This is a genomic window from Cryobacterium sp. MP_M3, assembly GCF_015752155.1.
Classification (GTDB): Bacteria; Actinomycetota; Actinomycetes; order Actinomycetales; family Microbacteriaceae; genus Cryobacterium.
On the sequence record NZ_JADOVI010000009.1, the window covers coordinates 57495 to 171599 of the forward strand.

General features: G+C 70.3%; 99 protein-coding genes, 2 pseudogenes and 1 riboswitch (2 of these 102 running past the window's edge). Of the genes and pseudogenes, 67 read left to right on the forward strand and 34 right to left on the reverse strand.

Annotation, left to right across the window (positions count from 1 at the left end; all coding sequences use genetic code 11):
• Nucleotides 1–442: the 5' portion of a PDR/VanB family oxidoreductase gene (locus tag IWX89_RS11535; protein WP_196903707.1), read on the reverse strand. The gene continues 542 nt to the left of window position 1, outside the view; 442 of the gene's 984 nt are visible here — the first part of the coding sequence; its start codon is at nucleotides 440–442; its stop codon lies off the left edge, out of view.
• Nucleotides 443–457: 15 nt separating this feature from the next.
• Nucleotides 458–1546, reverse strand: a complete 1089-nt coding sequence (locus tag IWX89_RS11540) for an aromatic ring-hydroxylating dioxygenase subunit alpha (RefSeq protein WP_196903708.1) — start codon at nucleotides 1544–1546, stop codon at nucleotides 458–460.
• A gap of 118 nt (nucleotides 1547–1664) precedes the next feature.
• On the opposite strand from IWX89_RS11540, the gene IWX89_RS11545 reads away from it, so the two are divergent.
• On the forward strand, nucleotides 1665–2327 hold the full coding sequence (locus IWX89_RS11545; RefSeq protein WP_196903709.1) for a PadR family transcriptional regulator: 663 nt from the start codon (nucleotides 1665–1667) through the stop codon (nucleotides 2325–2327).
• Nucleotides 2324–3004: a nicotinamide riboside transporter PnuC gene (gene pnuC, locus IWX89_RS11550; protein ID WP_196903710.1), complete on the forward strand. Its 681-nt coding sequence runs from the start codon at nucleotides 2324–2326 to the stop codon at nucleotides 3002–3004. The genes IWX89_RS11545 and pnuC overlap by 4 nt, the downstream gene beginning before the upstream one ends.
• Before the next feature lie 59 nt (nucleotides 3005–3063).
• Here pnuC and IWX89_RS11555 read toward each other — a convergent pair whose 3' ends face one another.
• Entirely contained in the window at nucleotides 3064–3597 is a 534-nt protein-coding gene (locus IWX89_RS11555) for a hypothetical protein (protein ID WP_196903711.1), read from the reverse strand.
• A gap of 72 nt (nucleotides 3598–3669) precedes the next feature.
• On the reverse strand, nucleotides 3670–4383 hold the full coding sequence (locus IWX89_RS11560; protein WP_196903712.1) for a hypothetical protein: 714 nt from the start codon (nucleotides 4381–4383) through the stop codon (nucleotides 3670–3672).
• Nucleotides 4384–4453: 70 nt separating this feature from the next.
• Here IWX89_RS11560 and IWX89_RS11565 point away from each other — a divergent pair, with 70 nt between their 5' ends.
• The 4 genes from IWX89_RS11565 (at nucleotide 4454) to IWX89_RS11580 (ending at nucleotide 9354) form a co-directional block, all read left to right on the forward strand.
• On the forward strand, nucleotides 4454–6421 hold the full coding sequence (locus IWX89_RS11565) for a thioredoxin domain-containing protein (RefSeq protein WP_196903713.1): 1968 nt from the start codon (nucleotides 4454–4456) through the stop codon (nucleotides 6419–6421).
• Nucleotides 6418–6828 (forward strand): DUF488 domain-containing protein, encoded by a 411-nt coding sequence (locus tag IWX89_RS11570; RefSeq protein ID WP_196903714.1) that lies wholly within the window; start codon nucleotides 6418–6420, stop codon nucleotides 6826–6828. Before IWX89_RS11565 ends, IWX89_RS11570 begins: the two co-directional genes overlap by 4 nt.
• A gap of 60 nt (nucleotides 6829–6888) precedes the next feature.
• Complete coding sequence (locus tag IWX89_RS11575; protein ID WP_196903715.1) at nucleotides 6889–7317, forward strand: DUF1761 domain-containing protein; 429 nt, start codon at nucleotides 6889–6891, stop codon at nucleotides 7315–7317.
• Nucleotides 7318–7536: 219 nt separating this feature from the next.
• Entirely contained in the window at nucleotides 7537–9354 is a 1818-nt protein-coding gene (locus tag IWX89_RS11580) for a stealth family protein (protein WP_196903716.1), read from the forward strand.
• On the opposite strand, the gene IWX89_RS11585 is transcribed toward IWX89_RS11580, so the two are convergent.
• The 3 genes and pseudogenes from IWX89_RS11585 to IWX89_RS11595 form a co-directional block, all read right to left on the reverse strand.
• A complete protein-coding gene (locus IWX89_RS11585; protein WP_196903717.1) occupies nucleotides 9284–10222 on the reverse strand; it encodes a phosphodiesterase in 939 nt (312 codons plus the stop codon). The genes IWX89_RS11580 and IWX89_RS11585 overlap by 71 nt on opposite strands.
• A 157-nt stretch (nucleotides 10223–10379) precedes the next feature.
• Nucleotides 10380–10691 (reverse strand): annotated as a pseudogene (locus IWX89_RS11590) (Hsp20/alpha crystallin family protein); the annotation flags it as partial.
• Between the two features lie 119 nt (nucleotides 10692–10810).
• Nucleotides 10811–11026 (reverse strand): hypothetical protein, encoded by a 216-nt coding sequence (locus tag IWX89_RS11595; protein ID WP_196903719.1) that lies wholly within the window; start codon nucleotides 11024–11026, stop codon nucleotides 10811–10813.
• A 104-nt stretch (nucleotides 11027–11130) separates the two neighbouring features.
• Between IWX89_RS11595 and IWX89_RS11600 the strand changes: the two genes are divergently transcribed.
• From IWX89_RS11600 to IWX89_RS11615, 4 genes are all read left to right on the forward strand, one after another.
• Entirely contained in the window at nucleotides 11131–11985 is an 855-nt protein-coding gene (locus IWX89_RS11600; RefSeq protein ID WP_196903720.1) for a phosphatase PAP2 family protein, read from the forward strand.
• An 86-nt stretch (nucleotides 11986–12071) separates the two neighbouring features.
• Nucleotides 12072–13319: a type III polyketide synthase gene (locus tag IWX89_RS11605; RefSeq protein ID WP_196903721.1), complete on the forward strand. Its 1248-nt coding sequence runs from the start codon at nucleotides 12072–12074 to the stop codon at nucleotides 13317–13319.
• A 6-nt stretch (nucleotides 13320–13325) separates the two neighbouring features.
• Nucleotides 13326–14192, forward strand: coding sequence for a class I SAM-dependent methyltransferase (locus IWX89_RS11610; protein WP_196903722.1), 867 nt, complete (start codon nucleotides 13326–13328; stop codon nucleotides 14190–14192).
• Nucleotides 14185–15318, forward strand: coding sequence for an NAD(P)/FAD-dependent oxidoreductase (locus IWX89_RS11615; RefSeq protein WP_196903723.1), 1134 nt, complete (start codon nucleotides 14185–14187; stop codon nucleotides 15316–15318). The genes IWX89_RS11610 and IWX89_RS11615 overlap by 8 nt, the downstream gene beginning before the upstream one ends.
• A gap of 165 nt (nucleotides 15319–15483) precedes the next feature.
• Here IWX89_RS11615 and IWX89_RS11620 read toward each other — a convergent pair whose 3' ends face one another.
• Complete coding sequence (locus IWX89_RS11620; protein ID WP_307836528.1) at nucleotides 15484–17568, reverse strand: glycogen debranching N-terminal domain-containing protein; 2085 nt, start codon at nucleotides 17566–17568, stop codon at nucleotides 15484–15486.
• Nucleotides 17569–17734: 166 nt separating this feature from the next.
• On the opposite strand from IWX89_RS11620, the gene IWX89_RS11625 reads away from it, so the two are divergent.
• From IWX89_RS11625 to IWX89_RS11660, 8 genes are all read left to right on the forward strand, one after another.
• Nucleotides 17735–18859 (forward strand): LacI family DNA-binding transcriptional regulator, encoded by a 1125-nt coding sequence (locus IWX89_RS11625; RefSeq protein ID WP_196903724.1) that lies wholly within the window; start codon nucleotides 17735–17737, stop codon nucleotides 18857–18859.
• On the forward strand, nucleotides 18856–20100 hold the full coding sequence (locus IWX89_RS11630) for an extracellular solute-binding protein (protein WP_196903725.1): 1245 nt from the start codon (nucleotides 18856–18858) through the stop codon (nucleotides 20098–20100). Before IWX89_RS11625 ends, IWX89_RS11630 begins: the two co-directional genes overlap by 4 nt.
• Nucleotides 20101–20110: 10 nt before the next feature.
• The gene (locus tag IWX89_RS11635) at nucleotides 20111–21385 is read left to right on the forward strand and encodes a carbohydrate ABC transporter permease (protein ID WP_196903726.1); all 1275 of its coding nucleotides are present in this window, start codon (nucleotides 20111–20113) and stop codon (nucleotides 21383–21385) included.
• Nucleotides 21382–22296: a carbohydrate ABC transporter permease gene (locus tag IWX89_RS11640; RefSeq protein ID WP_374220512.1), complete on the forward strand. Its 915-nt coding sequence runs from the start codon at nucleotides 21382–21384 to the stop codon at nucleotides 22294–22296. Before IWX89_RS11635 ends, IWX89_RS11640 begins: the two co-directional genes overlap by 4 nt.
• A gap of 334 nt (nucleotides 22297–22630) precedes the next feature.
• Nucleotides 22631–23527, forward strand: coding sequence for an SDR family NAD(P)-dependent oxidoreductase (locus IWX89_RS11645; protein WP_196903727.1), 897 nt, complete (start codon nucleotides 22631–22633; stop codon nucleotides 23525–23527).
• Nucleotides 23528–23758: 231 nt separating this feature from the next.
• On the forward strand, nucleotides 23759–25399 hold the full coding sequence (locus IWX89_RS11650; RefSeq protein WP_307836529.1) for a methyltransferase: 1641 nt from the start codon (nucleotides 23759–23761) through the stop codon (nucleotides 25397–25399).
• 272 nt (nucleotides 25400–25671) lie between these two features.
• A complete protein-coding gene (locus tag IWX89_RS11655) occupies nucleotides 25672–27093 on the forward strand; it encodes a flavin monoamine oxidase family protein (protein WP_304505286.1) in 1422 nt (473 codons plus the stop codon).
• A 319-nt stretch (nucleotides 27094–27412) separates the two neighbouring features.
• Complete coding sequence (locus IWX89_RS11660; RefSeq protein WP_196903729.1) at nucleotides 27413–27676, forward strand: hypothetical protein; 264 nt, start codon at nucleotides 27413–27415, stop codon at nucleotides 27674–27676.
• A 3-nt stretch (nucleotides 27677–27679) separates the two neighbouring features.
• Here IWX89_RS11660 and IWX89_RS11665 read toward each other — a convergent pair whose 3' ends face one another.
• From IWX89_RS11665 to IWX89_RS11675, 3 genes are all read right to left on the reverse strand, one after another.
• Nucleotides 27680–28501: a Pr6Pr family membrane protein gene (locus IWX89_RS11665; RefSeq protein ID WP_196903730.1), complete on the reverse strand. Its 822-nt coding sequence runs from the start codon at nucleotides 28499–28501 to the stop codon at nucleotides 27680–27682.
• Nucleotides 28502–28641: 140 nt separating this feature from the next.
• Nucleotides 28642–28917: an acylphosphatase gene (locus tag IWX89_RS11670; RefSeq protein WP_231383202.1), complete on the reverse strand. Its 276-nt coding sequence runs from the start codon at nucleotides 28915–28917 to the stop codon at nucleotides 28642–28644.
• 67 nt (nucleotides 28918–28984) lie between these two features.
• The gene (locus tag IWX89_RS11675) at nucleotides 28985–30007 is read right to left on the reverse strand and encodes a LacI family DNA-binding transcriptional regulator (RefSeq protein ID WP_196903731.1); all 1023 of its coding nucleotides are present in this window, start codon (nucleotides 30005–30007) and stop codon (nucleotides 28985–28987) included.
• Nucleotides 30008–30172: 165 nt separating this feature from the next.
• Here IWX89_RS11675 and IWX89_RS11680 point away from each other — a divergent pair, with 165 nt between their 5' ends.
• From IWX89_RS11680 to IWX89_RS11705, 6 genes are all read left to right on the forward strand, one after another.
• Nucleotides 30173–32209 (forward strand): beta-galactosidase, encoded by a 2037-nt coding sequence (locus tag IWX89_RS11680; RefSeq protein WP_196903732.1) that lies wholly within the window; start codon nucleotides 30173–30175, stop codon nucleotides 32207–32209.
• A complete protein-coding gene (locus IWX89_RS11685; protein ID WP_196903733.1) occupies nucleotides 32206–33162 on the forward strand; it encodes a carbohydrate ABC transporter permease in 957 nt (318 codons plus the stop codon). Before IWX89_RS11680 ends, IWX89_RS11685 begins: the two co-directional genes overlap by 4 nt.
• Before the next feature lie 5 nt (nucleotides 33163–33167).
• Nucleotides 33168–34082 (forward strand): carbohydrate ABC transporter permease, encoded by a 915-nt coding sequence (locus tag IWX89_RS11690; RefSeq protein WP_134506129.1) that lies wholly within the window; start codon nucleotides 33168–33170, stop codon nucleotides 34080–34082.
• A gap of 94 nt (nucleotides 34083–34176) precedes the next feature.
• On the forward strand, nucleotides 34177–35502 hold the full coding sequence (locus IWX89_RS11695; RefSeq protein ID WP_196903734.1) for an ABC transporter substrate-binding protein: 1326 nt from the start codon (nucleotides 34177–34179) through the stop codon (nucleotides 35500–35502).
• Nucleotides 35503–35657: 155 nt separating this feature from the next.
• On the forward strand, nucleotides 35658–37832 hold the full coding sequence (locus IWX89_RS11700) for an alpha-galactosidase (protein WP_307836530.1): 2175 nt from the start codon (nucleotides 35658–35660) through the stop codon (nucleotides 37830–37832).
• A gap of 126 nt (nucleotides 37833–37958) precedes the next feature.
• Nucleotides 37959–38123 carry a hypothetical protein gene (locus IWX89_RS11705; protein ID WP_196903735.1) on the forward strand — a complete coding sequence of 55 codons (165 nt, stop codon included), beginning with the start codon at nucleotides 37959–37961 and terminating at the stop codon, nucleotides 38121–38123.
• Here IWX89_RS11705 and adhP read toward each other — a convergent pair.
• A complete protein-coding gene (gene adhP, locus IWX89_RS11710) occupies nucleotides 38120–39130 on the reverse strand; it encodes an alcohol dehydrogenase AdhP (protein ID WP_196903802.1) in 1011 nt (336 codons plus the stop codon). The two genes, IWX89_RS11705 and adhP, sit on opposite strands and share 4 nt — an antisense overlap.
• Before the next feature lie 286 nt (nucleotides 39131–39416).
• On the opposite strand from adhP, the gene IWX89_RS11715 reads away from it, so the two are divergent.
• On the forward strand, nucleotides 39417–40607 hold the full coding sequence (locus IWX89_RS11715; protein WP_196903736.1) for a CoA transferase: 1191 nt from the start codon (nucleotides 39417–39419) through the stop codon (nucleotides 40605–40607).
• A gap of 3 nt (nucleotides 40608–40610) precedes the next feature.
• On the opposite strand, the gene IWX89_RS11720 is transcribed toward IWX89_RS11715, so the two are convergent.
• Nucleotides 40611–42155 (reverse strand): PucR family transcriptional regulator, encoded by a 1545-nt coding sequence (locus IWX89_RS11720; RefSeq protein ID WP_196903737.1) that lies wholly within the window; start codon nucleotides 42153–42155, stop codon nucleotides 40611–40613.
• A 126-nt stretch (nucleotides 42156–42281) separates the two neighbouring features.
• Between IWX89_RS11720 and IWX89_RS11725 the strand changes: the two genes are divergently transcribed.
• The 4 genes from IWX89_RS11725 to IWX89_RS11740 all read left to right on the forward strand — a co-directional run bounded on the left by IWX89_RS11725 (nucleotide 42282) and on the right by IWX89_RS11740 (nucleotide 47967).
• Nucleotides 42282–43652, forward strand: coding sequence for an aminotransferase class III-fold pyridoxal phosphate-dependent enzyme (locus IWX89_RS11725; protein WP_196903738.1), 1371 nt, complete (start codon nucleotides 42282–42284; stop codon nucleotides 43650–43652).
• Complete coding sequence (locus tag IWX89_RS11730) at nucleotides 43649–45214, forward strand: aldehyde dehydrogenase family protein (protein ID WP_196903739.1); 1566 nt, start codon at nucleotides 43649–43651, stop codon at nucleotides 45212–45214. The genes IWX89_RS11725 and IWX89_RS11730 overlap by 4 nt, the downstream gene beginning before the upstream one ends.
• A gap of 79 nt (nucleotides 45215–45293) precedes the next feature.
• Nucleotides 45294–46523 (forward strand): acyl-CoA dehydrogenase family protein, encoded by a 1230-nt coding sequence (locus tag IWX89_RS11735; protein ID WP_196903740.1) that lies wholly within the window; start codon nucleotides 45294–45296, stop codon nucleotides 46521–46523.
• A gap of 58 nt (nucleotides 46524–46581) precedes the next feature.
• A complete protein-coding gene (locus IWX89_RS11740; protein ID WP_196903741.1) occupies nucleotides 46582–47967 on the forward strand; it encodes an MFS transporter in 1386 nt (461 codons plus the stop codon).
• 125 nt (nucleotides 47968–48092) lie between these two features.
• On the opposite strand, the gene IWX89_RS11745 is transcribed toward IWX89_RS11740, so the two are convergent.
• Complete coding sequence (locus IWX89_RS11745; protein WP_196903742.1) at nucleotides 48093–48797, reverse strand: response regulator; 705 nt, start codon at nucleotides 48795–48797, stop codon at nucleotides 48093–48095.
• Nucleotides 48790–50529: an ATP-binding protein gene (locus IWX89_RS11750; RefSeq protein WP_231383203.1), complete on the reverse strand. Its 1740-nt coding sequence runs from the start codon at nucleotides 50527–50529 to the stop codon at nucleotides 48790–48792. Before IWX89_RS11750 ends, IWX89_RS11745 begins: the two co-directional genes overlap by 8 nt.
• 207 nt (nucleotides 50530–50736) lie before the next feature.
• On the opposite strand from IWX89_RS11750, the gene IWX89_RS11755 reads away from it, so the two are divergent.
• Genes IWX89_RS11755 through IWX89_RS11775 form a run of 5 tightly spaced genes read left to right on the forward strand, consistent with a single transcriptional unit; the run spans nucleotide 50737 to nucleotide 55287 of the window.
• Nucleotides 50737–51747 carry a tripartite tricarboxylate transporter substrate binding protein gene (locus IWX89_RS11755; protein ID WP_231383204.1) on the forward strand — a complete coding sequence of 337 codons (1011 nt, stop codon included), beginning with the start codon at nucleotides 50737–50739 and terminating at the stop codon, nucleotides 51745–51747.
• The gene (locus IWX89_RS11760; protein WP_196903743.1) at nucleotides 51744–52247 is read left to right on the forward strand and encodes a tripartite tricarboxylate transporter TctB family protein; all 504 of its coding nucleotides are present in this window, start codon (nucleotides 51744–51746) and stop codon (nucleotides 52245–52247) included. Before IWX89_RS11755 ends, IWX89_RS11760 begins: the two co-directional genes overlap by 4 nt.
• Nucleotides 52247–53806 (forward strand): tripartite tricarboxylate transporter permease, encoded by a 1560-nt coding sequence (locus tag IWX89_RS11765; protein ID WP_196903744.1) that lies wholly within the window; start codon nucleotides 52247–52249, stop codon nucleotides 53804–53806. Before IWX89_RS11760 ends, IWX89_RS11765 begins: the two co-directional genes overlap by 1 nt.
• 46 nt (nucleotides 53807–53852) lie before the next feature.
• Nucleotides 53853–54413: a MarR family winged helix-turn-helix transcriptional regulator gene (locus IWX89_RS11770; RefSeq protein ID WP_196903745.1), complete on the forward strand. Its 561-nt coding sequence runs from the start codon at nucleotides 53853–53855 to the stop codon at nucleotides 54411–54413.
• Nucleotides 54414–54420: 7 nt separating this feature from the next.
• Complete coding sequence (locus tag IWX89_RS11775; RefSeq protein ID WP_196903746.1) at nucleotides 54421–55287, forward strand: SDR family oxidoreductase; 867 nt, start codon at nucleotides 54421–54423, stop codon at nucleotides 55285–55287.
• Nucleotides 55288–55308: 21 nt separating this feature from the next.
• Here the strand turns inward: IWX89_RS11775 and IWX89_RS11780 are convergent, their stop codons facing one another.
• The 3 genes from IWX89_RS11780 to IWX89_RS11790 all read right to left on the reverse strand — a co-directional run bounded on the left by IWX89_RS11780 (nucleotide 55309) and on the right by IWX89_RS11790 (nucleotide 57387).
• On the reverse strand, nucleotides 55309–55875 hold the full coding sequence (locus IWX89_RS11780; protein ID WP_196903747.1) for a hypothetical protein: 567 nt from the start codon (nucleotides 55873–55875) through the stop codon (nucleotides 55309–55311).
• 106 nt (nucleotides 55876–55981) lie between these two features.
• Complete coding sequence (locus IWX89_RS11785; protein WP_196903748.1) at nucleotides 55982–56860, reverse strand: SDR family NAD(P)-dependent oxidoreductase; 879 nt, start codon at nucleotides 56858–56860, stop codon at nucleotides 55982–55984.
• The gene (locus IWX89_RS11790; RefSeq protein ID WP_196903749.1) at nucleotides 56857–57387 is read right to left on the reverse strand and encodes a hypothetical protein; all 531 of its coding nucleotides are present in this window, start codon (nucleotides 57385–57387) and stop codon (nucleotides 56857–56859) included. The genes IWX89_RS11785 and IWX89_RS11790 overlap by 4 nt, the downstream gene beginning before the upstream one ends.
• Nucleotides 57388–57545: 158 nt before the next feature.
• On the opposite strand from IWX89_RS11790, the gene IWX89_RS11795 reads away from it, so the two are divergent.
• Nucleotides 57546–58346 (forward strand): nuclease-related domain-containing protein, encoded by an 801-nt coding sequence (locus IWX89_RS11795; RefSeq protein WP_196903750.1) that lies wholly within the window; start codon nucleotides 57546–57548, stop codon nucleotides 58344–58346.
• A 161-nt stretch (nucleotides 58347–58507) separates the two neighbouring features.
• The gene (locus tag IWX89_RS11800) at nucleotides 58508–58918 is read left to right on the forward strand and encodes a TIGR03618 family F420-dependent PPOX class oxidoreductase (RefSeq protein ID WP_307836532.1); all 411 of its coding nucleotides are present in this window, start codon (nucleotides 58508–58510) and stop codon (nucleotides 58916–58918) included.
• 4 nt (nucleotides 58919–58922) lie between these two features.
• Here the strand turns inward: IWX89_RS11800 and IWX89_RS11805 are convergent, their stop codons facing one another.
• A complete protein-coding gene (locus IWX89_RS11805) occupies nucleotides 58923–59099 on the reverse strand; it encodes a hypothetical protein (protein ID WP_196903752.1) in 177 nt (58 codons plus the stop codon).
• A gap of 108 nt (nucleotides 59100–59207) precedes the next feature.
• Between IWX89_RS11805 and IWX89_RS11810 the strand changes: the two genes are divergently transcribed.
• The 4 genes from IWX89_RS11810 to IWX89_RS11825 all read left to right on the forward strand — a co-directional run bounded on the left by IWX89_RS11810 (nucleotide 59208) and on the right by IWX89_RS11825 (nucleotide 63812).
• Nucleotides 59208–60359 (forward strand): alkaline phosphatase family protein, encoded by a 1152-nt coding sequence (locus IWX89_RS11810; RefSeq protein ID WP_196903753.1) that lies wholly within the window; start codon nucleotides 59208–59210, stop codon nucleotides 60357–60359.
• Nucleotides 60360–60433: 74 nt separating this feature from the next.
• Nucleotides 60434–61243 (forward strand): nuclease-related domain-containing protein, encoded by an 810-nt coding sequence (locus IWX89_RS11815; protein WP_196903754.1) that lies wholly within the window; start codon nucleotides 60434–60436, stop codon nucleotides 61241–61243.
• Nucleotides 61244–61470: 227 nt separating this feature from the next.
• Nucleotides 61471–63276 carry a hypothetical protein gene (locus tag IWX89_RS11820; RefSeq protein WP_196903755.1) on the forward strand — a complete coding sequence of 602 codons (1806 nt, stop codon included), beginning with the start codon at nucleotides 61471–61473 and terminating at the stop codon, nucleotides 63274–63276.
• A 17-nt stretch (nucleotides 63277–63293) separates the two neighbouring features.
• Entirely contained in the window at nucleotides 63294–63812 is a 519-nt protein-coding gene (locus tag IWX89_RS11825; protein ID WP_196903756.1) for a GNAT family N-acetyltransferase, read from the forward strand.
• A 7-nt stretch (nucleotides 63813–63819) separates the two neighbouring features.
• On the opposite strand, the gene IWX89_RS11830 is transcribed toward IWX89_RS11825, so the two are convergent.
• Nucleotides 63820–64257, reverse strand: coding sequence for a phosphohydrolase (locus IWX89_RS11830; RefSeq protein ID WP_196903757.1), 438 nt, complete (start codon nucleotides 64255–64257; stop codon nucleotides 63820–63822).
• A 258-nt stretch (nucleotides 64258–64515) separates the two neighbouring features.
• A riboswitch (cyclic di-GMP riboswitch) is annotated at nucleotides 64516–64589 on the forward strand.
• Between the two features lie 440 nt (nucleotides 64590–65029).
• On the opposite strand from IWX89_RS11830, the gene IWX89_RS11835 reads away from it, so the two are divergent.
• From IWX89_RS11835 to IWX89_RS11865, 7 genes are read left to right on the forward strand one after another with little or no spacing between them, the layout of a single operon-like run.
• Nucleotides 65030–66817, forward strand: coding sequence for a methyl-accepting chemotaxis protein (locus tag IWX89_RS11835; protein WP_196903758.1), 1788 nt, complete (start codon nucleotides 65030–65032; stop codon nucleotides 66815–66817).
• Entirely contained in the window at nucleotides 66814–67305 is a 492-nt protein-coding gene (locus tag IWX89_RS11840) for a chemotaxis protein CheW (protein ID WP_196903759.1), read from the forward strand. Before IWX89_RS11835 ends, IWX89_RS11840 begins: the two co-directional genes overlap by 4 nt.
• Complete coding sequence (locus IWX89_RS11845; protein WP_196903760.1) at nucleotides 67302–69407, forward strand: response regulator; 2106 nt, start codon at nucleotides 67302–67304, stop codon at nucleotides 69405–69407. Before IWX89_RS11840 ends, IWX89_RS11845 begins: the two co-directional genes overlap by 4 nt.
• Nucleotides 69404–70465 carry a chemotaxis protein CheB gene (locus IWX89_RS11850; RefSeq protein WP_134508006.1) on the forward strand — a complete coding sequence of 354 codons (1062 nt, stop codon included), beginning with the start codon at nucleotides 69404–69406 and terminating at the stop codon, nucleotides 70463–70465. The genes IWX89_RS11845 and IWX89_RS11850 overlap by 4 nt, the downstream gene beginning before the upstream one ends.
• On the forward strand, nucleotides 70462–71697 hold the full coding sequence (locus IWX89_RS11855) for a protein-glutamate O-methyltransferase CheR (protein ID WP_196903761.1): 1236 nt from the start codon (nucleotides 70462–70464) through the stop codon (nucleotides 71695–71697). The genes IWX89_RS11850 and IWX89_RS11855 overlap by 4 nt, the downstream gene beginning before the upstream one ends.
• Nucleotides 71694–72074 carry a chemotaxis protein CheW gene (locus IWX89_RS11860; RefSeq protein ID WP_166790799.1) on the forward strand — a complete coding sequence of 127 codons (381 nt, stop codon included), beginning with the start codon at nucleotides 71694–71696 and terminating at the stop codon, nucleotides 72072–72074. The genes IWX89_RS11855 and IWX89_RS11860 overlap by 4 nt, the downstream gene beginning before the upstream one ends.
• Before the next feature lie 11 nt (nucleotides 72075–72085).
• The gene (locus tag IWX89_RS11865) at nucleotides 72086–73039 is read left to right on the forward strand and encodes a diguanylate cyclase (protein WP_196903762.1); all 954 of its coding nucleotides are present in this window, start codon (nucleotides 72086–72088) and stop codon (nucleotides 73037–73039) included.
• An 88-nt stretch (nucleotides 73040–73127) separates the two neighbouring features.
• Here the strand turns inward: IWX89_RS11865 and IWX89_RS11870 are convergent, their stop codons facing one another.
• Nucleotides 73128–73901, reverse strand: coding sequence for an ice-binding family protein (locus IWX89_RS11870; RefSeq protein ID WP_196903763.1), 774 nt, complete (start codon nucleotides 73899–73901; stop codon nucleotides 73128–73130).
• A 339-nt stretch (nucleotides 73902–74240) separates the two neighbouring features.
• Between IWX89_RS11870 and IWX89_RS11875 the strand changes: the two genes are divergently transcribed.
• The 4 genes from IWX89_RS11875 (at nucleotide 74241) to ppsA (ending at nucleotide 84710) form a co-directional block, all read left to right on the forward strand.
• Nucleotides 74241–75119 (forward strand): hypothetical protein, encoded by an 879-nt coding sequence (locus tag IWX89_RS11875; RefSeq protein WP_196903764.1) that lies wholly within the window; start codon nucleotides 74241–74243, stop codon nucleotides 75117–75119.
• Nucleotides 75120–75263: 144 nt separating this feature from the next.
• A complete protein-coding gene (locus IWX89_RS11880) occupies nucleotides 75264–78158 on the forward strand; it encodes a hypothetical protein (RefSeq protein WP_196903765.1) in 2895 nt (964 codons plus the stop codon).
• 21 nt (nucleotides 78159–78179) lie between these two features.
• Nucleotides 78180–82190 carry an endonuclease/exonuclease/phosphatase family protein gene (locus tag IWX89_RS11885; RefSeq protein ID WP_196903766.1) on the forward strand — a complete coding sequence of 1337 codons (4011 nt, stop codon included), beginning with the start codon at nucleotides 78180–78182 and terminating at the stop codon, nucleotides 82188–82190.
• Nucleotides 82191–82319: 129 nt separating this feature from the next.
• Nucleotides 82320–84710 (forward strand): phosphoenolpyruvate synthase, encoded by a 2391-nt coding sequence (gene ppsA, locus IWX89_RS11890; RefSeq protein ID WP_196903767.1) that lies wholly within the window; start codon nucleotides 82320–82322, stop codon nucleotides 84708–84710.
• A gap of 536 nt (nucleotides 84711–85246) precedes the next feature.
• Here the strand turns inward: ppsA and IWX89_RS11895 are convergent.
• The 4 genes from IWX89_RS11895 to IWX89_RS11910 form a co-directional block, all read right to left on the reverse strand.
• Complete coding sequence (locus tag IWX89_RS11895) at nucleotides 85247–85636, reverse strand: hypothetical protein (RefSeq protein ID WP_196903768.1); 390 nt, start codon at nucleotides 85634–85636, stop codon at nucleotides 85247–85249.
• A gap of 416 nt (nucleotides 85637–86052) precedes the next feature.
• Nucleotides 86053–87108: a maleylacetate reductase gene (locus IWX89_RS11900; RefSeq protein WP_307836533.1), complete on the reverse strand. Its 1056-nt coding sequence runs from the start codon at nucleotides 87106–87108 to the stop codon at nucleotides 86053–86055.
• Nucleotides 87109–87479: 371 nt separating this feature from the next.
• Nucleotides 87480–88169 carry an alpha/beta hydrolase gene (locus IWX89_RS11905; protein WP_196903770.1) on the reverse strand — a complete coding sequence of 230 codons (690 nt, stop codon included), beginning with the start codon at nucleotides 88167–88169 and terminating at the stop codon, nucleotides 87480–87482.
• A gap of 2 nt (nucleotides 88170–88171) precedes the next feature.
• Nucleotides 88172–89158 carry a ring-cleaving dioxygenase gene (locus IWX89_RS11910; protein WP_196903771.1) on the reverse strand — a complete coding sequence of 329 codons (987 nt, stop codon included), beginning with the start codon at nucleotides 89156–89158 and terminating at the stop codon, nucleotides 88172–88174.
• A gap of 229 nt (nucleotides 89159–89387) precedes the next feature.
• On the opposite strand from IWX89_RS11910, the gene IWX89_RS11915 reads away from it, so the two are divergent.
• Nucleotides 89388–90182 carry a hypothetical protein gene (locus IWX89_RS11915; RefSeq protein ID WP_196903772.1) on the forward strand — a complete coding sequence of 265 codons (795 nt, stop codon included), beginning with the start codon at nucleotides 89388–89390 and terminating at the stop codon, nucleotides 90180–90182.
• 57 nt (nucleotides 90183–90239) lie between these two features.
• Here IWX89_RS11915 and IWX89_RS11920 read toward each other — a convergent pair whose 3' ends face one another.
• Both IWX89_RS11920 and IWX89_RS11925 read right to left on the reverse strand, forming a co-directional pair.
• Complete coding sequence (locus IWX89_RS11920; RefSeq protein ID WP_196903773.1) at nucleotides 90240–90536, reverse strand: glutaredoxin family protein; 297 nt, start codon at nucleotides 90534–90536, stop codon at nucleotides 90240–90242.
• 183 nt (nucleotides 90537–90719) lie between these two features.
• Nucleotides 90720–91046, reverse strand: a complete 327-nt coding sequence (locus IWX89_RS11925) for a cupin domain-containing protein (protein WP_196903774.1) — start codon at nucleotides 91044–91046, stop codon at nucleotides 90720–90722.
• A gap of 248 nt (nucleotides 91047–91294) precedes the next feature.
• Here IWX89_RS11925 and IWX89_RS11930 point away from each other — a divergent pair, with 248 nt between their 5' ends.
• Nucleotides 91295–92959 (forward strand): diguanylate cyclase, encoded by a 1665-nt coding sequence (locus IWX89_RS11930; protein WP_196903775.1) that lies wholly within the window; start codon nucleotides 91295–91297, stop codon nucleotides 92957–92959.
• A 150-nt stretch (nucleotides 92960–93109) separates the two neighbouring features.
• The gene (locus IWX89_RS11935) at nucleotides 93110–93901 is read left to right on the forward strand and encodes a nuclease-related domain-containing protein (RefSeq protein ID WP_196903776.1); all 792 of its coding nucleotides are present in this window, start codon (nucleotides 93110–93112) and stop codon (nucleotides 93899–93901) included.
• 149 nt (nucleotides 93902–94050) lie between these two features.
• Here IWX89_RS11935 and IWX89_RS11940 read toward each other — a convergent pair whose 3' ends face one another.
• From IWX89_RS11940 to IWX89_RS11950, 3 genes and pseudogenes are all read right to left on the reverse strand, one after another.
• On the reverse strand, nucleotides 94051–94329 hold the full coding sequence (locus IWX89_RS11940) for an HPr family phosphocarrier protein (RefSeq protein ID WP_196903777.1): 279 nt from the start codon (nucleotides 94327–94329) through the stop codon (nucleotides 94051–94053).
• A 105-nt stretch (nucleotides 94330–94434) separates the two neighbouring features.
• Nucleotides 94435–94911, reverse strand: coding sequence for a PTS glucose transporter subunit IIA (locus IWX89_RS11945; RefSeq protein ID WP_307836534.1), 477 nt, complete (start codon nucleotides 94909–94911; stop codon nucleotides 94435–94437).
• Nucleotides 94908–95147, reverse strand: a pseudogene (locus tag IWX89_RS11950) (glucose PTS transporter subunit EIIB); the annotation flags it as partial. The pseudogene IWX89_RS11950 and the gene IWX89_RS11945, both read right to left, overlap by 4 nt.
• A gap of 182 nt (nucleotides 95148–95329) precedes the next feature.
• On the opposite strand from IWX89_RS11950, the gene IWX89_RS11955 reads away from it, so the two are divergent.
• From IWX89_RS11955 to IWX89_RS11975, 5 genes are all read left to right on the forward strand, one after another.
• Entirely contained in the window at nucleotides 95330–96079 is a 750-nt protein-coding gene (locus IWX89_RS11955; RefSeq protein WP_196903778.1) for a GntR family transcriptional regulator, read from the forward strand.
• 38 nt (nucleotides 96080–96117) lie between these two features.
• Nucleotides 96118–97359: a PTS transporter subunit EIIC gene (locus IWX89_RS11960; RefSeq protein ID WP_196903779.1), complete on the forward strand. Its 1242-nt coding sequence runs from the start codon at nucleotides 96118–96120 to the stop codon at nucleotides 97357–97359.
• A 170-nt stretch (nucleotides 97360–97529) separates the two neighbouring features.
• Nucleotides 97530–98312: a glucosamine-6-phosphate deaminase gene (locus IWX89_RS11965; protein WP_196903780.1), complete on the forward strand. Its 783-nt coding sequence runs from the start codon at nucleotides 97530–97532 to the stop codon at nucleotides 98310–98312.
• A 91-nt stretch (nucleotides 98313–98403) separates the two neighbouring features.
• Nucleotides 98404–99663: an N-acetylglucosamine-6-phosphate deacetylase gene (gene nagA / locus IWX89_RS11970; protein WP_231383205.1), complete on the forward strand. Its 1260-nt coding sequence runs from the start codon at nucleotides 98404–98406 to the stop codon at nucleotides 99661–99663.
• 560 nt (nucleotides 99664–100223) lie between these two features.
• Nucleotides 100224–100700: an OsmC family protein gene (locus IWX89_RS11975; RefSeq protein ID WP_196903781.1), complete on the forward strand. Its 477-nt coding sequence runs from the start codon at nucleotides 100224–100226 to the stop codon at nucleotides 100698–100700.
• Nucleotides 100701–100773: 73 nt separating this feature from the next.
• On the opposite strand, the gene IWX89_RS11980 is transcribed toward IWX89_RS11975, so the two are convergent.
• Together IWX89_RS11980 and IWX89_RS11985 are read right to left on the reverse strand one after the other, a co-directional pair.
• Complete coding sequence (locus IWX89_RS11980; protein WP_196903782.1) at nucleotides 100774–101832, reverse strand: NYN domain-containing protein; 1059 nt, start codon at nucleotides 101830–101832, stop codon at nucleotides 100774–100776.
• 184 nt (nucleotides 101833–102016) lie between these two features.
• A complete protein-coding gene (locus IWX89_RS11985) occupies nucleotides 102017–102646 on the reverse strand; it encodes a LysE/ArgO family amino acid transporter (RefSeq protein WP_196903783.1) in 630 nt (209 codons plus the stop codon).
• Nucleotides 102647–102715: 69 nt separating this feature from the next.
• Here IWX89_RS11985 and IWX89_RS11990 point away from each other — a divergent pair, with 69 nt between their 5' ends.
• Nucleotides 102716–103687: a LysR family transcriptional regulator ArgP gene (locus IWX89_RS11990; RefSeq protein ID WP_196903784.1), complete on the forward strand. Its 972-nt coding sequence runs from the start codon at nucleotides 102716–102718 to the stop codon at nucleotides 103685–103687.
• 188 nt (nucleotides 103688–103875) lie between these two features.
• Here IWX89_RS11990 and IWX89_RS11995 read toward each other — a convergent pair whose 3' ends face one another.
• Together IWX89_RS11995 and IWX89_RS18545 are read right to left on the reverse strand one after the other, a co-directional pair.
• A complete protein-coding gene (locus IWX89_RS11995) occupies nucleotides 103876–104496 on the reverse strand; it encodes an NUDIX hydrolase (RefSeq protein ID WP_196903785.1) in 621 nt (206 codons plus the stop codon).
• Between the two features lie 153 nt (nucleotides 104497–104649).
• Nucleotides 104650–105375 carry an HNH endonuclease family protein gene (locus IWX89_RS18545; protein ID WP_307836535.1) on the reverse strand — a complete coding sequence of 242 codons (726 nt, stop codon included), beginning with the start codon at nucleotides 105373–105375 and terminating at the stop codon, nucleotides 104650–104652.
• Between the two features lie 104 nt (nucleotides 105376–105479).
• On the opposite strand from IWX89_RS18545, the gene IWX89_RS18550 reads away from it, so the two are divergent.
• The 7 genes from IWX89_RS18550 to IWX89_RS12030 form a co-directional block, all read left to right on the forward strand.
• Nucleotides 105480–105683: a hypothetical protein gene (locus IWX89_RS18550; protein WP_231383206.1), complete on the forward strand. Its 204-nt coding sequence runs from the start codon at nucleotides 105480–105482 to the stop codon at nucleotides 105681–105683.
• Between the two features lie 1055 nt (nucleotides 105684–106738).
• Complete coding sequence (locus tag IWX89_RS18555; protein WP_231383207.1) at nucleotides 106739–108778, forward strand: ADP-ribosylglycohydrolase family protein; 2040 nt, start codon at nucleotides 106739–106741, stop codon at nucleotides 108776–108778.
• Nucleotides 108779–109120: 342 nt separating this feature from the next.
• Nucleotides 109121–109420: a hypothetical protein gene (locus tag IWX89_RS12010; protein WP_196903786.1), complete on the forward strand. Its 300-nt coding sequence runs from the start codon at nucleotides 109121–109123 to the stop codon at nucleotides 109418–109420.
• Between the two features lie 25 nt (nucleotides 109421–109445).
• A complete protein-coding gene (locus IWX89_RS18875; RefSeq protein ID WP_304505287.1) occupies nucleotides 109446–111125 on the forward strand; it encodes a zinc metalloprotease in 1680 nt (559 codons plus the stop codon).
• Nucleotides 111126–111194: 69 nt separating this feature from the next.
• Complete coding sequence (locus IWX89_RS19030; RefSeq protein ID WP_196903787.1) at nucleotides 111195–112151, forward strand: MvdC/MvdD family ATP grasp protein; 957 nt, start codon at nucleotides 111195–111197, stop codon at nucleotides 112149–112151.
• 168 nt (nucleotides 112152–112319) lie between these two features.
• Nucleotides 112320–113747, forward strand: a complete 1428-nt coding sequence (locus IWX89_RS12025) for an FAD-binding oxidoreductase (RefSeq protein WP_196903788.1) — start codon at nucleotides 112320–112322, stop codon at nucleotides 113745–113747.
• Nucleotides 113748–113980: 233 nt separating this feature from the next.
• Nucleotides 113981–114105: the start of an ARPP-1 family domain-containing protein gene (locus IWX89_RS12030; protein ID WP_196903789.1), read on the forward strand. Its footprint extends 868 nt past the window's final position; the window shows 125 of its 993 coding nt (coding positions 1–125); the start codon lies at nucleotides 113981–113983; its stop codon lies off the right edge, out of view.

The following is a 114105-nucleotide window of genomic DNA, read 5'->3' on the forward strand; positions in this document are numbered from 1 at the left end:
TGCGCCCGGCGTAGACGAGCGTGTAGTCGGCGCCGACCGACCGGAGCACGCTCGCCATGCCCATGACCGCCGTGATGCCGATGCCGCCGGCCAGCAGCACGTAGTGCGCGGCTCCGACGCGGAGGGGGAAGTCGACGATCGGCTGGGTGATCTCGATGGTGTCGCCGGGCCGGAGGGCGTGCATCGCCCGCGCGCCTCCGCGGGACCGCGGCGAGTCGAGCACGCTGATCGCGAGGGTCCGGCCCTCGGGGCCGGCGTCGACGACGGAGTACGACCGGCGGTCCAGAACCCCGCCGATCGGCACGCGCACGTCGATGTGCGCGCCGGCGTCGGCCCTGGCCGGGTGGTCGGGCGCGAGCACGATCCGGCGGATGTCGCCGGTGAGGGCGGTCGAGTCGACGACCGTGGCGCGCTGCCAGACCACCGCGTGGGAAGTTGCCATCGTCGTCGCCGCCGCTCAGCCGGCGCTGACGGGGGCGGGCAGCCGGCCCTCGGCCGCGAGCTGGCGTTCGATCAGCCGGCGCACCCACATCCCGCCCGCGTCGATGTTCAGGCTGTAGAACTCGTAGTCGGGGTTCGCGTCGATCGCGGCCTGCTGGGCGACGAGCATGTCCTCGTCCTCCTTGAAGACGCCGGACACGCCGTCCCGCAGCTGGGTCGTGATCACCTGGCTCTCAAGCCGGTAGTTGCGCATGAATGCCCAGAAATAGCGGCAGGACCGGTCGGTCACCGGGGAGATCGTGTTCATCACGTAACCGTTGACGCCCTGGCTCCGATCGCCCTGCGGCGCCCCGGTGCCGGCCCGCGCGACACCGACGTCGATGTTGATCGTGGACGGCGATTCGAAGTGGATGATCTGCCAGCGGTCGACTTTCCCCTCGAAGCCGGGAAACTTGTCGCGCATGTTCTTCAGCCAGAACGGGGGAGCGTCGATGCCGAGCATCCAGCGTTCCACCGTCACCGTTCGCTCGTCATGGTGCACCGTGAACTCGGATTCGCTCAGTGCCTCCTGGCCGATCGAGGAACTGTGCACGAACTCCTCGTGGGTGAGGTCCATCAGGTTGTCGAGCACCAGCTGGTAGTTGCAGTCCACCGAGATCGTGAGGCCGTCTCCGGCCCACGCCGGGTCATCCATCTGGTGCATGTCGGGCACGAGCTCCGGGTCGGCCAGGGCCGCGTCGCCCAGCCAGACCCAGACGTAACGGTGGCGTTCGACGACGGGGAAGGACGCGACCGTGGCGCTCGGGTTGATGGTCTCCTGCGCCGGCATGGAGACGCAGCGGCCCGCCGAGTTGTAGAGGATGCCGTGGTACGGGCAGCGGATGCCGTCCCGGCCTTCCAGTTTCCCCATCGAGAGCGGCGCCAGCCGGTGCCAGCACGCGTCGGCGAGTGCGACGGCGTCACCGTCCTCGGTGCGGTACAGCGCGAGGGGGCGATTCGCGACCGTTCGCGCGAGCGGCTTGCGATTGACCTCGTGGTCCCAGGCCGCGACGTACCAGGCGTTCCGCGGGTGGCCGAGGACCTTGTCGACGGTCGTTTCCTTCATCGGGACTCCTTCGTCCGGACATGATGCACCTTCGCCACATCGGCGGTGTGAACAGAATGCCACAATACCTATCTCGATAGTGAAACCACAAGGCCCTTCCAGGGACCAGAATCAAACCATGAGCCTGCGCTTCGCCCTCCTCGCGCTTCTGACGGCGCAGCCCATGACGGGCTACGATCTCGCCAAGTCCTTCCACAGCTCGGTCGGGCACGTCTGGAACGCCCCGGACTCCCAGATCTACCCGGAATTGCGCCGGATGGAGACCGGAGGGCTGATCGAGGCAACGGCCGTGGCCCGGAACACCCAGGCGACGCACGCGACGAAGCGGATCTACCACATCACGGCCACGGGTGAGCAGGCGTTCCGCGCGTGGATGGCCACTCCGATCGAGTACACCCGCGAGCGAGACCCGGCGCACCTGCGGGCGGCGTACTTCGAGTGGGCAGATCAGGAAGCGGTGCGGAAGCAGCTGCTGGCGCACGTCGGGCACTGGAACGAGCTGCGGGAGCAGTGGCAGGGCCAGTTCGGTGCGATCCGGGACCGAACGCATCCGATCTTCGCGCAGAGGCTGCTGATCAGCCCGGAGTCCGAGTGGGCGCGCATCACGGCCTACAAGCTTTTCGCCTACGAGGGGCTCATCGCGCGGGCCGAGCAGGAGATCGACTGGGCCGAACGCGGCCTGCGCCTGGTCGACGAGCTCGAGCCGCAGCCACGCGAAGACGGCGGCGGTAGGTTGGGAGAAGACCGGGGAACGATCCCCGGCGAGGAAGTTGACCGATGAATCCGATTGAGTGGCTCTTCGACGCCCAACTGCAGATCGGCACCCAGACCATCCTCTGGCGCGAGGTGATCGGCAACGCGTTCGGCATCCTCAGTGCGGTCGGCGGGATGCGCCGCAAGGTCTGGGCCTGGCCGGTGGGCATCGCCGGCAACGCCCTGCTGTTCACCGTGTTCCTCGGCGCCGTCTTCGGCACCCCCAACCCGGTCAACCTGCTCGGCCAGGCCGGGCGGCAGATCATGTTCATCGTGGTCTCGATCTTCGGCTGGATCCAGTGGTCCCGCGCCCGCAAGTCGCGCGCGCACGTCGCCGTGGCCCCGCACTGGGCGGGCAACCGCACCCGGGTGCTGCTCGGCCTCGGCCTGGTCGCCGGCACGCTCATCCTCACGCCGATCTTCCGGGCGCTCGGTTCGTTCGAGCCGGTCTGGGCGGATGCCTGGATCTTCACCGGGTCCCTGCTCGCCACCTACGGCATGGCGAAGGGCTGGACCGAGTTCTGGTTGATCTGGGTGGCCGTCGACATCGTCGGCGTGCCCCTGCTGGTCAGCGCGGGCTACTACGCCTCGGCGATCCTCTACCTCTTCTACGGCGCCTTCACGATCACCGGCTTCTTCATCTGGATGCGGGTGCAGCGCCGCCGCCAGGCCCTCGTCAGCCAGGAACTGACCGGCCAGGGCTGAGCCGGCCGGGGCTGAGCCGGCCGGGGCGACCGGCCGCAGCCGGTTTCAGCGCGCCTCGTCTAGGGTGCGCGGAGTGCCAGGGTCACGGCGACGCCGATGAGCAGACCCGCGGCGCCGCCGGCGGTGACGAGCAGGATCCCGCGCGCCGGGCGCCGGTCCGGCCGGGCGTCGCCGAGTGAAGCCGGGGTGGCGCCGGGCTCCGGGTCGTCGTCCTCCGGACCGAAATCCGGCCAGCCGCGAAAGCTGACCAGGACCAGGTCGAGGGCCGCGGCATCCTGGGCCAGCAGCCGGGTGAGCTCCCGGAGCCGGTGCTCGCCGAGGGTGGCGCTCACCGGCTCGCCGGTGTCTGGATCGGCGACCTCGCTCCGCGGCCCGTCGATCCGGGACCGTGAGCACACGGCCGCCTGCTCCTCGCCGAGCCCGACCAGGGGGTCGGGGCGCCCGCCGGGGGTGCGGCTGAGCGGATGGGCCCGCCACCAGAGCGCATCCTGCACATCGTGCCGGCCGCGGTAGGCGGCGCGCAACGCGATCACCAAGCCCGGATCGGTCTCGGCCGCGGTTTCCAGACGACCGGCCACTGTCTTCAACGTCATCTGCAGCCCCCCACTGTCACTGCCAGCCTAACCACCCCCGAACGGGAGGTCCAGCGGCAGGATCCGACCGGCTCAGCCCGTCGTGGTGCTTCCGCACCGCGCCCGGCGCACGGTCTCGCACGGGGACGAGTGCGGGGTGGGAGTGGAACCGTGGGGCACGGCGCGGGCGCCGATCGAACCGGTCGGGAACCAGTCGATGTCCAGGTCGAACGTGGTGGGTGTCGAGCCGGCCACCATGGCGCCTGTCACGGTGGCGCCGAGATGCAGCCCCCGGCGCGCGATCTCGTCCGCGGTCGCGCAGGCCGCGCTGCTGCCGCTCCCGTCTTGGTCCTGTTCGACCAGGCAATACCGGCCGTCCGTGCGCTGTGCGGCGTAGACGCCGAAGTTCCCGGCGAGCGGGGGCGTGGTGAGGGCGGCCCGGATGGATTCGGGCCGGTATTCCGGGCCGAGGTCCAGGATGCTGCCCGCCAAGCCGGTCGAAGTCGCGTGTTCCGGGGTCACCTCGAAGATCCGCAGGGCGGCCGCCGCCGGCGCGGTGGACGGGCGGGACGGCACGAATTCGCGCGGCACCGCCGGGCTCGCGACCGGGCTCCCGCCGGGATCCGGGGCGAGCGCTCGTTCGAGTGCCGGTCCTGGCTGCCAGGCGCCGAGTCCGAGACCGATGCCGATGCAGGCCCCTGCGAGGGCCGCCGGACGGCTCCGGCGTCCCCGCATCTTCGGCTTTCCCGCATCCGTCTGCGCAGCGGCCGGCAGTCGTCGCGCGAGGTGCTCCCGTTCTACCCGCATCTTGATTCCCCGAGCCGAGAATAGTCCGGCCCGCGCATCCGGGGAAGGTGTCCCGGCGCAGAATGGAGGCATGCCCAACCGACTTGCCGACGCGATCAGCCCGTACCTGCGCTCCCACGCCGGCAACCCGGTCGACTGGCACGGCTGGGGTGCGGAGGCCTTCGCCGAGGCCCGCGCGCGCGACGTGCCCGTGCTCGTGTCGATCGGTTACTCGACCTGCCACTGGTGCCATGTCATGGCCAGGGAGAGCTTCAGCGACCCCGTTCTCGCCGACTATCTCAATGCGCACTTCGTGAGCGTCAAGGTCGACCGGGAGGAACACCCCGACGTCGATGCCGCCTATCTGGCAGCCGCGAGTGCGTTCGTCGGCGGCCTGGGCTGGCCGCTGAACGTGTTCGTCACCCCGGAGGGCCGGGCGTTCTACGCGGGAACCTACTTCCCGCCGCAGCCGATGACGGGGCATCCGTCGTTCCGGCAGGTGCTCGCGGCGGTGACGGATGCCTGGACCACCCGCCGCGCCGACGTCGCAGAGAGCGCCGACCTGGTGGTCGAGGCGCTCGCCGCGGCCGCAGCGCAGGGAACGACCGCCGGAGCACGCCCGGATGCGGCAGCCCTCGACGAGGCCGTCGCGGCCCTGGTCGCCCAGGAGGACCTGGTCTTCGGCGGTTTCGGCGGCGCCCCCAAGTTCCCGGTCGCGCCGGCCCTCGGCTTCCTGCTCGAGCGCGCCGGCGGCCGGGACCTTGCCCTGCGCACGCTCAAACGGCTCGGCGCCTCCCCGCTGCGGGACCCGATCGAGGGTGGCTTCTTCCGCTACGCGGTCAACCGCGACTGGAGCGAGCCGCACTACGAACGGATGCTCTACGACAACGCCCAACTCCTCGACCTCTACACGCAGGCGTGGAGGCTCACCGGCGAGCCGTGGGCCCGAGCCGTGGCCGAAGGGATCGCACGCTTCCTGACCTCGGTGCTCATGCTGCCGGGCGGCGGCTTCGCCAGCGCGCAGGACTCCGAAAGCACTGTCGACGGGCGGCGCGTCGAAGGCGGCTACTACACCCTCGATGAGGAGGCCCGGAAGCTGCAGTCCCGGCCCGCCCTCGACGAGAAGGTGCTCACCGGCTGGAACGGCCTCGCCGTCGCCGCCCTCGCCCGGGCCGGATTCGCCTTCGACGACCGGGGACTCCAGGCGGCGGCCGTCAGCGCGGCGGACAGGCTGCTCGACCAGCACCTGGCCGACCGGGGGGCAGGCGGATTAGATCTCGTGCGCGCGTCGATCTCGGGGCGGGTCTCCGGTGCCCGGTCGACCCTCGAGGATTACGGGATGTTCGCACGCGGCCTCCTCGAGCTCGCCCTGGCGACGGGGGAGGTGCGCTATGCCCTCGCGGCACGCCGGCTCATTGACGCGACGCTGCAGCCGGTCCGGGCGCCGTCGGACCAGGCGGCGCTTCCCTTCCGGGTGCCGAACGGCGCCGATCCGGTGCTGGCCGCGCAGGGCATGGACCTCCCCGTCGACCCGTCGGAGGGTGCCTACCCGTCCGGCCTGACCTCGATCGCCGGAGCCGCGTGGCTGCTCCACCTGCTCACCGCGGACCCGCGCTACCTGGCCGCGGCCGAGTCCGCGATGGACGTGCTCGGAGGGCAGCTCACGGCCCGTCCGCTCGCGTTCGGCGCGTCCCTGCGGCTGAGCGCCGCGTTGCTCGGCCCGGCCCGGCAACTGGTGGTCGTCTCCCCGGACGACAGCCCGGGCGCGAGCCCCGATGGCCTGCTCGCCGTCGCGCGCCGGCGGGCGAGCGGTCTCGTCGCCGCGGTGACCGAGGCGCAGGCGAAGGCCTTCGCCGACGCCGGCTTCGACCTGTTCCGGGAGCGGACGACCCGCTCCGGCCTGGCCGCCGCGTACCTCTGCCGGGACTTCGTCTGCAGCCTGCCGGTGACCGACCCGGCCGATCTGCCGGCCGATCTGCCGGCCGATCTGCCGGCCGATCGTCCGGCCGGGAAGCCGGGCTCGACCGGGCGGTCGACCGGGACGACAATGGGCGCATGACCATCCGGATCAAGCGTGTCTACGACGACCCGGCCCCCGACGATGGCAGCCGGGTGCTGGTGGACCGGCTCTGGCCGCGGGGCGTCTCCCGGGAACGTGCGGAGCTCGACGACTGGATCAAGGACGTCGCCCCGAGCCCCGCCCTCCGCACCTGGTGGAACCACGACCCCGACCGGATCGATGAATTCGCCGTGCGTTACCGGACCGAACTCGGTGCGACGCCCGCGACCGCCGAAGCCGTGGCCCGGCTGCGGAGCCTGGTCGCCGCGAATGCACGGACCGGCACAACCACGACCCTCGTCTACGGTGCCAGGGACCCGGTCGTGAACCATGCCCGCATCCTGGGCGAATATCTCGGGGCGGCGCACCCCGAGAGCCTCCCGGTCAGCGCGCCGACGACCCCCTAACATCGAGCCAACACCAGGCGTCAACAGCTCCGACCGAGGAGCCGGCCGAAAGGATTCACAATGGTTCCCGAAATCAACATCTGGGCGGTGCTGCTCGCCACCGTCTCGAGCATGGTCGTCGGCAGCGTCTGGTACTCCCGCCGGGTCTTCGGCACCTATTGGATGAAGGCGGTCGGCCACGACGAGGAGAGTGTGCGCACCGGGTCGGCGGCCCCGCTCATCCTCACCGTCATCGTCAGCTTCATCACCGCGTGGGTGCTGGCCGGGGCGGCCGCGATCGCCCAGAACTTCTACGGCGGCAGCTTCCTCGTCAATACCCTGCTGACCTCCGTCATCCTCTGGGCCGGCTTCACCGCGGCACGGATGGCCACCCACGACGCCTTCGACCGGCGCCCCTGGGGCCTCACCGTGCTCAACATCGTGCACGAGCTGGTCACCCTGATGCTGATGGCCCTCATCATCGGGCTGTTCGGCATCAGCGCCCTGTAGAACAGCCCGCAGAGGCGAACGGTCACGGGCCCGTTTCGGGGCCGTGACCGTTCGCGTTTCCGGCCCGTCCCGGGACGTACACTGAGAGAAGCGCCACCGCGTTCCGCCGGCTGCTTCGCACTCGGTTTCAGGACGGGTGTGCGGTCGTGCGACAAACCGGACGCACTCTTCCCGCTGGTGAACCTGGCGAACGAGTGTTCCCAATTCCAGAGGAGGACCATGGCTGATTACAATCGCCCCACTGCCGACCGGCACGCCCCGACCGGACACGGCACCGAATCTGACGCCACCGGCACCTCCTCGGCCGAGACGCCGACCGGCCACGCCGACGGCGCCGCCGTCAGGAGCAGGGGCCTGTCCGACACCGCCTCGATCCCGGTCCTCTCGCTCAGCAACGAACCCGAACTCGTGCTCCGCGCCGTCGACGCCCGCACCCGCCGCTTCGATCGCGAAGACCTCGTCGTGCGTAAAGGCGAGATCGCGCTGGTCAACGGCCACTTCACCCCGCGTGAATCCATGATCAAGGACCTCCTCGCCGTCGCGAGCGCCCTCGACCTGGCCGGAATCGACTTCCTGCTCGTGCGCGGGGACCACGACCGCCCGACCATCGCCGTCGACCGCAAGCGCCGCAAGCAGCTCACCCGCATCCTCGCCGCCGCATTCGCGAACGAGCCCTTCTACGCGAAGCCGCTCGACGGCGATCTGACCCAGCCCCTCCTGCTCGCCGACGGCGCCCTGGCCACGCTGCGCAAGTCATCCGTCTTCCGGGTCTACCGGCCCCGGATCGAACCGATCGGGCGGCTCCGCTACGGCTCGGAGACCGCGTTCCAGTTCGAGCTGTGGTACTTCGGCGAGGATGAGATCGTCGCGCCGGTCGAGAACTCCCTGATGCGCACCCGGATGCCCCGCGGCGAGGCCCGCGAGACCACGATCGACCTGTTCGGACGCAGTTGGCGCACCCTGCAGCACATGTTCGACGACCTGGCCAGCGACATCAGCTTTGACATCGACCTGGTCTTCTCCTGGGTCGACGGCTCGTCCAGCGACTTCCAGCGGGAACGGGCCAAGCGCATGCAGGCCTACGTCGTCGGCGAGGGCGACGACTCCGACGCCCGGTTCCGCCAGATCGACGAACTCAAGTACGCGCTCCGCAGCGTGTACATGTTCGCGCCCTGGGTGCGTCGCATCTTCATCGCCACGGATTCGCCCGCGCCCGAGTGGCTGGCCGAGCACCCGCGCGTCACGATCATGCGCAGCGAGGACTTCTTCCCCGACACCAGCGCCCTGCCCACGCACAACTCGCACGCGGTCGAAAGCCAGCTGCACCACATTCCCGGGCTGGCCGAGCACTTCCTCTATTCCAATGACGACATGTTCTTCGGCCGCCCGGTGGGCCCGGAGCTGTTCTTCTCACCCGGCGGCATCACCAAGTTCGTGGAGGCATCCACCCGGATCGGCCTCGGCGACAACGACCCGTCCCGGAGCGGCTTCGAGAACGCGGCCAGGGTGAACCGGGCGCTGCTGCGCGAACGGTTCGGCAAGGTCACCACCCGGCACCTCGAGCACACGGCCGCGCCGCTGCGCAAGAGCGTGCTGCGCGAACTCGAGGCCGAGTTCCCCGAGGACTTCGCCCGCACCGCGGCCAGCCGGTTCCGTTCGGCGACCGACATCTCGGTCACGAACTCGCTCTACCACTACTACGCGCTGATGACCGGCCGCGCGGTGGAGCAGACCCAGGCGCGCTCCCTCTACATCGAGACCACGCTCAAGCTGGCCCTGCGCCAGATGAACAAGCTGCGCAAACGCCGCGACCAGGACATGTTCTGCCTCAACGACGGCAGCTTCCCCGAGATCTCCGACGAGGTGCGCCGCGCCGCGGTGACAGACTTCCTCGAGCGTTACTTCCCGATCGTGGCTCCGTGGGAGCGGGAGAGCCAGGAGAATGACCGGCTCGGCACGTCGTCGGTCAGTTCAGAACCCGGATCGGCATGGTCATCGGCGGCTCACGGAACGCTGGCAGAGTACCCGCGGGCATGATCTCGATGCCCGACTCGGCCAGCCGCCTGCTGCTCTCCGCGGCGTCGATGTACTCCAGCGCCGGGTAGCTGCCGAGCGGCACCACCGAGTGCAGCACCGTGTCCGCGTAGACGTGCACGAGGTTGAAGGTGCGCGCGCCGTCCTGGCCGCGGGTGCCGCCGACCGGCACGTTGAGGTCCTGGGTGTAGCAGGTGGCCGAGGCGACCGACACGGGGATGCCGGCGAACATCGCCGTCGACGAGTAGTGCAGGTGGCCGGCGAGGATGCTGCGCACGTCGGTGCCGCGGAGCACCCGGGCGAGCGCGGCCTGGCCGCGCAACTCGACCGAGACGGCGAGATCGAGAACGCTCGGCACGGGCGGGTGGTGCATCGCCAGGATGGTGCCGTCGGGCGCGGGCACGCTGAGCTCCCGGCCCAGCCAGGCCAGCTGGGCCTCGCTCACGGCGCCGTAGTGGTGACCGGGAACCGACGTGTCCAGGGTGATCACGCGCAGGCCGCCGATGAACTCGACGTGGTCGATCGGGGCCGTTGACGCCGGCTCGCCGAGCAGCGTGGTTCGGAAGGCCGACCGGTCGTCGTGGTTGCCCATCACCCAGATGACCCGGGAGCCGAGCCTGGCCGCGGCCGGCTCGACGATGGAGCGCAGGGTGCGATAGGCATCCGGCTCACCCTTGTCGGCCAGGTCGCCGGTGATGATGATCGCCTCCGGCCGCCCGGTCGAGGCCTCGACCTCGGCGAAGAGAGAGGCGAGATGCGCGGCACTGTCGACCCGGTCGTACAGGCGTTCGCCCTGCGCGAGCAAGTGAGTGTCACTGAGGTGAAGCAGGAAATGGTCCGGCCTGGGGTATTCGGCCGTGCGAATGTTCACGGAGCTTCCATTCGTTGGTACTAGGAGCACTCTTCGGTGAGTGCGCTGACTCTACTCCGTCTATTCGATCAGTAGTTCTTGAACATCCGGTGTACGCCACGCGAACACCGCGGAAGGGGCCCGGAGGAAAACCCCCGGGCCCAACCGTTTTCCGCGTCTAGGACACAGCCTTCTTGTCGGCTTCCTTGATCTGCATGACCTGCTCTCCCGAGCCCTTCACCTCGATCTTGCGGGGCTTGGCGGCCTCGCTCACGGGGATCGTCACGCTCAGCACCCCGTTGTTGTAGGTGGCGCTGATGTTCTCGATGTCGATGCCCTGGCCCAGGTTGAGCTGGCGCAGGAACGACCCGGCCATGCGCTCACGAGTGAGCCACTTGACGTTCTCGTGGTTCGCCATGGTGCGCTCGCCCCTGATGGTCAGGAGCTGACCGTCCACGTCGATGTCAACGGAGCCGGGGTCGATCCCGGGTTTCACGGCCTCGCAATCGGCCGAAGGTCCCGCGGCGTTCGCGCTGAGCGAAGCTCAGTCCCGGGTATGTCCCGGGTGTGTCCCGGGGGTGTCCCGGGCGTGTCGCGCGCGCCGCACGCTCAGGGATGGGTCAGGCCGGAGGAGGAGCCGGGCAGTGTCGGCTTGTCGATCTCGTCCTGCTCGTACGGCTCGATCGGCTCGTTGGCAGCGTCGGCGGCGCGGCGCCGTTCGGCCTCGAAGTCGCCCTCGAGCCCGGTGAAGCCGCCCAGGCCGAAGCCGTGCCTGCCCCCGGATTTCCTGCCGGTCCCTGCCCGGCCCCAGTGCCAGTTGAACATTCTCCCAAGCTACGCCCCCGGCGGGCCCAGTCAAGGTCTGGCGCACGCTGTGCGCGAACGCCGGGCAGGATGCCGGGGCCCGGTGGTGGGTTGTGCAGCCGGGCATGGGAAACTGGACCGTGCGCACCACCTCGACGACCAGTCCCCTCCGCTATGTCGTGGGTGCTTTCTGCTCGATCGCGGTATTCGTCGTGATCTACCTGTTCTCGGTACGCACCCTCGCCGGCCAGACCATGGACCAGCTCGCCTTCGACGGAGCGGAATTCGGCCGGCGCAGCGTGACCCCGTTCACCCAACAGGTGCTCGACGCCCTGCCCGTCGTGTCCGTGATCGCAGGAGCGGTGATCACCGGCATCCTCACCGCCGTCCGCCGCAACGTGCGCACCCTGGTCGTCGCGATCGGTGCTGCCCTGGGCGCCGTGCTGACCACGCAGCTGCTCAAGGGCTGGCTGCTGACCCGGCCGGACCTCGGCGTCGACGGCTATGCGGGCAACTCGTTCCCCTCCGGGCATACGACGGTGGCCGCGGCATCCGCCCTCGCCGTCTTCCTCGTCTCCAGCCCGCGAACGCGGTGGCTGAGCGCCCTGGCGGGCACCGCCTTCGCGGTCGTCGCGGGAGTGTCGACCCTCGCGAACGGCTGGCACCGGCCGAGCGACGTGATCGCCGCCCTGCTCGTCGTCGCGGTCTGGGGGTGCGCCGGTGGAGTGGCGCTGACCGTGTGGCGCGGCGATGACGCGACCACCATGAAGGCTCCGCCGGCTGCAGGGGCCCGGATCCAGCTGAAGATCCTGGTGCCGTTCCTCGTCGTGGCCGTCTCCGCGTTCCTGGTCACCTACTTCCGCGCGTTCGGAACCACGCCCGGGCCGCTGATCGCGTACATCGGCGGGGTGTCGGCGATCATCGCGGCCGGTTTCACCGTGGCGCTCACGGCGACCCGGCTGTTCTCCCGCCTGCCCTGACCCACGGCTCTGCCGGGAGGCATCCCAGACGCGCCACGATGTGTGGGGGGTGTGCCGGTGCGGGGCCGCGTGTAACACTGGGGGCTATGTCCGTCACTCTCAGAGCGCTGCAGACCGTGGTTCCGCCGACAATCCTGGTGCAGGAGCAGGTGCGCGACGTGTTCGCGGCCCAGCCGGGACTGAGCCGGCTGGCGCAACGGCTGGTGACGGCATCCTTCAACCTGTCGGGAATCGACCGCCGGCACACCGTGATCGACGAGCTCACCCTCGACTCGGACACCGACGACCCGCAGTTCTTCGACGCGGCCACGCAGCGCCTGCTGATGCCGGGCACCCGGGTGCGCAACGAGCTGTACATCGTCGAGGCGACCAAGCTGTTCGTCGAGGCCGGGCGCCGGGCGCTGGCCGCCTGCCCCGACATCGACGCAGCGGACATCACCCACGTCGTCACCGTGTCGTGCACCGGCTTCTACGCGCCGGGCCCCGACTACATGCTCGTGCGCGAACTGGGGCTGAGCCCGGCCACCCAGCGCTACCACCTGGGTTTCATGGGCTGCTACGCGTCGATGCCGGCGTTGCGCACGGCGAAGCAGTTCGTCGAGGCAGACCCGAACGCGGTCGTGCTGGTCGTGAGCGCCGAGCTGTGCTCGCTGCACCTGCGCACCTCGGACGACCCCGACACGATCGTCGCCTCCTCGCTGTTCTCCGACGGGGCTGCGGCCGGGATCGTCAGTTCCCGGGCGCCGCTGCCGGGGGAGCGGGCCCTGGAGCTCGACCTGTTCGAGACCGTGATCACCCCGGTCGGCGAGGGCGACATGGCCTGGAAGATCGGCGACGAGGGCTTCGAGATGGTGCTGAGCACGTATGTGCCGCACATCATCGACGAACACATCGAAGCGGCCCTCGCGCCGCTCTTCGCCCGGGATCTGTCCTTGGTCGCGGCGCTGACGCCGCCCGCCGCGGAGCCGGAGCGTGAACTGGTGGGCGCATCCGTCGGCGGGTCTGGGGCCGCACCCGCCGGGTCGCCGGCCGGAACACCCTCCGGCGTCGCCGCGCAGACACTGAGCGCTGCGATCGCGCACTGGGCGATCCACCCGGGCGGGCGCAGCATCCTGGACAAGACCGAAGCGAAGCTCGGGCTCAGCGAGGCGCAGCTCGTGCCGTCGCGGGAGACGCTGCGCCAATACGGGAACATGAGCAGCGCCACGATCCTGTTCGTGCTGAAGGCCATCCTCGACGCCCCGGCCACCGCCGACGGGGAACGGGTCTGTGCGATGGCGTTCGGGCCGGGACTCACCGTCGAGTCCGGGCTGATGACCGTCACCGCCGGCTAGGCGACCGTGGGCATCCCGTCGCTGCGGCTGCGCGCGAGCGACGCCGTCGAGCTGATGGACGACCCCGACTGCGACCCGGAACGGCTCGACCGCACCTACGCGAACTTCCGGTTCGTGAACGCGGTCGTGTCGGGCTGGCGTGGGATCTACCGGCGGGAGATCCGCCCGGAGTTGTCGCGCACGACGGAGAGCACCCTGCTCGACATCGGGTCGGGCGGCGGCGACATGGCCAGGGCGCTGGCCCGCTGGGCGGCCGGGGACGGGCTGCGCCTCACCGTGACCGCGATCGACCCGGATCCCCGGGCGCACGCTTACGCCACCGGGCTGCCGCCGCTGCCGGGGCTGACCTTCCGGCGGGCGCTGAGCTCGGAGCTGGTCGCCGAGGGAGCGCGCTTCGATTTCGTCGTCTCCAACCATGTGCTGCACCACCTCTCCGCCGAGCAGCTCGGCGGCCTGCTCGTCGACTCCGAGCGGCTCGCCGCCGGCCGGGTGCTGCACGGCGACATCGAACGCAGCCGGTTCGCCTACCTCGGTTTCGGCCTGGGCACCTGGCCGTTCTTCCGCCGCTCGTTCATCCGCGACGACGGGCTCACCTCGATCCGGCGCAGCTTCACCGCGGCCGAGTTGCGCGCCGTCGTGCCGCCCGGCTGGCGGGTGACCCGGGAGCGGCCGTCCCGTCTCGTGCTGCGCTGGGCGCCCCGATCCGCGCCGAGATCTGCCGTTCCGGTCGAGACCGCCCCGCGCACCGGGCGGGCTCGACCGAAACGGCAGATCTCGGCGGAGGAACGGGCGGCCGCGGCTTCGGTCGGCGGGGCTTCGGTCGGCGGGGCTTCGGTCGGCGGGGCGACGGATGCCGGGGCGACGGATGCGTGACGTCATCGTCGTCGGCGGGGGACCGGTCGGCATCCTGCTGGCCGGGCTGCTCGCCGTGCGCGGCCTCGACGTGGAGGTGCTCGAGCAGCGGAGCGAGCCGTCGCTGCGATCGCGGGCCATCGGCATCCACCCGCCGTCGCTCCGGGCGCTGCGGCAGCTCGGAGTCGCGGACACGATCATCGAGAGCGCGGTCCGCATCAGCGGCGGGGAGGTGCGCTCCGACGGACGCCGCCTCGGCCGGCTCCGGTTCGCCGAGACCGCCGACCGCTACCAGCGCGTCATCTCCCTGCCCCAGTACGAGACCGAGGCGGTGCTGCGGGCCCGGTTCGAGCAGCTCCGGCCCGGCTGTTTCCGCGGCGGCGTGACCGTGACCGGGGTGCGCGACCGGGGCGACCGGGTCGAGCTCGTCGCTGGGCCCGGCGCGGGGGAGCCGCTCGAGGCCCGCTACGTCGTGGCCGCCGACGGTGCCCGCAGCGCCGTGCGCGACCTGCTCGGCATCCGCTGCGCCGCCCGCACCGGCGGTGAAACCTACCTGATGAGCGACTACGCCGACACGGGCGAGCACGGCGCTGAGGCGGTGCTGTTCTTCGAGCGGGGCGGGGTGGTCGAGTCCTTCCCGTTGCCGGGCGGCCGGCGCCGGTGGGTGGCGATGACCCCGTCCCTGATGACGGGCGCGACCAGCGCCGACCTGGCGGCCCTGGTGCGCGCCCGAACCGGAATCGAGTTGCCCCCGACGGAGGCGGTGGCGAGCTCCTTCGCTGTGGCGCAGCGGCTGGCCCGGCGGCTCGTGTCCGGCCGGGTCGTGCTCGTCGGCGACGCCGCCCACCAGATCAGCCCGATCGGCGGGCAGGGCATGAACCTCGGCTGGCTCGACGCGCTGCAGCTCGCCCCCGCGCTGGAACGGGCGATCCGCGAGCCGGCGACCGCGGCATCCGTTCTCGCTGACTACGACCGTCGCCGCCGGCGCAGCGCCCGGATGGCCGCGCGGCAGGCCGGCTTCAACATGGCGATGGGCCGCCCGGCGCGGGGCCTGCGCCTGCGGGCGCGGAACGGCCTCGTGCGCGCGCTCGCGGTGCCGCCGGCGAGCATGGTGCTCGCCCGCGCGTTCACCATGCGCTGGCTCTGACCCCGCTGATCCTGCCCGCCCGCCGGTTCAGGGCGACGTCACGTGCATAACTCCTGCAATCCGGCCGACGGGCGCCGAACTCGCCCGGGATTCCGGGGCAGTGTCCGGCCGGAGGCAGAAATTGCAGGAGTTACGCAGGTCAGGCTCGGGGGACTCCGCCGAGCGCTACTGGCCGACGGCGACGGATGCCGCCCCGAGCAGCGTGTTGCGGCTCACCGCCCCGGAGGCATCCGTGGCGAGCTCGAAGCTGCGTCCGCCGAAGACGAGGCCGCGCACATCGAGCGCCCCGGCGATCGGCAGGGGTGAGACCCGGAGTTCCTCGGCCTGCGCGTCGGGTTCGAGGCCGAGGATCGTGCCGAGGACGGCGACGGCGGACGCGGCCGACCAGGCCTGCGGGCGGCAGGCGGCCGGGTAGGGGATCGGCGCGGCGGACTCCTCGGTCGAGTGGCCGGAGTGGAGTTCGGGCATCCGGTAGTCGAAGCCCTCCGCGGTGCGGAGCAGCCCCTCGATCAGGACGGCCGCCTCCGCGCCGAAACCGGCCCGGCCGAGGCCGGCGATCGCGATCGCGGTGTCGTGGGTCCAGACCGAGCCGCCGTGGTAGCTCAGCGGCCAGTAGCCGGTGGAGTCGGTCGACATGGTGCGGAGGCCGTAGCCGGAGCTCAGCTCGGGGGAGACCAGGCGCCGGGCGACCAGGCGCGAGCCCTCCTCGTCGAGGATGCCGGTGCCGAGCAGGTGGCCGATGTTGCTGGTGACGGTGTCGACCTTCTGCTTGTGCGCGTCGAGGGCGACGGCCGGGTAGGCCCCGTCGGGGGATTCGATCCAGAACGCAGCGTTGAAGCGGGTCTTCAGCGCGGCAGCCCAGTCGCGCCAGTCCGCGCCGCCGGTGCGGCCGAAGTGGTCGAGCAGAGCGGCGCCGCCGATGGCGGCCTCGTAGGCGTAGGCCTGCACCTCGCAGAGCGCGATCGGGCCCTCGGAGAGGCTCCCGTCGCGCCACTGGATGGAATCGCCGGAGTCCTTCCAGCCCTGGTTGGCCAGGCCGTGCCCGGTCGAGTCGACGTATTCGAGGAAGCCGTCGCCGTCGCTGTCCCCGTAGGAGCGCATCCAGACCAGGGCGGTCTCGAGGTGGGGCAGCAGCGCCTCGACCTCGGCGTCGGGCATGCCCCACTTCCAGGCGTCGTGCAGCAGGTTGATCCACAGTGCGGTCGCGTCGACCGTGCCGTAGTAGAGCGGCGGCAGGGAGGTGTCCTCGCCGGGCATGTTGAGGGTGCCCGGGCGCAGTTCGTGCATGATCTTGCCGGGCTGTTCGGCCGTCGCAGCGACCGTCTCGGTGCCCTGCAGCGCGGCGAGCACCCGCAGGGTCGAGCCGGCGAGGCCGGTGCCGAGCGGCAGCAGCATCCGGGCGGCCCAGATCGAGTCCCGGCCGAAGAGGGTGAAGAACCACGGCGCCCCGGCGGCGAGGAACACGTCGTCCGGCTGGTCGCGGGTGACCATCCGCAGCCCGGCGAGGTCTTTGAGGGCGGTGTCCACCCAGGCGCCGAGGCGGGAGTCGTCGGCCCGGGCCGTGACGCCGGCCCAGTCGGATGCCCCGCTCGCGCCGCGGACGACGGCCGACGGGTCGACGATGGCCAGTTCCCAACTTACGCTGACGCTGCCGTGGGCGGGGATCGTGACGCTCCAGCTCGCGGTGGTCAGCCCGTCGGCGTCGACGACGAGGTCGGCGTCGGCGGAGGAGAACGAGGCCGTGATCGTGCCGGAGGAGTAGTGCACCCCGGCGTCATCGAGCACGGAGGCGATCTCGACGTCGGGCGTCAGGACCCCACCCTTGACGTCGTGGATGATGTCGAACGACGGCGTGAGCTCGAGTGTCACGGTCGTCTCGATCGGGTCGGTGATCGCGCTGGTGAGCTCGATCGTCTCGGTCACCCGGCCGTCCCGCGCCTGGCGCACCCGGGTGAGGAGTACCCGGGGGTCGGCGCCGCGGCCGTCGAGGTGGCGCAGCAGGGAGACGAAGCGGAGCGTGGCGGCATCCGTCACGCTGTGCGAGATGTTCTCGGGGACCTGGCCGCCGACGAGCAGGGTGAGGGCGCCCACGATGCGGGTGTCGGAGTGGTAGATGCCGTGCAGGGGGCGACTGCCCATCGATCCGTCGGGGGAGGACCAGACCTGGGTGGGCGCCGACAGGGCGACGAGCTCGTCGTGGAGCAGGGGCTGGTGGGGGTGCTTCGGTGTCCCGGACATGCGTGAATTCACGACTCCTCGGTGATTCGGTGGATTCGGTGAGCCCTGCAGTAGTGCATTCGAGGCCCGCTGTGCGATTGATTGTTGACAGATTCGCGTATTCAGGTAACGTAGCACTCAGGATTTGAACGATCAAACTTTTGAACGATCAAATCACCACTTACCGCAAGGAGGCACCGTGGACCGGTTACCGACGATCGAAGACGTCGCACGTGCCGCCCAGGTGTCCAGGCAGACCGTGTCCAACGTGCTGAACACCCCGGCGATCGTCAAGCCGGAGACCCGAAAGCGCGTCGAGGTCGCCATCCGCAAGCTGGCTTACCGGCCGCACGCCTCGGCCCGCCGGCTGCGGATGCGCAAGTCCTCCACGATCGCCATCCGGCTCGACCCGATGACCAACGGCATCTCGGGTGCGCTGCTCGACCGATTCCTGCACGCCCTGACCGAGCAGGCGGATGCCCGCGGCATCCGGATCCTGCTCTTCACCGCCGCCGACCCGGCCGCCGAGATCGAGCAGATCCGCAAGCTGCGCGCCGGCGCCGACGTGGACGCGTTCGTGCTCACCGCCACCTTCCACGGCGACCCGCGCACCGAATGGCTGGTGGAGAACGACGTTCCCTTCGTCACCTTCGGCCGGCCGTGGGGCGCCAACGACATGAACAACCCGAAGCACCTCTGGGTGGACGTGGACGGATTCGCCGGGATGCGCGAGGCGGCCATCCACCTGATCGACCAGGGCTCCTCCCGGGTCGGGTTCGTCGGCTGGCCGAGCCTCTCCGGCACCGGCGACGATCGCCGCCGCGGCTGGCAGGCCGCCGTCGAGGAACGACTCTCCACCAGCGACGACGACCTCGCCGCCCTGAACCTGAGCGTGGAGGACCGCCTCGAGGACGCCCGGGATGCCGTGGTCGCGCTGCTCGAGAGCGACGAGAGGATCGACGGCCTGGTCTGCGCGAGCGACACGCTCGCCCTCGGCGCGATGATCGCCGCGGCATCCGTCGGCCGGAGCGACCTGCCGATCATCGGCTTCGACAACTCGCCCGTCGGCCAGGCCATCGGCCTCTCCAGCGTCGACCAGACCCTCGACGAGGTCGCCCGTGGCGCCCTCGAACTGCTGCTCGGCGAGACCGGGGGAGACCTCGTGCACCGCGACGCCGCAGCCGGGGACACCCGTCACCGGCTCATCACACCTCACCTCGTCATCCGGCAGCCGCTGCGGCTGCTGGCCCCTGACGCGGCATCGACCCCCACCGCAACCAAGAGTGCGGTCGGCAATCACAAGAATGGAAAGGAAACACAATGAAACTACGACGAGGAGCACGCTGGGGTGCTGTTCTGGTGGCCGGCGGACTGTTGGCCAGCCTGGCCGCCTGTTCGTCCGGTGGCAGTGACAGCGCCGGCGGCGACGTTGCCGGGCAGAAGCTCACTGTGCTGATCGGCTCGAGCGGCGACGCCGAGACGAAGGCCGTGGGCGACGCGGCCAAGGCCTGGGGCACCACCAACAAGGCGACCGTCAAGGTCGTCGCGGCCAACGACCTCACCCAGCAGCTGGGGCAGGGATTCGCCGGCGGCAACCCGCCCGACCTGTTCTACATGGGCTGGGACCAGTTCCAGACCTACGCGAGCAAGCAGTACCTGGAGCCCTACGCCGACAAGGCCGCGAACAAGGATGCCTACTACCCGGCACTGAAGAGCGCGTTCAGCTACAAGGACAAGTTCTACTGCGAGCCCAAGGACTTCTCCACCCTCGGCCTGATCATCAACACCGAGAAGTGGGACGCGGCCGGCCTGACCGACGCTGACATCCCCACCGACTGGGCCGGCCTCGAGGCCGTCGCCAAGAAGCTCACCACGGCCGACACGGCCGGGCTGTCCTTCGGAGCGGAATACGCCCGGATCGGCACCTTCATGAACCAGGCCGGCGGATCGATGCTGTCCAAGGACGGCAAGAAGGTCACGGCCGACTCGGCCGAGAACCTCGCCGGACTCACCGAGGTGAAGAAGCTCCTCACCGACGGCGTGCTCAAGTTCCCGGCAGACCTCGACTCCGGCTGGAGCGGAGAAGCGCTCGGCAAGGGCAAGGCCGCCATGGTCATCGAGGGTCCCTGGATCAGCGGGCTCAAGACCGACTACCCCGACCTGAAGTACAAGGCCGTCGAACTTCCCGCCGGCCCCGGTGGGCAGTCCACCTTCACCTTCAGCAACTGCTGGGGCATCCCGGCCCAGTCCAAGACGACAGCCGCCGCCGAAAGCCTGGTGAAGTTCCTCACCACCGACGAGCAGCAGCTGAAGTTCTCCGACGCCTTCGGGGTCATCCCGTCGACCGAGTCGGCCGCCAAGGTCTACTCGACGACGTACCCCCAGAACGAATCGTTCGTCAAGAGCAACGACTACGCCGTCAGCCCGGTCGCCTTCGCCGGCGCATCCACCGTGATCAGTGACTTCAACTCCCAGTTGCAGGGTCTGGGCACGGGCGACCCCAAGGCGATCCTGAGCGCGCTGCAGACGAACCTGCAGGACGCCCTCGACGCCGCGAACAAGTAAGCAGGACATCATGAGCGCGATTCGGGGCAGCAACAATCCAACAACGGATGCCGGCACGGCATCCGGTGGGGCAGGGGCGGCCCCGAATCGTCGCCGTGGCACATCCCGGCCGAGCAGGAACCGGCCCAGCCTGCACCGGGGCGAGGCGAAATACGGCTGGCTGTTCATCACCCCGCCGATCATCATCATCGGCATCTTCCTGGTCGTGCCGGTGCTCCTCGCCGTCTGGGTGAGCGTCAGCGACTGGAGCGGGCTCGGCTCGCCGCTGAACCCGCAGGTCAGCTTCGTCGGGTCGAAGAACTTCGAGGCGGTGCTCTCCGATCCGGGGCTCGCCCAGAAGGACTTCGGCACCTCGATCCGCAACAACCTCTACTACGTGGTGCTCGTCGTCCCGCTGCAGACCGCGCTGGCCCTGTTCCTCGCGGTTCAGGTGAACCGGCGCATCCTCAAAGGGCGCGGCTTCTTCCGCACCGCGTTCTACTTCCCCTCGGTGACGAGTTCGATCGCGATCACCGCGATCTGGCTGTTCCTGTTCGGCGCTACCGGCGCCGTCAACAAGATCCTCGGCTTCTTCGGGGCCAGCGGCCCGGTCTGGTTCGCCGACCCGCGCGGCGTGCTGCACATCATCCTCGGCGCCTTCGGGGTCTCCGCCGCCCCCGACGCGCTCGCGGGCGGCGGGATGCTCGGGGTCAGCTGGTGGGAATGGCTGAGCGGGCCGAGCGTGGCCATGTGCGCCATCATCCTGCTGGCCGTCTTCACGACGTCGGGCACCTTCATGCTGCTGTTCATCGCGGCCATACAGGCGATCGGCGCGGAGGTCGACGAGGCCGCATTGATGGACGGCGCGGGCCCGTTCCGCAAGTTCTTCTCGGTGACCCTGCCGATGCTCAAGCCAACCCTGTTCACCGTGCTCACCCTCGGGCTGATCGGCACCTGGCAGGTCTTCGACCAGATCTACCTCACCGGCGGCGGCAAGCCGGGCAAGACCCTGCTCACCCCGGCGTACCTGGCCTACCAGACCTCGTTCAAGGACCTGAACTGGGGACAGGGCGCGGCGATCTCGTTCATCCTGTTCGTGATCATCATCCTGCTCACCGCCCTGCAGCGGTACGTGCTGCGGGACCGGAAGGACAAGGGCAAGGTGAGCCGGGCGCTGGCGGGGGCGATCGCCGCCGATCGCGTCGTCGTCGCGGCGAGCACCGTGGCATCCGCTGCGGACCGGGGGTCCTCGACGTCGTCGTCCTCCGGAAGCGCCACCTCGAACCAGGCCGGAGACGACAAATGAACGCCGTGACCACCCCCCAGGCCCCGCCCGCCGTCGCCCGCGAGGCGACGCCGGCCCCCACGATGCGCAAGCGGTCGATCGGCTGGCGGCTCCGCACCGGGTCTGGCCTGAGCTACCTCATGCTCGGTGTGCTCGCCCTCGTCTACATCTACCCGTTCCTGATCACGCTGTCCTCCGCGTTCAAGACCGACGACGAGGCCACCAACGACCCGCTCCGGCTGATCCCGCAGATCTGGTCGTTCGCGTCGTTCGAGCGGCTGTTCACGGATGTCCCGCTGCCGCTCTGGACGATGAACACGATCTTCGTGACCATCACGATCACCCTCGGCCGGGTGTTCTTCGACTCCCTCGCCGGCTACGCGCTGAGCCGGCTGCGGTTCCGCGGCCGCAGCCTCATCTTCGCGTCCCTCGTCGCGGTGATGGCCGTGCCCGGGGTCGTGCTACTGATCCCGCGGTTCCTGATCCTCAAGCAGTTCGGCATGTACGACAGCTACGCGGGCATGATCGTGCCGCTGCTCGTCGACGCGGCCGGGATCTTCATCATGAAGCAGTTCTTCGAGTCGATCCCCAACGGGGTGGAGGAGGCGGCCCGCCTCGACGGCGCCGGCGTCTTCCGCACCTTCTGGACGATCGTGCTGCCGATGGCCAGGCCCGCCCTGGTGACCCTGTTCATCCTGAGCTTCCAGGGCTCGTGGAACGAGTTCGGGCACTTCATCGTGTCCCGGCAGAGCCCGGAGACGAACACCCTCACCACGGGCATCGCCTCGCTGTTCTCCGGCCAGCTCGGCTCGGGAAACGAGTTCCCGCTCAAGATGGCGGCCGCAGTGCTGATGACCATCCCGATCGCGATCATGTTCTTCGTCTTCCAGAAGCGGCTCATCAACACCACCGAAGGCTCCGAGAAGGGCTGACACCGGTTCCCGGCCCGTGTTGCTCGTGCTGATGGCGCGAGCGACACGGGCCGTTCGTCTGCCCTGCCCGGGCCTGCGTTTCAGTGTGGCTGACTCCCGGGACGTGCTGAGTGCTGAACTGTGGCTGACTCCTGCACCGTGTTGAGCGCTGACCTGTTGCTAACTCCTGCAATCCGCGGCCGGCTTCTCGGGCCGCCGCGGAATTCCGGGGGTGGCTTTCCGGCCCGGCACCGAATTGCAGGAGTTAGCCACGCGCCGACGGCGGGAGCAGCTGCCGCAGGTGAGGCCGGAGGGGTGGCGACGCCTCCGACGGATACTCCGCTAGGGTGACGCCATGACTCGCCCCGATGCCGCCGGCCCTGACGCTGCGGGCCCTGGTGCCGCCCGCCCCGATGCCGCCGGCCCTGATCCCGTCGGCCCTGACACCCGCAGCCGCCGTGCCGCGCCAACCCTGCGCCCCGCCTGGGACCTGACCGGGCGCACGGCGCTCGTGACCGGGGCCGGCAGCGCCACCGGCATCGGATTCGCCGCGGCCGGGATGCTCGGCGAACTCGGTGCCCGGGTGGTGCTCACCGGGACGACCGAGCGGGTGCACGAGCGCGCGTCGGAGCTCGCGGCTCGGGGGATCGAGGCATCCGGCATCGTCTGCACCCTCGACGCCGAGGCCGGCGCGCGGGTGCTGGCCGAGGCGCTCGCCGGCGCGGGCCTTGCCCCGACGATCCTTGTCAACAACGCCGGCATGGTCGCCGTCGGCGACGCAGAGATGCTGCACGGTGACGTCATGACGAGCCCCGCGGAGTGGGACCGCGGCCTCGCCATCAACCTGTCGACCGCCTTCCACGCCACCCGCACCGTGGTCGGCTTCATGCGGGACGCAGGCTGGGGCCGCATTGTGACGGTGTCGAGCGTGAGCGGCCCGGTGATGGCCTCCCGCAATGATGTGGCCTACGCCGCGGCCAAGGCCGGGCTCGTCGGGCTGACCCGGGCGCTCGCCGTGGACGAGGCCGCCCGCGGCATCACCGCCAACGCGGTCGCCCCCGGCTGGATCGAGACGGGCTCCCAGCTCGAGAGCGAGGCGGTCGAAGGCGGGCTCGTGCCGGCCGGGCGGAGCGGAACGGCCGCGGAGGTGGCATCCGTCATCGCCTGGCTCGCCTCCCCGGGCGCCTCCTACGTGACCGGCCAGACGATCGTGGTCGACGGCGGCAACAGCATCGCCGAGGAGCGCCGCTGACCTCAGGCCGGCCCGGCCCCGTTCCGGCCCCGACGGCCGCCCCGGCCGGCCCGGCACAGCGGGTCTTCGTCCCCACCCGTGCATAACTCCTGCAATCCGCCGGCCGCCCCGGAATCCGGCCCGGGATTCCGGTGCGGCCGGGTGCCGGCCCCGGAATATGCAGGAGTTGTGCACAGGGCCGCGGTTGGAGGGGCCGCGGCCCGGAGGTTCCGGGTGCAGTTGAATGGGTCAGTGACTTCTGCACTTGTTGACCAGCTCCGAGCCGACCTCGGCGCCGCCCACTACTCCGTTTCGGCGCTGACCGGCCTGTGGGGCATCGAAGCGGATGCCGCGCTCCGCCGCAACCAGCGGGTTCCGGCCCTGCGGGCGCTCACGGCCCTCCGGGCGAAGCTCGGGCGGACCGAACCTTCCGCGACCCTCGCCCGGCTCTTCGTGCTCGGCCTGCCGGTGACCCGCGCCGACCTCGCGGCCGCCCTTCCCTCGCTCGGCGTCTCCGGCGCCGAGGCGCTCGGGCTGGTGGCCGGGACGCCCGATGGGGCCGGGACGCCCGACCTTGCCGGCACGGCCGACCGTGCCGGGACGCCCGATGGGGCCGGCACTCCCGACGCCGACGAGCGACTCCGCCCGCTGCTCGAACTGCGACCGTACAGCTTCGTCGACGAGCACGGTGCCGGCAGCTGGTGGATCGCCTCCGATCTCGGCGAACTCGCACTCGGCCGCCCGCTCGGCGAAACGCACGTGCTCGGCGTCGGCGGGGCATCCCTCACCCTGAGCGGACTGCTGATCCCGACCCAGGTCCGCACCGCGCTGGACCTCGGCACCGGCTGCGGCATCCAGGCCCTGCACGCCGCCCGTCACGCCGACCGAGTCGTCGCGACCGACATCTCGGTGCGCGCCCTCGAGCTGGCGGCGCTCAACGCGCGGCTGAACGGCATCCGCAATATCGAATTCCGGCTCGGCAGCCTGTTCGAACCGGTCGCGGGGGAGCGCTTCGACCACATCATCTCCAACCCGCCGTTCGTGATCACCCCGCGCACCGCGGGCGTGCCCAGCTACGAGTACCGCGACGGCGGCATGGTCGGCGACGCCCTCGTCGAAGCGGTCGTGCGCGGCGCGGCCGAGCACCTCACACCCGGCGGCGTCGCCCAGCTGCTCGGCAACTGGGAATACCGCACCGACCAGGATGCCTTCGACCGCCTCGGCCGCTGGCTCGATGCCCCGCAGCCGGGCGGGCCGCCGCGCCCCGCGCCCGGCCTCGACGCGTGGATCATCGAACGCGAGGTGCAGTCGCCCGCGCTCTACGCCGAGACCTGGATCCGCGACGGCGGCACCCGCCCGGGCACCGCCGACTTCGACCGGCTCTACGGCGCCTGGCTGGACGACTTCGAGGCGCGCGGCGTCAGCCAGGTCGGCTTCGGCTACATGCTCCTCCGCCGCCCGACGGCCACCGGGGCCGGCCTCCGCCGGCTCGAGCGGCTCCCCGGCGCGCTTGGTCACAACCCGGCCGGCATCGGCAGCCACCTGGCCGCCTGCCTGGCCGCGCACGACCGGCAGGCGGCGACGGATGCCGGCCTCCTCTCCCGGATGCGGCTCACCGTCGCATCCGACGTCACCGAGGAGCGCCACTACTGGCCGGGCCAGGAGGATCCTACGCTGATGACCCTGCACCAGGGTGGCGGCTTCGGCCGGTCCGTGCCGCTGGCCACCGCCCTCGCCGCCCTCGTCGGGGCGTGCGACGGCGACCTCGACGTGGGGTCGATCGTGTCCGCGCTCGCGCAGCTGCTCGAGGTTGACGAGGCCGAGCTCGCCGCCGACCTCCTGCCCGGCGTGCGCGGCCTCATCGACGACGGCTTCCTGCTCCTGCCCGCCTGAGGGCGGGTCCGCGCGCCGCTGGCCGCGGCATCCGTTCACGCGGAGTTCCGGCGACGCGCCGGGTTGTTCCGGCGCGAACCTCGGCGTGTCGCGAGTTTCTCCACCCTGGCGGAGGCCGGGCGGAGGCCTGGCGGAGACCGCGCGCACGCCGCGCGCCCGTGCCGGCAGCGTCCGGTCGGCGGATCGGCAGGCGGCTGCGGTAGTTTGGGAGCAACCACACCGGCAGGCTCGGAGAGGAGAGCGTCCGTGTCAGCACTGGCATGGTCACCGTAATGAAACGTCGAACCTTCCTGATCGGCTCGGTCTCCGGGCTGTCCGTTCTCGCGCTCACCGCCTGCGTGCCGCCGAGCCCCACGCCGTCGATGACGCTCACCCCCACGCCGTCGCCGACCGCCTCGCTCGTGCCGAAGCCGGCGATGATGCGCCGCACCTCCTGGTCGGCCGACCCGTTCGCCCGCGGCTCCTTCAGCTTCCCTGCAGTCGGGGCAACCCCCGAGCAGCGGGACGCGCTGAGCCAGCCGGTGCAGGACCGCCTCTTCTTCGCCGGTGAGGCCACCTCACCCGACTTCCCCGGCACCGTCCAGGGTGCCCGCGAGTCCGGCCTGCGCGCCGCCCGCGAGGTGGGCGCCGCGGCCGCCGCCGGCGAGCGGATCGCCGTGATCGGCGCCGGCATCGCCGGCCTGTCCGCGGCGCGCGCGCTGCGGGAGGCCGGCTTCGACGTGGTCGTGGTCGAGGCCCGCGACCGGATCGGCGGCCGGATCAACACGGTCAGCGACAAGAAATGGCCGTTCCCGATCGAACTCGGCCCCTCCTTCGTACGGCACAGCGGGCAGACCTCCCTGGGCGAGGAACTCATCCGGCTCGGCGTCGCGACGGCGCCGTTCGGCCGCACGGTCGAGACCCGCACCCCCGCCGGACTGGTCGTGCCCGTGCCCGACACCGGGCCCAAGGCCGTCGCGGCCGCGCTCGCCTGGGCGGTGGACCAGCCCGCTGACGTGTCCATCGCGCAGGCCCTCGCCGATTCGGGGGCGTCGAAGCTGTCGACGACGGATGCCGACACCGGCATCTCCGACACCGACTGGCTCGACCACGAGATCGCCGCCGTCCTCGACCTGAACGCCGGCGCATCCGTCGACCTGCAGTCCGCCTGGTACACCTCGACCGACCTGGGCGCCGACGACGACCGGATCGTGCTCGGCGGCTTCTCGAACCTGGTCAAGGATGCCGCCGACGGCATCGACCTGCTCGACTCCAGCGTGGTCACCCGCCTGGCCTACTCGGACGAGGGCGTCAGCCTGCGCCTCGGCAACGGCGAATCGCTCGGCGCCGACCGGGTCATCGTCACGATCCCGCTCGGCGTGCTGAAGACCAAGGTGATGGAGTTCGCCCCGCCGCTTCCGTTCGCTCACCGCGGCGCGATCGCGGCGCTCGGCGTCGGCACGCTGGACAAGATCTGGCTGCAATTCGACCAGCCGTTCTGGGACACCGAGGCACCGCTCTGGACCACGGTCGGCGGCGACGGCGACTTCAAGGTCTGGATCAACATGGTGCCGCTGACCGGCGAGCCCGTGCTGATGGGACTCGTGGCAGCGGAGAGCGCCCTTCGCCTCGCCGAGGTCGACGACGACGAGTTCCTCACCGCCGCACTGGCCAGCCTGGAACCCTTCCTCGCACCAGTGCCGACCCCGAAATAGCGAAACCGCGCCTGACCGGGCCGTGAAAAAACACCCCGCGCGATTCCAAGCGAGGTGGTGTACAGTGCTCGCAACGTCCAGTCGTTGAGAAAAACTCCTCTTTCGAGGAGCGCTTTCATGCAGGTGCAGTCCATCGCGGTGCTAGCCCAGAGGGCCAGCCGTTGCCCGATCGGAACTGCCGTTGGAATCTGCCGGGTCTCCACCCGGTGCGTCCTGGCCGGGTCTTCCTTCGGCCACCCGGCGCAGTCGCCGCTCGGGTGCACCGTCCCCACCCGCGGCCGCAGTTCCCCCGGTTTGACCGCTTGATTGAACGTGCCTCATGGATACCCTGCTGGATCTCGACTCCGTCCTCCTTCTCGATTTCGACACCGACCTGCCCTGCGAAGGCACGCACCACGTGCGCGGTCTGAGCGGGCATTCGCCCACAGCCCCCGGCGCCTACATGGTGATCTCGCCCTGCTGCGGACCCAAGGTCGTGCAATGCTCGCCGCGGGTGCACGCGATGCGCCACTCGGGCGTGCTCTACTGCGGCGCCTGCCGCAATGAGCACCTCACCAGTGACTACACGTTCATTCCGCTGTAGCCGTCATTCTGCTGTGACGGCATCGGCCGCGTCCGGGCTGCGCCGCCAGGGCCGCGGCGGCAGCCGCGACGTGGCCGTGAGCACGGCCGCGATCCCGGTGAACAGCGCCACCGCGACCAGGCTGTAGAGCAGGGTCTCGAGCGGCCCGCTGACCTGGGCCGGGTCGAGGAAGAAGTAGGGATACCAGCCGACCAGCGCGCCGCGCACGAGGGTGAACGCACCCCAGAGGCCGGGCACGAGCATCACCCAGGCGGTGGTCTTCCAGGGCAGGCGGGCCTTTCCGGCATCCGTCAGCCAGTCGAGCAGGGCGATGCCGGGGATCCAGAAGTGCAGCAGCTGGCTGGACCAGGGCACCTCGATCGTGTAGTCCCGCGACGAGGACTGGATCACGATGGTCAGGAAGACGATCCCGGACACGATGATGTAGGTCGTGATCAACAGCCGGAACCAGTCCAGCCAGGTTGGGTCGACCGCCCGTCTGAAGGCGACGACGGCGCCGGCGACGAACGCGACGACCGCGCCCATGCCGCTGAGCACGGTGAAGTAGCTGAAGTAGTTGTAGACGGCGAACGTGGCGAATCCGAGCACGTAGTCGAAGTAGCCGAGCAGGGCGACGATGCCGGCCACCGCCAGCACAATCCGGCCGACGCCGTAGGCCCCGCGCACGCTGAACCGTGCCCCGGTGCGAGCCCGGGCGATGGCCGGGCCGGCCGCGGACGGTTCCCGCCGTGTCCGGCCTACGGGCGCGACGAACGGCCGCGACGCTGCCTGGATTCCGCGCGCCGTGGTCTTCGTCCGAGCGGGTTCGGATGCTCGCGCGCACATGCCTCCACGCTACGCCAGCATCCCGGACGCCTCCTGACCCCGGCCGGGGGTGGAAACGGGCGAACGGCCGCGCGTCCGCGCACCTGGGAGTGCCGGCCGCGGCGGCTCAGAGGTCGATCCGGCCAAAAAATCGGGGTAGCTCAGAAGTCGATCCGGAACCCGGTCTCGCCCAGCGGCTCCAGTTCGGCGGTCTCGACCGACTCGACCACGGCCGACGGCGGACCGTGGGCGAGCCAGGCGAGCATGGCCGATACGGCCGCAGGGCCGCCTTCCGCCTCCACCTCGACGGCGCCGTCGCGTCGGTTGCGCACGAAGCCGGCCACACCGAGCCGGTCGGCTTCCGCCTGCGCGTAGTACCGGAACCCCACGGCCTGCACGACGCCGCGGACGACGGCGCGGGTGCGCATCCGTTTCATCGCTCAGATCCGTTCATGGTCCCAGTGTGCCCCGGATCCGCCGCCAAAGGGCAGCGGAACCGGGCGGTCAGGCGGAGTCGCGCCAGACGATGGGGGTCTCCAACAGGATGCCGTCTGCCGGCTGCTCCTCGCCGCGCAACTGGCCGAGCACGCACTCCGCCGCGGCCGCCCCGAGCCCGAAGGCCGGCTGGTGCACGGTGGACAGGTGCGGCTGGGTGCGGAGGGCCCAGGTGCTGTCGTCGAAGCCGACCATGCCCACGTCGCCCGGCACGCTGCGCCCCGCGTCGCGGAGCGCCTCGAGGGCTCCGGCCGCCACGGCGTCGGATGCCGCGAACACGCCGTCGATGCCGGGCTCGCGGGCGAGCAGCGCGCGCATGCCCGCCGCCCCGTCGGAGTAGGTGTAGAGCGGAACGCGCTCGACGAGGTTCGGGTCGAAGCGGGAGCCGAGGGCGTCGGTGAAGCCGGCCAGGCGGTCGGCGCCGGAGTCCCGGTCGAGCGCCGCCGCGATCATGCCGATCCGGCTCCGCCCCGTGCCCATCAGGCGCTCGGTGATCGCGTGCGCCGACCGGCGGTTGTCGATGCCCACGAAGGGGAGCCGGCGCAGGTCGGGCGGATGCCCGACGAAGGCGGCCGGCAGGGCGAGCTTCTCGACGACCCGGATCATCGGATCCTCGTGGCGGGCGGAGACGATGATGACCCCGTCGACGAAACCGCCGCTGAGGTAGCGGGCCACCCGGTCGGTGTCGCGCTGGGAGTCGATCACGAGGCTGACCATCTGGTAGTCGGCGCGGGAGAGCACGGTGTTCGCGCCGAGCAGGATGCCGCCGATGTTCGGGTCGTCCAGGAACAATGAGTGCGGCTCGTGCACGATGAACCCGACCGCCTGCGAACGCTGCATGACCAGGTTGCGGGCGGCGTTGTTCGGCACGTAGCCGACCTTCTCGATCGCGGCCTCGATCGCCGTGCGGGCCGCGGCCGAGACATAGGGTTCGTCATTGACGACCCGGCTCACGGTGCCGCGGGACACCCCCGCCTCCACGGCGACGTCGTGGATGGTCGCACGCTTTCGTCGAGCCGGAATGGTCACCATTCGATAACTGTAGCCCCCGATTTTCCGGAATCGGCTTGACACGGGCGCGCGCCGCTACTTAGTCTGTGTACGTTCACAGAACCTCAACGGAGAGTCTTCGCTCCCCGAACTGTGCACGTTCACAGAGTCGTCGCCGCACGCAATGGAAGCACGGTCAGGGAGCACATGAACTCGCGAGCAGCAACCGCCGAGAGCCAGGTCCAGGCCACCCCCTTCAGCCACGACGGCATCGCCTTCGGCTGCGACTACAACCCGGAGCAGTGGAGCCCCGAGGTCTGGGTTCAGGATGTCGCGCTCATGCAGGAGGCCGGCGTCGACCTGGTCGCCATCAACATCTTCGGCTGGTCCCAGCTCGAGCCGAGGCCGGGGGAGTACGACTTCACCGCCCTCGACGCGGTCATCGACCTGCTGCACGCCGGCGGCATCCGGGTGAACCTGGGCACCGGCACCTCGTCGCCGCCGCCCTGGCTGACCACGCTGCACCCCGAGATCCTCCCGATGACGGAGGACGGCACCACCCGTTACCCCGGCGGCCGCCAGGCCTGGTGCCCGAGTTCCGCGGTGTTCCGCGAACGCGCCCTCGCCCTGGTCGAGAAGGTCGCCGAACGCTACGGCAGCCATCCGGCGATCGCGCTCTGGCATGTGTCCAACGAGCTCGGCTGCCACAACGCGCTCTGCTACTGCGATGATACCGCGGCCGCCTTCCGCGTCTGGCTGCAGGCCCGTTACGGAAACATCGACGCGTTGAACGCGGCCTGGGGCACCTCGTTCTGGAGCCAGCGCTACGGCCAGTGGAACGAGATCCTCACCCCGCGGCTCACCCTCTCCAGCCGCAACCCCGGCCAGGCCCTCGACTTCCACCGGTTCAGCTCCGACGAACTGCTCGACTACTACCGCCGGGAGGCGGCCGTGCTCCGCCGGCACAGCACCGTGCCGGTGACCACCAACTTCATGGTCGCCGCGCATATCAAGAACCTCGACTACTGGTCCTGGGCGCCCGACGTCGACGTGGTCGCCAACGACCACTATCTCGACAACCGGCTGGCCGAACCCACCACCGAACTCGCCTTCGCCGCCGACCTCACCCGCGGCCTCGCCGGCGGCGCACCCTGGCTGCTGATGGAGCACTCCACCGGGGCGGTCAATTGGCAGCCGGTCAACCTGGCCAAGACGCCGGGGGAGATGGCCCGCAACTCGCTCACCCACGTTGCCCGCGGCGCCGACGCGGTCTGCTACTTCCAGTGGCGCGCCTCGCTGCAGGGCTCGGAGAAGTTCCACTCCGCCCTGGTGCCCCACGCCGGCACCGACACCGAGCTCTGGCGCGACGTGGTCGACCTGGGCGCCGCCATCGGCCGGCTGGGCGAACTCGCCGGCACCACGGTCGTGGCGGATGCCGCGATCATCTTCAGCTGGCAGGCGCAGTGGGCCGGCGACGGGGAATCCCGCCCGTCGCACGAGGTGCGCTACCTCGACCAGGTGCTCGCGGCCTACACCGCCCTGCACGAGCTTGGCATCACGGTCGACGTCGTCTCCCCGAATGCGGACCTCTCCGGTTACCGCCTCGTCGTCGCCCCCGCCCTCTACCTCGTCAGCGACGAGCAGGCCGCCAATCTCACCGGCTACGTCGCCGCCGGCGGCCACGCCGTCGTCACCTTCTTCAGCGGCATCGTCGACGAGGACGACCGGGTGCGCACAGGCGGTTACCCCGGCGCGTTCCGGGACCTGCTCGGCATCACCGTCGAGGAGTTCTTCCCGCTCGCGCCCGGCGGACAGCTCGCCCTCGACACCGGCGCCGCCGCGAGCCTGTGGACCGAGCGCCTCCGCCCGACCGGCGCCGAGGTGATCGCCCGTTACCTCAACGGCCCGCTGGCGGGCATCCCGGCCGTCACCCGCAACCCGCACGGCGCCGGCACCGCCTGGTACCTGGCGACCGCGCTCGAGGCCGGGGCGCTGCGCGACCTGATGCGCACGGTGGCGCAACAGGCCAGGGTGACCGCGCTCGGCCCGGAGAGCGACGGCTCGGTCGAGGTCGTCCGCCGGACCAGCGCCACCGCGAGTTACCTGTTCATCATCAATCACGGCGGCGTCGAACTCACCCTTCCGGCCGCCGGCCACGAACTCATCACCGGCGAACCGGTCGGCCGCGTCGTGCGCGTTCCGGCCGGCGCCGTTCGCGTCGTCAGAGAGGACACCGCATCATGAGCGCACCCGCCGCTTCACTCACGGATGCCCCGGGCAGAGCCGCCCGGCCATCCAAATCCAGGGACAGGAAGCCACGCGCGCCGAAGGTGCGGGTGCAGCACACCGGGGCGATCCTCGCCTTCGTGCTCCCGTTCGGCATCCTGTTCGGACTGTTCTACCTGGTGCCCATCGGCTACGCGATCTACGAATCGCTCCTGGTGATCAAGCGCGAGGGCACCTTCGGCGCCGCCACGGAGGTGTTCGGCGGATTCAGCCAGTACATCCTGGTCTTCCAGAACGGGCCGTTCTGGCAGTCGATCGGCCGGGTGCTCATGTTCGGCGTCGTGCAGGTTCCGATCATGCTCGGCCTGGCGCTTCTGTTCGCCCTGCTGCTCGACTCGCCGCTGCTGCGCGGCAAGCGCTTCTTCCGGCTCGCCTTCTTCGTGCCCTACGCGGTGCCGGGCGTCATCGCGGCGATCATGTGGGGCTACCTCTACTCGCCCAACCTGTCGCCGTTCAGTGCGGTCACCGAGAACGTCAACTTCCTCTCGGCCGACCTCGTGCTGTGGTCGATCGCGAACGTCGTCACCTGGGTCTACGTGGGCTACAACATGCTCATCATCTACTCCGCGCTGCTCGCCATCCCCACCGAGCTCTACGAGGCCGCCCGCCTCGACGGGGCCGGCCAGATGCGGATCGCCTGGTCGGTGAAGATCCCCCTGATCATGCCGGCGATCGTGCTCACCGCGATCTTCTCGATCATCGGCACCCTGCAGCTGCTCGCCGAACCGCAGGTGTTCCGCAGCTTCAGCTCGGCGGTGACCAGCACGTTCACCCCGAACCTCACCGTCTACACGACCTCGTCCATTCCGAACGTGAACCTCGCGGCGGCGTTCTCGGTCGTGTTGGCCGTGGCCACGTTCATCCTGTCCTTCACATTCCTGAAGTTCACCCAGCGGAAGGAAGCCAAGTGAGCACCATGATCCCCGCGCCCGCGCAGCCCGCGCGCGGCATCCGCCCGGCGCAGTCGAAGACACCGAAGGCTCCGCTCGCGCAGCGGGAGAGCCCGTTCGCCCGCGGCGGCGCCCTGATCGTGATGGGCGTCTTCACCCTCTACTTCCTGGTGCCGATCTGGTGGCTGCTGGTGGCGGCGTCGAAGAACCGTTCCCAGTTCAACACCACGAACCCGCTCTGGTTCGCCGACTTCTCCCTGTTCGAGAACATCGGCAACCTGGTCGCCTACCGTGACGGCGTCTACCTCAAGTGGATGCTCAACAGCGCCCTCTACGCGGGCGGCGGCGCGGCCATCGGCACCATCATCGCCGGGATGTGCGGTTACGCGCTCGCCAAGTACCGCTTCCCGGGCCGCGAACTCATCTTCAACGTCGTCCTCGGCGGGGTACTCGTGCCCGCCACCGCCCTGGCGCTGCCCCTGTTCCTGATCTTCTCCCAGATCAGCCTCACCAACACGTTCTGGTCGGTGTTCCTGCCGAGCCTGGTCAGCCCGTTCGGGGTCTACCTCGCCCGCATCTACGCCTCGGCCAGCGTGCCCGACGAGCTGATCGAAGCCGCCCGCCTCGACGGGGCCGGCGAGGTGCGCACCTTCTTCACCGTCTCGGTGCGGATGATGGTGCCCGCCCTGGTCACCGTCTTCCTGTTCCAATTCGTCGCCATCTGGAACAACTTCTTCCTGCCCCTGATCATGCTGCGGGACGAGACCCTGTTCCCGGTCACGCTCGGTCTCTACGCCTGGAACTCCCAAGTGAACCAGATCCCCGTGCTGCGCGACTACGTGCTGATCGGCGCCCTGCTGTCGATCATCCCGCTGATCATCATCTTCCTTCTCCTCCAGCGCTTCTGGCGAAACGGCCTCAGCGCCGGTTCGGTCAAGTAGCCCTAAGCCGCACCTCCCGCAACACCCGCACCGCAGCAGTATCCGCGTGGACAGCCCAGGCGGATTCCTCCCCCCAAGAGAAAAGAAGAACAGAATGCGAATGAAGAAGAGAGCAGTCGCCGTCGCCTTGCTCACGGCGGCCACCGTGGCCCTCACGGGCTGCGCCACCTCCGGCTCCACCGGCACCGACGCCGCAGCCTGCGCCCCGTCCAAGGGCAAGGTCGACCTGACCTTCACCACCTGGATTCCCGGCATGGAAGACACCGTCGCGGTGTGGAACAAGGCCAACCCTGACATCCAGGTCAAAGTGCAGACCGGCCCCAACGGCAACGGCGGCACCTACCAGAACTTCTTCAACCAGCTCAAAGCAGGCAACGCGCCCGACCTCGGCCAGATCGAATACGACGCGCTGCCGAACTTCCGGGTGCAGGACGGCCTGACCGACCTGGCCGCCTGCGACGGCGTGCTCGACGCGAAGAGCGACTTCGTCGACTGGACCTGGGGACAGGTGAACTTCGGCGAGGACAAGTCGGTCTACGCCATCCCGCAGGACGCCGGCCCCATGGCCATGTTCTACCGGGCCGACCTGTTCAAGGCGAACAACATCGCGATCCCGACCACCTGGGCCGAATACACCACCGCGGCGGAGAAGATTCGGGCCACCGGCGGCTACATCACCAACTTCTCGCAGAGCGACATCAACCAGTTCGCCGGATTCGTCTGGCAGGCCGGCGGTAAGTGGTTCAAGAACGACGGTGACAAGTGGACCGTTGACCTGACCGACCCGACCACGACCAAGGTGGCCGCCTACTGGCAGGACCTGATCGACCGGGACCTCGTCTCGACGAACCCGCCGTGGACCGATGAGTGGAACAACGCCTACAACTCCGGCAGCGACTGGACCTGGAACTCCGCAGCCTGGGGTGCCAACTCCATCGCCAGCGGCGCCCCGGACACCGCGGGCAAGTGGGCCGTCGCCCAGTCCCCGCAGTGGAAGGCCGGCGACAAGGCCAGCGGCAACTGGGGTGGCTCGTCCACCGCTGTCTTCAAGGGTTCCAAGCACCCCTACGAGGCCGCGAAGTTCGCGCTGTGGCTGAACACCTCCGCCGAGTCGCTCACGATGCTGAACAAGTCCGCCAACCTCTACCCGGCGGCCAAGTCCGGCCTCGACCTGCCCGCGCTCAAGGAGGGCGTGCCGTTCTACGGCGACCAGGCGATCTACGACGAGTTCGCGATCGCATCCGCCCAGGTCTCCCCGGACTTCGTCTGGGGCCCGACCATGACCCAGACCTACAATGATGTCTCAGACGGTTTCAAGGCTGCGGTCAGCGGCAAGGGAACCCTCGACGAAGCGTTGAAGGTCGGCCAGGCCAACACGATCGCGGCCATGACGGCGCAGTCGATCCCGGTCAACAAGTAGCAGTCGCACGACCCTGAGTCGGGGTGGCCGGTCCTCGCGGCCGGCCACCCCGGCTCGTTCTACGAGGGCCGCCAGTGCCACGAGCCTGGCCGGTTCCATGCTTTCCATGATTTTCACTCTGTTCCCGCACCGACGACCAGTTAGCAGCAGACCACGTGAGCACCCCCGCCCCGACATCAGCCGCGTCGGGTGCCCCGTCGATGGTTCACCACCTCCGTGCCGCGGGCACCGGCTTCGTGCTGGATGCCCGCGGCCCGGGCGTTCCCGTCATCGTGCACTGGGGTGGCGACCTCGGCGCGCTCTCCGGCGCCGAGCTGGCCGTGCTCGCCGATTCGGCGGTGCCGGCCATCCCGCCGAGCTCGGTCGACATCCCGCTCCGGCTGTCGCTTCTGCCCACAGCCATGGAGGGCTGGAGCGGCCGCCCCGGGCTCACCGGGTTCCGGGTCGGCGACGGCACGCGCCCGCTCGACCTCCGCCTCGACCTGGTGCGCCCGGCCGGCCAGCTCGCCCTGGCCGTGCTGCTGACGGATGCCGCCGCCGGACTCGACCTGCGCACCGACCTCGAACTCACAACGCAGGGTGTGCTGCGGGTGCGGCACACCCTCACCAACACCGGCGGGTCGGCCTTCGAACTCGGCTCGCTCGACGTCACCCTGCCGGTGCCCGACCGCGCCGCGGAACTGCTCGACTTCACCGGGCTGTGGAGCCACGAACGCCGGCCGCAACGCGGCATCCTGGGCCAGGGAGTGTGGAGCCGCGAGTCACGGCACGGCCGCCCCGGCCACGACGACGCGTTCCTCACCATCGCCGGCACCCCCGGGTTCGGCTTCCGCGCCGGCGAGGTGTGGGCCACCCACCTGGCCTGGAGCGGCGACAAGCACACCTGGGCCGAGCGGAGCCCGCTGGGCGCGGCCACGCTCGGCAGCGGCGAGCTGCTCGCGCCGGGGGAAGTGAGCCTGGCCGCGGGGGAGAGCTACTCCTCTCCGTGGACCGTGGCCGTGTACTCGGCTGCCGGGCTGGACGGGCTGTCGGCCAGGCTGCATCCGTGGATCCGTTCCTGGTCCACGCTCCGGGCTGCCGGAGCGGCCGGCGACCCGGCCGGCCGCCCGGTCGTGCTGAACACCTGGGAGGCGGTCTACTTCGACCACGACCTGCCCACGCTGAGCCGCCTCGCCGAGGTGGCCGCGCGGGTCGGCGTCGAACGGTTCGTGCTCGACGACGGCTGGTTCACCGGCCGGTCCGACGACCGGCGCGCGCTCGGCGACTGGTTCGTCGACCCGGCCACCTGGCCGGAGGGGCTGCACCCGCTGATCGACCATGTGCTCGGGGCCGGCCTCGACTTCGGCCTCTGGGTGGAACCCGAGATGGTGAGCCTGGACTCCGACCTGGCCCGGCGGCATCCGGACTGGGTGCTCGGCACCGACGGCTCGCCGACCTGGCGGTTCCAGCGGGTGCTCGACCTCGACAACCCGGATGCCTTCGCCTGGCTCTTCGCCCGGCTGGACGCCCTCCTCACCGAGTACCCGATCAGCTACCTGAAATGGGACCACAACCGCGACCTGCTGGCCGGCTCGGCGCACCGGCAGACGGCCGCCCTCTACCGGCTGATCGACGCCGTGCGGGCCGCGCACCCCCAGGTGGAGATCGAATCCTGCGCGTCGGGCGGCGCCCGGATCGACCTCGGCATCCTCGAACGGGTTGACCGGGTCTGGACCAGCGACACCAACGACCCGCTCGAACGGCAGCTGATCCAGCGCTACACGGGCGTGCTCGTGCCGCCGGAATACCTCGGCGGGCACCTCGGCGCGGCGACCGCGCACACCACCGGGCGCACCGCCGACCTCGGGTTCCGGCTCGCCACCGCACTGTTCGGCAGCGCCGGCATCGAGTGGAATCTCACCGAGGCGAGCGAGGCCGAGCTCGACGCGATCGCGGACTGGGTCGCCCGGTACAAGGCGCTCCGCCCGCTCCTGCACTCCGGAACGGTCGTGCACGCCGACCCGAGCGACCCGGCGCTCGAACTGCACGGCGTCGTCTCGGCCGACCGCTCCACGGGGGTGTTCGCCTACGTGGCGCTGGCCGCCGCGCGCGCCGCCCTGCCCGCGCCGCTCCGATTCCCGGGCCTCGACCCTGACCGGAGCTACCGGGTGGCCCCGCTCACCCTCGGCGGCGCCCCGCGCACGGTGCAGGATGCCCCGCCGGGCTGGCTCGCGGCCGGCGGCATCACCCTGCCCGGCTCAGTGCTCGCGGTCATCGGACTGCCCGCGCCGTTGCTCTCCCCGGAGCAGGCCGCGCTCTACACGGTCGACCTGGTACCCGCGCCGCACTAGCCCGAGCCCCGAGCCCCGGGCCCCGAGCCTCGCCCCCCGTGCCTCGCCCCCCGTGCCCCGCGCCGCGCCGAGATCCACCTTTTCGGTCGAGCCTGACCGGTGCGCGGGTCGGTCTCGACCGAAAGGGTGGATCTCGGCGGGGGAGTCGCCTGGCGAGCCCGCATCGCGGGCATCGCGGGCATCGCGGGCATCGCGGGCGCCACGGGCGCCGCGCGCACCGCGCACCGGGCAGCACGGCGCCGCCCGGGGGAACCCACCCGGACGGCGCCGCTCACGCTGAACGCCGGCTAGTAGGTGATCACCACGCGGCCGTCGATCTTGCCGTGCTTCATCTCGTCGAAGATGTCGTTGATCTCGTCGAGGCCGCGGGTGGTCACGGTCGGGTGGATCAGGCCGCGGGTGAAGAAGTCCAGCGCCTCGGCCATGTCCTTGCGGGTGCCCACGATCGAGCCTCGGATCGTCAGCCCCTTGAGCACGATGTCGAAGATCGGCGCCGGGAAGTCGCCCGGCGGCAGCCCGTTGAAGACGATCGTCCCGCCGCGACGCACCTCCCCGATCGCGTGCGCGAACGCCCGCGGGTGCACGGCCGTGACGAGCACGGCGTGGGCTCCGCCGGTCTCCCTCTGGATGACCTCGATCGGGTCCTCGTTCATCGCGTTCACGGTCAGTTCCGCGCCGTGCAGGCGGGCCAGGGCGAGTTTGTCGTCGGCCACGTCCACGGCGACGACCCGGAGGCCCATCGCCTTCGCGTACTGCACGGCCAGGTGGCCGAGCCCGCCGATGCCGGAGATGACGACCCATTGGCCCGGCTTGGCCTCCGTCATCTTGAGTCCCTTGTAGACGGTGACGCCCGCGCAGAGAACCGGGGCGACGGCGACCAGGTCCATGCCCTCCGGGATGCGCACGGCGAAGCGGGAGTCGACCAGCATGTACTGGCCGAACGACCCGTCCACGCTGTAGCCGCCGTTCTGCTGCTGTTCGCACAGAGTTTCCCAGCCGGTCTGGCAGTACTCGCAGCTGCCGCACGCCGACCAGAGCCAGGCGTTCCCGACGACGTCGCCGACGGCGAGGTCGGTGACGCCCTCGCCGAGGCCGACGACCGTGCCGACGCCTTCGTGGCCGGGGATGAACGGCGGGCTGGGCTTGACCGGCCAGTCGCCCTCGACCGCGTGCAGGTCGGTGTGGCAGACGCCGGTGCTGATGAGTTTCACGAGGGCCTGGCCGGGCCCGGGTGTGGGAATCCGGACATCCTCGATGGCCAGATCGTGGCCGAAGGTCCTGACCACGGCGGCCTGCATGGTCGTGGTGGTTCCCGGCGTCTCGCGGCCGGTGTCGCGGGTGGTCGTTTCAGTCAATGTCATTGCTTCACTCCCTAGTACGAACGTCATCGTCCGTGGTCCGAGGCTAGGTCGAGGTGCGTTGCGCGGGCTTGCGTGCAACGTTGCGCGCACCGTCGCGGGTCCTGCTGCGGTCGTGGGAGGGCACGTCGCACAGTCTGTGGATGATCCGTCCAATGATTCGGGTCGTAGCGCCCGCTAGATTCGGGAAGACCCACCCATGGGGACCGGTTCACCGTGTCCGCAAATGAACGGAGCAGGCGTGCAGCAGATCGACGGGGCCGACCGGCCCCTCTCCCGTCCTCTCGACGGCATCCTGGTCGCAGACTTCTCCCGGGTCCTGGCGGGCCCGCTCGCCGCGATGACGCTGGCCGACCTGGGGGCGCGGGTGGTCAAGGTGGAGCGGCCGGGCAGCGGCGATGACACCCGCTCGTGGGGCCCACCGCATTCGGCAACCGGTGCCACCTATTTCGAGGGCGTCAACCGCAACAAGGAGTCCCTGACACTCGACCTGTCGGATGACGCCGACCTCGCCGCCGCCCGACGGCTCGCTCTACGCGCCGACGTGCTCATCGAGAACTTCAAACCGGGCGGGATGGACCGCCTCGGGCTCGGCTACGGCGATCTCGCGGCGGACAATCCGGGCCTCGTCTACGCGTCGATCACCGGGTTCGGCAGCGAAGGAGGGGCCGACCTGCTCGGCTACGACTTCATGGTGCAGGCGCTGGGCGGGCTGATGAGCATCACCGGCGACACGGATGACCCGATGAAGGCGGGCGTCGCCGTGGTCGACGTGCTCACGGCGAAGGACGCGACGATCGGGATCCTGGCCGCCTTGCATGCCCGGGCGACGACCGGGCTCGGTGCGCGACTGGAGTTGAACCTGCTGTCGAGCCTGCAGGGGGCACTCGCCAACCAGGCCCAGGCCTACCTCGGCGCCGGAGTCGAGCCCCGGCGGATGGGCAACGCTCACCCGTCCATCGTGCCGTATCAGCTGCTCGCCTGCGCTGATGGACCTCTGGCGGTCGCCTGCGGGAACGACGGGCAGTTCGCCAGGCTCGCGGGGGTGCTCGGTGATCAGTGGCTGGCGTCGGATGAGCGGTTTGCGACGAACCAGGCCCGCGTCCACCACCGCGTGGAACTCGTGGACATCCTCGAGACGAGGCTGCGGGAGGCCCCGGCTCGCTCCTGGCAGGAACGGCTCACCGCTGCGGGCGTCCCGGCCGGCCGGGTGTCCACCATCGCGGAGGGGATCGACCTGGCCGATTCGCTGGGGCTGGAACCCACCATCGAGGTGCAGGATGCGTCGGGCGTGACCGTGGGACGGCAGATCCGGCACCCGGTCAGCTGGACGCCGCCATTGGCTCCGCGCACGGCCGCACCACCGGCCCTGGGCGAGCACAGCACTGCGATCCGTGCCTGGCTGGCTGCACCCTGACCCTCAGCCGACGGGCGACCGATCGGCGCCGCGCAGGGCCAGCCACAGGTTGGCCGCGACGTCGGGGTCGTCGAGGTCCGCGTCGATGAGCGTGGTGGCGATCGCGATTCGGTGCCTCAGCGAGTTGCGGTGCAGGTCGAGTTCGCGCGCGGTGGCCTCCCACTGGCCGCGGTTGCGCAGGTAGCTGCGCACTGTTCCGACCAGATCCGACCTGGTGTAGCCCCGGAGCGCATCGACCCAGGCTTCGGACCGTGGGTCGAGGGTGTCGACGAACGGGACCAGGTGCCCGGGCGAAGCCCGCCGGCAGGCCCTGCCGACCTCGGAGACGGCACCGGCGAGCTTGGCCAGGAGCAACGGCTCGCTCAGCGCCGCCGCGAAACGCCCCGGATTCACGGCCGGCTTGAATGACCTGTCCGCGGCTGCCGGCGGGTGCTCCTCCCGCGGCGCCGTTCCGGCCGGTTCGGCATCCGGCTCCTCGATCACCAGGTAGCAGAGGCCCTCGACGGTGCATTTCAGGCCTGATCGCCGGATGTTGCGGCGCAGTTCCGCGGAATCCTCGCCCGGCGTGAGTGCGGCGATCAGGTCCGCCAGCTCGTCGACGCTGAGCAGGTCCACCCCCTCACCCGTGACGGCCAGCAGCCGGGCTCGCTGCGGGAACGGGGCGAGGCCGAGCTCGGCCGCGGCGATTCGCGCGGCATCGACATGACCGTGCAGCAGCAGGGCCGCCGCGGTTCCACGCAGGATCGTGTTGGCCCGGCTGAGTTCCCAGGCCTGTTGCACCGTGACCGACAGGAGCATGCAGCCGGTCAGCATGAGCTGGCGGTCGGAGGGGCGAAGCGGCCGCCCGGCCCCGACCGCGAGGAAGCCGGCCGTGCGCTGGTCCGCGATGATCGAGTACTCCACGACGTCGGTCCCCAGTAGGGGGAACGTGGCGGCCGTGTGGGTTCCGGCCAGATTGAGTCGTGCCGTTTCTTCGCGCAGTTCAGGCAGCACACGGCTTTCCGCCGGCGGCCAGATCGATTCCGCGGTCCCATCCGCCGGGAGGTACACGGCCCACCCGCCGAGTGCCTCCGCGAGTGCCTTGACGACGGATGCCGCTGCCCCCGGCCGCGTGGCCGCGCGGGCGAGCCCGGTCTGCAGGCCGAGGTTCGCGGCGAACTCCGCCTGTTCCCTGGTCGCCACGAGATCCCAGTAGGCCCGCGAGACCGCCATGAACGGCGTCCCATCCGGAACGATGAGGAGCGCCAGTTCCGCCTCCCGGCAGACCTCGACCAGTTCGGGGGGAACGGTGTCGGTGCCCGCGCCGAGTCCCAGGCCGAGCGCTGCCACTCCCTTGTCGACGAGACGCTGGACATATCGGCGGACCTGATCGCCGCCTCCGGACAGGGGGATCCCCGTGGTCAGCAGAAGCTCGCCGCCTCCGAGGTACGGTGTCGGGTCATCCAGCTCCGAGATGTGCACTCCACTGAGGGTGCGGCCCACGGGGCGTCCGCCGTCTGCCCAGTGGAGATCGTTCCCCAGCCTTTCCTGGAGCTGCGTCAGGCTCATTGTCGCCACGTGGGGGCCCTTTCGACTCTGAAACGGGGAATACCTTGGACACTCTAGCCAAGGTCTGGCAGGTTCTTGGACGCTTCGTACGATGTCAAGCGTGAGGCCCTCGCTTACATTTGGGCGATGGACACAGCGACCGTTCCCCAATCCCGTCTTCTCCGCACCGCGATTCCGGGCCCCCGGTCCCAGGCTCTGCACGCCGAACGGGTGCAGCAGGTCTCGAGCGGGTTCGGGATCGCCCTGCCGGTGTTCATCGACCGGGCCGAGGGCGGCATCCTGCTCGACGTCGACGGCAACCGCATCATCGACTTCGCTTCGGGCATCGCGGTCACCAGCGTCGGAGCCGCCAACCCGCTCGTGCAGTCCCGGGTCAGCGAGCAGCTGGGCCGCTTCACCCACACCTGTTTCATGGTCACCGAGTACGAGTCGTTCACGGCTGTCTGTGCCTGGCTGAACGCCCGCACTCCCGGCGACTTCGACAAGCGCACTGCGCTGTTCTCCACCGGCGCCGAGGCCGTGGAGAATGCCATCAAGATCGCGCGGGCCGCGACAGGCCGGGCGAAGGTCCTCGTCTTCGACGACGCGTACCACGGACGGTCCCTGCTGACCATGGCCATGACCGCGAAGGAGAATCCGTACAAGATCACCTTCGGGCCCTTCCCGACCGAGATCGTGCGTGCGCCGATGGCGGCTCCGCTGCGCTGGCCGGGCGGCGCCGAGAATGCCACAGCCGAGGCGCTCGCCCGGGTGGAGGCGATCCTGGCCGAGCAGGGCCCCGCGACTTTTGCCGCCATGGTGATCGAGCCCATCCAGGGTGAGGGCGGATTCATCGTGCCCGCGCCCGGATTCCTGGCCGGGCTCCGAGACCTCGCGACCCGCCACGGCATCGTCCTCGTGCTCGACGAGGTGCAGGCCGGGATGGGACGCACTGGCACGATGTTCGCCAGCGAGCACGAGGGCGTCGCCGGGGACCTGCTCGTCACCGGCAAGGCGCTCGGCGGGGGCCTGCCGCTGACCGCCGTGACGGGCCGGGTGGAGCTGATGAACGCCGTGCACACCGGCGGACTCGGCGGCACGTACGCCGGCAACCCGCTGGCCTGCGCGGCTGCGCTCGGCGTCTTCGAGGCGTTCGAGAACGGGGACCTGCTCGCCGGGGCGCTGCGGATCGAGAGCACCGCCCGCCGCATCCTGGAACCGCTCGTGGCCGAGGATTCCCCGATCGTCGACTTCCGCGGGCGCGGCGCCATGCTCGCGATCGAATTCGCCGACCGGGAGACCCTCGAGCCGCGCCCCGAGCTCGCGACCGCGGTCGCCGCCCGCTGCCACCAGCAGGGGGTGCTCGTGCTCGTCTGCGGAACGTACGGCAACGTCATCCGTCTGCTTCCCCCGCTCGTCATCGGCCAGGACCTGCTCGAAGACGGGCTCCTCGTGCTGCGGGGAGCCGTCGAGTCCGTCTACGCGGAGCAGTCCGTCGGTGCGGCGGTGCACGCGTGAGCGGGCCTGCGGCGCCGGCAGCCGACCCCGGCTTCGACCCCGGCTTCGACGCCGGCGTCGACCCCAGCTTCGACCCGCGCACGGGGGAGCAGCATGGCGGCGTCCCGCACACGGCGCCCGAGCAGGTCGCCGAGATCCTGGGCCGGGCGCAGGGCGCGGCTCCCCGCGTCGCCGGCACCAGCCCCGCGACCCGGGAGACCTGGCTCGCCGCGATCGCGGACGCCCTCAGGGTCCACGAGGACGAACTGGTGCAGCTCGCCGGCGAGGAGACCGGCCTCGGCGCGGACCGGCTGCGCGGCGAACTCGCCAAATGCGCCGCCAGCACCGTCTTCTACGGCGCGGTCGCGGCCGAGGGCAGCTACCTGGGCGCCAGCACCGAGGGCATCGGCGGCGATTCCACCCTGTCCCGGTGGAACATCCCGGTCGGCCCGGTCGCGGTGTTCGGGGCCAGCAACTTCCCGTTCGGCTTCGGAGTGATCGGCCACGACGTGGCTTCGGCGCTCGGCGCCGGCTGCCCCGTCATCGTCAAGGCGCACCCGGCCCACCCTCGCCTCAGCGTGCGGCTGGCGGAGCTGGTCGCCGACTCCCTCGACCGGGCCGGAGCCCCCGTGGGCAGTTACGCCCTCGTCGTCGGCTTCGACGCGGGACTCCAGCTCGTCGACGCCGCGGAGATCACCGCGGTCGCGTTCACGGGCAGCCAGGGCGGCGGCATGGCGCTCGTGGCGCGCGCCGCCGCGCGCGGCGTGCCGGTCTTCGCCGAGATGGGCACCGTGAACCCGGTTTTCGTCACGACGGATGCCGCGGCCGACAGTGCGGGGATCGCGGCCGGCTTCGTCGGCTCCTTCACCCTCGGGGCAGGCCAGTTCTGCACTAAGCCCGGGCTACTCTTCGCGCCTGCCGGCGCCGGCATCTTCGACGCCGTGCGGGCCCAGCTCCGGCAGGTACCCCGGGCCCCGTTGCTGACCGCCGGGATCGCGCGCGGCTACCGGGCAGGGCTGGCCGGTCTCGCCAGGGCCGCCGAAGACGCAGGCGCCGAAGCCACGGACACCTCCCTCGACCCCGCCGACGGTTACGCGGTCGACCCGCAGGCCTTCCTGGTGCGGGTGGAGCAACTGCACCCCGGCTCGCACCCCGGCTCGCGCCTGCTGGAGGAGTGCTTCGGCCCGGTCGCGCTCGTCTGCGAGTACGAGGATGCCGCCGCCGCGCTGGACGCCCTCGCCCGGCTGCAGCCGAGCCTGGTCGCATCCGTCTTCACCGGCGGCCCCGGCGACCCGGAGTCGGCGGAGGTCGTCGCACGGCTGCTCGGCCAGGTCGGCCGGGTCGCGCTGAACGCGTGGCCGACCGGAGTGGCCACCAGCTGGTCCATGCAGCACGGCGGGCCGTGGCCGGCCACCTCCCGGTCCGACGCGACCAGCGTCGGCGCGGGCGCGCTGGACCGCTTCGTGCGGCCGGTCGCGGTGCAGAATGCCGATCCGGCGCACCTGCCGGCGGCCCTTCACCCCGACAACCCGTGGCGTATTCCCCGGCGCATCGACGGCCGCCTGACGCTGCCCACCGCCTGACGCGACACGATCCTGACCCCGCACGCACCACACACCGCACGCACCCGACTTCCGGCCCCACCCGACGAAAGCGAATCCCATGACTGATCTCTCGACCCAGATCGAACCCGCGCTGTCCGACTCTCCCGCCGGCATCGTCGCCGCGCCCCAGGTCGACACCTCGGACCTGATCGACATCGACTCCCTGCTCACCGCCGAGGAGGTGGCCCTGCGCGCTTCGGTGCGTGCCTTCGTCGATTCGACCATCAGGCCCAACATCGCCGGCTGGTACGAGAACGCGGTCTTCCCCCTGGAGATCGTGCCCGAGATGGCGAAGCTGGGCCTGCTCGGAATGCACCTGACGGGCTATGGCTGCCCCGGCCGCAGCGCCGTCGAGTACGGGCTGGCCGCACTGGAGCTCGAGGCCGGGGACTCGGGCCTGCGCACCTTCGTGAGCGTGCAGGGATCCCTCGCCATGAGCGCCATCCACAAGCACGGCTCCGAAGAGCAGAAGAACGAATGGTTGCCGAAAATGGCGGCCGGCGAGGCAATCGGATGCTTCGGGCTGACCGAACCGAACTCGGGCTCCGACCCCAGCAGCATGACCACGTTCGCCCGCCGCGACGGCGACGACTGGGTGATCACCGGCACGAAGCGCTGGATCGGCCTGGCCGCCGTCGCCCAGGTGGCCGTGATCTGGGCGATGACCGACGACGGGGTGCGCGGCTTCGTCGTCCCCACCGAGACGGCCGGGTTCACGGCCACCGTGATCGGCCCGAAACTCTCCATGCGCGCCTCCATCCAGTGCGAGATCGACCTGGACAACGTGCGCCTGCCCGCCTCGGCGATGCTGCCGAAGGCCAGGGGATTGAGCGGCCCGTTCGCCTGCCTGAACGAGGCGCGCTACGGCATCATCTGGGGTGTCATGGGCGCGGCGCGAGACAGCTACCTCACCGCCCTGGCCTACTCCGGCGAGCGGATGCAGTTCGACAAGCCACTGGCCGGCTACCAGCTGACCCAGCAGAAGCTCGTCGACATGGCGCTGGAGATCAACAAGGGCACCCTGCTCGCCCTGCACCTCGGCCGCCTCAAGGACGCCGGAACTCTGAAGCCGCACCAGATCTCCATCGGCAAGCTGGGCAACACTCGTGAGGCGATCACGATCTGCCGCGAGGCTCGCACGGTGCTCGGCGGCAACGGCATCACCCTGGACTACTCGCCGTTGCGCCATGCGAACAACCTCGAGAGCGTGCGCACCTATGAGGGCACCGACGAGGTGCACACGCTCGTCATCGGCAACCACATCACCGGTATCCCGGCCTTCCGCTGAGTTTCCGTCCCCGGTTCCACCCGCACCGAACACCCCACTCATCATCAAAGGAGATCGAATGAGTTCGCTAGCCATCATGGACGAGGCCCCCACCTCGAAATTCCACCGGAAGCTGCTGATCGCGTGTTGCGGGGGACCGTTCCTCGACGGGTACATCCTCAGCCTGATCGGAGTCGCCCTCGTCGGATTCGTCGCGGATTTCCCGGTGAGCCCCGTTCAGGTCGGCCTGATCGGGGCGGCATCACTGATCGGCATGTTCTTCGGGGCCATCGTTTTCGGCACCCTCACCGACCGCATCGGCCGCGAGAAGATGTACGCCGTCGACCTGATGGTCCTCGTGGGAGCCTGCTTCCTCACCGCGTTCGTCCAGGGTCCGTGGCAACTCATCGCCCTGCGATTCATCATCGGCCTGGCGATCGGCGCTGACTATCCGATCGCCACGTCGCTGTTGACCGAGTTCACGCCCGTGAAGAAGCGCGGCTACATGATCGGCCTCTCCGCCCTCGCCTGGGGGCTCGGTGCGATGACCGCCTTCGTGGTCGGCTGGGTGATGGTCACCGCGTCCGGCGGCTACGGCCTGTGGCGGTGGATGCTGCTCAGCGGCGCGATTCTCGGTGTCATCGTCGTGGTCATTCGCCGCGGCATCCCTGAATCGCCGCGCTGGCTGATCCAGAAGGGCCGGATAGCCGAGGCCCACGACGTGATCGAACAGGTCTACGGCCACCGGGACGTGTCCCTGAGCACGGTCAACACCGAGGACAAGACCCTGCCCACCCTCGAGGCTCTGCGCCTGGTCCTGAGCCGGAAGTACCGCAAACGCGTGATCATGTGCGGCGTGCTGTATTTCGCCCAGATCACCCCGCAGTACGCGATCTATATCTTCGGCCCGATGATCCTCCTGTCCTTCGGTTTGGAGGGAGGCAGCCTCGACATCATCGGCACGGCCGTGATCAGCCTTCTCTTCGTCATCGGCAATGCGGCGGCCCTGAAGCCGGTCGAGACCCTCGGCCGGCGCCCGATGACGGTCGTTCCCTTCGCCCTCATGGCGATCCCGCTGCTGGCGCTGTGGCTGCTTCCCCACGGGCCCGTGTGGTTCGTCATCCTGGCGTTCTGCTTCTACGCCTTCGTCTCCGGCGGCCCCAGCCTGATGGAATGGATCTACCCGAACGAGCTCTTCCCGACCGAGATCCGTGCCACCGCCGTCGGCATCGTCGTCGCCATCAGCCGGATCGGCGCGGCCACAGGCACCTTCCTGATGCCGATCGGCCTGGACCACCTGGGCGTCAGCGGGGTCATGCTCATCGGGGCGATCCTCACCGTGATCGGCTTCGTCGTCACCTACGCGTGGGCGGTCGAAACGAAGGGACGTTCGCTAGAGGACACCTCGTCGATCGCGATCATAACGCCCGAACAGCTGCGGGACGCCAGGGTGGCGGCCAGGTAGGGGCACAGACGCGCGGCGCCACCCGAGGTGAACTCACCCGGTCGGCGCCGCTGCTGCGTCTGCCCACGGGGTGTACTCACCCGGTTGCCACGCTGCTGCGTCTGCTCACGCTACCGCGTGCGCGCTCAGGGGCCCCCATCGACGCCCGCCCGCCCCGGCTCACCCCAGGCGTACCGGCGCTGGGGACGCCCCGTCCGGCCGTAACGCAGGGTGACGGATGCCTGTCCGCCGAGCACGAAATGCTCCAGGTATTTGCGGGCCACCACCCGGGAGAGCCCGAGCGCCTCCGCGCATTCGGAGGCGGCGATGTCGGGCGCGCTCGCCACCAGGGTGCGTTCGACCAGCGCGGCGGTCTCCCTGCTGAGCCCCTTCGGCAGCGGGACCAGGGCGTGCATCGACCCGGTCGCCCCGAGTGCCTGGTCGAGGTCGCTCTGGTTGAGATCGCCCGACCGGCCGAGCACGCGCCACCGCGTCGCGTAGGCATTCAACCTCGCCTGCAGCTCCGAGATCTTGAACGGCTTGAGCAGGTAGCTCACCACCCCGCCCTGCAGGGCCGCACCGATCGTCTCCGACTCCCTGGCGGCGCTCAGCACGAGGAAATCGACGTCCTGGCCACCCTCCCTGGCGCGGCGGATCACCTCGAGCCCGGTCATGTCGGGAAGGTGGATGTCGAGCAGCACCAGTCTGGGACGCAACGCCGTGATCAGTGCGAGCGCCTCCGCTCCCGAGTGCGCCACCCCCACCACGCGAAAACCGGGCAGCTGAGCCACGACCCGTTCATGCGCCCGGGCGACCATGAAATCGTCGTCGACGACGAGCACGTCACACATGGCTGGCCTCCCGATCGGGGCGGGCCGGTTCCGCCGTGAGCGGCAGCACCGCCTCGAAGACGGTCCCGTTCGCGTTCTCGTAGTCGACCCGGCCGCCGCGGCGCCCGGCGACCAGCCGCACGATCGCCAGCCCGTAGCCGTGGTCGGCGCCGTTCTGGGCGGGCGTCTTCGACGTCACCCCGACGTCGAACACGCGGCCCTGCAAGGCGCTCTCCACGCCGGGTCCGCTGTCGTGCACCCGCACCCGCACCGCGGCCGGCCCCGGCGCATCCGCCCCGGTCAGCCGGATGTCCACCGTCACCGTGCGGGTGCGGGCCCCGGTCACCGCGTCGAGCGCGTTGTCGACGAGGTTGCCGATCACGGTCACCAGGTCGGTCGACAGCCCGGCGTCCACCCGCGGCAGCCTGGCCGCGGGGGAGAGCGTGAGGTCGGCGCCGCGCTCGCGGGCGAGCGACGTCTTGGCGATCAGGACCGCGGCGACCGCGGGCTCCTCGATCCGGGCGAGCACGTCCCGGTCGAGCTCGGTGCGGTCGCGGGTGACCGCGTCGATGTAGTCGACGGCGGCGTCGCTGTCGCCGAGCTGCATCAGCATCGAGATCGTGTGCAACCGGTTCGCGAACTCGTGGGTCTGGGCGCGCAGGGTGTCGGTGGCCTGCTGGCTGCTGCCCAGGTCGCGCTGCAACGTGACCAACTCGGTGCGGTCGCGCAGGGTGGTGACCACCTCCGGCCGGGAACGCGGCAACCGGATCGTGGTCTGGTTGAGCACCAGCAGCACCCCGTCGTTGACGAGGGCTGTGTCGCGGTCGTTCGTGCCGTGCGCGCGCAGGGCGGCCACCGCGTCCGGGCCGAGGCCGACCGCGTCGATCGACCGTCCCTCGGCATCGTCGGGCAGGCCGAGCAGGGTGCGGGCGCTGTCGTTGGCCAGCGTGATCGTGCCGTCGGCGTCGACCGCGACCACGCCTTCGCGGATGCCGTGCAGCATCGCCTCCCGGTGCTCGACCAGCCGGGCGATCTGCTCGGGCTCCAGCCCGAGGGTCTGGCGTTTCACCCGGGCGGCGAGCCACCAGGACCCGGCGAGGCCGAGCACTCCGGCCACCCCGAGGTAGGTGAGCAGGTTCGGTGCGGCGGTGGCCAGCAGCCCGGCGAACGCCGGAACCTGGCGCCCGGCCACGATCATCCCCACCAGCCGGCCGGCGTTATCGAGCACCGGCACCCGGGCGACGACGTGGCTGACCGTGCCGAGCGGCGCGACACCCGACCACGACCCGTCGGAAGCAGGCCTCGGCCCCTCGAGCCGCAGGCTTCCGCCGAGCAGGCGCGGGTCGGCCGGCGAGGCGAGCACCCGGCCGATCGCATCCGTGACCAGTAGTTCGTCGACGCCGGTGGTGGTGCGCAACGTCTCGACCGGCGCGGCCAGGCGCTGCGGCCGGGACTCCGCCGGGTCCGTGCCGGCACCTGCATCGGAGCCGGCACCCGCATTGGAACCCACGGAGAGGATGCTGCGCAGCAGCGGGTTGGCCGCCGCATATTCGGCGACCGCGAGCATCCGTCGCTGCTGCATGCTCTCGAAGGTCGTGCGGGTCTGCTCGAGGGAGATGGCGGTGACCGCCACGAGCACGATGGCGAGCAGGCTCAGCTGGAAGACCAGGAGCTGGCGGGTCAGGCTCAGCCGGGGGCGCGGCGGCCCGGCGGCCAGTCCGCGCGCGGCGCCCCGTGCTGCTGTCGAACGCATCTGCCCTCCCGCCGGTTGCCTGGGCCGGTCGACGCTGTCCGGTCGACACTGGCCCTAAGGAATCGTCGCGCACAATGGGGGAGAAACGAAACCCGCACACAAGCTACACAACGTTCGCTAGGACCATAAGTTGTCGATGCCGGTGGAGGCATGCGCACCATGGACCCTGTCGGCGACGAGGCCGGCCATCAGAACGTAAGGAACGCAATGAGGAAACCAGCAATGACGCGGCGGCTCATCGGCACCACCATCGTGGCTTCGACCCTGGTGCTCGCGCTGAGCGCGTGCGGGGTCACCGGAAGCGCGTCGACGACGGCCACCGACAGCGGCCCCTACAAGGGACTGCAGGTCATGGTGCCCAACGCCCCGGGCTCCGGCTACGACGTCACCGGTCGCGCCGCGGTGCGGGTGATGGACGAGATAGGGGTCAGCTCCGGTACCGAGGTCACCAACCTGGCCGGGGCAGGCGGCACGGTCGGACTGGCCCGCACCCTCACCGAGAAGGGCAACCCGAACTTCCTGCTCGTGATGGGCCTCGGCGTCGTCGGCGCCGCCTACACGAACGAGGGCGACGCGAAGGTCGCCGACGCCACCCCGATCGCCCGCCTGATCGAGGAAGCCGGTGCGATCTTCGTGCCGGCGAACTCGCCGTACCAGACCCTCGGCGACCTGGTCGCGGCGTGGAAGGCGGACCCCGCGAACTTCGCGGTCGGCGGGGGTTCCTCGCCGGGCGGCCCGGACCACCTGCTGCCGATGCAACTGGCGGATGCCGTCGGCATCGACCCGGGCGCCGTCAACTACATCGCCTACGACGGCGGCGGCGAGATGCTGCCGGCCATCCTCGGCGGCAAGCTCCAGTTCGCGGCCTCCGGCTACGGCGAGTTCCTCGAGCAGATCAAGTCCGGCGAACTCCGCGTACTCGCCGTCACCAGCGAGGAGCGAGTCCCCGTCGTCGACGCCCCCACCCTCACCGAGGAGGGCGTCGACCTGGTCTTCACCAACTGGCGTGGGCTGCTCGCTGCACCGGGCATCACCTCGGCCGAGCGGGCCAGGCTCGTCGGCGCCGTCACCGCGATGCACGACAGCAAGGAATGGGCGAAAGTCGTCAAGGACAACGGCTGGACGGATTCCTTCAGCACCGGCACGGCGTTCTCCTCCTTCCTCACCGACCAGGACAAGCGCGTCGCCACGACGCTGAAGAGCCTGGGACTGGTGTGACCGCGCCGCGCACCCTGATGCGCGGCCGCTCCGAGCTGGGTGTCGCAGCCCTGCTCGGAGTGCTCGCCCTCGTCGTCGCGGTGGACGCGGCGGGCATCCGGCACACCGCCGTCAACGCGGGCGTGATGGGGCCGCAGGTCGTGCCCACGGTGATCTCGGCGGGACTCGGTGCCTGCGCGCTCGCGCTCACCGTCAACGTGCTCCGCGGCGGCCACGGCCACCCGGAGGAGGGCGAGGACATCGACCTCACCACTGGGGCGCACTGGCCCACCCTGCTCGGCCTGGCCGGGCTGATCCTGGCCGCCGCCCTGACCATGGATGCCCTCGGCTTCGTCATCACGAGTGGGCTCCTCTTCTACGGCTCGACACTGCTGCTCGGCTCCCGGCACTACGTCTGGGGCCTGCTCATCGGGGCGGCCCTGGCCGTGGCCACCTTCTACGGCTTCGTGCTCGGTCTCGGCATCCCCCTGCCGGCCGGCCTGCTGACGGGAATTCTCTGATGGACAACCTCACCCTGCTGATGGAGGGGTTCGCGAATGCGCTCACCCTCCAGAACCTGCTGTTCGCCCTGATCGGGGTGCTGCTGGGCACCGCCGTCGGCGTGCTGCCCGGCATCGGCCCCGCGATGACGGTGGCCCTGCTGCTGCCGCTCACCTATGCGCTGGACGTGACCGGCTCGCTGATCATGTTCGCCGGCATCTACTACGGCGGCATGTACGGCGGCTCGACCACCTCGATCCTGCTCAACACCCCCGGCGAGTCCTCGTCGGTGGTCACGGCGCTCGAGGGCAACAAGATGGCCAAGGCCGGCCGGGGCGCCCAGGCGCTCGCGACCGCGGCGATCGGCTCGTTCGTGGCCGGCACCATCGCCACCGCCGCCCTCGTCTTCGTCGCCCCGTTCATCGTGTCGATCGCGATCAGCCTCGGCGCCCCGTCGTACTTCGCGATGATGATGTTCGCCTTCATCGCGGTGAGCACCGTGCTCGGCACCTCCCGCATCCGTGGGCTCTCCTCCCTATTCATCGGGCTCGCGATCGGGCTGGTCGGCATGGACGCCACCACCGGGCAGCCGCGGATGACGTTCGGCCAGCCGCTCCTGGCAGGCGGGATCGACGTGGTCGTGATCGCGGTGGCCCTGTTCGCCGTCGGCGAGGCGCTCTGGATCGCCGCACACCTGCGGCACGGCAAGCCCGCCACCATCCCGGTCGGCGTGCCGTGGATGGGCAAGGACGACTGGAAGCGCAGCTGGAAGCCGTGGCTGCGCGGCACCGCGATCGGCTTCCCGTTCGGCGCCATTCCGGCCGGCGGGGCCGAGATCCCCACCTTCCTCTCCTACGTCGTGGAGAAGAAGCTGTCCAGGCATCCAGAGGAGTTCGGCAAGGGCGCGATCGAGGGCGTCGCCGGGCCGGAGGCCGCGAACAACGCCTCCGCCGCCGGCACGCTCGTGCCGCTGCTCACCCTCGGCCTGCCCACCACGGCGACCGCCGCGGTGATGATCGCCGCGTTCAACCAGTACGGAATCCACCCGGGCCCGCTCCTGTTCAAGACCGAACCGGTGCTGGTCTGGACCCTGATCGCGAGCCTCTTCATCGGCAACACGCTGCTGCTGGCGCTCAACCTGCCGCTGGCGCCGTTTTGGGCGAAACTGCTGCGGATCCCGCGGCCCTACCTCTACGCGGGAATCCTGTTCTTCGCGGTGCTCGGGGCGTACGCGGCCGGGTTGCAGGCGCTGAACATCGTGATCCTGCTGCTGATCGGAGCGCTGGGCTATGTTGCCCGCCGCTACGGATTCCCGGTGCTGCCGATCATCGTCGGCGCCATCCTCGGCCCGGAGATGGAACGGCAGTTGCGCCGGTCGCTGCAGATCAGCGCCGGCGACCCGGCCGCGCTCGTCGGGGAGCCGCTGGCCGTGGTGATGTACTCGGCGATCGTGATCTTCCTGGTGGTGCCGCCGCTGGTGCGGCTCGTGCGTCGTCGGTGGGTGCGCCGCCCGGATGTCCCGGCGGGCGAGGAGACGAAGCCGGAGAACGCCGACACACCGGACTCTCTCGTGCGCTGAATGCTTTAGCTGCTAAACTAAATCCACTGGATGGAAGCGGTGGACGATGGGCAGGCAAGCGGGGATCGCCGACGGAGGCCGGGAGGGCGGCGCGAGCCGCCAGCAGGGCCTCGCCCGGGTGCTCGCGGCGATCGGCACGGTGAACCGCGAGTTCACGGCGCGCGGCAGCTACCCGTTCCAGGACCGGGCGCTGGGCCGGTCCCAGCTGGACCTCCTCTTCGTGCTGTCGCAGGCGGGCGGCACCGGCACCGGGTCCGGCACCGGCACCGGCACCGGGTTGGGCGTCGGCGGCCTGGCCGCCGCGCTCGGCGTGACCAGCGGCGCGGTGACCCAGCTCGTCGACGCCCTCCGGTCGGAGGGCCTGGTCACCAGCGAGGTCAATCCCGCCGACCGGCGGGGCCGCATCATCCGTCTCACGGCCGACGCCGCCGTGGAGGTCGACGCGTTCCAGCGGGAGTACGCCGTCGCCCTGGCGCCGCGATTCGACGCCCTGACCAGCGCCGAAGTGGTCGAGCTGGAACGACTGCTGAACAAGGTCCAGGCGGCGCCGGACCCGGCGCCGGCATCGACAGCCCGAGGTGCAGGCCCGCGGGTGAAGAAGAAATGAGCACCTGATGGGCAGCATCCTCGTGACCGGAGCCTCCGGAACGGTGGGGCGGGCGGTGGCCGGCGCCCTGGTCGCGGCCGGCGAAGACGTCGTATCGGCGGTGCGTGCTCCGGGGCCGGGCGGCGATGCCTCGGGTGCAGGCATCGTGCCGGGCAGTGAGGCGCGCGAGTTCGACTTCGCCGTCCCGTCCGGCTGGGCGGGCGCCTTCGCCGGGGTCGACCGCCTGTTCCTGCTTCGCCCCCCGGCGATCGCGAACGTCGGGGACACCCTGCTCCCGGTGATCGACGTGGCGCTGGAGCAGGGCATCCGTCAGATCGTGTTCCTCTCCCTGCAGGGCGTGCAGTTCAACACCGCCACGCCGCACCACGCCGTGGAGAAGCACCTGAGAAAGCGGAAGGCGCCCTACACGTTCCTGCGGCCGAACTTCTTCATGCAGAACCTGTCGACCGTCTACCGGGACGAGATCCGGGAGCGAAGCGAGATCTACCTGCCGGCCGCCGGCGCCCACACCGCGTTCATCGATGCCAGGGACATCGGCCGGGTCGCCGCGCGCGTATTCACCGAACCGGGACACCTGGGCAGGGCCTACACGCTCTCGGGCGAGCAGTCGCTCACCTACGACCAGGTCGCGAGCATCCTCTCGGAGGTGCTCGGCCGGCGCATTAGTTACGCCCGGCCGACCGCTGCGGAATACAGCGCCCGACTCGCGGCCCGGGGTGCCTCCGCGGACTTCATCGCGGTGCAGGAGATGATCTACCGGATCGTGCGGCTGCAGGTGTCAGCCCTCCCGAATCGTGCCATCCGAAGGTTGACCGGAGCGCCTGCGACCTCATTCCGGCAATTCGCGCTCGACCACCAGGCGTTCTGGAAGTAACCGGCTGCCCGGAGCGTCTGGTCAGCCGGTCGCGCCGGACGGGCGCACGACCTCGCTGCGCTGGGTGAGCTCGATCACCTTTTTGGTGCCGTTCGTGAGGGTGACCTCCACCTCGAAAGCGTGGTCCACGGCGTCGCTGCGCACGAACCGGGTGACGGTGCCGCCGCCCACCTCGGCGAGGGCGACCTGCTCGGCGCTGGTACGCTCGACGCTGGCATGCTCGGCGCCGTCCAGGGCGCGCGCGGGCAGTCCGGCCGCGGCATCGCCGAGCCAGCCGGGCGCGCTCACCCAGACCACGGCGAACGACGCGTCGAGTTCGACGGTCACCTCGACCCCGTTCGCGAGCCGGGTCTCCACGGCGTAGGGCGGGCCGGGGGCGGTGCGGCGGTGGGCATCCGTCACGGTGCCGGGGCCCAGCTCGGCCAGGGCGGCGTCGCTCGCGTGCGCGAGCACCGTGCCGGTGAGCCGGGTGTCGTCGGTTCCGCCCGCGGAGGCGATCCCGGCCGTCGCGAGCAGCGCGGCCGCGCCCACCACGGCAGCGACGATCCACGTTCGCGTCTGCAGCCTCGTTGTCGTGATGAAACTCATGCCCCCCAGTGTGGGGGACAGACCCCGCATTCGGGTGACAGCCGCGCCGAGAAATTCTCGCTTCCCAGCTGCGTGATGACAGCGGTCGTCTCCCTCAACCGTGCGGTTACCCGCGGGTCGGCGCCCACCGTTCGAGCAACGCCCAGAACGCCCGGGCCAGCTCGGGGTCCGCCGCGTCGGCGCTCGGCTCGGTGACCCGGGCGCCGTCGAAGTACGCGCCGCCGGGCAGGGCAGGGTCGCGTTCGGCCCAGTCGGCCTCGAGGTTCGCGGCGGCGCGCGGGGTGGTCGCGAACGGCATCAGCGGCAGCACCCAGCGCAGCAGCAGGCGCATGCTGCCACGGGCCGTGGCGGATGCCGTGACCGGCACGAAGCCGGGACAGACATCGTCGGCGTGCACCCCGTCCCCGCCGTGCCGGCGCTCCCACTCCCGGGCCAGCCACAGCTGAGCGAGTTTCGCGTTTTTGTAGGCCCGGTCGGGATGGTACTCGGCGTCGAGGAACGGGTCGTCGAACCTGAACCGCACCGGCACGCCCCGACTGCCGGGTTCGTGCAGTGCCGACCCGATGAAGACCAGGCGGGACGGCCTGGCCAGAGCCGGGAGCAGCAGCGTGCTCAGCAGGTACGGCCCGACGGTGTGGATCTGCAGCGTCTCCTCCAGCCCGTCCGAGGTGATCCGGCGCTCCGGCGGCGGCGCGAGGGTGCCGGCATTGTGCACGACCACCTCGAATCGGCGGCCCTCGCCCAGCAGAGTGCCGGCGAGCCCGCGCACGCTGGCGAGCGAGGCAAGGTCAAGCGGCCGCCACTCCACCTTCGCCCCCGGCACGAGCCGCGCGTACTCGGCCCGAGCCGCCTCGCCCGCGCCGGGCCGGCGAGCCGTGAAGACCACGTGGTGGCCCCGGCGAAGCAGCTCCAGCACGAGCAGACGACCGATGCCGCGGTTGCCGCCGGTCACCAGGATGGTCTTCGGGCGAAGCGGTTCGGTCATGCCCGGAGCGTAGTACCGTCCGCCGATTCCGTGGCAGGTTCGCAGGCGTCCCGGGCCGCGTCGACCGTGGCGAAGTGTTCCAGCGCCGCTCGCACCCGGGGCGACGGCTCGTCGCCGGGGTCCCGCACGGTCGGCAGCACCAGCTCGGGCAGCTCGTCCGCCGACGGAAAGTTGGTGTACACGTCGCGCAGGAACCGGTCCAGGCGGTTCCTCTGGCTGGGGGCGTCGGTCCAGCTGCGGGGCAGACGGTCGGGCTCGGCCAGCGGGTCGAAACCCAGCAGCTCAACGCGCCGGGCGGATGCGGCGGTTCGCGCGGCCGTGTTGTGGCGCCGCCAGGTGGGGTTCGACATGACGGCCCCGGCAGCCAGGAGCAGGGCGCCGACGCCGACGACACTGATCGGAATCGCCGAGTGGATGCTGACCGCGCCGTCCGTGACCACCAGCACCAGTGCGGTGGCGAGGGCCATCGCCTTCTGCGCCTCGGCGACCCTGGCCTGCGGTCCGGCGAGCCGGCCCTGGGAATCCACGGCGAGGTACGCGGCGACGAGGGCGTCGGCCGTGGCGAGCAGAGCGTCGCCGGTGAATCGCCGGGAATACCCCTTTCGGGGGACTGCTGTCCGTTGACCGCGAGTCGCTAGATTCGTTTCAGCAGCCGGGGAGAGCGATGACGATGGACAGTTCAGCCATGCGGCAGCGCTTCCCGGCCCAATCGGTCATCGAGCAGCTGCTGCACGAGCAGGGGAGCACGCCGCCCCTGTCGTGGCCTGCGCGCCTCTTCGGCGGTTCACCGCTCGGCGTCGACGGGATGCCCCGGTACCTGGGGGCAAAGGGTGAGATCACCGTCGGAGCCCTCCTCGAGACGCTCCCGCCGGACTGGATCGTCTTCCACGCCATTCCCGTCGCCGGCCGCGGCGCCGACATCGATCATCTCGTCGTCGGCCCCGGCGGCATCTTCACCATCAGCTCCATGCACCCCAGCAGCACGACCGGCCGCCACGGTGCCGACGTCTGGGTCGGCAAGCGCACCATGCTGGTCGCCGGTCGAAAGGTTCCCCACCTGAGCGACGCCGAGTTCCAGGCCGAACGGGTCACGAAACTGGTGCGGGAGCGGATGCCGCTGCTCACGCCGGTGCAACCGGTGATCGCACTGGTCGACCCGAGGCGCCTGACCATCGCGGACAAGCCCGAGCAGGTCAAGGTGATCGACGCCCGGGACCTGCGCCGCTGGCTGGTCAAGCTCCACCCCGTGCTGAGCGCCGGGGAGGTGCAGGAGGTCTCCGATCTGGTCGACAGCCCGAACACCTGGCGCCCGCTGCCCCTGGCCGAGACCGACGACGACCTGATGGACCGCTTCACCGTGCTCGATGCGCGGGTGCGGTCGGCGGGCATCCGTCGCCTGCTCTGGGCTCTGGTCGGTGCGGCCTCCGCGATCGGCGGCAGCATCGCGTTGCTGCATGCCCTCGAAGCGACCCGGCTCGCCGGCTGAGCCGGCGCCCGCGCGCCTGAACGTCGCATCGAAGACACTTTCGCGCTGCCCTACCTCGGCTACGCGGCCACCCCGGGGCTGAACCGGTTCGGCCTCGACGTCTAAAACGGAGGCTGACCGCCGCGGTCCGAGTTCCCTCCCGGCGGGCTAGGTTGGGGAGGGTGACCAGCGACCTGACGGATGATGCGACCGGCTTCCTGACCGAACGCCACCTCGGCGTTCTGTCCACCCTCGGATCGCGGGGCGGCATCCACTCGGTGCCGGTCGGGTTCACCCTCGACGGCGGCGTCGTGCGCATCATCACCTCCGACGGCACCCAGAAGGTGCGCAACGTGGAGCGCGGCGGCCAGGCCACCCTCGCCCAGGTCGACGGGCGCCGCTGGATCTCGTTCGCCGGCCCCGCAAGCATCGACCGCGACCCGGCCGCCGTCGCCCGGGCGGTGGAACTCTATGCCGCGCGCTACCAGCAGCCGCGCGTCAACCCGATCCGGGTCGTGATCGAAATCGACGTGGTCACAGTGATGGGTTCGCCGCGGATGCGTCCGACCGGCGTCACGGGGACGAGCGACTAGCGAATCAGGACTCCGCGGGGAGCCGCCGGTGAACCTCATCGGTCAGGGCGTCCAGGGCCCGGCAGATGCTCACGAGAGCCTCTTCGACGCCCCGCGGGGCCGCGCCGTCTTCCTTGATGGTGTTGATGTGCCCCTCGAGCAGGCCGAGCTGGGTCTGGACGATCGTCATGTTGTCAACCATCAACCCAGCGTAGGCGGGCCGCCGAGGCCGCTCGTCCGACGGGTCGTCGGGATCGACGTCGCCGCCCGAACCTGACCGGGTCCGGGCTCGATGACAGATGATGGAGTCATGAGTACACCGCGCGTTCGCCGGGTCGTCGGCGCGGCCGTCGTGCTGCTGATCGCGCTCGCCGCGGCAGCGCTGTGGCAGGCCCACGGCCCGCAGGCCGGGGTCTCCGGGGCCCCGCCCGGCCCGGCGAGCTCCCCGGCCGCCTCGGCCCACCCCGGGGTCGGGCACATCACGGTGATCAACCTCGAGAACAAGGGCTACGACCAGACCTGGGGTTCCGGCTCGCCGGCTCCCTATCTGTCGTCCACCCTCCGCGCCCAGGGCGTGCTCCTCACCCAGTACTTCGGGGTGGCCCACCACTCGCTACCGAACTACATCGCGCAGATCTCGGGCCAGGGCCCGAATCCGCAGACCCAGTCCGACTGCCAGACCTACACCGCGTTCGACCAGACCGGCACGGCGGCGTTCGGCCAGGCCGTCGGCGAGGGCTGCGTCTTCCCGGCCGGCGTGCCCACGGTCGCCGGCCAGCTCACCGACACCGGCCGCACCTGGAAGGGGTACTCGGAGGACATGGGGGAGTCCTGCCGGCATCCGGCGCCCGGCACCCGGGACGACACCCAGCGGGCCAGGCCCGGCGACCAGTATGCGGCCCGGCACAACCCGTTCGTCTACTTCGCCGGCATCACCGGCTCGCCGGACTGCGCCCGCAACGTGCTGGACCTTGACGCTCTGCCCGCCGCCCTGTCCGCCGTCGACAGCACCCCGAACCTCGCGATCATCACCCCGAACCTCTGCCACGACGGCCACGACGCGCCCTGCGTCGACGGGGAGGCCGGCGGCCTGGCCGCGGCCGACGGGTGGCTGCGGGAGTGGGTGCCGCGCATCCTCGCCTCGCCCGCGTTCCGGCAGGACGGCATGCTCGTGATCACCTTCGACGAATCCGACAGTGTGGCAGCCGACTCGACCGCCTGCTGCGGCGAGTCGGCCGGGCCGAACGCAGACCGGCCCGGCATCGACGGCCCCGGCGGCGGCCGGGTCGGCGCCCTCGTGCTCTCCCCGTTCATCGCGGGAGGCACCGAATCGAACACGCCCTACAACCACTACAGCCTGCTCGCGAGCATCGAGGATGCCTTCGGCCTGCCCTACCTCGGCTACGCCTCCACACCGGGGCTGGCCCGGTTCGGGGCGGATGTCTTCAACATCGCACCCTGACCGGTTCGCCACGCCCCGGCCTGGGCCCGATTGCCGGATGGCTCTGTAATATTGGCCGCTGGGGGAATACCGCGATGGCAGTAAGCAGGACCAGCATGCGGCAGCGTTTCGCCGCACAGTTCATTATCGAGAAGCTCCTCCGCGAGCAGGAGACCAAGCCGCCGCGCGGCAGGCTGGACCGATTCCTCGGCCGCACGCCGCTCGCCGCCGCCAGCGTGGGCTGGTACGACGGCGCCGAGGGCGAGATCGAGGTCGGCGCACAGCTGGCCACGCTGCCGCCGGAGTGGGCTGTGTTCCACGCCCTGCCGATCGGCGGCCACGGCTGGGACATCGACCACGTGCTGGTCGGCCCGGGCGGGGTCGTCACCATCAACACCAAGCAGCACCGCGGCCAGCACGTGTCGGTGGAGCGGCGCACGGTGCTCGTCGGGGAACGCTCCGTGCCTTACATCCGGCATGCCCGGTTCGAGGCCGAGCGCATCACACTCCTGCTTCAGGGACGGCGCCCGCTGGCCGACCCCGTGCACCCGGCGGTCGTGTTCGTCAACCCGCGCTCGCTGCGCTACCGGAGCCTCCCCGACGATGTGAAAGTCGTCGACGCCCGTCACCTGGTCGAGTGGCTGACCGGACTTCCGGTCGTCCTGGGGCCGGCCGCGCGCCTCGGGATCATCGAGGTGCTCGACAACCCGGAGATGTGGGAGGGGCTGCCCGTCGACGGCGGCGCCGGGCTGATGGAACGCTTCACCGCACTCGAGGCGGAGGTGCGCGCGGCCCGGCTGCAACGCCGGGTGCTCTGCCCGCTCGAGCTCGCCCTGGGCGGCGCCGTGTCCGCCGGTCTGATCGTCGTGTTCGCCGGGTTGATCGGCACCCTGTTCGGCGGCTGAGACTGAGCAGAATGCACCGCCTACACCGCGAATATTAACGGCTGGGGCAATTCTCCCAGCCGCCGGGCGTACCCTCGACATACGGTCCGTCACGAAGGCCGGGAGGGGAGCCAGTGGTGTACACCCGTGTGGAATCAAGCACCGCGGTACAGAAATTGGCGATCGGACTGCACGATTGCGCCCGGGATCGGCCGTGGGTCGTCGTTTCGTCACCGTTCGGCACGAGCGTGCCCGAAATCGGGATCGACCAGCTGTCGACCCAGATCGGCGACGTGGCCAAGGTCTTCCTGATCGAGACCGGCGAGCTCACCCGGCAACTCGGCGACTTGTTGCCGCCGCAGTTCCAGGTCTACGGCAGCGCCGGCCGCTCCTACCCGATCGGCCCGGACGCGTTCGCCGACCTGTCCCGTTCCCGCCTCCGGTTCACCCACGGCGACCCGCAGCACGCCACCGACCAGCTGGTGACGGATGCCCTCGCCCACGCCCACCAGGCCGGCCTCTTCGCGCTCGCCCCGGCATCCGTCATCACCGTCACCGGCACCGTCAAGGGCTTCCTGCTCGGCGGCTCCCGCGCCCTCGTCGAACTCGACGACGGCGGGATGGCCACCGTGTGGCAGGAACTCACCTACCCTCCCGTGCCGCTGGACTGGACCCTCGTGCCCGGCCAGCGCGTGCAGGGTGCCCTCGACGCGCCCACCCACCGGCTCAACGTGGAGGTCAAGCCGCCGACGAACGCGGCGATCGCCCAGCGTTTCCCGAACGGCAGCATCACCCTCGCCCTCGTGCAGAAGGTCAGCGCGCAACGCGCCGTGCTCGCCCTGCACCCGCACCTCTCCTTCACCATCACCCGCGCCGACATCTCCCCGAACCCGCTGGACAAGGTCGACGCACTCCTCTCCGAGGGCGACGTGGTGGCCGCGCGGGTCATCCACCTGCCCAGCGGTGCCCTGCACCTGTGCCTGAGCGACGTCGACGACGACGAGCCCGTGCTACCGCCGCTCTCCGCCGTGCGCAACGGTCCGCCGTGGCTGCGCGAGAACCGTCCGCTGCTGCCGGTCGTGGAGGACGACGAGCACGCCGACGAGCCCGTACTCGAGCCTGCCTCGGCGCAGAGCCCGGTTGAGTACGCACGGGCGCAGGCGGCCTCCGAACTGGCCGAGACCTCCCAGGCCGAGCTCGTGGCCCTCGCGGCGATGGCCCACCTCGACGAGTCGTTTCGCCCGCCGCGCCCGTCTCCCGGCCCGGGCCGCAGCCACGCGGTTCGCCACCCGACCGCACCGGCGATCCCGTTCCGCGTCGCGCCGATGCCGGCCCCGCCCGTCCATCCGCACTCCGCCCTGCAGTCAACCCAGCTCTCCCTCGCCGAGGCGAAGGCGCGCATCACCCGCCTCGAGGCCCAGCTCGTCGAGGCCGGCGCGACCGACTCCGACCTGGCCAAGTTGCGCGAGCAGGCACGTTCGGCGCAGCTGCAGCTGCGCGACGCCCTCGTCGAACTCGGAACGCTCCGCCACACCGTCGCCGAACTGCGCGACGAGCAACGCACCCAGAAACGGATGCTGCGGGAGTCCCGCCGCACCGTCGCCGCGCCTCCGGCCTCCAGCGAATACGAAACCCGCCGCGCACAGTGGGAGGACGCCTCCGGCTGGGTGCGCCACGAGATCCTGCTTGCCTGGGTCGACCGGGTACCCGAATCCGACCGGGAGGAATGGCCGCTCCCGCACAGCTACGTGCTCAGCGACCGCTTCGCGGACTCGCTGTCCGGGCTCGACGACGGCCAGCTGGCCAAGGCGTTCAAGGCATCCGTCGACGTGCTGACCGGGCGGGTGAAGACCCTCACCGGGCGGCACCTGCACGCGCTGCGCCAGGGCGCCGGCGCGGCCGACCCGCACCTGCTGCGCTGGGACGGCGCCCGGTGCATGCGCGTCTCCATCGAGCAGAACACGCCGGCCGCCCGCCGGATGCACTTCTGGCAGAAGCCCGACGGCGGGATCGAACTGATCCGCATCGTCACGCACGACGACATGGAGGCTTAGGCCGTATCGTCGTCAGCATGCCCCATTCGCTTCGCCCGCTGCTCCCGCACGATGCCGCCCAGGTTCTGCGGCTGAACAACGCCGCCGTCCCGGCGGTGAACGCCCTCGACGAGGCGAGCCTCGCCGCGCTGCTGGCCGAGTGCGCCGTCGCCGTGGTGGTCACCACGGATGCCGCGCCCGATCAGGTGCTCGGCTTCGCCATCGTCTTCGCCGCGGACGCCGACTACGCCAGCGAGAACTACCGTTGGTTCGCGGAGCGGTCCCGGGAGTTCCTCTACGTGGACCGCATCGTGGTGGCCGAGGGGGCCCGCGGCCAGGGGCTGGGCGAGGTGCTGTACCGATCGATCTTCGACTCGGCCGAGGCATCGGCGGCCGTCGTCGTGTTCTGCGAGGTCAACATCGAACCCCCGAACCCGGGTTCGCTGGCGTTCCATTCCCGCCTCGGTTTCGCCCAGATCGGCCGGCAGTCCACCAAGAACGACACCGTCGTGGTGGCGCTCCTGGCCGCCTCGGTCGGGGAGTTCGCCGACCGCTGACCGGGCGTCACTCGAGCACTGCCAAAGCCTTCCCATACTTCGCGGCCAGGTGCTCCCGCACGCTGACGTCCAGTTGCGCCACCCTCCACGGCTCGAGATTGTCGGCGATATCGGCGCGCTTCACGGCGAGGGCGATCGGGTTGGCGCGGATGCCGGCGTAATAGTCGGCGTCGCTCACGGCATCCGTTCGGGTGAGCAGTTCGACCGCGGCGACGACGCCGCCGGGGATGCCGGCGGCCAGCAGGTCGCTGGGGGAGACATCCGTGTCCTCGAGCACGTCGTGCAGCCAGGCGGTCGCCTGCCCCAGCGGGTCGACGAGACGTTCGGCGACCCGGCGGGGGTGATCGATGTAGGCGGCACCCAGCTTGTCGACCTGGCCGCGGTGAGCGGCCGTGGCGATGGACCGGGCGGTGGCGACGAACGGTGCGACTGCTGTGCCTGGCATGATGATCCCCCTGGGGTAGTGCGATCGAGAGTGAGTGCACGGCCGGCCGAACCTGGAGTCCAATGGGCGCCTGCTCGGCACACGGTAGCGCGCCCCCGTGAACGGGGGAAGTCTCCGTGAGAAAACCGGCAAAACAACCCCTTTCGTGCACCCCGCACTGGGGGTACATTCCGTGACGTCGTCGGGGTCGGATCCGGCCCCGGGCTGCTAGGTTCGAACCAGGTGGTCATCCGACCACCGGCGAGACGGTTCATACGTCTTTCGCAAGGGCACACCCGTTGAGAAACGGGGTCGCAAAGGCACGGGACCTTCGGGTCAGCCGGCCTACCGAATGAATAGGGCCGAAGCAGATGAGCTTTCCACTCCTGGAGACCGACGCCCGCGTCAAGTCCGATGGTCTGACGCAGCCTGATGCCACCCTGACTGTGCCCGCAGTCGACAGCCCCGTTGCGACGGCGGCCGTCACCCCACAAACTCCATCAATCCGTCGTCGACTTGGGTAAGCAGACGACGGACTGAGGGAAGTCAGGTCGACCTTCGGGTGGCCGCCCTGACGCGGAATTGCGATGGGGGACCGATTCGGGTTCGGTCCCCCCTCGCATTCACCGCACGGCAGGGTCGCGGCCGGGCGAATCACGTCGCCATGCACGTTCGCATATGCCGTTTGACACACACTCAGCACTAGAAAGACCGGTAGTAAACCATGGCCAGGAAACCATTCGGCCGCCTTCGGAAGCTACCGCGTCGCCTGGGAGTGCAGCTGGCGGCCGCAATGCTCGCAGTCTCCGTGCCGCTGGTCATCATTTCGACGGTTGTGCTCACCACGGACTCAGCGGCGAGCCTGACCGTGGCGGCGAAAGGCAAGGGTGTCACCCTGGCCAGGGCTGTCACGCTGCGCCTGGAAGACTGGATTGCCGAACGCAAGGTCGACGTGTCGGTTCTGGCTGTCTCGGCCGGTGACCAGCTCGACAGCCCGGTCCTCGCAACCCGCCTGGCCAAGATCGACGAGGCCTCCGGCAGTTATACGGTGATCGAGATCACGGATGTCTCCGGCGCCGTGCTCTCCACCAGCCGGCCCGGCGTCACCCTCGACCCCACCGGCCAGGACTGGTTTCGCTCAGCCGTTGCCGGCGAGTCGGTCTTCACCCCGCTGACTCTCCAGGGCGACCGGCTGCACTGGGTCATCGCGCAGCCGCTGCTGGCCGACGACGGTTCGGTGCGCGCCGTCATCGTCGCCAACCTTGATCCGACCGCACTGAGCGGGTTGCTCAACCCTGAGCTGAGCAAGGGTGACGCTGTCATCGCGGTCGACTCGCTCCATCGCCTGATCTACAGCACGGAAACCATGGGGAATGCCACCGAGCAGTCAGCCCTGCTGGCCGGGGGGATGCTCACGACCATTGTCGACAATGGGCCCACTGCGCAGGCGGCCGGCACAGGCAAGGCGGGCACCGCGGAGTTCACTCAATCCAACGGGGTCGACGTCATCAGCGGCTTTGACGTCGTTGAGGGCCTGGACTGGGTGCTCATTGTGGAGCAGCAAGCCGATGTCGTGCTCGCCCCGGTGGAGACTCAGGTGCAGCGGTCCATCCTGCTCGCGACCATCGGCGTGCTCTTCGCCATCCTGGCCTCTGGCGTGATGGCCTGGAGCGCCACCCGGCCGGTGCGCAAGCTGACCGCCGTCGCCCGACGGGTGACCCGCGGCGACCTGCTGGCGCGCGCGGTACCCGCCGGACCAACCGAGATGGTCCTGCTCGCCGACTCGCTCAACGCGATGCTCAACACCAGCCAGGGGCTCATCGCCCGGCTGGAGGGAGCCGGGGTCGAGGTGAATTCTGCGGCAACCGAGCTGTCGGCATCCTCCGACGAGCTCGCCGCGATCACCACCCAGCAGAGCGCCGCGGTCACCCAGGCCACCGCCACCACCGAGGAGTTGGCGCGGTCGTCGGTGGCGATCGCCGACACCGTTGACGATGTCGCTCGCCAGACGGCCGAGACCCGGCGCAATCTCGAACAGGCCGAGGCGGACATCCTCGTCTCGAGCGAGCGCACCCTGGCCCTGGCCAGCCGGGTCAACGACATCGAGTCGCTCCTGGTGCTGATCAACGACATCGCGGACCAGACCAACCTGCTCGCCCTGAACGCGGCGATCGAGGCGGCCAGGGCCGGTGAGCACGGTCGAGGATTCGCGGTCGTCGCCGACGAGGTGCGTCGTCTGGCCGAACGATCCAAGTCCAGCGCCGGCGACATCGCCGCGATCGTCACCGCCGTGCAGCGCGAGACCAACGCCACTGTGATGGCGATGGAAAAGGGCGCGAAGCAGATGCAGCAGGGCCTGCTCCAGCTCGAAGCGGTGACGGACGCCAACGGGCAGGTGAGCCTGACCACTCAGCAGCAGCGCAGCGCCACCGCTCAGGTCGTGGAAACCATGGAACAACTCGCCGACGCCAGCCGGCAGATCTCGATCACGGCCCGGCAGATCGCGGCCTCGGCCGGCGACCTCGCGGACCTGGCCCACACGCTGGAAAAGACCTCCGATACAGGCAACGGAGAGCAATGACGGAAGCGCACGCGGTTCTGGTCCCCGTGGGGGAGGACCTGTTCGCCGTGTCGATCGACAGGGTGAGCCAGGTGGTCGCCGCACCGCCGCTCACCCGGCTGGTCACCGCGCCGCCGCACGTGCTCGGCCTGTTCAACCTGCGCGGGCAAATCGTTCCGCTGCTCGACACCGCCGCGCTGCTCGGCCTGCCCGCTGGGCAAGCGCCGATGTTCGCGGTCGTGCTGCTGTCCAGGCAGGGCCTGATCGCTCTCGCCGCGACCGCCTTCCCCCGTCGGGTCGGCCTTGATGACCCCGTCGGTCCGTCCGACCTGCCCGGTACGGCGGGCAGCTACCGGGTGAAAGGGCGCGTCGTCGTGCGGCTCGACCCCGATCTTCTCCTGGCCCGGGATCGTCCGCCGCACACCGGCAAGAGCCCGGTATCAGGGCCGCCGACCGTCGGAGCGATCGAACCCGTGAGCGCAATCGTCAGGTCCGGGTCAACCGGATGAGCATCCTGGACATCGACCAGATTCGAATGCTGTTCGGCCAGGAGGCCGGCGTTCGGCTGGCCGAACTGGACCGGCTGCTGCTCCAGCTCGAACAGCAGGGCGGCGACGAGACCCTGATCCGGTCCATCTTCCGCGAGCTGCACACCCTGAAGGGATCCGCGGCCGTCGCCGGCCTGGACGACGTGAGCCAGCTGGCCCACGAGCTTGAGGAACTCGTCGTGGGGATCCGCTCCGGCATCGTGGCGGTCACTCCGGCGATCATCGACACCCTGCTTGCCGGGGCTGACCGGCTCGGCAGCGCCATCGCCGGCGAAGCGGCCGACGTGCCCGGCGAGGAGCCGGTCGTCGCGGTCATGGTCATCGACGAGAGTGCAACGCCGGTGACGGTCGTCGCTGCGTCCCCGCGGGCGCCGACCGGCGTCGAAACCGCATCTGCAGCCGAGCCGGGCGGCGTGGTGATGGTGCCGATGGACCGGCTCGACGAGCTCGTGCGCCTGATCGGGGAGTCGGCATCCGCCCACCTTCGGATGGGCAGCATGCTGATGGAGCGATTCGGCGTCGACCCGACCCTCAACTCGGAATTCAACGAACTGTCGCGAACGCTCAACGAACTGCAGGAACGCGCCATGCGCACCCGGATGGTGCCGCTGGCCACCATCACCGACAAACTCCAGCGTGCCGTGCGCGACCTGGCCCGGGCACAGGGCAAGACCATTCGCTGGGAGGTGCGCGGGGCGGACACCGAGCTGGACCGTGGCATGCTCGTTGCGCTCTCCGACTCCCTGCTGCACCTGGTGCGAAATGCCGTCGACCACGGGATCGAACCCGACGCGGTGCGCGCCGCGGCAGGCAAGCCGGTGGGTGGCACCATCCGCCTGCACGCCATGCAACTCGGCTCCGAAGTGATCGTGGCGATCACCGACGACGGAAACGGGATCGACACCCTGCGGGTCAGGGCGCAGGCCGAGGGGCAGGGTGTTGACACGTCACGACTGAGCGAGGAAGACGTCCTGCAACTGATCTTCCGGGCGGGGTTGTCGACGACGACCTTCGTCACCGACCTGTCCGGGCGTGGCGTCGGCCTCGACGTCGTGCGCAGCACGGTGGAGGCCGCCCATGGTCGGGTCGAGGTGCGCTCGGAACCGGGCCGGGGTACCGAGTTCCGCGTCATCGTGCCGATCACCCTGGCCGTGCTCCGCTGCCTGCTGGTCGAAGCCGGCGGCCAGCGCTTCGCCCTGCCGTTCCACCGGGTCGTGCTCTCCCAACGTTTCGACGAATCGGGTCCGACCAGCGCCGAAGGACGAACGGTGATCTGGGTGGAGGACCAGCCGGTTCCGGTGTCGGCCCTCGCGGGCACCCTCGGCATCTGCGGCGGCTCCACGGACGGCCCGATCGTGGTGCTGGCCGACACCGCCCGGCGGCACGGCTTCCAGGTCGACCGGCTGGTCGGCCAGCGGGACGTGGTGATCAAGGGGCTCAGCACCCTCCTGCCGCACCTGCCCGCGGTCGCCGGGGCCAGCGTCGAGCCCGACGGCTCGATCCTGCTTGTGCTCGACCCGCCCGGGCTGATCCAGCGCGCGCGGCAGGCCGCCCGTGTCCTGGCTGCTGCCGGCCCTCCCGCCGCGGAGCCGTCGAACGCGCGGCATGCCGCGGCGACCGCCGAGTGGTCGAACGCCGGGTCCGACGGAGCGAGTACCGGGCTGATTCCGGCCGGGTCGCCCGGCGCGGCGCAGCGCATCCTCGTCGTCGATGACGCGCTGACCATCCGGGAGCTGCAGCGGAGCATCCTGGAGCGTGCCGGCTTCGAGGTGCGCGTCGCCGTGGACGGTCTGGACGCGCTGGCGAAGCTCTCCGAGGGGCCCAGTGAGCTGATCCTCACCGACATCGAGATGCCGTTGATGGATGGCTTCGCGCTGACCGAGGCGGTGCGCGCGGCCCCGGACCTGACCAACATTCCGGTGTTGATCCTGAGCTCGCGCTCGAGCGAGGCCGACCGGCAGCGGGGGCTGGAGGCCGGCGCCGACGGCTTCATCCTCAAGAGCGGCTTTGACGAGGGAAGCCTGCTCCTCGCCGTGAACCGACTGATCGGGGCGCGCCGATGATCGGGCCGGCAGCCGCGCCACGCTCCGGAAAATCGATCCGGGTGCTGATCATCGACGACCTGCCCACCGACCGCGCCCGCCTCGCCCGGACGCTGCAGAGCGACGGCGACATCGTCAGCCTCGGCCAGGTCGCAACCGGTCCGGCCGCCATCGGCCGGGTCGCCCGCGAACATCCCGACGTCATCCTCCTCGGTCTCTCCACGACCGACGGAAGCGGCCAGTCCCTGATCGAGCAGGTCATGGCGCACACGCCGACGCCGATCCTCGTGCTCTCCACCCAGATCGAGAACCGGCAATCGCCGGGCGCGGTCGACGCGCTCGTGGCCGGGGCCCTCGACGTGCTGCCGGCTCCCGTGCGGTGGACTCCCGACCTGGAGGCCGGGCTACGGCGCACAGTGCGCCAACTCAGCCGTGTGCAGACCATCCGCCACCCCCGGGGCGTGCTGGCCAGACCGCCCGGGGCCGTGCCGACCACCCCGTCCGGCCGTACCCGTCAGGCCGTTGTGGCCCTGGCCGCATCGACGGGCGGTCCGAAGGCGCTCGCCACGGTGCTGGCCGGGCTCGGCGGGCTGGCCGCCCCGGTGCTCGTGGTGCAGCACCTGCATCCGGACTTCACCGGCGGGCTCTTCGACTGGATGACCCGGGTCTCCGCGTTGCCGGTCGAGATAGCCGTCCACGACCAGGTCGCCCGCCCCGGGCGGGTCTACCTGGCCCCGGGCGGGCGGCACCTGCGACTGGGCGCCGGTCTTCGCCTCGTACTCGCGTCGACGCCGGTCACCATCCACCAGCCGTCCGCGAACGAACTCTTCCAGTCCGTCGCCCGAAACGCCGGTTCGGCCGGGGTCGGCGTGATCCTCACCGGGATGGGCGACGATGGCGCAGCGGGGCTGCTGGAGATGCACCGCGCCAACGGTCAGACCCTGGGCCAGGACGAGGAGTCCTGCGCAGTCTTCGGGATGCCGCGCGCGGCCTATCGCCTCGGCGCGGTCAGCGACCTGCTGTCGGTCGACCTGCTGGCGGCCGCGATCCTGCGCTGCGCGGCACGGGGGACGGCATGAACGGCCAGGGACTCGCGGGCATCGGGTCCGCCGGCACGGATACCTCGACGCTCGTGACCGACGCCGTCGTCGACCGGGTGGCCGAGCTGCTGCGGTCGGCGGTCGGTTTGCGCGCCGAGCCGACCCTGCGCGCCCGGATGCGCCGGTGCATCCGTGACGAAATCGCCGACAACGGCACGGACGCCGAATCGTACCTGCGCGCGCTGACGGCTGGTTCCGCGCTGCGGCAGAGCCTGCTCAACCGCATCACGGTGCAGGAGACCGCCTTCTTCCGCCATCCGGAGCACTTCGCCCTGTTGGAGCGGGAGATCCTGCCCGCCACGCGCCGGCCGCTGTCGATCTGGAGCGCCGGCTGCGCCAACGGCCAGGAGGCGTACAGCCTGGCCATGCTGCTCGAGGAGCAGCGCATCACCGGCTCGATCATCGCCACCGACATCTCCACCTCGGCTCTCGCCCGCACGGATGCCGCCCGATACTCGACCAGGGAGGTAAGCGGCCTGACCACAGCGCGCGTGGACCGCCACCTGAGCGCCGTCGGCGACGGCTGGGAGGTCACGCAGGCACTGCGCAACCGGGTGAGCACGATGCACCACAACCTGATCGATCCGGTGCCCTCCCGGGTGCGGTCCTGCCAGATTGTCTTCTGTCGCAACGTGCTGATCTACTTCTCGCCCGAACATGCCCGGATCTTCCTCGACCGGGTGGCCCAGGCGATGCCGGCCGCCTGGTTGTTCCTCGGCTCGTCCGAGACGATCTGGGCAATCGGTGACCGCTACGAGACCGTGCGTTTCGGCGACACCTACGCGTATCGCCCGCTGGCCGGTCCCGGTATCCCCCCGCCGGCACCGCGCTCGCCGGCGGTGCCGCCGCCCGTGGCGCCGCCCGGGCCCCGGCGGGTCGCTCCCGCCCCGACAAACCGCGACGAGGCTGCCATGATCGCCGGCCTGGCTCGCAGCGGTCAGACCGAGCTGGATGCCGGTCACAACGCCGCCGCGGTCGTCCTCTTCCGCAAATGGGCGTACCTGGCGCCGCAGGACAGCCTGGCCCACCTCCACCTCGGGCTCGCTCTCGAGGCCGCCGCCGATCCTGCCGCCGCGCACCGCGCGTTCAGCGCGGCCCGCCGGGCCCTGGACCTGGCAGACCCGGCCGAGGTCGAGCACGCGATCGACGGCTATTCGATCGCCGAACTCCACAAACTTCTCGACGCCAAACAGCAGGAGCCAACCCGATGACGACCATGGTGTGTTTCCGATCAGACGGGACGTCATATTGCCTCCCGGTCGAGGCGACGCGGGCGGTGCGCACGGCGGACGGGCTGGTCCCCGTGCCCGGATCCGGACCCGACATCGCCGGGGTGCTTCCCGGCGGCCCGCCCCTGACCGTGCTCTCCGCCCTCGGCGCAGGCGGCAGCCACGTGATCGTGATCGAGTCGCGCGGGGCATCCTTCGGCCTGCTCGTCGACTCCGTCTCCGGGCTGCGCGAGTTCGCCGACGACGAGGTCCGGCCCGCCCCGACCGGTCAGGGCCTGGCATTCATCTGCGGTCTGGTCGACTCGGGTGGCGAGCTCATCCTCGTCGCCGACCCCGAGGCCCTGGCGGCCCGCCTGTGATCAGCCCGGCCGTGACCGCCGCGACCGTGACAGCAGCGCCGGGCGCCACCACCGTGCTGATCACAGACGACTCGCTCGTCATTCGCGCCGTCGTGCGCTCCCACCTCGAGGCGGCCGGCTACCACGTGGTCGAGGCCGTCGACGGCCGGGCCGCAATCGCCCACTGCCGCCAGACCCCGCCCGATGTGATCCTCCTCGACATCGAGATGCCCGGACTCGACGGCTACGAGGTGCTCGAGGTGCTCAAGGCCGACCCGATGTTGATGGACCTGCCCGTCGTCTTCCTGACCACGCTGACCGATATGGACAATGTGCTTCGCGGTCTCCGCGGCGGCGCCCACGACTATCTCAAGAAGCCGTTCGAACCGGCCGAACTTGTGGCGCGCGTCGCCGCGGCCGCGCACGTCAAGAAGCTGCAGGACCAGCTCCGCCAGCGCAACGCCGAGCTCGACCTGCTCAGCCGTACGGATGCCCTCACCGGGCTGAGCAACCGGCGCCACCTCGAGTTCGTGCTCGCGCACTACCACGCCGATTCCATGCGTCATCAGGACCCGCTCAGCGTGCTCCTGCTCGACATCGATCACTTCAAGCGTGTCAACGACGGCTATGGGCACCCGGCCGGCGACGTGGTGCTCACCGAATTCGCCAGTCGTCTCCGGGCGGAACTGCGCGAGGGGGATGTCGCCGGTCGCTGGGGAGGGGAGGAATTCCTGGTCGTGCTCCCGCGCACCGATCTCGCGGGGGCGTTCGCCCTCGCCGAGCGCATCCGGCTCGCCGTCACGGCGACCCCGATGAACGCGGGCGGCGCCCTGATCCCGGTCACCGTGAGCGGCGGCTGTGCCGTGGGCCCGCTGGGAAACGCGGCCGAGCTGGTCGGCCGGGCGGACGCCCTGCTCTATACGGCGAAGGGCGACGGTCGCAACCGGATCGCGGCCGACGTTGCCGTGGCGTCCCTCGCCCCCTGATCCCGGCTCGCGTTTCGCGGTGCGGCGCCGGCTACCCGGGGCCGCACGCGGCGAGATGCCGCCGCGCTCGGCCCCGGGCGCAGGTGCGCTAGTACGCCGGTTCGGTGACCGTGTTGCTCTGCAGGGTGACCGCGGTCTGCGAGAGCAGCCGCCCGTTGATCGTTGCCCCCGTCTTCATCGCGATCAGCGTCTTGCCGAGGATGGTGCCCTCGAAGTGCGCCGTGGTGCCGATCGAGGTGGAGCCGGCGGTCTGCCAGAACACGTTCTTCGCCTGCACGCCGCCGGCGAGGGTGACGTTCTTCGCGGACGCCTCATCGAGGTTGCCGGAGATCTGGAAGATGAACACGTCGTCCGGTCCGCCGGAGAGGGTGACGTCGGTGGAGATGGTCACGTCGGTGTTCCACTTGTAGAGGCCAGGCAGGAGGGTGAGCCCGCCGATCTCGCCGGCGCCCAGGTCGACGAAGTCGGGGTTGACGCGCCCGGCCGCATCACCGTAGGCGATCCCCATGTCGCCGACGACCGTGGTGAGGAAGGACGGGGCGGTGACCTCGCACGGCGGTCCGGCGGCGTCGACCGAGAAGATGGTTCCGGTCTGCACTTCCGGGCAGGTGAGGAGGATGGCCGCGCCGGTGATCGGGCTGGCACCGACGTTTCCGTTGACGGCCGAGGCGTAGACATCCGTCACGCCGGTCTGCGAGAGGATGGCGAACGTGCCGGCGGTGCCGAGTTCGACCGGAGCCTGGGGGAGGCCGGTGGCCGAGGCGGAGCCGCCGATGGCGGCGCTGCCGGCACCGGCGACGGCGACGGCCAGCACCAGTCCGAGCTGGGCCTTGCGGGTGGTGGAGAGATTCTGGAACTTCATGACGGTGGTTTCCTTTCGACGAACCCGCACTCTGCGGGTTCGGGCAGGGCCACCGTGGTGCGGTCCCCGATGCTGCACACCGGGTTTCTAACGTCGGTACCGTCCCCGGAGGGCCCCAGGTCCCACGCACACAGGCGTCCACCACGTACGACTTCGTACGCCCCACGGGACCGATTCCAACGAATCGAATCTGTCTAACCCCCAGACTAGGGGTGGTTTTTGCGCTGCCCAAGGATCAGAGGTATTAATCTGATGAATTCCTCGGGCCGGGCGTGTCCCCGCCGGCCGCCGGGCGCCGAGGGCTGGCCGGCCGGCGGAATCGGGAGAACAATGTGGGTCATGATCGTGTTGGTTGTCTGCGGCGTGTTGGCCCTGGCCGGGGTCGTGGCGGTGGCGGTCTGGGGCGGGATCGATCTGCGCTCGCCGGCAGTCGGCGCATCCGACCCCACGGCGCAGCATGCGGCGTCGGTGTCGCCAATCCCGGTGCCCAGCGCACGAGTGTCGACGGGGCTCCGTCGCTTCGCCTGGTGGGCGACCGTGGTCACGGTGACCGGAACTGTCTCCGGTCTGCTGATGGCCGGAGCCGGAGGGAGGCTCGTCATGCGAGTGCTCGCGCTGACTTCGCAGCCGGCCGCGGGCAGGATCACCGAGGCGCAGGCGCGCGTCGGCGACATCACGGTCAACGGAACCTTCGCGTTCCTCGTTTTCGGCGCCCTGCCGGGGGCATTCCTGTCGGCGATCCTCTACGTCGTGATCCACCGCTGGCTTCCCCGCGGCCGGCTCGGGGGCGTGATCTTCGGTCTGATCCTGCTGGCCCTGTTCGCGACGACCCTCGACCCGCTCCGGGCCGACAACATCGATTTCGACATCGTCGGGCCGGGCTGGCTGGCGGTCCTGCTCTTCTCTGTCGTCGTGATCCTGCACGGGATGCTGGTGGCTGCGTTCGCGGGCTGGTACAGCGGACGCCTCCCCCCGCCGACGCGACGCACCTGGCCTGCCTACTCGCCGCTGCTGGCGGCCGTCGTCTACTTTCCGCTCGGGCTGGTGCTCCTCGCCGCTGCCATCCTGACCCTGATCGGCTGTGCGCTCATCCCGGCCGCGCCTCGTTGGTGGACCTCCGATGCCCTGATCAGGGCCGGACGGATCGCCCTGCTCGCGCTCGGGGTCGTCTCCATCCCGGGCGTCATCGGTTCGGTGGCCTCGATCATGACCCGGTGATCGCCTGGCGTGGCCGCGCAGGTGCCTAGACGCGGCACCGGCGGCGGGGCACAATAGTCCAGAGTTGAGGCCCGTTCCCCACCGATCGTGCACCCCCGGGAGGAGTCAGGCGCTCGGGCAGCACCGATGTCGTTGGAGTGCGTCATGGACAGTATCCTCACCTTCGTTGCCCTGCGACCTCCGGTGCAGGGCGCTCCGCCGGCGCCCCGGCTGGCCGATGGCACCGCGTTCCAGCAGGAGCTCGCCCACGCGGTCGACGGACCGACGGCCGCGGCCGACGCGGTGGCAGCGGCACGGGCCTTCGCGGACGGCGTGCGATTCGTGGTCAGGGCCGATCAGGTGAATCGAGGGCCCGAACTTGTCTCTCTGGTCGAGAAGCTCACCGGTGACGACGCGCGCACCCTCGCCCAGGTGACGTCCGCCGTTCGCGCCGCCATCGGCGGGATCCCCGCGGCGGACTGGGCCGAGGACGCCGGAAAGGCCAAAGACAGCGTGCTCGCGGGCTACCTGCTCGAACCCGACGGGCCCAGCGCGGCCCTGGCCGTGACGCTCGTGCGTGCCTACGCGCTGGCCGAGGCGGTGTCGGCGGGCGTCGCATCCGTGGCCGGAATCGACTCACTCCTGGCGGCGCCCCTCCTGCTGCCGGACACCCTGATCCGGCTGCGAGACACGGCGCCCGTGGCCGCCGAAACACCGTCGCCGGAGGCGGCGGTCACCGAGCTGCTGCACCGATTCGCGGCCGCCCGCGACGAGCATGCACGCCTCGGCCAGGCGCTCACCGACCTCGACAGCCACGACGAAGACGAACTGCTGCTGAGCGAACTCGGTGAGCAGCGGCCGCTCGCAGACCTCTATCGCACCCGCTCCGCCCGAGCCGCTGCCCCGCGCGAGAACGATCACAACCGGCCCAAGCCGACCCCCGACGAGGATGCCTTCGGCTCGTCGCCGCTGCGCCGCGCGGCCAGCCGGTCGAACGTGGTGCTCTCCGACACCGCTGTGCGGCTGCTGTCGACGCCCGCCCAGGAAGCACTCCGCAGTCTCGAACTCGACCCGGCGACATCCGCCGTGCGCGACATGCAGTTGGCCGTGCGAGCCCGCCATGACGCGGCCGGCCAGGATTTGCGCACCCTGTCGATCCAACTCGGCACCCACCTGGGCACGGTCGACGACCGAACCCACCATCTCATCTCCGAGCTGATCGGAAAGTGGAAGGTCGACCCGGTCGACGACCCGGCGGCCACGGAGCCCGTCGCCACCGCGGCCCCCGGCGCGCACACCGCGGTCACCCCGCTCGGCATCGCCGACCTGCACGTCGTGCGAACCCACCTCAGCCGCTACGAGCGCGGTGAGGTCGCCAGCCTCGAGAACGCTCTGCCCGGCGAGAAGCTCACCCACACGGTGAGTCAGATCGACGAGACTGAAACCACGAACACCACCGAGACCGAGCAGACCGACCTGCGCTCGCTCGCCCAGACCGCCGCCGAGCAGAGTTCGGGCAAGACCACAGCGCAAGCGGTCGGCAGCGGCCGCGGCCCGCTCACGAGCGACGGACCGGAGACCTTCTCCCGGACGGTGACGGATGCCGTGTCGTCAAGTTCCACGAATCGTACCCGCAATACCGCGGTGCAGCGGATGCTCCGCCGCAACGAGCAGGCGCAGGAACACCTCATCGACAACGCGGCCGGGGCCGGCCCGCGCCTGGGCGTCTACCAATGGCTGGACAAGATCTACCAGGCGCAGGTGTTCAGCTACGGCACGCGACTGCTCTACGACGTGATCGTGCCGGAGCCGGCCGCCCTGTTCCGCGAGGCGCTGGCGCGGCCGCGCGGCGAGGGCGTGCTCCCGTCGAAGCCGGCCCGATTCACTGTTCCGGCCGACACGCTCGGTCCGGAGAACTGGTCCTACTATGCGACCGGGCATCACGCCAGCGGCGTCGAGGCACCGCCGCAGGCGCAGATCATCGTCACCGAGAATTTCGGCGGAAAGGCGGCGGATCCGTTCAGCGGCGAGCTCAACGCCAACAACCTCGAATTGGGGGAGAGCCGAAGCACCCGGGTGCCCAAGGGCTTCAAGGCCACCACCTACCGCCTGGTCGCCCTCGCAAGCGGGTGGACTGCATTCCGGCTCCGCGTCGTGATCGGCTCGAAGCGGGTGGCGATCGACGGAGACTGGAGCGGAAAGGTGTTCACCGGTCGGCTCGACGGCGAGGTGGAAAGCCTGCCCGTGGGCCTGATCGCCGACGGTGACGGGGTCAGCCCCGGCCTGTGCACGCTCGCCGTGGCGATAGAAATCATCTGCGAACCCACTGAGGCCGCGATCGCGGCCTGGCAGACGAAGGCCCACGGCCTCATCCTCGCGGCCAACCAGCAGCGCTTCGCGGACTACGAGGAGAGGGTCGCGAACCGGGACGCGACCGCGCGGCTCACCCTGCGCGACCTCACTCCCGAGGCGAAGAACCGGCTCATCCGCACCGAACTCCAACGCACTGTTTTGGCGGTGCTCACCGGCCAGAACTTCAGCACCTTCAACGCGCTCAGGTTCGACGGGCTCGGTTTCCCCTACCCGGATGCGACCGCGACCCTCGCGCTCTCGGCCTACATCCGGTTCTTCGAACAGGCAGTGGAGTGGGATCACCTCGAGTGCGCCTTCTTCCCCTACTTCTGGGGTTCGAGGTCCTCGTGGGTCAGCAAGCTGCTCACCAGGGAGGCGGACCCGAGGTTCACCGCCTTCCTCGGCGCGGGGGCCGCGCGCGTGGTGCTGCCGATCCGGCCGGGCTACGAGATCGCCTTCGAAAGGTTCCTCAACACGGGCACGACGCTGAGCACCACGGAACTCCTCGACGTGGGCGGCCCTCTGTGGGTGTCGCTGATCGCCGAGCTGCGCGCGCAGGGCGCGGCGCCGGACTCGGAGAAGCCGGTCGGCGCACCGTGGGAATTCCGTCTCGCCTCCGACCTCGTGCGCGCCCGCCGCGACGACCGGCTGCCCACCTGGACCCTGACCGCGGGCGACTGGGTCGAGAAGCCCGACGCCGGATCCTGACGCCCCCATACCCTCGCAGCCATGCAACCCTTCGATCCGCCGGCACACGGGGCCAGCGGCACCCAGATCGCGTTCGACGAGCGCCGGCTGCGCTACCTCGAGTGCCTGGCCACCCGGTCCTTCGTCAGGGGGCGCCGCTTCGAACGGTGGAACGCGGCCGAGAAGCGGCGCGCCCCCGTGCCGGTGGAGGGCAGCAAGACGGGAGAAGTGCGCTCGCCCTACGACGCCGGCCACGCCACCCTCTGCGACGCCGTGCACGACCTCGGCCTGGAGGCGCTCGACCCGGGCCTGGCGGTGATCGCCGCCGAACTCGATGCGCTGCCCGAAGCCCAGCGCGACGCCCGGCAGCGGGACTGGCTGCTCACCGACAACCGGGAGACGGCTCTGGCCAGGGCGCTGCTCGTGCGGGCTCGGCCGGAACGACAGGACGAACTCTTCGGCTGGGACCGCACCGGGGTGACCCCCGAGGCATACTGGGCGAAACTCGAGGTGCCATCTGTGCACATGGAGTACCTGCTGGAAACCGCCGACTTCGGCGCGAACGAGATCCTGCGTCTGCTCTACCTGCTGGGCGACACCCCGGAGCACCTGCAGGATGCCGCCCTGCTCTGGCGGGACCCGGCCAGCCAGGGCCGCGACCCGAACTTCCCGGAGAGCGTCGCATCCGCACTTCATTCCTCGTTCACGAATTTCAAGTACTGGTTCGATGACCCGTTCCGCTGCGATGAGTTCTCCGGTCGCGCCAAAGAGATCCGCACGAAGAAGACCGAGCTGGCCAACTCGGTCAATCGCCATGAGGAGATGGAGGACGGCCAGGACATGACCTACTGGTCGGAGAACCACCGGCTGCTCTTCGCCACCGCCGAATACCTGGCCGGGCAATACTGGCCGGGAGACCCGTTCGTGTCCCAGCGCGCCAATCGCAGGGACGGGCCGGACGGGCCGCCGCGTCCGGGCGACCGCACCGGGGCCGAACACCGCACGGCCGCAGCCGTGCGTGTGCTGCGCTGGCTCAACGAACGCCTGCGGCTGGGCTTCGCCGAGTGGAACGCCCCCGGCTACTATGTGGAAGACCTGCTGCCGTTGTTGAACCTGGCCGACTTCGCGGTCGACCCGGAGATTCGCACCCGGGCGGTCATGGTGCTCGATCTGCTCGTCTTCGACCTGGCCGTGGCCTCCCCGACGGGCGCATTCGCCGGCTCGGCGGGCCGGGCCTACTTCGAGAACAAGAACTGCGTCTGGGAGCAGGGCACCCGGGACACCGGTGAACTGCTCTTCGGCCAGCTGGGGCACTTCGTTCAGTCCAGCAACGCCGCCGTGTTCCTGGCCACCTCCCCGGCCTACCGGCCCCCGGACGCACTGGTCGCCCTGGCCAGGCGCGGCCCGTCCCGGTTCACCGCCCGCAGCCGGGTGTCCATCGACTTCGACGAGGCGGCCGCCTACGCGGTGGGAACCAGCACCGCCGAGGACATGGAGTTCTGGTGGAGCCGGGCCGCCTACGCGACCAAACAGACGATCATCGCCTCCCGCCGGGTGGCGACAGAGGCCGGCCTCCTGCAGACGCCGCCGTTCAAGGCGATCCTGCCGATGATCAAGACCATCGCGGAGGCCATCGACACGGTCGAAGACATCGGCGCCGGCATCCTCGGCGGAGTCGCGGGGGCGATCGGCGGCTTCGCCGTCGGCGGCCCGGTCGGTGCGGTGATCGGTGGCGCGGCCGGGGCGATCGCGGGAGGATCCGCCCCGGACTTCACCGAGGTGGATGCCGCCGACACCTTCTCCGCGCTGACCGAGGGATCGGTGCTCAGCCGCGCCAACCTCTACTTCCACCGCACCGGCGGCGCGACCCTGGGCAGTGTGCAGAATTTCCGGCGGGGCCAGATCAACTTCCAGGGTCTGCCCTGCATCGCGGCACTGGCCGGCGGCGGCATGGTCTGGACCAGCTATCCCTCGGCCGGAACCCGGCTGACCGCGACCCTGCTGTTCGGTGCGGTCAAGATCGACGAGACACTCCTGCCGGCCGGCCATGACGGCCCGAACTGGTGGACCGGGAATGCCGTGCAGCCGCGGGTCGTGCAGCAGGGCGGCTCGGCGATCACGGCCTACCGGGCGCAGGCGATCCAGAATCTGCTGTTCGGCCCGCGCACCCACGCCTGGTTTCCGAAGAACCAGTTCGACGAGGTCGTCGGGCCGGAGGCCGCCCGGTGCAACCACGACTCGGCCCGCTGGTTCTTCGGGCGCAGCGGCGAGAGCTACGTGGCGCTGCTCTCGGCCAGGGAGACCACGTGGGCCGACAGCGGACCGTGGAAAGACACGGAGATCCGGGTCGACGGCGACACGAACGTGTACATCACCCAGATCGGCTGCGCCGCCGAGTTCGGCAGTTTCGAACGGTTCATGGCGATGGTGAGCCTGGCCCGGGTGCACATGTCCGGTCTGAACTCGAGCGGGGAGCTCCGCTGCAGCTACGACGTACCCCTGGGCGAACGGCTTGAGCTGCACTACGACGACGGGGCGCGTTACGGCGGTGACCCTGTCGTCGACGACGGCTTCCCCCGGCATCGGAGCCCGGTCGCCAGGATCGGCTGGCAACAGGACCGGTACGCGATCCAGCACGGCAATCGCTCCGTCGTGCACGATCTGGTGCGCGGCACCCGCACGGTCGGAGGCGTCCTGACCGAGCTGGTCCACGACACTCCGCTCACCGTGTACGCGCAGAATATGGCGCTGCTTCCGGGGCCGCTCTACAAGGGGATCGACCGGGACGCGGCCCTGGGCGCGCTGATCCGCCGCCTTCGGGATCGCGCCCCCGACGTGGTGGGCCTCAGCGAGATGTGGTCGGCCGACGACCGGCAGCGGGTCACCCACGAGCTGAGCGACCTGTACCCGTTCGTCGCCGAAGGGCCGCACGAGGCATCCGTCGACCTCGGCCTGACGGAGTTTGAGTTGATGGGCGGCGGCCTGCTGCTGCTGAGTCGGCACCGCATCGTGGCCGGCGGCGGCACGGTCTACCGGCAGTGCTCCGGCGAGGACTGCCTGAGCAACAAGGGCGTGTTGCACGCGCGCATCGAACCCATCGGGCACCCCTGCACGGTGGACCTGTTCCTCACCCACACTCAGGCGGCGTCGCCGACGATCGGCGGCACCGTCGCCGGTGCGCGCGCGGCCGTTCGCGGGCAGATCCGGCACCTGGCGGCCTTCATCCGGGCCAGCCGGGACGTGATCGGCCCGGCCATCCTGTTCGGCGACTTCAACGTCGATCTCTTCGCGCACCCCGAGCTCTACGACTACCTGGTGAGCGAGCTCGGCGATCCGGTGGACCTGGCCCCGACCACGGATGTCGCGGGTGTGGTTCGCCCCGCCGGCACCAGCGAGAGCGACGACGGCGAGATCTCCTCGTTCCACGACGGGCATCCGAGCCGCGCGGCCGACGACCCGGCGCGATTCGGCGCCACGGTCGAACGGCTGGACTACCTCTTCGCCTTTCCGGGGGCGCTTTACAGCCAGCACCGGGCGAACGCGGAGGTCGTGACCGTGCAGTGGGAACCCGGCCGGGACATGTCCGACCACTACGGCATCCAGGCCGAGATCGACACCACCCGGCAGGGCTTCCCCGAGGCCGGCGGCATCGCGGAGCTCGCGGTCACGCTGCTGAGTGTGACCTGCCTGCAGACCACGAGCGGTCCGGGCGACGACGAGGTGAGGTTCACCCTGACCGCCAGGACGAGCAACGGCCGGCTCCTCAGCCAGAGCACCCCGACGCTCGAAGACGTTTCCGCGGGCACCAGGCAGGTCTTCGAGCTCCAGCCGCTTCGCCTGCCCGACCCCGGCGACGAGCTGCGCCTGGGGCTGTCCGGCATCGAGGCCGACGACCTCTCGGCCGATGACTCGCTCGGCCGCACCCGACTGGTTTTCGACCGGCAGGAGCTGCTCGCGGTGCTGGGCACCGGGGTGTGCATCGTCACCTTTCCGCTTCTCCGCGGCGACGGCTCCGAATACGTGGTCGAGGTGGAACTCCGGCGCGGCGGTTGACCGTTCGCGACCTCGCCCGGCGGGACCTCCGGCCTAGCCGCGTCCCGGCCCGCGCAGTACGGTGCCTGAAAGGGGTCCTTCCGGCGCACCGGCGTCGATCCAGCGATCCCACGCAGGGTTGGAGTCTTCATGACCGAGCGCAGTGTGGTCTGGTTCAACGAGATCGGCCTGGCCGACATCCCCCAGGTCGGCGGCAAGAACGCGTCGCTCGGGGAGATGGTGCGATCGCTGGCGAGCCAGGGTGTGCGCGTGCCGGACGGGTTCGCGACGACCGCGGATGCCTACCGCGCCTTCATCACCGCGAACGGGATCGAGCCGGCCCTGCGCCACCGGCTCGAACTGTTCCACTCCGGCGAGGCGTCGCTCCGCGCCACCGGTGACGCCCTGCGCGAGTTGTTCCTGGGCGGGGAGTTTCCCGAGGAGATCGCCGACGGCATCCGCGTGTCGTACCGGGAGCTGTCGGAGAAGTCGGGCCAGGCCAACCTGGCCGTCGCCGTGCGCAGCAGCGCCACCGCGGAAGACCTGCCGGATGCCAGCTTCGCCGGCCAGCAGGAGACGTTCCTGAACGTGACGGGCGAGCGCGACCTGCTCGACGCCTGCCGCCGCTGCTACGCCTCCCTCTTCACCGACCGGGCGATCAGCTACCGGGAGGTGAAGAAGTTCGACCACCTCGAGGTGGCGCTGTCGATCGGCGTCCAGCGGATGATCCGCTCCGACGTGGGCGGCTCAGGGGTGATGTTCTCGATCGACACCGACAGCGGCTTCCCGGGTGCCGCCGTGATCAGCGCGGCCTTCGGCCTCGGCGAGACCGTGGTGCAGGGCACCGTCGACCCCGACAAGTACCTCGTCTTCAAGGCGCTGCTCGAGCAGCCCGGCTGCACACCGATCATCGAGAAGACCCTCGGGGCCAAGGCCCGCAAGATGGTCTACGCCAAGGGCGGCAGCGCCCGCACCCGCATGATCGACACGCCGGAACGGGAGCGTCAGTCCTTCGTGCTCTCCGACGCCGACATCGTGAAGCTGGGCCGCTGGGCGGTGATCGTGGAGAACCACTACGGCCGGCCGATGGACATGGAATGGGCCAAGGACGGCATCACCCGTGAACTCTTCATGGTGCAGGCCCGGCCCGAGACCGTGCAGTCGCAGGCCAGCGGCACCCGGTTCACGGTCAGCCGGCTCACCGAGGAGGGGCCCCTGCTCATCTCGGGGGTGGCGATCGGCGACAGCATCGCATCCGGGGTGGCCTGCGTGATCAAGGACCCGGCCGACATCGAGAAATTCGTCGACGGCGCCATCCTGGTCACCGAGATGACCGACCCCGACTGGGTGCCGATCATGACCCGGGCCGCAGGCATCGTCACCGACCACGGCGGACCGACCAGCCACGCGGCAATCGTCAGCCGGGAACTCGGAGTGCCGGCCGTGGTGGGAACCGGCACCGCCACCGATGTGCTCACGGATGGCCAGCTGATCACCATCTCCTGCGCCGAGGGTGACCAGGGCTTCGTCTACGAGGGCGGGCTCACCTTCGAGACCGAGGAGATCGACCTGGGTTCCGTGCCGAAGACCCGCACCAAGGTGATGGTCAACATCGCCAGCCCGGCCGCTGCCTTCGAGTGGTGGCGGTTGCCGGCGGACGGGGTGGGGCTGGCCCGGATGGAGTTCATCATCAACAACTTGATCCAGATCCACCCGATGGCGCTCGTGCATCCTGACCGGGTGACCGACCCGGTGGCTCTGCGGAGGATCGCCGAACTCACCCGTGGCTACGGCGACCCGAAGGAGTACTTCGTGCAGGCGCTGTCGCTGGGCATCGCCAAGCTCACCGCGCCGTACTACCCGAACCCGGTGATCGTGCGGATGAGCGACTTCAAGACCAACGAATACGCGCACCTGGTCGGCGGCGCCGGCTTCGAGCACTCGGAGGAGAACCCGATGCTCGGCTTCCGAGGCGCCTCCCGCTACTACGACGACCGCTACCGGGAGGGGTTCGCCCTCGAATGCCGGGCGATCAAGCGGGTGCGGGAACAGATCGGCTTCGGCAACGTGATCGTGATGGTGCCGTTCTGCCGCACCACGACCGAGGCGGACAAGGTGCTCGCGGTGATGGCCGAGAACGGGTTGACCCGCGGCGACCACGGGCTGCAGGTCTACATGATGTGCGAGATCCCGGCCAACGTCATCCTGGCCGAGCAGTTCGCCACCCGGTTCGACGGCTTCTCGATCGGCTCGAACGACCTGACCCAGCTGGTGCTCGGCGTCGACCGCGACGCCGAGGACCTCGCGGCCCTTTTCGACGAGCGCGACGAGGCGGTCAAGAGCATGATCAGCCAGGCGATCGAGAAGGCGCACGCCGCCGGTATCAAGATCGGCATCTGCGGCCAGGCGCCGAGCAACTATCCGGACTTCGCCGCCTTTCTCGTCCAGGAGGGCATCGACTCCATCTCGCTCAATCCCGACAGTTTCCTCAAGACGGTCAGTCACATCTCCGCCGCCGAGCGCCAGCTCGACACCGCCTGAGCGGTCGTTCCCGTCGTCGGTGGGGCCCGTCGCCGGTGGGGCCAGTCGTCCCCGTCGCCGGTGGGACCCGTCGTCCCCGTCGTCGGTGGGGCCCGTCGTCCCCGTCGTCGGTGGGGCCCGTCGTCGGTGGGGCAGTCTCGGCCCGGTAGCGGCCGGGCTCCCGTCCCAGCCCCGCCCGTCCGCCCGCCTCGCCGACGACCGGCCAGCCTCGCCGACGACTGGCTGGCCTCGCCGAACTGTGAGTTAAGCACCTTTTTCCTGGGGGCAAACGGATGCTTAAGTCACAGGTCGGCGAGGTCTGGCGGCCGTGTTCGTCCGACTGGGATCGGGTCGGGTCGGGGCGGGTCGGGGCGGGGCCGTGAGCCTGGGTCTGCGGGCGCCGATGTTCGCCGAGATGTGAGTTGGGCAGCCGTTTCCTGGGCAAAGTCAAGGGGTCGGGGCAACGCGGGGGTTTATGCCGCGTGTAGCAGCTGGTTCAGCCGGTTGGCTGGGGTCTCGAGGTCGAGGGTGGGGCGGGATGAGGGGCGGCGGCCCGGTCAGGCGCCGGACTCGTCGTAGCGTTCGAGCAAGGCCTGTTCGTACTCGGCTTCGGCGGCGTCGGCCTCTGCCCTGGCCCCGGCAACCCGGGCGCTGATGGTGTGCTCTGCCTTCTCGATCCGCAGGACTTCTTCCGGGCCGGCGTTTGCGAGCAACTCCTCCAGGGTGTCCGGGTCGAGGTGGGTGGCCGCGACGGCGTCCACCTCGGAGCGCAGAACCGCGGCCTTGCTCCGCAGGATGCGCACGCGCGCGTCCCGGGCGAGCTGCCGCGGCGTGAGCCCGGTCGCCTTGTCGGTGCCCTCGATCGCCTTCTCGGTGGCGGGCGTCCCGGTGCCGGTCTTGTCGGTGCCGTTCTTTTCGGTGCCGTTGTCGTGTTCTGCGTTGGTCATGGTGCCTCCCCGTTCGGTGGCAGCCTAGCGCGCGGGCCGGTCGCCGGAGTAGGCCAAAAGGCCCGGCTCCGAGCCGGCCTGGGCACCGCGAGCGGCGGGCCGGGCAGGGGCCGGGCTGGGCGGGGCGGGGCGGGGCTGGGCTGGGCGGGGCGGGGCGAGGCTGGGTGGGCTGGGCTGGGCGGGGCTGGGCCGGGTGGGGCTGGGCCGGGCTGGACTGGGCCGGGCCGGGCCGGGCGGGGCTGGCAGGGCAAGGGCTGGCCGGGCTGGGCTGGGCCGGGCAAGCGCGGCCGGACGAGGGCGGGCGGGGCTGGGCTGGGCGGGGCTGGGCGGGGCTGGGCTGGGCCGGGTCGGGCAGGGGCGGGTCGGGCAGGGGCGGGCCGGACGAGGGCCAGGGTCAGGCCGGACGAGGGCCAGGGTCAGGCCGCCGAACCCGGCGCCGCACCGGACCAGGCCGCGCGCAGGAGCGCGGCGAGGCCGTCGGCGGTCACCGGGCGCGGGTTCGACGGCGGGACCGCCGCGAGGATCAATTCAACCGCCCGGGGAATGTCGCTCTCCCGGAAGCCGAGCTCGCGCAGAGTGGTCGGGGCGTGCAGACGGTCTCGGAGCGCGACCAGCCCGGCCACGGCAGACGACGCGCCGAGCGCGGTCGCGATCTGCGCCTCGGCCGCCGGGGCGGCGGGCACGTTGAACGCGACCACGTGCGGCAGCACCACGGCGTGCGTCTCCGAGTGCGGCAGCCCGAATGTGCCGCCGAGCACGTGGCTGATCTTGTGGTGCAGTCCCGAGCCGGTCGCCGAGAACGCGCCGGCCGCCAGATGGGCGCCGAGGAGCGCGGCCTCACGGCCGGTGAGGGAGCCGGGATCGGCGTCGACGGCAGGAAGGGCGACCGCGAGCATCCGGATCGCGTTGACGGCAACCGCGGCGGTGGCGGCGGTGGCGCCGGGCGCCCAGAGCGCGTCGACGGCGTGGGCGAGCGCGTTCAGCCCGCTCGAGACGCTGAGGCCGCGGGGGAGCGACCGGGTCAGCTCGGCATCGTAGATCACGACGGCCGGCAGCACCCGAGGGTCGACTCCGGTGGTCTTCAGGCCGCCGTCGACCAGGCCCCAGATCGCCGTGGTCTCCGAGCCGGAGTAGGTCGTCGGCACGGCCACGATCGGGAGCGGCCTCGCGGCGGAATCCTGTTGCCCGGCGCGCAGAGCGACCGCCGTGGCCAGGCCGATCGCCGAACCGCCGCCGATGGCCACGAGAGCGTCGACTCCGGCGTCCAGGGCCGCCTGGGTTGAGCGCTCGGCCAGCTCGACCGGCACATGCTGCACGACCTCGTCGAAGACGAGGGCCGGGCGGATGCCGCCGAGCACCCGCGCGGAGCGCTCCAGTTCGCGCCGGGTGCCGATCAGCATCGCCTGCCGCATGCCCAGCTCCGCCAGCACAGTCGGCAGCAGCTCCCCGGCCCGGCCGGTGCCGAACAGCACCCGCTGCCGGTGGGCCCGGCCCGAGTCGGCCGGGCCAGAGTCGGCCCGGTCCGAGTCGGCCGGGCCAGAGGCGGCCGGTCCAGAGTCGGCCGGGCCAGAGTCGGCCTGGCCCGAGTCGGCCGGTCCAGAGTCGGCCGGTCGAGAGTCGGCCGGGCCAGAGTCGGTCTGGTTCGAGTCGGCCGGGCCAGAGTCGGCCTGGCCCGAGTCGGCCGGTCCAGAGTCGGCCCGGCCCGAGACAGCCCGGCCCGAGACAGCCCGGCCCGAGTCGGCCCGGCCCGGCCCGGCCCGATACTCGAAACCGAAGGGCCGGTCCGGTGCAGCGGGTTCCGCGGCTGCGCCCGGGCCCACGATGAGACCTTTCGGCGCGGGCATCAGCCGGCGGCCGGCTGCTGGTGGGCCAGCCAGGACCGGGCGGCGGCGACATCCGTTGCGGCGATGCCGTGCCCGCCGCCCCGGAGTTCCTGCTCGACCGCTGCTCCCCGCGCGGAGAGCGCCGCAGCGACCGTGTCGACGCTGGTCAGCGGGGCCATCGGGTCGGTGCGGCCATTGAGCAGCAGCACCGCGGTCTCGGAGAGGTCGGTCTTGAGGCTGCGGCCGTCGAGCGGAAACATGCCGGAGAACGCGATCACCCGTTTCACGGCCTCCGGGTGCAGCAGCGCCGTGGCGAGGGCGATGTTGGCACCGTTGGAGAAGCCGACGGCGACGATCGGGCGCTCGCCGAGGTCGTAGTGGCGACGGGCCCAGGCCAGGAAGCCGGCCAGTTCGGCGGCCCGGCGCACGACGTCGTCCACGTCGAACACGCCCTCGGACAGCCGGCGGAACCAGCGGCGCAGGCCGCCCTCGGTGACCGGCCCGCGCGGGGAGAGGAGGGTGGCGGCCGGGTCGAGGGCGTCGGCGAGGCCGAGGATCTCCTCTTCGTTGCCGCCGGTGCCGTGCAGCATCAGCAGCACGGGGTCGTTCGCCGAGGAAGGCTTACCCGCCCGGTAGACGTGGGGCCAGTCGGGGGCCGGCGGCCCGGCCGGGGTGTCCCGGCCGGGCGTGGGGTTCGTGTTCGCGGTCATCGCTACTCGGTGCCGGGGGTGGTCAGGGCCAGCGCAGGGTTGTTCTCGGCCGGCAGGGTGATCGGTGCGACGGCGTGCTCGATCTGGTCGCGGCTGGGCTCCAGCCACGGCGGCAGCTTGAGCGACCGACCGAGTTCGAGCAGCGGTTCGTCGATGTCGAAACCGGGGGTGTCCGTGGCGATCTCGAAGAGCACCCCGCCCGGCTCGCGGAAGTAGATCGAGGTGAAGTACTGCCGGTCGAGGATGGCCGTGACACCGTAGCCGCGGTCGACGAGCTCGGCCCGCCACTGCTCCTGGGTGGTCTTGTCCGGCACCCGGAACGCGATGTGGTGCACGGTTCCGCCGGCGGTGAGGCCGACCTGACCCTTCGGGTCGGCGATGATGTCGACGATGTTGCCCGCGGCGCCGTCGCCGGCACCCACCCGGATGCGATCGCCGGACTCGGAGAGAATGCGCATGCCGAGGTCACGGGTGAGCACCTCGACGGTGCCGGTCGGGTCGGCGACGGTGAGCACGGAGGAGTGCTGGCCGCGCACGGCGAATTCGGCGGGCACGGATGCCGAGTCCCACGGATTGCGCGGATCCACCGTCGACGACGCCACGAGGTCCAGCTGCAGGCCGTCGGGGTCGCGCAGGGAGAGCCGCTCCTCATCCGAGGACCGGGAGACGAGCGTCGAGTCGACGCCGAGCGCCCTGAAGTGGTCTGCCCACCAGCCGAGGCTGCCGGCCGGAACAGAGAAGGCCGTCGACGTCGACTGCCCGGAGCCGGTTCGTCCGCTGGAGATGCCGGTCCACGGGAAGAAGGTGAGCAGCGAACCGGGCCGGCCCGCGTCGTCACCGTAGTAGAGGTGGTACGTGCCGGGGTCGTCGAAGTTGACGGTCTTCTTGACCAGACGAAGGCCGAGACCCTTCACATAGAAGTCGATGTTGCGCTGCGGTGCGCCGGCAATCGCGGTGACGTGGTGCAGCCCGGAGGTGTGCATGCTCATGAGGTCCCTTTCTGGTGGTGACGCTGACTTTCATGCAAACGCATGTTTCTGGGATTTCATTCCTGATCGCCCGAACTGCCAGCATCCGACCGCCTCCGACCGCGCCCGGCCCGCTCTCACCCCAGTCCCACCCCACTCTCGTCCCTCTCTCACCCGAACTGGGCATGTCGCATCCCGCCGAACGGGAGCAATATGGGAATCCAACTCTGATCAGGCAGGAGAGCGGGAGATGACTGACGCATCGTCTAACGACTCCGGCGACAACTACATCCACGACGACGACGAGGATGCCGGCACCACCAACGGCTACGAGGTCTACAACCCGCCCGCCGACCGCTTCCTGACCGCGCAGATGTGGTGGATCGCCAGCGAACTGGTGCGCCGGCATCCGCACCTCCGCATCTCCGGGGTCGAGGTCGACGACGGCGCCCGGCTGCTGATCGTGCACGACGAGCAGAACGCGATGAGCATCCAGTGGGATCTCGTCGGCGGCTGCAAGTTCCTGGTCAACGGGGTCGTGAACAAGATCAGCTGGATCGAGATGATGGCCGCCCTCAACCCGCACGACATCGTGCGTCGGATCGAGGTGGCGACCGGCCTCGGCATCCCGAAGACCCCGCCGGTCACGACGAAGCGCGCCCTGACCTACCGCCTGATCGCCAGCGCCCTGGCCACCGCGACCAACGATCGGCAGGGCTGGTACGCGGTTCCCGCGCCGATGCTGCACGACGAGGACCCGGCCGAACCCGGCTGTGACTACTTCCGCGGCTTCCCCTCTACCGTCGAGGCCCGCTCGCGTTACGTGGCGATGACCCTCGAGGAGTTCGACGCCGGCGATCGCAGCGTCTACTTCTTCCAGCCGTTCTGGGCGCTGCTTCGCGACCTGGACCCGGTCGCCATCTTCGACGCGGCGGGCGTGATCCACACGGTGCGCGGGTCGACCGAGCTGATGCCCGTCTACGAGCGCACGCACCGCACCCTGTCGATCGCGACCGTGCAGGTGCTCGGGGCCTACCTGCCCTGACCGGCAGCCCGCTGGTGCGCCCGGCGGCGGATGCCGCGGCCGGTGTTCCCGGGGGTTCTAGTTGATGCGGCCGAACTCGGTGAGCTTCGCGTGCAGCGTCGAGTCGCTGGGCTCGACCACGTGCGTTCCGTCGGGGAAGACGATCACGGGGATCCGGGTGCGGCCGCTGATCGCGTGGGCACGGTCCGCGCCGTCGTCGACGCTCTCGAGGTCGACGTAGTCGTAGTCGACGTTCAGCACATCGAGCAACTTCTTCGAGCGGCGGCAATCGCCGCACCACTCTGCGCCGAACATCGTGATGCGCTGGGCGGGGTCGGCGGAGGCTGCGGCGGTCGGTGCGTCGAGGTCGGTCATGGCCTCATCCTAGGTTGGGCGGCTGGGACCTTCGCCGGGCGCGACAGCTCGTGGCGCAGGTTTGGGAAGCGGGCGCACGCTGGAACATGCGCTCGCGGCCCAAAGGTGCGCCGCGGGAGCGGGTGCCGCGTGGGTGAGTGCGCCGCCAGGGCGAGGACGCGCCCGGGGTGACGGATGCCCGCCCTACCCGATCAGCGTGAGCATCAGCCGCGACTCCTCGAGTGCTTCGACCTCGTGCTGGAGCGACTCGTCGAGGCGGAGCAGCGCGCCGGGCACGAGGTCGGTGACCTTGCCGCCGGCGGTGACGCGCAGGCATCCGTCGAGGGCCTGCATGAGGAGGGTCTTCGGAGCTCGGTGTTCCTTGAGCACGTGCCCTGCCGCGAAGGTGAGCACCACCACCCGCACCCCCGGAGCGTTGAGCACGGTGCTGTGCCCGAGGCCGCCCGGGGCGAGGCTGGCGTCGGCGCGCACATCAGGAATGAAGGTGATCGGGGCCGCTGAGTTGTCCATTCCCTCACGCTAGCCCGGCGACCCGTCTCGCGCGGGTCGCGGCGCACCTTTGGGAAGCGGGCGCACGTTCCAGGGTGCGCCGGCTTCCCAAACCTGCGCCGCGAGCAACGGATGCCCCGAACGGGTGCCCGCGAAAGGCCCGACTTGACTCCAGAAGTGGGGGCTCGCAGCCGCCCGAAAACCGGCCCGCATCAGCGACAACGCTGCTAGATTCAGAATGAGGCAAGAGCAGTCGGGGGGACTGAGCAATGAACTCGAACCAGGCGGTCTCCGAACGGCGCGACCCGCCGCAGGACCCGATGACGCAGACGAGGATCGAGGACCTCCTCGACGCGAGCGAACGGCTCTCCGCGGCCGGAAGCCACCTCGACGGTGCCGCCGCGGCCGAAGCCGCCCTTGCCACCGCGGGCATCAGCCCCGTGCAGCAGGCGCATGCCCGCGAGATGCTCGCCCTGCACCGGCTGCGGCTGGGCAACTACCAGGAATCCGTTCAGAACGGCCTGCTGGCCCTCGAATACTGGACGGCCAGCGGCGACCTGCTTCGGCAGTCGAAGGTGCACTGCACGCTGGCGCTCGCGTACACCGACACCGGCCTCCCCGAGCAGGCTCTCAGCCACGCGGTTCCCGCGCTGGAGGCGGCACGGGCCTCCGGCAGTCAACTCGCAGAGTTCTGGGCGCTCACCCGGGCGTCGACGGTGCACGGCGCCATGGGCGACACCGCGCGCGGCGTTGAAGTGGGGCGCCAGGCGCTGGCGCTCTCCAGGACGCTGGACGACACCGAGGCTCGCTACATTGCCGTGAACAACCTGGGCGACAGTTGCCTGGAGGCAGCGCGTGCCCAGCGCAGGAACGACTGCGACCCGTCGCAGGCGCTGCAGGAGGGCCTGGGCCTCATTCGCGAGGCTGTGGCCCTGGCCCACGCCCGGGGGCACAGCTTCTTCGAGACCATCGCGCTGACCAACCTGGTCAGCATCCTGATCGAGCTGGACGAGCACGACGAGGCCAGGGAGAAGGCTCACCGCTGCAAGGATCTGGCGCACGTGAACGGTTTCCGCAATCTCGAGGTCAACGTGGATGCGCAACTGGCCGAGGTGGTGCGGGCCGAGGGTGACCTCGACGCGGCGACCGCGATGATGGACGCGCAGTTGGCCTGCCCCACGATCGACGAAGACCCGCAATTGCAGATCAGGCTGCACCAGGCGCTGTATGAAATGCACAAGCAACGCGGGCATTTCGGGGAAGCCCTGCACCACTATGAGCGGCTGCATGCGCTCACTCTGAAGATGACGACCCAGACGGCCGGGTTGCAGTCCCAGCTGCTGATCAACACCCTCGAGGTGGAGCAAGCTCGCCACGAGGCCGAGCGGTCGCAGCTCGAGGCGGAGGTGCAGCGGGTCAGGGCCGAGGAACTGGACGACCAGGCGCACACCGACCCGCTCACCCGACTGCCGAATCGGCGCGCGCTGGACCGGGAGCTGCCCCTGCTGATGGACCGTGCCCGCGACCTGTCCCAGCCAGCGTGCGCGGCCATGATCGACTTCGACAATTTCAAGCTCGTCAACGACGAATACGGCCACGCCATCGGCGACGTGGTGCTCACCGCGATGGCCGAGATGCTGCGCGCCGTCACCCGGGAGAGCGACCTTGCGGTGCGGGTCGGCGGCGAGGAGTTCCTGCTCGTCTTCGGCAACACCGAACTCGACCAGGCCGTCCTGGCCTGCGAACGGCTGCTCACCTCGGTGCGCGACTACACCTGGGACGACGTGGCCGTCGGCCTGACCTGCACGGTCAGCGCCGGCCTGGCCGCGCTGCACCCGGCCGAGCGGGTCTCGCGCTGGCTGGAACGGGCCGACGTGGCCCTCTACGCCGCCAAGCACCGCGGCCGCGACCAGGTCGTGACCGCCGACGACTGACCTTCCGCGGCAGCCGACGATGGATGCCGCACTGAAACATCCGCACAGCACGATCCGGGGGGATCCATGACAATCCAGGCAACGACAGTTCGACCATCCACGGGGCATCAGCCGTCATCACACGAGACGGCGCCCGTCTCCGCACCCGGCATGGGCGATCAGCCCGCCGCGCAGGCGATCATCGACCTGCTGCTGAAGAAGCAGGCCGAGACGCCGACGAGGAGCGTGTTCGGCCGCGTATTCGGCTGGTCCCCGCTCGCCGCCGACAGCGTCAGCTGGTACCTCGGCGCGAAGGGTGAACTCGACGTCGCGGCCATGCTCGCCACGCTGCCCGCCAGCTGGAGCGTCTTCCACTCACTCCCCATCGGAAAGAAGGGTGCGGACATCGACCACCTCGTGATCGGCCCCGGCGGGGTCTTCACGATCAACACCAAGAACCACACCGGCAAGGGCATCTGGGTTGCCGGGCAGACCCTGATGGTGTCGGGCTACAAGGTGCCGCACATCCGCAACGCCGAATACGAGGCCGACCGGGTCACGACATTGCTGGGAGAACGGATGCCGCAGCTCGCCGCCGCGCACCCCGTCGTCGCCATCGTCAATGCGAAGTCACTTTCGATCACGAAGAAGCCGGAGAGGGTCGCCGTCGTGACCGGGCCCGCGCTGCGCCGCTGGCTGATGACCCGGCCGGTCGTGCTCGGCCCGGCCGAACTGGCCGCCCTCCGAGCCGTCATCGACAACCCGGACACCTGGCCGGCGCCGCTGTTCTCAGCCACCCCGAATGCCCAGGAACTCTTCGAGACGCTCGACGCCGAGGTGCGCACGGCTCTGCTGCGGCGCACCATCTGGAAGCTGACCGGGATCGCGACCCTCGTCGGGGGTCTGCTCCTGGCCGCGCCGACGCTCTCGGCCGCCATGATCGGACTGGCGAACATAGGCTGACGCAGCCTGACCTGACCGGACCTGACCTGACCGGACCTGACCGGACCTGACCTGACCTGACCTGACCTGACCTGACCGGGCCGGCGCCGCGGGCCACGCGGCGCCGGGGCCCTCATGCAGGGCCGCGCGGGGTGGTGCCGTGCTGTGAGTTACGCGGCGTCGTGGTCCGTCTCGAGGATCAGCACGAGGGCCTCGAGAGCCTCGTCGGCGCCCTCGCCCTCGGCCCGGAGGATGACGACGTCACCGTTGGCGGCGCCGAGGCTCATCAGGCTCAGGATGCTCGAGGCATCCATGGCGTCCTCGGCCGGGTCGCTCTCGAGGCCGATCGTGACCTCGATCGACAGTTCACCGACGGCCGCCGCGAAGATCGAGGCTGGGCGGGCGTGCAGGCCGACACGGCTCGCGATGGTGGCAGTGCGTTCGGACATGGTTCCTCCTGGTGGTGCGTGCGAGATCGGTTCTCGCCGATTGGGGTGGGGCTGCTAGTCAACGATGACGGGTGCGGGCGGTGCAGCGCAAGCTCGACCCGGCCGTCAGCTGTTGACGGTGATGAACTCATCGCCGGCGGCGAGCTGCGCGCCGGCGGTGACGGCATCCGCCAGCGTGATGTTCGCGGCGGTGCGCTCGAGGATGATCACCGGCACGATCGGGTTGCGTCCGGTGGCCTCGATCGCGACCACGTCGTAGCTGACGATCACGTCGCCCGCCGACACGGTGTCGCCCTGGGCCGCGCGCAGGGTGAATCCCTCGCCGTGCAGCTGCACGGTGTCGATGCCGAGGTGCACGAGCACGCCGAGCCCGTCGGGGGAGAGGATCACATACGCGTGCGGGAATACTTTGAGCAGCTTGCCGCTGATCGGCGCGATCGCGTCGACGACGCCGCGCGGCGGGTCGATCGCCGCGCCGGGGCCCACGATCGACTGCGCGAAGGTGGGGTCGGGCACCTCCTCGATGGCGACGGCCCGGCCCGGAACGGGGGCGAGCACGACCACGGGTGTGGACGAGCTCACAGGATGTCCTCGATGTCTTCGGCGAGGTTGTCGGCCTCGGGGCCGACGATAACCTGGATGATGGTGCCCGACCGGAACACGCCGTGGGCGCCGGCGGCCTTGAGCGCCGCCTCGTTCACGAGGGCAGGGTCGGTGACCTCGGTGCGGAGCCGAGTGATGCAGGCCTCGATCTCGACGATGTTGCCTGATCCGCCGAGGCCGGCGAGGATCTGTTCCGCTTTGCTGCTCATGGTGTGTTCCTCCTGTGGTGGGTGCTGCTGGTCCGGATTCTAGTGCTCTCCGAGAACCCGGGCGGCAGTGGGGCTTGACAAGCAGGGGGCCGCGGCTTCATCATCGAACTATTGGATCGTACCAGTACGAACCACAAACCGAAAGTGGTCCTATGCTGGAGATCGACCAACAACCTGAAGGTGAAACGATGACGAAGATCCAGGACGAGAGCCCGGCCCTCGAAGCGGGCCCCGTGCCCAAGCATGCGCAGCTGCGGGCGATCCTGCTCGAGCGGATCGAGAACACCCTGGCCCCCCACGCGGCCATCCCCGCCGAGCGCAAGCTGATGACCCAGTACGGCGTGAGCCGCTCCACGGTGCGCGAGGCGATCCGCCAGCTCGTTGAAGAGGGCCGCCTCTACGGAGTGCAGGGCAAGGGCACCTTCGTGGCCGGCGACCGCGTGCAGACCGACCTGCACCTCGCCTCCTTCACCGAGGACATGCGCCGGCGCGGACTCATCCCCGCGACGATCGTGAGCTCGTTCACGCTGGTCGACGCCCCGCTCGAGGTGCGGGCCGCGCTTGGGCTCGGCGCGAACGCCCAGGTCTACGAGGTCGACCGGCTCCGGCTCGCCGGCGGCATCCCGATGGCATTCGAACGCGGCTACTACAAGGCCGAACTGCTGCCCGACCTCGAGAGCAAGGACCTGACCCGGTCGCTCTATGCGACCTTCGCCACCGAATACGGACTCCGGATCGACAACGCGGAACAGACCGTGTGGGCCGAGACGGCGGATGCCGGCGCCGCCGAGGTGCTCGGCGTCACCGAAGGCGCACCCCTGATGGTGTTCCGCCGCACGTCGTCGGCAGGCTCGGCATCCGTCGAATACGTCACCTCGTGGTACCGCGGCGACCGCTACCAGGTGCACATGACCCTCAATCTGCAACACCAGCCCTGACCCACCCACAGCCACCACCCATCACCAGGAGGAAATCAATGTCCAGCATCACCGCAGACGCGGGCACGAAACGAAAGTTTCCCGGCCTCGGCCAGGCTCAACGAGTCGGCCGCAGCCTTATGCTCCCGATCGCCGCACTCCCCGCCGCCGGCCTGCTCCTGAGGCTCGGCCAGCCTGACCTGCTCGGCGGGATCCCCGGCTTCGAGACCGGCGGCGCCGTCATCGCGTCGGCCGGCGGTGCGCTCTTCGGGGCTCTCCCGCTGCTCTTCGCGGTCGGTGTCGCGATCGGCTTCGCCAAGAAGGCCGACGGGTCGACCGCCCTGGCAGCCGTCGTCGGTTACCTCGTCTTCTCCAAGGTCGGCGAGGCAATGTCGCCGCTGGTCCTCGGGCTGCCGGCCAAGGGCGGAACCCAGGATCTCGTCAACTACAGCGTGCTCGGCGGCATCCTGATGGGCATCGTCTCCGCGGTGCTCTGGCAGAAATACCACCGGATCTCACTGCCCAGCTATCTCGCCTTCTTCGGCGGGCGCCGGTTCGTGCCGATCATCACCGCCGTCGTGGCGCTGATCCTCGGCGTTCTGCTCAGCTTCGTCTACCCGGCGTTCGCGAACGGCCTGACCGGCTTCGGCGAGTTCGTCACCTCCAACAACATCTGGGGCGGCTTCCTCTACGGCACGACCAACCGGCTCCTCATCCCGGTGGGCCTGCACCACATCCTCAACTCCGTCGTCTGGTTCGTCATCGGCGACTACAACGGCGCCACCGGTGACCTCAGCCGGTTCTTCGCCGGCGACCCCACCGCCGGCTCCTTCATGACCGGCTTCTTCCCGATCATGATGTTCGCCCTCCCCGCCGGCGCCCTCGCCATCTGGCACGAGGCCAAACCGTCGCAGAAGAAGATCGTCGGCGGCATCATGCTCTCCGGCGCCCTCACCGCGATGCTCACCGGCGTCACCGAGCCGCTCGAATTCTCCTTCATGTTCGTGGCGTTCCCGCTGTTCGTCATCCACGCGCTGCTCACCGGATCCTCGCTCGCCCTGGTCAACGCCCTGGGCATCCGCGACGGGTTCAGCTTCAGCGCCGGAACGCTCGACTACGTGCTCAACTTCGGGCTCGCCGAGAAACCGCTCCTGCTCATCCCGATCGGGCTGGCCTATGCGGCGATCTACTACTTCCTCTTCCGCTTCGTCATCCGCAAGTGGAACCTGAAGACCCCCGGCCGCGGCGACGACGAGATCCAGGACCCCGCAGCAGCGGACTCGGCAGGAACCACCGTCTAGCCCGACCGGCTACACCCGGCACGGCCGGCCGAGGGTCGCGGGCAATCCGCTCGCGACCCCCGGCAGGCAGCACCACCTGGCCGCTTGGCCACCCGCACGACCCGCACCACCCGCAGCACTTGTGCCGCAGGCACCACCCGAAACACCCGCAATTCGAATTGGAGTACACCATGGCCGAAGTAGTTTTTGTTGACAGTGAGGCCGCAGCGGGAACGCTCGCGGCGGCATCCATTCGTTCACTGATCCTGCAGAAGCCGGATGCCGTGCTCGGCCTCGCCACCGGCTCGACGCCGCTCTCGGTCTATGCGGCCCTGGCCGCGTCGCTGAAAGCCGACCCGATCGACGTCTCCCGGGTGCGCGGCTTCGCCCTCGACGAATACGTGGGACTGCCGGCCGACCACCCCGAGAGCTACCGCTCGGTGATCACCCGCGACGCGGTCGTGCCACTCGGCCTCAACCCGTCGAAGATCCTGGTGCCGGGCGGTGACCCGGCCACCATTCGCACGGCGGGCCTCGACTACGAGGCCCTCATCGTCGCCGCCGGCGGCGTGGACGTGCAGATCCTCGGCATCGGCCGCACCGGGCACGTCGGCTTCAACGAGCCCGGCTCGTCGTTCGCATCCCTGACCCGCATCAAGACCCTGACCGAGAAGACCCGCGCCGACAACGCCCGCTTCTTTCCCTCGATCGACGACGTGCCCATCCACTGCATGACGCAGGGGCTCGGCACCATCCTCCGGGCGCGGCACCTCATCCTGCTCGCCTTCGGGGACGAGAAGGCGGATGCCATCGCCGCCGCCGTCGAGGGACCGGTCACCTCGAGCAAGCCGGGCTCGGTCATCCAGCTGCACCCGCACGTGACCGTGATCGTGGACGAGGCCGCCGCCTCGAAGCTCCAGAACCTCGACTACTACCGGTACGCCTGGGCGAACAAGCCCTGGCCGGGAATCTAGGCCGCGCCGCCCGGCTTCCCGCCGGGCGATTCTCGTTCCTTCATTTCCCGTCCCGTCTGATCCCCGTGTCTGAATCCTTGGAGCAACCGTCATGACCCCGCTCACTTCCCCTCCGGCCGACCTGGTGCCGGCCGAGCGTCCCGGAACCCCGGCCGCGGCCGGCCTGGACTCGGCTGTGCCGTCGCCGGCGGTGCCGATCCTCGCGGTACCGATGCTGGCGGCGCCGATGCTCATCGCGGGCGGAACGGTGATCGCCCCCGACGCCGTGTTCTCGCCGGGCTGGGTGGACATCCGTGCCGGCCGCATCGTCGGCTGCGGTGCGGGGGAGCCGCCGCGGGAGCCGGACTTCAGCTTTCCGGAGAGCACCCTGGCCGCCGGTTACGTCGACATCCACACCCACGGCGGGGGCGGCAGCAGCTTCAACGACGCGGACTCCGCCGTCGCGGCCGCGCAGATCGCCGCCACCCACCGCGCCCACGGCACCACCACGCTGATGGCCAGCCTGGTCACCGCACCGCTCGATGAGTTCGAGCGCACCGTCGCTGCCCTGGCCGGGCTGGTCGAGCAGGGACTGCTGGCCGGCATCCACCTGGAAGGACCGTGGCTGAGCCCGGCCCACCGCGGCGCCCACGACGAGGCGCTGCTGCGCGCGCCCGACGCCGAGAGCATCGACCGGATCATGCGCGCCGGCCGAGGCGCCGTGCGGATGGTCACGATCGCACCGGAGCTGGAGGGCGGCGTCGCCGCCGTGCGCCAGATCGTGGGCTTCGGGGCCGTGGCCGCGATCGGGCACACCGACGCGAACTACGACATGACCCGGCAGGCGATCGCCGCGGGGGCCACGGCCGGAACCCACGTCTTCAACGCGATGCGGCAGATCCACCACCGCGAGCCCGGGCCGGCCCTCGCCCTGCTCGAGGACCCGGCTGTCTTCGCCGAGCTCATCGCCGACGGGGTGCACCTGCACCCGGCCATCGTGCGCTTCATCATCGAGAGTCCGTCGCGGCCCGTCTTCGTGACGGATGCCATGGCCGCCGCCGGCGCGGACGAGGGCGAGTACAAACTCGGCGCCCTCGACGTGAGCGTCGCCGACGGGCAGGCGCGCCTGGCCGACGGCACCATCGCCGGCAGCGTGCTCACCCTGAGCGAGGCCGTGCGCTTCGCCGTGCACACCGCGGGCGTGCCCCTCGAGGTCGCGGTGCGCGCCGCCACCCAGAACCCCGCCGACATGATCGGCCTCGCCGACCGCGGCCGGCTGGCCCCGGGCAACCGGGCCGACCTGATCGTGCTCGACGCCGGACTCCAGGTCACCGCGACCCTCCAGGCCGGCGCCTGGGTGACGCCCGCGTAAATGCTCGGGCGCGACTGCGCCACTTTCGCCGCTTCGCGCCAGCTGTGCGTGGCGCGCAGCGGCGCAAGTGGCGCGCTCGTCGCATCGGCACGCCCAAGTGGTTCCTCGGGCCGAGCTCAGAGCCCGCGGGGCGGCCCCGCCCTGCCCTGCCCTTCCCTCCGCCCTGCCCTTTCCCGCCTCCCGGTGGCTAACTCCTGCAATTCGTGACAGAAAGCCCCATTTCCGCTGGTTTAGGCACAATTCCGCGCAAATTGCAGGAGTTAGCCACAGCCGGGCACGCCCATTTCTGCGGCACCGGCGTGGGGCACCGCGGTCGGGGGTTTCCTGTCCCGTCGCACCCGATTCGACGCGAATGCAGGATGCGCCGGAGCCACGAGGCCAGGGAGCGCCGGCAAGCCGATGGCATCCTGCATTCGCGTCCCTCTGAGACTGACAGCGCCCGCGCGGCTGGCCGAAGAGGCGGCATCCGTCGGCGTTTCTCCGTGATTCTTGGGAGTATCCTGAAAGTGCGCTGGCGGTCTCGCTGAGGGCGTCAGTGCACTTCTCAGAGGAGAGAGCACATGTCCGTCAAGCCACTCAAGGTCACCGTTACGGGAACCTCGGAATCGCCGACCAAGCTCGCGGTTTCGGTGCGGGATTTCTCGTTCATCATCGACGAGCCCGCCGCGTACGGGGGAGAGGATGCGGGCCCGAACCCGGTCGAATACGCCCTCGCATCCCTCGCCGGCTGCATGAACGTCGTCATCCACATGGTCGCCAAGGAGCAGGGCGTGGAGGTGCGGTCGTTGCGGCTCACCGTCAAGGGCGAGCTGGACCCCTCGCGGCTGATGGCGCTGCCCACCGAGAACCGAGCGGGTTTCCAGTCCATCGAGCTCCGCGCCGAATTCGACTCGGATTCCAGCACCGCGGAACTCGCTGAGGTGCTCCGCCTATCGGGTCTTCGCTGCCCGGTCTCGGACAACCTGGGCAACACAACGCCCGTCACCTTGCGGCTTGCTGCCCCGGCGGAACTGGAGGAGGTTCTCGCGGCGGTGTGACGACGCCGGCAGGTGCGGGCGCCCAGGCGCCTCACACCTCCGCGACATCCTGCATTTGCGTCGGTGTGGTGGCCTACGACCGCAGTTTGAGCAGAATGGGCGCCGCGGCCGTCTGTTCCTTGATCTCGACCGTCTGATGCCGGGACTTGAGAAACTCAGCAAACTGGCTGAACCCGAGCGAGCTCTCCTGGAACGTTGGCTCCAGCTGCCGCATTGTGAGCTTGACTGCGGATGCGTGCTGCCATTCCTGGTCGTTCGGAGCAAGATACTCCACTGCGCGGAGGAGAAGTGCTGTCGCTGCCTTCCGAGCTTTCGGGCTTGCAGCGGGTTTCTGGTTCGCGTCCGGCCCGGCGGAGGTCGCGGCCGGAGTCGCTTTTCCCGCCGCCGTCACTGCTGCCTTGACCATTGCGGGCTTCATTGCGGGCTTCATCGCGGGCTTCTTGGCCGTGATCTTTGCGGCGGCAGCCTTCGTCCCCGCGGGCTTGGTCGTACTCGCCGCTGCAACGACGGCGACGGGCTCCGCCGTCAGGGGAGTGAGCGGCGTGACCCGTGCGGTCCCCGGGATCGAGTCGTAGTCGGTGAACACGTCGCAGGCCGAGGCGAGCGCACTGCTCGTCGCCCCGGAGACCCCGATACCGACCACGACTCGATCGAGTCGCCGGCAACGCTGAGCGAGGGGGATGTAGTCCGAGTCGCCGGCGACGATCACGATGTGGGTGAGGTTGTCGTGCCGGAACAGGTCTTCCATCACATCGATCGCCAGCCGGATGTCCGCCCCGTTCTTCGCCGCCACGGCGGGGAAGAGCTGGATCAGGTCGACGGCGTGATCGACGAGCTGCCTCTGGTGGCGCGCGTTGACCGGGGCCGACCAATCGGCATAGGCCCGGCTGACGGTGATCGGCCCGAACGTCGCGGCGTAGTCGAGAATGGCGTTCACGTCGACCATGGCCTGGCGGATGCGCGTGGTCACCTCGGCCTCGGGCTTGTAGGTCACCCGATTGCGCACCTTGTCCTTCGCGAAGGCGCCCTCGCCGTGGAGCTGGTTGTACCGCGAGATGACAATGTTTTCGAAGTCGAAATAGACGCCGACCCGCTCCCGGGGCCGGTCGGGCCTCGGAGACTCCTCAGACATGCGGATGCTCCTCCATGGTCGGTCCCAAAGACGAGCGCCGTGCACATCCCCCGGCTCAAGCATCTCGGACGGGCCGTGAGACTGGCAAGCCCCAGAACGGGCCCGCCCCGAATGCAGGATGAGCGGCAGGTGCGGGCGCCCAGGCGCCTCACACCCCCGCGGCATCCTGCATTCGGCCCCGGAACTACACCCCGACCGCCATCCGCACCCCGAGCGACAGCATCACGACGGCGATGAAGCCGTCGAGGATGCGCCACGAACCCGGGCGGGCGAAGAACGGCCGCAGATGGCGGGCACCGAAGCCCAGGCTGAAGAACCAGGCGAAGCTCCCCGTGATCGCGCCGGCGCCCCACCACCAGCGGGCCGACTCGCCCTGCTGGTTGGCCACCGAGCCGAGGAAGATCAGCGTGTCGAGGTAGACGTGCGGGTTCAGCCAGGTGAGTGCGATCATCGTCGCCACCGCGGCCCGGGTGCTGATCGGCACCGGCGAGGCATTCGCCACCAGCGCCTTCGGCTTGAACGCGCGCACCGTGGCGAAGACGCCGTAGGCCAGCAGGAACGCGGCCCCGACGATGCGGATCACCACGAGCGCCGCCGGGGTCTGTTCGACCACGAGGCCGACGCCGAGGATCCCCGCGAAGATGAGCACGGCATCCGAGACGGAGCAGATCAGCACCGCGGGCAGGATGGTGCGCGTTCGCCCCTCGATCCCGAGCCGCAGGACGTACGCGTTCTGCGCGCCGATCGCCACGATCAGGGCCAGCCCGGTGCCGAAGCCGAGGAGCGCGGGGAGGAGGGTACCGGCGAAGTCCATGCTGGCCAATGTAGGAGACAAATCGGATGCAGTACAGCTAAAGTTTCGAAGGATACCTAAGCGAGGCTAATGATGGCATTCCAGTTGGAGCATCTGCACACCCTGGTGGCGCTCGTCGAGGAGGGCACGTTCGAGGCGGCGGCGCAGCGGCTGCGGCTGACGGCATCCGCTGTCTCGCAACGGGTCAAGGCGATGGAGCAGGCGGCCGGCCAGGTGCTCATCCAGCGGGTGAACCCGGTCATTCCCACCGCCGCCGGCGACATCGTGCTGCGCCACGCGCGCCAGGTGCAGTTGCTCGAGGGCGACGTGGCCACCGCGCTCGGCGCCGGCCTGCAGCCCGGCCGGCACACCTCGCTGCCGCTGGCCGTGAACGCTGACAGCCTGGGCACCTGGTTCCTCGACGCGCTCGCCGCGGTGCCCGCCGACTGCGGCGCGGTCTTCGACATCTACCGCGAAGACCAGGAGCACACGGCCTCGCTGCTGCGCTCGGGCACGGTCATGGCGGCGGTCACGTCCACGGCCGAGGCGGTGCAGGGCTGCTCCTCGGTGCGGCTTGGCTCGATGCGCTACCGAGCGGTGGCCAGCCCCCGCTTCGTGGGCGCCTGGCTCGGCGGCGTCGCCGGCACCGCCGGGCTCGACACCGCCGGGCTCGACACGGCCGGGCTCGACACCGCCGGGCTCGACACCGCCGGGCTCGACACCGCCGGGCTCGACACCGCCCCGATGGTCAACTTCGACCGCCGCGACGACCTGCAGCACCGGTTCCTGCGCGGAATCGGCGGCCGGGCCACGGATGTCCCGCGCCACCACATCCCCACCTCGGCCGACTTCGCCCGCGCGGTGGTGCTCGGCCTCGGCTGGGGGCTGCTGCCCGAGCAGCAGTGCCTCACCGAGCTCGGCGACGGCCGGCTCGTGGAGCTGGCGCCGGGGCATCCGATCGACGTGGTGCTCTACTGGCAGCGCTGGAACATCGCCTCCCGGCTGCTCGACCAGGTGACGGATGCCGTGGGCCGGGTCGCCGCGGCGAGCCTGCACCCGTAGAGGGTCGCCCGTCCCGCCCGTACCCCGTCTCGCCCGCTCGGTCTCGCGGCCTGCGCGGCCGCCCGTCCCGCCCGTCGTGGCGCACCTTTGAGAAGCGGGCGCACGGTAGACCGTGCGCCCGCTTCTCAAACCTGCGCCGTGAGCTTGGCCCCGACCCCGGCCCGACCCAAGCCGCGAGCCCGGCCGCGTCACCGGTGCCGGAACAGCTGCGCGGGCTTGCCGACCTTGCCGGGCTGCACGGCATCCGTCGCCACGAGGTCGGGCAGCACACGGCGGCGGAAGGTGTCCTTGCCGAGGCGCGCGCCGGCGACGCTCTCGTGCAACCGCAGCAGCTCGAGCAGGGTGAACTCGGGCCCGAGCAGGCGCTCGGGGTCGGCCGCGGCCGCGTACTCGGCACGCACGGTGTCCACCGCCAGCCTGAGGATCTGCTCGTGGTCGTAGACCAGCCCCTGCGCCGCATCCCACGGGGTGAGCGCGCCGGCGGGCACGGATGCCGCGGGCACCACCACGAGGTGCGCCACCGACATCACCCAGCCGCGATCATCCCGTTCCGGGGCGTCGAACACGCGCAACTGGTGCGGGCGGAGCCCCTCGATGCTGGCCTTGTCGCGCAGCGAGCGGAGCACGGCGTCAGCGAGGGTCTCGCCCTCGTGCACGAAGGTTCCGGGCAGGCGCCAGCCGAGCTCGTTCTGCACGAGCACGACGCAGAGCGCGTTCGCCTGCACCGTGAGCACGGCCGTGTCCACGGCCACGGACGGGTGCGGGTAGTCGGCCAGGGGCGTGACGGGGGAGTCGCGATGGTCGCTCATCCGGCAATTGTCGCAGGTTTGATCTATGACGGGTGGAGCGGATGCCGCGTGGCGGCCGCCCGGGGGATGTTGACGTCGCAGTTGCCGTCGCCGGGGCCCGATTCTCGAGCGGTCAGGCCGTCATTGCTGGTGCCGCCGGGCACGATCGGGCCGTCATCCCTGGTGCCAGCGGGCACGATCGGGGCTGTTCGGGGTGGTTCCGCAGACCATGGCGGTTCCTGCGGTGGTCACGCCCGTCGCGCCGGCCGGTGCGCAGAATGAGCCGGGGTGCACCGTGCCGGCCGCGGGTGCAGGTGCAGGTGCCGGTGCCGGTGCAGGAGCAGGAGCAGGAGCAGGAGCAGGAGCAGGAGCCGGTGCCGGTGCCGGTGCCGGTGCGGGCGCGGGCGCCGGAGCCGGCCGAGGGGCGAAGTCCGAGGTCACCGCGGGCTGGCCTGGGCAGGTGGAGAGGATGCGCGTCATCGCCGCAGACTCGGCCGGCGTGACCCACAAACCGTAGGTCGCCTTGACCGAAATCTGCCGCGCGACGTAGGTGCAGCGGAACGCCTTGACCGGTGGCAGCCAGGTGGCGGCGTCGCCGTCGCCCTTCTGCGAATTGGCCAGGCCGTCGACGGAGAGAAGGTTGAGCGGATCGTTGGCCAGCGACGTGCGCTGGGCCTGGGTCAGGAGCTGGGCGCCGGTCCGCCAGGCGTTGGACAACGCCACTACGTGATCGATCTGCACCAGCATTGAGGTCTTGTTGCCGCGCACGAAGCTGATCGACTTGCCCGTGTAGGGCCCGCTCAAAGTGCCGCTCATCACCCGGCAGGGCCCGGAACGCACCACGTTCGTCAGGTCCCGGGCGAGGATGTCGTTGCGGGTGTCGCATCCGTTGTGGTCCACGTCCAGCCAGGCTGTCCCGAATTGAGCGGTGCGGGCGTATCCGGTTTTCGGGGGCCTTGCCCTTCACCGCGAGCGTCTGCAGGAGAGCCTCGGCCGTCGCATCGGTGACCGCACGGTCGGCGATGTCCACGGATGCCGGTGCGACCGAGGCCACCGAGACATCCGGATCGATCGGGGCTTCCGCCGTGAACGCGGCCTGGAACGCGGCCTTGAGAGCAGCCTTCGGAGTGGGGGTCGCGGTGGTTTCGGCCGCACTGGTCGTCGGCGAGGGTGTCGCGGCACCCGTGAGGTTCGCGGGGTCGTCGTAGGCCGACGCACCGATTCCGGTGCTGACTAGGGCAGCGACGAGGGCCACGGCGGCGATCGGTCGCGACGGGATTCTCGCCCAGGACCTGCGCCCGGTGACCAAGGAGTAAAACGCGGTCACGAGGCCCGCCAACCCGGCCATCGTCAACATGCCGGGGAACCCGCCGGATGCCCAGCCTGAGATAACGAGGATGGCGATCACCGCAATCCCCACCACGGTGCCCGCACGGGGTCGGAACCGTTTTCGGCCTGGTGTGGTGGGCGGTGATGCGGGGGAGGTCAAGGGTTTCCTTCGGCTGGGACTGTCGTGGCTGGGACTGTCGCTGGTTCCAACCTAGGCGCGGCAGAGAGTCGCGAGGTCGCGCAGATGAGCAGGTCAGGGCCCTAAAAAAGGGGGCGAGAGTGCGCCGATCCCTGTCCTGCCGCGGAACGGCGGCATCCTCCCGTCGTCTTATCTCCCCTGAGTTGCGGAGAAAACACCCTCAATCCGGGCGCGAAGGTGCTTTCTCCGCAACTCAGTGCCGACCACGGATGCGCGACGGCTGCGCGACCATGCGAGGCGGCCGCGAGACGGCCGCGCGGTGGCTGGGCCCCGCTTCCCGCGCGGGGTCTCCGGATCGCGGCGGGAGGTCCCGATGCCCGCTGAGTTGCGGACAAAGCACCTTCAAATTGGGCGCGAAGGTGTCTTTTCCGCAACTCAGCATCGACCACGGATGCTGGGTGGTCGCGAGGTCCATGCGCGACGGCCGCGGGGTGGCCGCGCCCGGCTTCCCGAGCGGAGCGTCCGGATCGCGGCGGAAGCCCCCTACCCCACCGAGTTGCGGACAAAGCACCCTTGCGGCGCGCGCGAGGGTGCTTTGTCCGTAACTCAGCCGATGTCTGCGCTCCGAGCGGCGCTGCCCCTCGAATGCGGCGGCGCAGGAAGGCCCGTTTCGGCCTTAGTCTCAACGTGGGGGAGTTGAGCCCGAACGGCATCCGGTATCCGACAGCAGGTCGTCAGGTGCCCGCCACAGTTCAGCAGGGCACGTCCCGTCACGAAGCTCGCTGGGGGAATCGCATGAAACTCACGTCCGCACAACTGGACCGCGCCGCCGGGGTGCTGCTCGGCATGGCCTGCGGTGACGCGCTCGGCGCCGGCTACGAGTTCGGGCCGCCGCTTCTCTCCGGTGCCGACGTGACGATGAAGGGCGGCGGCGGGTTCGACTGGGCGCCCGGCGAATGGACCGACGACACCTCGATGGCCGTGCCCATCATTCGCGCGATCGCCGACGGCAAGGACCTCCGCGACGAATCGGTGCTCGACGAGATCGTGGCCGCCTGGATCGACTGGGCGCGCACCGCACCCGACGTGGGCAACCAGCTGCGGGCGGTGCTCTCCCGCACCGACCGGGATCTGGCCGAGGCACGCAGTGCGCGCGCCGACGCCGCCCCCGCCGCTCCCGCCGACCCGGCCAAGCCCGCCGACCCGGCCAAGCCTGCCCAGCATGCCAACCCTGCCGAGCATGCCAACCCGGCCGACCCGGCCGCTCTCGCTGCCCCCACCCGACCCGATCACGCGGGCGCGGTATCCGCGGTGCGCCTCGTCGCCCAGGCCCACCACGACCGGCACGGCCGCAGCGGCGGCAACGGCTCGCTCATGCGCACCGCGCCGGTGGCCCTCGCCTTCCTCGACGACCCGGCCGGGCTCGCCGAGACCGCCCGCGCGATCAGCGACCTCACCCACGTCGACCCGGATGCCGGCGACGCCTGCGTGCTCTGGTGCCTGGCGATCCGGCGCGCGGTGCTCTCGGGCGAACTGAACGTGCGCGCCGGCCTCGAAGCCCTGCCCGCCACCCGGCGCGCGCTCTGGGAGTCCCGCCTCGTCGCCGCCGAGGCCGGCGCCCCGCGGGACTTCGACCGCAACGGCTGGGTCGTCGAGGCCCTGCAGGGAGCCTGGTCGGCCATCACCGAGCCGCTCCGCATGGTCGTCGACTGCTCGGGCGCCGTTCCGGCCGACCACCTGCGGGAGTCCCTCGAGGGCGCCGTGCGCGGCGGCCGCGACACCGACACCGTCGCTGCGATCGCCGGCGGCCTGCTCGGGGCCCGGTACGGGGCATCCGCGGTGCCGGCCGCCTGGCGGCGGATCGTGCACGGCTGGCCGGGCCTCCGCGCCGACGAGCTCGTGCGCCTCGGCGTGCTCGCCGCCCGCGCCACCGGTCGGCGACCAGCCGTGGCCGGTCGCGCCCAGTTCGCGGATCGCGCCCGCCTGGCCGACGTCGCCATTCTCGCCGGCCGGGCGAGCCTCGCGCCCGCGGCCGCCGGTGGTCGCGCCGACGGCGGTCGAGCAGACGGCGGTCGAGCCGACGACGGTCGACCCGGCCCCGGTGGTCGAGCCCGTCGGGACCCCGCAACCCCAGACCGTCGTGACCCGGCGCACCCCGACACCCGCGCCCCGGGCGCGCTCGACCGCCGGGACCCGACCCGACCCGACCGTCGCGACCCGCTCATTCCCGACCGGCGGGCCGCCCTCGCCGACCAGACCCTCGCCGACCAGACCCTCACCGACCAGACCCACGCCGACCCCACGGCTCCCGACCGCCGCCCCCGCCGCGACCGCGCCAACAGCACCTGGCCGTCCGCCGACCGGCTTCCCTACGCGACCTTCGGCGACATCTCGACCCTGGTGCGGCATCCGCACGACCCCGGCGTGTGGCTCGGGGCGATCGGCGCCCTCGATGCGCTTCCTGCCGAGATCGACGCCGTAGTCTCGCTCTGCCGGGTCGGCCGCGGCCAGGTGCCGGCGCGCATCCGCCCGGAGAACAGGGTGGCGGTCTGGCTGGTCGACGAGGTCGACCCGCGGGCCAACCCCAACCTCACCTTCGTGCTCGGCGACACCGTCGACGCGATCGCGGCATTGCGGGCCGAGGGACGCACAGTGCTCGTGCACTGCGTGCAGGCGATCAGCCGCACCCCCACGGTCGGCGCGCTCTATGCGGCGAGGCACCGGGGCGTGCCGATCGCCCAGGCGCTGCGCGAGGTGACGGATGCCCTCCCGCACGCCAACCCGAACGCCGCGTTCGTGCAGGCACTCACCCCCAGGACCGCGGGCGGTTTCTGAGGCCGGCCGCTTCCCGACCACCGCGCGCTCTCCCGGCGCACCTTACGGAAGCGGGCGCACCGTGTAACCTGCGCCCGCTTCTCAAACCTGCGCCGCGAGCGTTCAACCATGCGCCGCGAGCGCTCAAACCTGCGCCGCGAGCGCTTAAACCTGCGCCGCGAGCGCTTAAACCTGCGCCGCGAGCGCTCAACCATGCGCCGAGATGCGCCCAGTTCGCCCATTGTCGCCCCGGGACCCCGAGGCTACACTGGCCCGTAACCGCAGGGGATCAGACGACGTGAGCGCGTCCGTGCCTCGCGGGCACAGCGGAATCCCGGTGTGCACAACGCCGGGGAGGACGCCATGAATCGCGATGACCTCGTCGGCGTCTGGATCCACTCCCACGAAGAAAGCCGCGACGGGGCTCAGGTCTATCGACCTGTGGCTTACCCTTTCCCGCCATCCCGCGGACGGACATCCTTCACCCTGCGCGCCGACGGCAGCGCCCGCACCGGCCAACCTGGTCCGGATGATCGGGGCACCACCGCCGACGGCAGCTGGCGACTTGATGGCACCGTCCTCGCCCTGCGTGGTCCCGAAGGGACTGCACGATATGAGGTGCTGGCTGCAGACGGGCAACATCTGGAGCTGCGTCCGGCCTGACTCCTTGAAGTGAAGGAGGCCAGAAATGGCTGTCAAAGAAAAAGACCCAGGAATCACCGAAGAAGATCTGCCCGCGCGACGCTCTTGTGGCACCAGCGAGGTCAATGAGCGCCTGATGCGCACGGTCGAAGGATACGCCGAGGCCCGCGCGGAAATCGAAAACCGCACGGCACGCGTGCTCGATGCGGGGGTCGCGCTCCGGACCGGATGCACCCAGATCCCCGTCGTCGTGCACGTCGTTTACCGCAACGCCGCGGAAAACGTGTCGGCCGCGCAGATCGACAGTCAGATCGCCGTGCTCAACGCGGACTTCCGGGCGACGAATGCCGACAAGTCCTCCACGCCCCCGGTCTTCCAACCGCTGATCGGCGACGCGAGGGTGACGTTCAAGCTCGCGACCACCGATCCGTCGGGCAACCCGACCGACGGCATCACCCGCACCTCCACCACGACGACTCCGTTCAGCTCCGCGACCGACAATGTGAAGTCGGCCGCCACGGGCGGGGCGGACCCGTGGCCGTCGGACAAGTACCTCAACCTGTGGGTCTGCGGCAACCTGCGCAGCGGCTCGGGCCAGGCGCTGCTGGGCTACGCGCAGTTCCCTGGCGGTCCGGCCGCCACCGACGGGGTGGTCCTGGTGCACACCGGCTTCGGCAGCACGGGAACCGCCGCGTCGCCGTATGACCTGGGGCGGTCGGCCACCCACGAGATCGGCCACTGGCTCAACCTGCGGCACATCTGGGGCGACGACGGCACCGGATGCTCCGGCAGCGACTTCGTTGCCGACACCCCCAACCAGGCCGGGCCGAACTACGGGGCGCCGGCGTTCCCGCATCCGTCGTGCTCCAACGGCCCCAACGGCGACCTGTTCATGAACTATATGGACTACACCGACGACCGGGCGATGTTCATGTTCACTCAGGGGCAGGCCGACCGGATGCAGGCGGCTCTCGACGGTCCCCGATCGAGCATCGGGGTCAGCGGGCCGTGCATCGGCAAGCCGGTCAAGGAGTTCGTGAAGGACCTGCCGAAGGACCACCCGAAGGACATCATCAAGGAGAACCCGAAGGAGTTCGCCAAGGATCTCCCGAAGGACTTCGTGAAGGACAAGCCCAAGGACCTCGTGAAGGACAACCCGAAGGACCTGATCAAGGACAACCCGAAGGACTTCGTGAAGGACAACCCGAAGGACTTCGTGAAGGACAAGCCCAAGGACCTCGTGAAGGACAACCCGAAGGAGTTCGCGAAGGACCGCCCGAAGGAGTTCGCCAAGGACATCGTGAAGGACAAGCCGAAGGACGGAATCAAGGACCGGCCGAAGGACCTCGTCAAGGACCGGCCGAAGGACCTGGGCAAGGACTTCATCGACGACATCCCCAAGCAGCTCCGCGACCCCGTCAAGGAGCTCGGCGGCGAAATCGGGCCGATCGATCCGGGTCCGCTGGGCAACCCGCCGTTCACCGGTCCGTTCGGCGGCGGTGCGACGCCGTTCGTGATCGGCACCGGCCGCGACAACGTGCCGGACGAATCCCAGGTCGAGCAGGGTGACGCCATGAGCTCGCTGATGGGTGTCCTGCAGCAGCTCGGCGCCATCCTCGCCGACTACTCGAGTGCCGCCGAGGCCGGTGAGCTCACCGCCGCCGATGTGGCGCGCTGGCAGCAGCTCGCCGGTGTCTATGCCCAGATCATTGCACTCCTGGGCTGAGCACGACCGCTCCGTGGTCGCCGCCGGGGCACAGGCAGACTGTGCCCCGGCGGCGGGCAGGCGCGCGTCGTGATCCTCATCGTCAGCTTTCCCGACAATAAGCACGTCACCCGGGTGCTCGAGCACATCACCCGGCCGACCACCGTGTTCGACATCGCGGACTTCCCCGTGCGCACCCTCCTCAACGTCGAGTTCAGCGCCGTGGTCGACGGCGCCGACCGTCTCTCGTTCACGCCGCCAGGCATGGCGGAGATCAACCTGGCCGAGATCGGCGCGGTCTGGTTCCGGCGCATCCGCCCGATCGGGCTCGACCCGGCGTTGACGGATGCGACGAGCCGGCTCTTCGCCTGGTCGGAGAGCACCGAGGCGCTCACCGGCCTGTGGCACGCGATGGAGTGCTTCTGGATGAACCCGCCCGCTGGCGACGAGGCGGGCCAGCGTAAGATCCGCCAGCTGCAGGTGGCCCGCGACGTAGGCCTGTCCGTGCCGGAGACCCTGATCACGAACGATCCCGTGCGGGCGGCGGCGTTCATCGATCAGCGCGCGGACGGCACGGTGATCCGCAAGGCCTTCCGCAACATCGCGGAAGCCCCGCGGTCGACGGCGGTGGTCACCTCGGAGGACCGGGCGCACATCGACGATGTGCGCTACGCGCCGGTCACCTTCCAGGAGTTCGTGCCCGCCGACCTCGACTTGCGGGTGATCGTCATCGAGCAGGAGATCTTCGCGGCCTCGATTCGCTCCGAGCCGGAGTACCGCACCGACTACCGGCTGGGCATCGGCTCCGCGGAGTTCAACCCATACCAACTGCCGGACGACGTCGCGTCGGCGCTGCTCGCCCTGCACGCCCGGCTCGGCCTCGCCTACGGCGCCTCGGACTTCCGGGTCACCCCGGACGGCGAGCACGTCTTCCTCGAGGTGAACCCGGGCGGCGAATACCTCTTCGCCAGCGACCGCACCGGCCAGCCGGTGCCGCAGGCCATCGCGGCGAGCCTCGAGCGTCACGATCGAGACCACGCCGGCTGACCCGCGCCCCAACGCCCAGCCCCCGCCCAGCTCGAGCCACGGTGGTCGAGCCCCCGGTGGTCGAGCCCCGGTGGTCGAGCTTGTCGAGACCCCCGCGGCCACCCGCCACTTCCGCATCATCCCGCCCGGTTCTACCATGTACTCCGTGGATGCAAAGAAGCAGACGCCATGACCATGCTGGCGACGATCAGCAGCGGCCGCGTCGACGTCGATGAGCGCGCGGTCGCCGACCTCGCCGCGCACCTGCGCGGCGAGCTGATCCGACCCCGCGACGCGGCCTACGACCAGGCGCGCCGGGTGTGGAACGGCTCGATCAGCCGATTCCCCGGCCTGATCGCCCGGTGCGCCTCCCGCGACGACGTGAGTGCCGTGGTCCGCTTCGCCCGACGCAATGATGTGCTGGTGGCGGTGCGCGGCGGCGGGCACAGCTTTCCCGGACACTCCGTCTGCGACGACGGACTGGTCATCGACCTGTCGCCGATGAACGGCATCCGGGTCGATCCCGACGCACGCACGGCGAGCGCGCAGGCCGGGGCGCTGCTCGGCGATCTGGACCGCGCCACGCAGCAGCACGGGCTCGCGGTGCCGTCGGGGATCGTCACGCATACCGGTGTCGCCGGGCTCACCCTCGGCGGCGGCCTGGGCTGGCTGATGCGCAAGCACGGGCTGACCATCGACCAGCTGCTGTCGGTGGGCCTGGTCGCCGCCGACGGCGAGTTCGTGCGGGCGAGCGCCAGCGAGAACCCCGAGCTGTTCTGGGGAGTGCGCGGGGGTGGCGGCAACTTCGGGATCGTCACCGAGTTCGAGTTCCGGCTGAACCCGGTCGGCCCGATCCTTATGGCCGGGCCGGTCTTCTGGCCCGGCGCCGAGTCGGCGAAGGTGCTGCGTTTCTACCGCGACTGGATTGCCGAGGCACCCGACGACCTAATGACGATGGTGGTGCACCGCCGCGCCCCCGACGTCTCCTACATTCCATCCGACCTGCGCGGACAGCCCGTCGTCGCAGTCGTCAGCTGCTATGCGGGGCCGGTGGATGACGGCGAAGAAGTGATGAAGCCGCTGAAGGAGTTCGGTCACCCGGTGGCGGACCTGTGCCGGCCGAAACCGTTCCTGGAGCATCAGTCCATGTTCGACCCCAGCTACCAGCCCGGCCGGTGGTATTACATGCGGTCCTGCGATGTCGCTGAGCTCACCGACGAGGTCATCGACATCACGGCCGATCACGCGGCCAGGATCACGTCCCCGCTGACCGCATTCCCGATCTGGCAGGGCGGGGGAGCGGCGGCCCGCGTGGCCGAAGACGATACCGCGTTCCACGGGCGCGCAGTCGGCCACACGTTCAACATCACTGCCGCAACCGAGGGCCCCGACGGGTTCGACCGGGAACGCGACTGGGTGCGCAACTTCTGGTCGGACCTCGCGCCCTTCCACACCAGCGTCTACGTGAACTTCCTGATGGACGAGGGCGAAGACCGGGTTCGACAGGCCTACGGCGAGGCGAAGTACACCCGGCTCCGCGCCCTCAAACGCACCTGGGATCCGGAGAACTTTTTCCGGCTGAACCAGAACATCGCGCCTCTGCCCGCGTCCGGGTGAACGCCGTGGGCTGATCACCACGGCGACCACGGCACGGATGCCCTGGGCCGCGTTCGCGACGGCGCCCGGTTCCTGCCGGAGTCGCGTGATCGGGTAGCGCGGACCTCTCTCGCCCAGCCAAGCGTGCGCCGACGCGGATTCTTTGCGGTGCCGCAACGCTGAATGTCGGAGGCTCACCCTAGATTCGAAATAGATCAAGTTTGATCGAATCAGTTCGCATCAAAGGGGACTCCATGGAACACACACTTCACGTCGGTCGCGGCACCAGCTTCGGCGCCGTCACACTCTTTCCCGTCTGGACGAATGCGCCCGGCCTCAACGGCTTCGACTGGTCGGGTGCCGCCCTCCGCGTCGCCGA

Bases quoted from the DNA above. Each gene is read 5' to 3' on its own strand.
- IWX89_RS11540 (WP_196903708.1), bottom strand. From the start codon at position 1,546: ATGAAGGAAACGACCGTCGACAAGGTCCTCGGCCACCCGCGGAACGCC.
- IWX89_RS11545 (WP_196903709.1), top strand. From the start codon at position 1,665: ATGAGCCTGCGCTTCGCCCTCCTCGCGCTTCTGACGGCGCAGCCCATG.
- pnuC (WP_196903710.1), top strand. From the start codon at position 2,324: ATGAATCCGATTGAGTGGCTCTTCGACGCCCAACTGCAGATCGGCACC.
- IWX89_RS11555 (WP_196903711.1), bottom strand. From the start codon at position 3,597: ATGACGTTGAAGACAGTGGCCGGTCGTCTGGAAACCGCGGCCGAGACC.
- IWX89_RS11560 (WP_196903712.1), bottom strand. From the start codon at position 4,383: ATGCGGGTAGAACGGGAGCACCTCGCGCGACGACTGCCGGCCGCTGCG.
- IWX89_RS11565 (WP_196903713.1), top strand. From the start codon at position 4,454: ATGCCCAACCGACTTGCCGACGCGATCAGCCCGTACCTGCGCTCCCAC.
- IWX89_RS11570 (WP_196903714.1), top strand. From the start codon at position 6,418: ATGACCATCCGGATCAAGCGTGTCTACGACGACCCGGCCCCCGACGAT.
- IWX89_RS11575 (WP_196903715.1), top strand. From the start codon at position 6,889: ATGGTTCCCGAAATCAACATCTGGGCGGTGCTGCTCGCCACCGTCTCG.
- IWX89_RS11580 (WP_196903716.1), top strand. From the start codon at position 7,537: ATGGCTGATTACAATCGCCCCACTGCCGACCGGCACGCCCCGACCGGA.
- IWX89_RS11595 (WP_196903719.1), bottom strand. From the start codon at position 11,026: ATGTTCAACTGGCACTGGGGCCGGGCAGGGACCGGCAGGAAATCCGGG.
- IWX89_RS11600 (WP_196903720.1), top strand. From the start codon at position 11,131: ATGGGAAACTGGACCGTGCGCACCACCTCGACGACCAGTCCCCTCCGC.
- IWX89_RS11605 (WP_196903721.1), top strand. From the start codon at position 12,072: ATGTCCGTCACTCTCAGAGCGCTGCAGACCGTGGTTCCGCCGACAATC.
- IWX89_RS11615 (WP_196903723.1), top strand. From the start codon at position 14,185: ATGCGTGACGTCATCGTCGTCGGCGGGGGACCGGTCGGCATCCTGCTG.
- IWX89_RS11630 (WP_196903725.1), top strand. From the start codon at position 18,856: ATGAAACTACGACGAGGAGCACGCTGGGGTGCTGTTCTGGTGGCCGGC.
- IWX89_RS11635 (WP_196903726.1), top strand. From the start codon at position 20,111: ATGAGCGCGATTCGGGGCAGCAACAATCCAACAACGGATGCCGGCACG.
- IWX89_RS11640 (WP_374220512.1), top strand. From the start codon at position 21,382: ATGAACGCCGTGACCACCCCCCAGGCCCCGCCCGCCGTCGCCCGCGAG.
- IWX89_RS11645 (WP_196903727.1), top strand. From the start codon at position 22,631: ATGACTCGCCCCGATGCCGCCGGCCCTGACGCTGCGGGCCCTGGTGCC.
- IWX89_RS11655 (WP_304505286.1), top strand. From the start codon at position 25,672: ATGAAACGTCGAACCTTCCTGATCGGCTCGGTCTCCGGGCTGTCCGTT.
- IWX89_RS11660 (WP_196903729.1), top strand. From the start codon at position 27,413: ATGGATACCCTGCTGGATCTCGACTCCGTCCTCCTTCTCGATTTCGAC.
- IWX89_RS11665 (WP_196903730.1), bottom strand. From the start codon at position 28,501: ATGTGCGCGCGAGCATCCGAACCCGCTCGGACGAAGACCACGGCGCGC.
- IWX89_RS11670 (WP_231383202.1), bottom strand. From the start codon at position 28,917: ATGAAACGGATGCGCACCCGCGCCGTCGTCCGCGGCGTCGTGCAGGCC.
- IWX89_RS11675 (WP_196903731.1), bottom strand. From the start codon at position 30,007: ATGGTGACCATTCCGGCTCGACGAAAGCGTGCGACCATCCACGACGTC.
- IWX89_RS11680 (WP_196903732.1), top strand. From the start codon at position 30,173: ATGAACTCGCGAGCAGCAACCGCCGAGAGCCAGGTCCAGGCCACCCCC.
- IWX89_RS11685 (WP_196903733.1), top strand. From the start codon at position 32,206: ATGAGCGCACCCGCCGCTTCACTCACGGATGCCCCGGGCAGAGCCGCC.
- IWX89_RS11690 (WP_134506129.1), top strand. From the start codon at position 33,168: ATGATCCCCGCGCCCGCGCAGCCCGCGCGCGGCATCCGCCCGGCGCAG.
- IWX89_RS11695 (WP_196903734.1), top strand. From the start codon at position 34,177: ATGCGAATGAAGAAGAGAGCAGTCGCCGTCGCCTTGCTCACGGCGGCC.
- adhP (WP_196903802.1), bottom strand. From the start codon at position 39,130: ATGCAGGCCGCCGTGGTCAGGACCTTCGGCCACGATCTGGCCATCGAG.
- IWX89_RS11715 (WP_196903736.1), top strand. From the start codon at position 39,417: ATGAACGGAGCAGGCGTGCAGCAGATCGACGGGGCCGACCGGCCCCTC.
- IWX89_RS11720 (WP_196903737.1), bottom strand. From the start codon at position 42,155: ATGAGCCTGACGCAGCTCCAGGAAAGGCTGGGGAACGATCTCCACTGG.
- IWX89_RS11725 (WP_196903738.1), top strand. From the start codon at position 42,282: ATGGACACAGCGACCGTTCCCCAATCCCGTCTTCTCCGCACCGCGATT.
- IWX89_RS11735 (WP_196903740.1), top strand. From the start codon at position 45,294: ATGACTGATCTCTCGACCCAGATCGAACCCGCGCTGTCCGACTCTCCC.
- IWX89_RS11740 (WP_196903741.1), top strand. From the start codon at position 46,582: ATGAGTTCGCTAGCCATCATGGACGAGGCCCCCACCTCGAAATTCCAC.
- IWX89_RS11745 (WP_196903742.1), bottom strand. From the start codon at position 48,797: ATGTGTGACGTGCTCGTCGTCGACGACGATTTCATGGTCGCCCGGGCG.
- IWX89_RS11750 (WP_231383203.1), bottom strand. From the start codon at position 50,529: ATGCGTTCGACAGCAGCACGGGGCGCCGCGCGCGGACTGGCCGCCGGG.
- IWX89_RS11755 (WP_231383204.1), top strand. From the start codon at position 50,737: ATGAGGAAACCAGCAATGACGCGGCGGCTCATCGGCACCACCATCGTG.
- IWX89_RS11765 (WP_196903744.1), top strand. From the start codon at position 52,247: ATGGACAACCTCACCCTGCTGATGGAGGGGTTCGCGAATGCGCTCACC.
- IWX89_RS11770 (WP_196903745.1), top strand. From the start codon at position 53,853: ATGGGCAGGCAAGCGGGGATCGCCGACGGAGGCCGGGAGGGCGGCGCG.
- IWX89_RS11775 (WP_196903746.1), top strand. From the start codon at position 54,421: ATGGGCAGCATCCTCGTGACCGGAGCCTCCGGAACGGTGGGGCGGGCG.
- IWX89_RS11780 (WP_196903747.1), bottom strand. From the start codon at position 55,875: ATGAGTTTCATCACGACAACGAGGCTGCAGACGCGAACGTGGATCGTC.
- IWX89_RS11785 (WP_196903748.1), bottom strand. From the start codon at position 56,860: ATGACCGAACCGCTTCGCCCGAAGACCATCCTGGTGACCGGCGGCAAC.
- IWX89_RS11795 (WP_196903750.1), top strand. From the start codon at position 57,546: ATGCGGCAGCGCTTCCCGGCCCAATCGGTCATCGAGCAGCTGCTGCAC.
- IWX89_RS11805 (WP_196903752.1), bottom strand. From the start codon at position 59,099: ATGGTTGACAACATGACGATCGTCCAGACCCAGCTCGGCCTGCTCGAG.
- IWX89_RS11810 (WP_196903753.1), top strand. From the start codon at position 59,208: ATGAGTACACCGCGCGTTCGCCGGGTCGTCGGCGCGGCCGTCGTGCTG.
- IWX89_RS11815 (WP_196903754.1), top strand. From the start codon at position 60,434: ATGGCAGTAAGCAGGACCAGCATGCGGCAGCGTTTCGCCGCACAGTTC.
- IWX89_RS11825 (WP_196903756.1), top strand. From the start codon at position 63,294: ATGCCCCATTCGCTTCGCCCGCTGCTCCCGCACGATGCCGCCCAGGTT.
- IWX89_RS11830 (WP_196903757.1), bottom strand. From the start codon at position 64,257: ATGCCAGGCACAGCAGTCGCACCGTTCGTCGCCACCGCCCGGTCCATC.
- IWX89_RS11835 (WP_196903758.1), top strand. From the start codon at position 65,030: ATGCTCGCAGTCTCCGTGCCGCTGGTCATCATTTCGACGGTTGTGCTC.
- IWX89_RS11840 (WP_196903759.1), top strand. From the start codon at position 66,814: ATGACGGAAGCGCACGCGGTTCTGGTCCCCGTGGGGGAGGACCTGTTC.
- IWX89_RS11845 (WP_196903760.1), top strand. From the start codon at position 67,302: ATGAGCATCCTGGACATCGACCAGATTCGAATGCTGTTCGGCCAGGAG.
- IWX89_RS11850 (WP_134508006.1), top strand. From the start codon at position 69,404: ATGATCGGGCCGGCAGCCGCGCCACGCTCCGGAAAATCGATCCGGGTG.
- IWX89_RS11855 (WP_196903761.1), top strand. From the start codon at position 70,462: ATGAACGGCCAGGGACTCGCGGGCATCGGGTCCGCCGGCACGGATACC.
- IWX89_RS11860 (WP_166790799.1), top strand. From the start codon at position 71,694: ATGACGACCATGGTGTGTTTCCGATCAGACGGGACGTCATATTGCCTC.
- IWX89_RS11870 (WP_196903763.1), bottom strand. From the start codon at position 73,901: ATGAAGTTCCAGAATCTCTCCACCACCCGCAAGGCCCAGCTCGGACTG.
- IWX89_RS11875 (WP_196903764.1), top strand. From the start codon at position 74,241: ATGATCGTGTTGGTTGTCTGCGGCGTGTTGGCCCTGGCCGGGGTCGTG.
- IWX89_RS11880 (WP_196903765.1), top strand. From the start codon at position 75,264: ATGGACAGTATCCTCACCTTCGTTGCCCTGCGACCTCCGGTGCAGGGC.
- IWX89_RS11885 (WP_196903766.1), top strand. From the start codon at position 78,180: ATGCAACCCTTCGATCCGCCGGCACACGGGGCCAGCGGCACCCAGATC.
- ppsA (WP_196903767.1), top strand. From the start codon at position 82,320: ATGACCGAGCGCAGTGTGGTCTGGTTCAACGAGATCGGCCTGGCCGAC.
- IWX89_RS11895 (WP_196903768.1), bottom strand. From the start codon at position 85,636: ATGACCAACGCAGAACACGACAACGGCACCGAAAAGAACGGCACCGAC.
- IWX89_RS11905 (WP_196903770.1), bottom strand. From the start codon at position 88,169: ATGACCGCGAACACGAACCCCACGCCCGGCCGGGACACCCCGGCCGGG.
- IWX89_RS11910 (WP_196903771.1), bottom strand. From the start codon at position 89,158: ATGAGCATGCACACCTCCGGGCTGCACCACGTCACCGCGATTGCCGGC.
- IWX89_RS11915 (WP_196903772.1), top strand. From the start codon at position 89,388: ATGACTGACGCATCGTCTAACGACTCCGGCGACAACTACATCCACGAC.
- IWX89_RS11920 (WP_196903773.1), bottom strand. From the start codon at position 90,536: ATGACCGACCTCGACGCACCGACCGCCGCAGCCTCCGCCGACCCCGCC.
- IWX89_RS11925 (WP_196903774.1), bottom strand. From the start codon at position 91,046: ATGGACAACTCAGCGGCCCCGATCACCTTCATTCCTGATGTGCGCGCC.
- IWX89_RS11930 (WP_196903775.1), top strand. From the start codon at position 91,295: ATGAACTCGAACCAGGCGGTCTCCGAACGGCGCGACCCGCCGCAGGAC.
- IWX89_RS11935 (WP_196903776.1), top strand. From the start codon at position 93,110: ATGGGCGATCAGCCCGCCGCGCAGGCGATCATCGACCTGCTGCTGAAG.
- IWX89_RS11940 (WP_196903777.1), bottom strand. From the start codon at position 94,329: ATGTCCGAACGCACTGCCACCATCGCGAGCCGTGTCGGCCTGCACGCC.
- IWX89_RS11955 (WP_196903778.1), top strand. From the start codon at position 95,330: ATGACGAAGATCCAGGACGAGAGCCCGGCCCTCGAAGCGGGCCCCGTG.
- IWX89_RS11960 (WP_196903779.1), top strand. From the start codon at position 96,118: ATGTCCAGCATCACCGCAGACGCGGGCACGAAACGAAAGTTTCCCGGC.
- IWX89_RS11965 (WP_196903780.1), top strand. From the start codon at position 97,530: ATGGCCGAAGTAGTTTTTGTTGACAGTGAGGCCGCAGCGGGAACGCTC.
- nagA (WP_231383205.1), top strand. From the start codon at position 98,404: ATGACCCCGCTCACTTCCCCTCCGGCCGACCTGGTGCCGGCCGAGCGT.
- IWX89_RS11975 (WP_196903781.1), top strand. From the start codon at position 100,224: ATGTCCGTCAAGCCACTCAAGGTCACCGTTACGGGAACCTCGGAATCG.
- IWX89_RS11980 (WP_196903782.1), bottom strand. From the start codon at position 101,832: ATGTCTGAGGAGTCTCCGAGGCCCGACCGGCCCCGGGAGCGGGTCGGC.
- IWX89_RS11985 (WP_196903783.1), bottom strand. From the start codon at position 102,646: ATGGACTTCGCCGGTACCCTCCTCCCCGCGCTCCTCGGCTTCGGCACC.
- IWX89_RS11990 (WP_196903784.1), top strand. From the start codon at position 102,716: ATGATGGCATTCCAGTTGGAGCATCTGCACACCCTGGTGGCGCTCGTC.
- IWX89_RS11995 (WP_196903785.1), bottom strand. From the start codon at position 104,496: ATGAGCGACCATCGCGACTCCCCCGTCACGCCCCTGGCCGACTACCCG.
- IWX89_RS18555 (WP_231383207.1), top strand. From the start codon at position 106,739: ATGAAACTCACGTCCGCACAACTGGACCGCGCCGCCGGGGTGCTGCTC.
- IWX89_RS12010 (WP_196903786.1), top strand. From the start codon at position 109,121: ATGAATCGCGATGACCTCGTCGGCGTCTGGATCCACTCCCACGAAGAA.
- IWX89_RS18875 (WP_304505287.1), top strand. From the start codon at position 109,446: ATGGCTGTCAAAGAAAAAGACCCAGGAATCACCGAAGAAGATCTGCCC.
- IWX89_RS12025 (WP_196903788.1), top strand. From the start codon at position 112,320: ATGACCATGCTGGCGACGATCAGCAGCGGCCGCGTCGACGTCGATGAG.